This is a genomic window from Dyella japonica DSM 16301, from assembly GCF_001010355.1.
Lineage (GTDB): Bacteria > Pseudomonadota > Gammaproteobacteria > Xanthomonadales > Rhodanobacteraceae > Dyella > Dyella japonica.
In genome coordinates this window covers 1-82,527 of the sequence record NZ_JPLA01000008.1, presented here as the reverse complement: position 1 = coordinate 82,527, position 82,527 = coordinate 1, and the positions used below count along the sequence as shown (strand labels likewise).

Here is an 82,527-nt window from a genome sequence, read left to right as displayed (position 1 = left end):
AGGGGAGAGGGAGCAAAGCACTTCACCCTTGATGCAAGCCGAATTCCACCCGCGTGGTCTTGCCCTTGTCGTCAATATCCTTGGTATCCATCTTGGGATCCTTGATCGAGACCCGCTTGTCGTCGATCTTGCCCTTCAACCAGGTCTGCACCGCCGTGGCGCGACGCTGCGCGAGGTCGCGCATGGCGGCATCGTCGACGGCGACATTGGTTTCCATCAGGCTGCGCATCTCGTCCGGTTCCAGCGACTTCTTCAGGCCGATGATGTTCTTGGGCTTGCCCTTGAAGTCATCGTCCTTATAGGCACGCTTGAGGTACTTCTCGTACTCGTCGGGCGTCACGTTGACCGAGGCGAGTGCGGCGTCCGAGGTATCGGCGTTCTTGCCGTCCTGGTCCAGCGCCTTGGCGCGGCGGACCATATTGTCCACCGTCACCTTGCGCAGGCCGTCCTGATCCTTGGACGGATCGATGCGACCGATCAGGTCCAGGTTCAAGGTGTTCTTCTGGTTGAGCATGGCCACGACTTTGCCGAGGCGATCCTGCGCGTTCTTGTCCAGCACGGCCGAGCCTGCATCGAACTCCACGTAGCCCAGGTCCTCATGGCTGCCGCCGCCGAAGGCTGCGCCGAGCAGACGGAACGGCGCCGTGGCGGCCTTGGCGATCAGGTTGCCGATGGCGCGCCAGATCAGGCCGCCCATGCTGAACTGCGGATCGTCGAGTGAGCCCGATACCGGCACGTCCACGTCGATATTGCCCTGCGTGTCCTTGAGCAGGGCCACCGCGAGCTTGACCGGCATGTGCTTGATGCCCGGGCTTTCATCGCGTTCGCCGAAAGTCAGCTGGGTGATGAAGATGTGGTTGTCGGCATTGAGCTTGCGCTGGTCCAGCGTGTAATGGACGTCCATCGTCAGCTTGCCCGCTGTGATGGGATAGCCGGTGTACTTGGTGGAGTAGGCGCTGAGCCCGGTCAGCTCGACTTCGTTGGCCTTGCCCTTGATGTCGAGGAAGGCCACCGGCTGCAGCGGATTGATGGTGCCGTCGATATCGACCGGCGAGTTGTCGTTGAGCGCTGCCTGCACCGACACTTCGGCCGGCGGATCACCCGGCGTGGTGGCAATGGTGCCGATCTTGCCGGTCACCTTGGTCAGGTTGGCCGTGTAGTTGGGCTTGATGAAGTTGTCGGTGTAGTTGAGCTGGCCGTTGACCAGGGTGATGCCGCCGATGCGCACGTCCGCAGGCGGTGTCGCTGGCGCATTGGCTGCAGGCACGATGGCCGTGGTGGTGGTGCCCTTGGTGGTCTTGGACGTCGCCGCGGCGGTTGCGGTGGCAGGTGCCGGTGCAGTAGCCGCAGGTGCCGGGGTGGGCGGCACGGCCGCGCCGGAAGGCTGCTCGTTGGCTGCGCGTGTCACCGACACCGGCGCGGCTTCGGGGTTGGCGATCACTTCGGAGAGGTTCAAGGTGCCGTTCGCATTGACGATCATGCGCGCGTAAAAAGAGCTGAGCACGAGTGTGCCCATGTGCAGGCGCGGTGCACCCGAGCCATAGGCCACATCCAGGTTCGAGCTGCTCATCGTGCGCCAGCGCAGGAAATCATCACCGGTGAGCTTGTCCTGGATGCGCACCTGTTCCAGCGCCGCGTTGCCCTTGAAGGTGAACTTCGGCTCCGTTGTCCGTCCGTCGTAATGCAGTTTGCCGTTGCTGGTGACGCGCGCGGTGGAGATCACCACGTTCAACGGCACGCTGATGTACGGCTGGAAGTCGGTGATATCGAGCCGCTTGGTGTCGATCTGCAGGTCGGCCATGGTCGGCAGCGGCTGCATCTTGCCGTTGGCGGTGAAGCTGCCTTTGCCCACCGTGCCCGCCAACTTCATCTCGCGCGGTTCGTTGAGCTTGTCGCTGAGGTTGTCCATCGAGCCGCTGACGGCGTCGATCTTGATCTTCACCGGCTTGTCGCCGGCTGCCATATCGGTGAAGGCAACGGCGGCGTTGTCGAAGGCCAGATGCGCCACGCTCCAGTGCCACGGCGGACCGCTGGCTGCGACGGGCTTCTTCGGCGCGTCCTTGGCGGCGAACAGATCGACCAGGCTGATGTACTTCTTGCTGTCGCGCTGCACGTCCAGGCCGAGGCCAGTGGCCTTCACCGTGCCCAACTGCGCAGTCTGCGTGGCGAGGTCGACCTGGATGATCTCCGCTTCCATCGTGTTCCAGGACACGGGCGAGCCATGTCCCTTGAATTGCGGCTCCATCGCAAAGTCGGTCACCGTGGCATGCGCGTCGGCGAGATGGACGTTGAACGGCGTGCCCCAGTCCACTTGCAGCTGGCCGTTGGCATCGAGCTTGCCCTTGGTCAATCGTGCGTTGATGCCTTGATAGGTGGCAGCCTGCAGCGGCGCCATGTCGATCTGCTTGAGGTTCAACGCGGCGACCAGCTTGTTCTTGGCCAGATCCACCGTGCCTTTCATGCCGAGCTCGCCGCCGAAGAACTGCGCCGTCACATCGAGCTTCGCCACGGGCGCCGCCTGCAGACTCAGGCCCTGCATGCTGCCGCGCAGATTGCCCAGGTCGATCTTGCTGCCGGCAGCGTCGATGTAATGGATGGCGCTGTTGGTGAGCGTCATCGAGGCGATGCGCAGATCGGTAGGCTCGGCCTTTTTGTCCGCATCGGCTTTGGCCGGCGGCGCCGTGAGCGTGTCGAAATTGCTGTGGCCGCCGGCAGCGGCGGTGTAGTAGAGCTGTGCGCGGTCGAGCACGAGCGCGCCCAACACATAACGCGATGTCAGCGGCTGCACGTCGTTGAGATCGGCCGTGCCCTTGCCCAGGCTGAGGATCGCCTGGCCGTTGCTGCTGTTGAGCACGAAGTCATCGATCTGCAGCTTGCCGGTGAGCTGCAGCTGCGGCGTGGGCTTGGCCTGCACGAAATGCAGCACCAGATCGCCGCTGAGCAGGCCCTTGGGAATGGCCACCGGCAGGGTGGTGGGCGCATAACCGATGTAGCGCGCCAGATCGAGACGATCCAGGCGGAAATTGATGGTGGAATCGCGACTGTCGGCAAACGGCTTGGTGTGGCCTTCGACACGCAGCGGGCTGCCGTCCACGCTCATCGATAGCAGTGGCTGCACGAACACGTCGGTATCGCTGGGCAGGTTGGCGATGAACGGAATGCCCAGCTCCAGCTGTTCGACGTGATGGTTGGCCTTCATCGCCTCATCGGCGAACTGGATATCGCCCGCGTGCACCGTGATATTGGAAAGTGCAAAGCGGGTCGGCGCCGCCTTCGGGTCGGAAGGCGTGGCGTTGAAGCGATCGATGATGTCGCTGAAATTGAAGCGCTGGTCGCCCGTGCGCACGATGCGGATGCGCGGATGCTGCACGGTCAGCTGATCCAGCACCGGTGCCATGCGGAAGACCGAGGCCCACGATGCATTGATCACGGCCTGGTCCACATCGACGAAGGCTGACTTGCCGTCGCTGTCGGCGATATGCAGCTGGTCCAGCTGCAGCCGCAAGGTATACGGGTTCAGATGCACGGCGCCCAGCGTGACCGGGCGTTGCAGCGCGGCGCTGGCGCGTTTCTCGATCTGACTGCGGATGATCGATGGCGCGGCAAGAAAGCCGAGGATGCCGAACACAATCACCACGATCGCAACGATCAGAGCGATCTTGCGCGTGCGATGCGATTGGTAGACGGCGATGGCGCGGTCGCGTCCCGCGGCCAAGTGACGATTGCTGAATAGATCAGCCATGCGGACGATGCTCCCGTGCCATCGCGCGCCGACCGTACCGAAGCCCTTGGGCCGGGTACCTTCACAATCCCAGCGATTAGTCGGCCGCCTTGACCGAAGTGTACTAGGGCGGCCGACCTTTCAGGTTGGAATTCCCGCAGGAAATTCCGAGGTGTGACAGGGTTCGCTCAGCTCCAGGAACAGACGACCTTGCCGCACTTGCCGGCTTCCATCAGATCGAAGCCCTTCTGGAAATCGTCGATGTGAATCTGGTGCGTCAGGACTTTCTGCAGCGGGAAGCCGGTGAGCACCATCTGGGTCATCTTGTACCAGGTCTCGTACATGCGACGGCCGTAGATGCCCTGCATGGTGAGGCCCTTGAAGATCACCTTGTCCCAGTCGATGCCGGCGCCCTTGGGCAGGATGCCGAGCAGGGCGATCTTGCCGCCGTGGTACATGCAATCGAGCATGTCGTTGAAGGCGCGCGGGTTGCCGCTCATTTCCAGGCCCACGTCGAAGCCTTCCATGTGCAGGTCCTTCATCACGTCCTTCAGCGACTGGTTGGCCACGTTCACCACGCGGGTGGCGCCCATGTCCGCCGCCAGCTTCAGGCGGTAGTCGTTCACGTCGGTGACGACCACGTTACGGGCGCCCACGTGCTTGGCGATGCCCGCGGCGATGATGCCGATCGGGCCGGCGCCGGTGATCAGCACGTCTTCGCCGATCAGGTCGAACTCCAGCGCGCAATGCGCGGCGTTGCCGTAGGGGTCGAAGAAGGCGGCCAGTTCGGACGGGATCTGGTCCGGGATCGGCCACAGGTTCGAGGCCGGCATGGTCATGTATTCGGCGAACGCGCCATTGCGGTTCACGCCGATGCCCACGGTGTTCGGGCACAGGTGCTGGCGGCCCGCGCGGCAGTTGCGGCAATGGCCGCACACGATGTGGCCCTCGGCCGACACGCGGTCGCCGATCTTGTAGCCGGTCACGCCCGGGCCGATCTCCACGATGCGGCCGACGAATTCATGACCGATGGTGAGGCCGGGCTTGATGGTGCGCTGGGACCACTCGTCCCACTTGTAGATGTGCAGGTCGGTGCCGCAGATCGCGGTCTTTTCCAGCTTGATCAGCACCTCGTTGGGGCCGACCTCGGGAACAGGCACTTCTTCCATCCAGATGCCCTGTTCGGGGTTGCGCTTGACCAGGGCTTTCATCATCTGAGGCATGGGATTTCCGTGGGGAAGGGCGGGAAAACGGACATTATAGAAGCCTGGGCAGGGCGCCGGCTTCGTGCAGTGCAGCGTTGCCCCCGGACCGGCCAGGGATTATGGTCGCAATTTTTTGCGACAACCCGGGTCGGAAACAGGCATGAAACGACGGACATTCACGCTGCTGGCGGCAACATGGGGCTTGATGATGGCCATTCCTACCCACGCTGACGAAGGCATGTGGATGCCCTCGCAGCTGCCTTCCATCGGCAAGCAGCTGCATGCGGCGGGCTTCCAGGGCAACCCGGCCGATCTCGCCGACCTGACCAAGGCGCCGCTGAGCGCGGTGGTGAAGGTGGGTGGCGCCACCGGTTCCTTCATCAGCGACGATGGGCTGGTGTTGACCAACCACCACGTCGCATTCGGCGTGATCCAGTACAACAGCAATGCGCAGCGCGATCTGATCCAGAACGGTTTCGTCTCGCACGAGCGCGCGGAAGAGCTGCCGGCCAATCCGGATTTCCGCCTGCGCGTGACCACCGGCTTCGACAAGGTCAGCGACCAGGTGCTGGCGGCGGCGAAGGGCAAGACCGGGCGTGCCTACTTCGATGCGATCGATGCCATCAGCAAAACCCTGGTGGCCGACTGCGAGCGCGAAGCGGGCGTGCGCTGCAGCGTGGTCAATATGTTCTATGGCCGCGACTTCTACCTGGTCAAGCAGCTCGAGCTGCGCGACCTGCGGCTGGTCTACGCGCCGCCGCGCGCCATCGGCAACTACGGCGACGAAGTGGACAACTTCGTGTGGCCGCGCCATGCGGGCGACTTCACCTTGTTGCGTGCTTACGTGAGCCCCGATGGCAAGCCGGCGGACTACGCCAAGGACAACGTCCCTTATCACCCGCCTGCGCACCTGCAGGTGGCACGCGATGGCGTGCGCGACGGGGACTTCGTGATGCTGGCGGGTTATCCCGGTACCACCTATCGCCATCGCACGGCGGCAGAGTTTGCCGATCAGGTGCAGTGGCGATTGCCCACCACGGTGGCCGTGATGCAGCAGTTGCAGCATGTGATCGAGGAAGCCGGTCGCGATGATCGTCCGGCCGCCATCCGCTATGCCTCGCAACTGCAATCGCTGAAGAACAACATCAAACGCTATGAAGGCGAGTTGGATGGCCTCAAGCGCAGCGATGCGGTGAGCATCCGCCGCACGGACGAGGACGCGATGATGGCGTGGCTGGCGGCGCAGCCGCAGGCCGGTACGCTGCGTCCGCAGATCGACGAGGTCAATCGCCTGATTGCCACCGCCAACGCGATGCGCGAACGCGATCTGCTGTTGGGCATGATGCAGACGCAAACGCAGTTGCTGCGTTCGGCCCTCATCCTGCAGCGACTCGCTTACGAGCGCGGCCAGGCGGATGCCCAACGCGAGGCGGGTTACCAGCAGCGCGACGAGGAACTGATCGCCGGCACGCTGCGACAGGTGCAGCGCCGCTACGATCCGGTGGTCGAGAAGCGACTGTTGACGGCCCTGCTGACGCGCTATCAGGCCTTGCCCGACGCACAACGCCTGCCGGAATGGGACGCAGTGTTCGGACGCACACCCGACGCCTTGTCGCACAAGCTCGATCAGGTCTACGCGGCCACGCAGCTTGGCGAGGAAGCCAAGCGGCTGGCCTGGCTGACGGCGGAGCCGACGACAGTGGGCAAGTCCGAAGACGCGCTGCTGAAGCTTGCCGCACAACTGCAGCCTGCCTTGCTGCGTGTGGAGAACGAGCGCAAATCGCGCGAAGGCGACCTGCTGCGTCTTCGTCCCGCCTATATGGACTCGCTGATTGCCTATCGCGAAAAGCAGGGGCGCGCCGTCTACCCCGATGCCAACAGCACGTTGCGCGTGAGCTACGGGAAGGTCACGCCGCTGAAGGCGCGCGATGCCGTTTCCTATGAGCCGCAGACGACGACCGGCGGCATCGTGGAGAAAAACACCGGCGCGGCGCCGTTCGATGCGCCCAAACCCTTGCTCGACGCCATCGCCAAGGGCGAGTACGAGGGCTACGCGGATGCCAGGACCAAGGCCATGCCGGTCGACTTCCTGAGCAACCTGGACACCACCGGCGGCAACTCGGGTTCGCCCGTGTTGAACGCCAAGGGCGAGCTGGTGGGCCTCAACTTCGATAGCAACTGGGAAGCGGTGAGCGCGAGCTGGATGTTCGACCCACGCTACAAGCGCGCCATCCACGTCGACCTGCGCTATATGCGCTGGCTGATGGACAAGGTGTATCCGGCGCCGCAGTTGTTGAAGGAGATGGGTGTGCCGGGGCGCTGAGCCACGGCGACCCCATCGCCTCGCCTGTCTGTGGGAGCGCACCCTGTGCGCGACTGGCGCCTCGACAGGGCGCGGCCGTCGCGCACAGGGTGCGCTCCCACAGGTTCCCGCCGAAGTGAGGTTCACACCGGTTTCATCCCCCCGGGCGTGCAGTAGTTCCTTCCTTTAGGGAGGGGACGTTATGCAGCATGACGATGCTTGTTGCGCCGGCGCGACGGACCCCGCACGCCGCTCGCTGTTGAAATCTGCCATGGGCGCCGCCGCATTTGTCGCGGTGGGTGGCGTGCCCTGGCTCATGCCTGGTCTGGCACAGGCTGCTGCTTTGACCAAGGAGCAGCGCGATGCGATGACGCCGGATCAGGTCATCGCCATGCTCAAGGAGGGCAACGAGCGATTCCGCGCAGGCAAGATGCAGGGCCATGACTATCTGGCCCAGAAGCGGGCCAGCGCCAGCGGGCAATACCCCGCCGCGGTGATCCTCAGCTGCATCGACTCGCGCGCACCCGCCGAAATCATCCTCGACGCAGGCATCGGCGATACGTTCAATGCGCGTGTGGCCGGCAATATCGCCAACGACGACATGTTGGGCAGCATGGAGTTTGCCTGCGCCGTCGCGGGAGCCAAGCTTGTGCTGGTGATGGGGCACACCGCCTGCGGCGCCATCAAGGGCGCCATCGACAACGCCAAGCTCGGCAACCTCACCGGCCTGCTCGACAAGATCAAGCCGGCCGTCGCGGCCACCCAGTTCAATGGCGAGCATTCGAGCAAGAACGACGCTTACGTCGATGCTGTGGCCGCGACCAATGTGCGCCAGACGGTGGCGGACATTCGTCGGCGCAGCGAGGTGCTGGCTGGCCTGGAGAAGGACGGCAAGATCAAGATCGTCGGTTCGATGTATCAGCTGGTGGGCGGCAAGGTGGAGTTCTACAGCTAGGCGCGCATCTCTTGTAGGAGCGCACCCTGTGCGCGACCGCCTGCGCAGCAGGCGGTGTTCGCGCACAGGGTGCGCTCCTACAGTGAGGGTTGTCGGCTTCGCCGCTAGAATGGCCTGATGCCGATCGATCAGCGCCCCCTGGCCGTATTCCTGATGGGCCCGACCGCGTCGGGCAAGACCGCGCTCGCGTGCGCCCTGAGCGATCAATTCCCGCTCGATCTGGTCAGCGTCGATTCCGCCCTGGTCTATCGCGGCCTCAATATCGGCGCGGCCAAACCGGATGCGCCGACGCTGGCGCGCTATCCGCATCGACTGATCGATATCCGCGATCCGGCCGAGCCTTACTCGGCGGCGGATTTCCGCGGCGATGCCGTGGCTGCCATGCAGGACATCACGGCGCAGGGCAGGGTGCCGCTGCTGGTTGGTGGTACGGGGCTCTATTTCCGCGCGCTCCAGCAAGGCCTTTCGCAGTTGCCCGAAGCCGACCCGAGTGTGCGCGAGCGCCTTGCGGCGCAAGCGGCGTTGGATGGATGGCCGGCGCTGCATGCGCGTCTGCAGCAGCTCGATCCCTCGGCCGCCGAGCGCATCGGGCCCAACGACGCCCAGCGCATCCAGCGCGCGCTGGAGGTGATCGAGCTGACCGGTCGCCCCTTGTCGGAACAACAGCGTGGCGGCAGCGGCGAGCGCTTTCCGTGGCGCGTGCTCAAGCTGGCGCTGGTGCCGCAGGACCGTGCGCCCTTGCACGAACGCATCGCACAACGTTTCGACACGATGTTGCGAGACGGCTTTCTCGACGAAGTCCGCGCCCTGCGTGCCCGTGGCGACCTGCACGCCGACCTCCCGGCCATACGCGCCGTCGGCTACCGGCAGGCCTGGGATTATCTGGACGGCCAAACCAGCGAAGCGGAATTTCGTGACCGCGGCGTGTTCGCGACACGCCAGCTGGCCAAGCGGCAGATCACCTGGCTACGCAGTGTGCTCGATGCGCGGATGCTCGATCCGGAGCGTGCTGAGACGCGGAATCTTGCCGAAGATGCGTTGCGTCTGTTCCTCGGCGAACAATAGTGTGCCGCTCAGTTCTCTAAACACCAATTTCACACCTGACGAAAGCTGCATTCGCCCTTTCATCAACGATTTAAAAGTGGTTAATATTCCTCCGCCTTGGACCGGGGCGCGTCATGCGTCTTTTATCCCGGTCCGTCCGTTGCGAGGGGAGAACAAGAAATGTCCAAAGGGCAATCATTGCAAGATCCGTTTCTTAATGCGCTGCGCCGCGAACGCGTTCCGGTCGCTATTTACCTGGTCAATGGCATCAAGCTGCAGGGCACGATCGAGTCGTTCGATCAGTTCGTGGTGCTGCTGCGCAACCAGGTAAGCCAGATGGTCTACAAACACGCCATCTCCACCGTAGTACCCAGCCGCAACGTGCGCATGGGCAATGGCCACGACGGTCCGGGCGATGCGCCGGGCGGTGCCGCTGAAGCGGAAGCTTGATTACGACGGGCGGTCGACCCATCTGAGTAGGGTAGGCGCCGCGGCATTATCGGCCGGCGGCGTATCCACATACACTTCCCACTCCGATCCGTGCCGTGGACCGTCCTAAGGTCCGCGGCATCGCGTCTTCATAAAGGTCTTCCCGCCCTCGTGTTTGATCGTCAAAAGAAAGGCGAACGCGCCGTCCTCGTGCTCCCGCATTCCCGTGGCGAGGGCGATACAGCGCGGCGTGCCGAAGAATTCGCCGAGCTGGTGCGCTCGGCTGGCGCCGAGATCCTCGGCAGCATCCCGGCCCGCGTGGTGGAACCCAATCCGCGCTATTACATCGGCACCGGCAAGGCCGACGAGGTGGCTGAGGCCGCCCGGGCGCTCGAGGCCGACCTGGTGCTGGTCGATCACCTGCTGACCCCGGTGCAGGAGCGCAACCTCGAAAAGCTGCTCAATGTGCGCGTGGTCGACCGTGCCGGGCTGATCCTGGACATCTTTGCCCAGCGCGCCCGTTCGCACGAAGGCAAGCTCGAAGTGGAGCTGGCCCAGCTCAAGCATCTTGCGACGCGACTGGTGCGCGGCTGGACTCACCTTGACGCCCAGCGCGGCGGTGCCATCGGCAACCGCGGCCCGGGCGAAACCCAGCTGGAAACCGACCGCCGCCTGCTCGCCGAGCGCGTAAAAATGCTGACCAAGCGCCTGGAAAAGGTGCAGACCCAGCGCGTCCAGCAGCGCCGCGCGCGCCTGCGCAACACGGTGCCGAGGGTCGCCCTGGTGGGCTACACCAATGCCGGCAAATCCACCTTGTTCAACGTGTTGACCGAAGGCGAGGTGTTCGCCGCCGACCTGCTGTTCGCCACGCTGGACCCGACCGTGCGCAAGCTCGATGGGCTGTCCTGCGGTCCGGCGGTGCTGGCCGACACGGTGGGCTTCATCCGCGAGCTGCCGCATGACCTGGTCGCCGCTTTCCGCGGCACCCTGGCTGAAGCACGCGACGCCGACTTGCTGCTCCACGTTAGCGATGCCGCCGACGAAGAGCGCGAGCGCCTCGCCCGCGTGGTCGACAACGTGCTCGAGGAAATCGACGCCGGCGACCTGCCGCAGCTGCGGGTGATGAACAAGATCGACCTGGCCGGTACCGAGCCGCGCATCGACCGCGACGCCGAGGGCCGTCCCACCACCGTGTGGCTGTCGGCTGCCAGCGGGCAGGGCCTGGACCTGCTTCGGCAGGCCCTGGGCGAGCTGCTCGGTGGCGAGCGCGTGCAGTCCGAACTGCGCCTGCCGCATAGCGCCGGCCGCCTGCATGCCCGGCTCAAGGCCGCCGGCGCCATCGTCGGCGAAGAGGTGGATGAGGACGGCTGGCGCTTGCATATCGATGCCCCGCGCAGCGTGATTGCGCCGTTGAGCGGCGGTAGCGCCAGCGAGGCAGCCTTGCTCCAGCCCATCCTTGGCACGGCCGAAGAGGCCTTGCAGGACAGCACCCTCTAACCAACGTAACCCCTGTGGGAGCGCACCCTGTGCGCGACAGGCGCCCGAGCGCCTCGCGAAAACCGGTCGTCGGGTTGACCTTGCGGGGCTAGTCGCGCACAGGGTGCGCTCCCACAAGGGGAGGGAATCCCTGGCGGGCTCTGTTAGAATGGTCGCTGTTTGTGTGCGGCCATTCGCGCTCGCGCGGTACCCATCAAGCAGCCGACCCTATGTCCAAACCCGTTCAACGCGCTTTCCGGCCAACGCAGCCGGCCTCCCAGCGGCCTTAAGGAGACTGACCATGGCCTGGAACGAACCCGGCAACGGGCAACGTGATCCGTGGAACAGGAACCGCCAGCCTGGCAACAAGCCTGGCCTGGAGGACATGCTCAGGCAGCTGCGCAACCGCCTGGGCAAGCTCGGCGGCGGCGCCGGCGGCATCTTCACCATCCTGCTGGCCTTCCTGATCGTGTGGATCGCCATGAGCAGCTTCACCATCGTGGATGCGCGCCAGGGCGGCGTGGTGCTGCGCTTTGGCCAGTACGCCCGCACGCTGCAGCCGGGCTTCCACCTGAAGTTTCCGAGCCCCATTGAAACGGTGACCAAGGTCGGCACCACCGAGATCCGTTCGGTGTCCGACAAGGTGCGCATGCTGACCAGCGACGAGAACATCATCTCGGTCGACTTCAACGTGCAGTACCAGGTGGCCGACGCCCGCAAGTTCCTCTTCTCGCTGAGCGGTCCGCCGGAAGACACGCTGCGCCAGGCCGCCGAAGCCGCCGTGCGTACGGTGGTGGGCGCCAATGTGATGGACAACATCCTCACCAGCCAGGGCGAAGGCGAGGCCGTTGCGCCGGCCCCGGTCAGTACCGTGGCGGGCGCTTCGTCCGTGGCGGCACCGGCTCCCGTGCCTGCACTGACCACCGGCGTGAAGGCCCAGACGCGCGACACCCTGCAGCAGCAGACGCGCGAAATCCTGCAGGCCACGCTGGACGAATACGACGCCGGCCTGGTGGTCACCGACGTGAGCTTCCAGAACGTCGCCCCGCCGCAGGAAGTGAAGGACGCCTTCGACGACGTCAACGCCGCGCGCGAAGACAAGCAGGGCACCGAGAACAACGCCCGCGCCTACGCCAGTCAGGTGGTGCCGGTGGCCCGCGGCGATGCCTCGCGCATTTCCGCCGAAGCCCAGGGTTATGCCGCTGCACGTGTGGCCACCGCTACCGGTGACGCCTCGCGCTTCAACCTCATCCTCAAGGAATACAAGGCTGCGCCGGATGTCACGCGCCGTCGCCTGTGGCTGGAAACCGTCGAGGACGTGATGTCGAACAATCCCAAGGTGCTCGATGGTTCCGGCGGCCGCAACATGATCTACCTGCCGCTCGATCGCGCAACCGGCAAGGACGTGCCGAACGTCGGCTCGGTGATGCAATCGGCGGCCGGCAGCGACAGCAGCCTCGGCGGCAAGGAGAAGCAGCCATGAAAGTAGGCGCAGCCATCATCGCCGTGCTAATCGTGTTGCTCGGCTTCAACAGTTTGTTTGTAGTGCACGAAGGGCAGACCGCACTGGTGCTGCAGTTCGGCCGCATCGTGCGCACCGGCGACCAGCCGGGCCTGCACGCCAAGTTGCCGTTCATCCAGCAGGTGATGACGTTCGACAACCGCATCCTCACTTTGGAAGCGCCGCCCGAGCGTTACTTCACCTCCGAGAAGAAGAGCGTCAACGTCGACTTCTACGTGAAGTGGCGCATTGCCGACAACGCCGCCTATTACCGCGCCACCGCCGGCGACGAGCTGCAGGCAGCCAATCGCCTCACGCCGATCGTGAAGGATGCGCTGCGCTTCGAGTTCAACGGCCGCACCTTGCAGGAGCTGGTCTCGGCCGGCCGCAAGGACGTCACCGAGCGCGTGCGCAAACAGACCGACGCGGCGTCCCGCAAGAACTTCGGCATTGCCGTGGTCGACGTGCGCATCAAGCGCATCGATCTGCCCGACGAAGTGAGCGAGTCGGTGTACAAGCGCATGCGCGCCGAGCGTTCGCAGCTCGCCAACGAATTGCGTTACACCGGCCAGCAGGCCGCCGAGACGATCAAGGCCGACGCCGATCGCCAGGCCCAGGTCGTGAAGGCGGAAGCCGAGCGCGATGCCGCCAAGGTGAAGGGCGAGGGCGATGCCCAGGCCGCGGCGATCTACGCCCAGGCTTACGGCCAGGACCCGGAGTTCTTCGCGTTTTATCGAAGCCTGGCCGCGTACCGTACGTCCTTCAAGGACGGCAAGGGCGTGCTGGTGCTGCGACCGGATTCGGAATTCCTGAAGTATTTCAGCGACGGCGCATCGTCCAAGCATTGAGTGGTAAGGGGCGATGTCGAAGGAATTGGCAGGCGCGTTGTGCCTGGTGTTGGTGATTGAAGGGCTCGTGCTGTTTGCCGCGCCGCGCGGGTGGCAAGCCACCATGCGCGAGGCAGTCAACATGAGCCCGCGCACGCTGCGCGTGTTTGGCGCGCTGGCCATCGGCATCGGCCTGGTGGCCTTGCAGTTGGTGCATTGAATTGATGCGGCGATGGGCCGTTCAACCCATCGGGGGAGCTGCAACCTCCCTCAACGTCATCCCTGCGAAGGCAGGGATCCAGCGACTTTGAAGGCGCTGGATTCCAGCTTTCGCTGGAATGACGGAGAAAGATTTTCAGTCTTGCCCCGCGGGGCACCTCATTCTTCAAATTGACGAGAGCAACATCATCATGGGCAAGTCAGTAGTCATCCTTGGTGCGCAGTGGGGCGACGAAGGCAAGGGCAAGATCGTCGACCTGCTGACCTCGAAAGTCAGCGCCGTCGCTCGCTTCCAGGGCGGTCACAACGCCGGCCACACGCTGGTCATCGGCGGCAAGAAGACCGTGCTGCATCTGATCCCGTCGGGCATTCTGCGCGACGACGCGCTGTGCCTGATCGGCAACGGCGTGGTGCTGTCGCCGCAGGCGCTCAAGCAGGAAATCGAAGAGCTTGAAGCGCAGGGCGTGGAAGTGCGTTCGCGCCTGAAGATCAGCCCGGCCACGCCGCTGATCATGCCGTACCACATTGCCGTGGATAAGGCGCGCGAAATCGCCGCCGGCAAGAGCGCCATCGGCACCACCGGTCGCGGCATCGGCCCGGCGTACGAAGACAAGGTCGCTCGCCGCAGCGTGCGCGTGGCCGACTTGATGTACCCGCACGAGCTGCCCGAGAAGATCAAGGCCGCTGTGGAGTACCACAACTTCATCCTCACCCAGTGGCTGAAGGCCGAGCCGGTCGATTTCCAGACCGTGCTGGACGATGCGCTGGCCTATGGCGAGTTCATCCGCCCGATGGTCGACGACGTCGCCACCATCCTGCACGACGTGCGCAAGGAAGGCGGTCACATCCTGTATGAAGGCGCGCAGGGTGCGCTGCTCGACATCGATCACGGCACCTACCCGTACGTGACCTCGTCCAACACCACCGTGGGCGGCGCGCTCGCTGGCACCGGCGTGGGCGCCTGCGACATCGACTACGTGCTGGGCATCTGCAAGGCGTACGCCACGCGCGTGGGCGGCGGTCCGTTCCCGACCGAACTCAACGACGAGATGGGCGAGCGCCTGCGCAAGGTCGGCAACGAGTTCGGCGCCAGCACCGGCCGTCCGCGCCGCTGCGGCTGGATCGACCTCGTCGCGCTCAAGCGCGCCGTGCAGATCAACGGCATCAACGGCCTGGCCATCACCAAGCTCGACGTGCTCGACGGCCTGCCGACCATCAAGGTCTGCATCGCCTACGAATACCGCGGCAAGCGCCGCGAACTGGCCCCGCTCGACGCGGACGGCTGGGCCGAGTGCAAGCCCGTCTACCTGGAATTCCCGGGCTGGGACGAATCGACCGCCGGCATCCGCGAGTGGGACAAGCTGCCTGCTGCTGCTCGTGCGTACCTGCGTGCGGTGGAAGAGCTGTCGGGTTGCAAGCTGTCGCTGGTGGCTACTGGCGCGGATCGTGATGACACGATTGTGTTGGATGATCCGTTCGCCTGAGCGATTAGTGCGTAGGCAAGAAGAACAAGAAAGCCCCGCAAACGCGGGGCTTTTTTTAACTGCCGGACGACGTTGGTCCCGGTTCGCTCAAAACGTAGCCATGTTGGCTTCGAACGTAGCCTTATTGGCTACAACATGGAGCGTTAACTACCTCCGTCCCGTTTTCTGGCCAACATGGGCTCGCTTCCCGTTGGTCCTTTAACTACCTCCGGTCCCTTTTGCTGCGGTACTCCACAAACAATTGCCAGCAAGTTGGCCATTTGTTAGTTCACTTATTGGTCTGCAGCTTTGACCGCCTGCTCGATACGCTGGCAGATTGATTCGCATTTGCTGAGGTGCTGATTTACGAGGCTAAGAGATATTTTCTCAGCGAGCTTGTAGTCAGCAAGGCAGCGCGTTTTGTGAGCAGCTTCCAGTAACCCGCCAATGACCTTAAGTGATTTAGAGTTTGATGCGTGATATCGGCTAGCCAGCTGCTTATGCATCCCTTTCGAGGGCGCAGAGGTAATTTGTGGAAGGTTTAGCATTCCAATGGCGCGAACGGCACGGTGGTACGACCAGTAGTAGCCGCGACTGATCGCGTTACGTAACTCGATTTCGTCGGGAGTTGCTTTGTATCGAGACACGCACTGTTGAGCGCTAATCAGGAAGTCACGCGAGTCCACTGGCCGTTTTTCCTTCGCTGTTCAGCCGTAGAAATGTCTGGAAAAGGTCTATCGGATAGACGAGGAAACTAACCGCATCAAAAAGTGGCTCTTCGAAGTTATCGATAAGGGCTTCGGTTATCGCAAGATCAAAATCGGCGCGCATCTGATCATTTGATGGACTAGGCATACCAAAGATGACGCCACTGGCCGTAGGTTCGATAACACTATTGTGTACGGCTCTTTCCGACAATCGCATTAGTGTCTTGGCGGCTACGTTGACCCGCGCCTCTAGCATCTCATCGCTTACTCCAAGAGATGCGAGGTACGTTGCAGCCTCAACGACCTCATCCGCACCCCAGATCGTGTCAGCCTTCTCGAAATCCTTGGGGTAGGCCAATATTTGCGAGGCGGCGTCTCGCAATCTCCCCAGTTGCATCACGCATGCTACATACAGCTTGACGGGAACTGGCACGTTGCGACTGAGTGCAGCGGCAAGCACTTCATCGAACATTTTGGGTTCCGCTATGCGTGCGGCCGAGGAGAGCAACTGGAAGTAGCTCTGATGAGGGAGTTTGGGATCTGCAATTGCTCGGCGGGCGCACTTCACGTATTCGTCGACGTCTACGCCGCCGCGAAAGATCTGAATATATGCGAAAGAGGCAAAGGATGCCGACGCTTCAGATGGCACCTTTTGCAGTTGAAGCAAATCTCTCTTGATTCCGTGCCACACGACCTCGTTTAGAGGTTCGCCAGTGGACACAGCGACTTCCAACACCGAAATGCGGCGCCAGATTTCGTCGTGTTGTCTAAGGGGAGCGAGCGTCATTTTCGTACTGCACGGTCAGCCAGGAGAGTCAGAAGACGGAAGCCTTGCGAAGGCTGAAGGCTAGCGACGTTTCATCTAGCCAAAATGATGCCACAGTGTCGGAGGGCATAGGGCTCGCATGGCAGAGCAGAAATCTGCAGGCTACAGGGCACCAGATTTGCGCCCTAATGAGCTTAATCGTTAAATATTAGATACTTAGATGTCGCCTCCACTGGGCATCGGTCATGGACAGTGGCGGGCGCTCGATTGGAGCAACAGCAAAACTGGGGGCAGAGCGCACTTTCACCTCTTTTGGCCCTCGGTTTCTAGCCAGAAATGTGGCTCTGAGATGGCCCTGAGTCCTCACGCTTCCCTGCGACCACGCGGACATCCATCTCGCCCAACCCTGACAGACGATGCCGACCCTGCTTGTTAGGGTCAGTCGGTCATTCACGCTGCCGAGTTGCACGGCCTCGCGAATGACCATGACCACCAGGTCATGAGGCGCGGGCCGTGAGTGCTAGTAACACGCACGACCCGCTAACCACCACCAACTTCTACGGAGTTGATCATGGCTATCCACGATCATACGGTACGCATTCGCTCGTCCGTTCCCCCTGACGACACCCTCACTCCTCCACCTCGCGACCCGTCATCGACGTTGGTGGCATGGCCCGAGACCCTGCGTCACCGTAATCGCGGCGATATCGCCCTGGCGGTACTCGCCCTCACGCGCCTGCGTCTCGACAGCGAGCAATGCCGCCACGCACAGGCGCGAGGATTCCCCGGCAGACCGCTGCCATGGCGGCTTCCCGTGGCCGTCACGGCCAGCCTGGGCACGGCGATCCACTGTCTCCAGCAGTACGCCCGCCTGCTCGGTGACGAGCCTCGAGTGAACACCACACGCCTCCGATGATCGCCGTTGCAGCGCATCGGCCGGCATGGCGATGCGCCGCATTCGGACGATCACCGACGAAGCTGCCAAGCATTCACTGACACGGAGCGCTGTAAGCGCCTATCCGCTGCGCGGCCGTGTCCGACAGGGAGGAACCACCATGGAACTGATCCAGCTCACCCCGCATTCGGAAGTGGACCCCTCGCAACCGCTGCGAGCCCCCGGCGACATCCTGCTGCACGCCTACCTGATCCCCAACGCCCTCAACCCTGCCCAACTCGCTCGCCGCACCGGCATACCGTCCAATCAGATCAAAGCCTTCATCGCCGACACCCACCCCATCACCGCCAAGATCGCCATCCGCCTCTCCCTCGCCTTCGACACCACCGCGTTCTACTGGCTGGCACTTCAGGCGCGGTACGACCTGGAAAGGGCAAAGCCTGTGGTGCGCGCTTATCGGCCTCTTGTTGATTAAGGGCAAACGCACGACAAGCGGGACCGATGAAAGGGACAGAGGCAGCTAAGTCCCGCCGTCATTGTTCGAACTAACTACCTCCGTCCCGTTTGCTCGATTGTGCTGGATGATCCGTTTGCCTGATCACGATTAGTGTGCCGAACACCAAGGCCCTGCTTCATGCGGGGCCTTGTTTTTGGCGAGCGCTGAATGCGGCATCATGCGCGTGGTCATTGATGACGACTCGCATCTCAGGGGAGGTGAACATGAGCAAGCGTATTTGGACATGGATTGCAGGGTTGGTATTTGCCTCGGGCGCATCCGCGTCCGACGTACAAAGCTTGCGTACTCTTGATGAAGCTTCGGCTTACCTTGAGCAGCAGAACCTCGGTGAGGTTCGCCACTATTCGACCAGGGACTTCGGCCGGGATCGGTATTCGGGCGCGCGTTCCGTGGTGGTAAAGCCGGAGCTTGCGGAAACGCTCTTGCGCGATCTTCGGGGCAGGCTGGGGCCGGGCCTCGTGGCGTTCATCGGAACAACCAACAGCCTTGCCACCCCGCCTTCGGTCGGGGCCGAGATTGTGATCGGAAAGGGAACGTCGCAATTCGACGTACTGCGGATTGCTGCATCCGATGCGGTCAATCACGGCATGGGTACGGAAGATCTGATCAAGAAACTCCGGACATGGGATGCCGCGTATGGCATCGATATTTTTCAGGCGGAAACGGACACCATCCAGTTTCGCCTAAAGAAGCCGCCGCGTGATATGCGCGCGTTCGCAAAGGACCTCTATGCATTCTGCCCGGACATCGTGGATCAAGGCACTTTGACGGTGGATGCGTTGCAGAAAGAGATAGAGCGCACGCACACGGTCTTTCTCTGGTGGGACTGAGCTTCGGGCAGTGATCACGGGTCGGCGTCTGCGCCGACCCGTGATCCGATGGCTTACCGCCCCAAATCGCTCAAGAACCGCTTTGTGTACTGCAGCGGCGTCGTCGATGGCACCGAGTTGCAAGTCGGCGAGGCGTAGTTCTGATTACACGGCGTATCGCGGTCGAGCGACCAGAAGTGGATGCCGGCGAGGCCGTTGGCGACGGCGTAGGTGGTGATGGCGTCGGCGTTGGCGATGGTGAAGTTTTCGCTCGCGGCGTCGTTGATGCCGATCATTGGGGTGATCTCGATCTTGTTCGGCGAGATGCCGTAGGTGTGTTCGAGGTTCTTCACCGCCTGGATGGCCGACTGGCCCATGTCGCAGCTGCTGCCCGAGACCACGCACAGGTACGAGGCGGCGGATGAGCCGTAGTCCATCGCCATCAGATTGATGGTGTAGTTGGTCAGCGAGGAGGCCTTGATCGCCTTCACCACCATGTCGCCGAGGCTGTTGACGCCGCCGTAGCTGCCGTCGGATGCGCCCAGCGTGGCGAGGGTGAAGGAGAAGCGCAGGTTGGGATACAGCGACTGGCCGTACACGGCGGCCGCCACGAGATTGTTGATGGTCGCCTGCGATTGGCCGCCTTCGATGTCGAAGTCCACGCCCACCATCTTCGGCGACATGTAGCGCGACAGGAACGTGGCGAAGTTGGCGGTGCTGCCGCAGGTGAAGGTGCCTGCCTGGCCGCCGGTGGAGACGATGTAGGACACGCCGGCATTGGAGAGTGCGGAGATATTGGCGCTGGCGAAGCTGGCGCCCGGGACGCCGCCCCAGTTTTCGCTGCCGCATTCGCCGGTGGCGAAGGCGAGGGTGATGGCGCCGAGGTTGGTCACGTAGTTGGACTTGAGGCTGCCGCTGCCGACCACCGGTATCGACGAGCCCGTGGCCGCCGCGGTCTGCATGACATTGGTGTTCCAGTTGAGGTTGATGGTCACGTCCTTGTACGGACTGAACACCAGGTTCGCGCCGGTGCCGGGCGGATTGGTGGGACCTGTGCCGCCGCCACCCGTGCCGCCACCGCCGGTACCACCGCCGCCTGTGCCGCCACCACCGGACGATCCGCCCGTACACGCGCCTTGCGAGGTCCACGGCTGGCCGGAGCCGGCACCCCCGCTGTTGGTGGCCGGGTCATTGCCCTGCGTCCACCAGTTGGCGAGGTAGTTGGTGCCGTTCTCGCTCGCGGTCTGGCCGCCGGTGTAGACCGTGCTCGCGCTCCACGCTGCGGCGCAGGTGGCCTGGGCATGTACCGCTTGGACGGGAGCGAGCGTCATCAGGCTCATGGCCATCGCACCACCCGCGGTGGTGCCGATGGCGTTGAGTGCCGTGCGTAGCCAAACAACCGACTTCTTCAAGTGCATGGAAGCGTCTCCTGGTTGTGTTGCATCACTGAGGCGGAAGGTTTCCCTGGCGACGAGCCGACTTCGATCGGCGGTGGGCGTCCCCATGCTGTCCCTGCGGTTCATGACTTGCCGGGGTCATGGCGATGTCGTCTTTGTGTCCACTCTTGACAACGTTGTCCTTAAAAGTTGCTGGGAACTGTGACGTCTGTTGTGAATTTGGGAAGCAAAATTGATCGTTATGGATGGATGGTTATATGTGGGGACGTGGCTTGTTTTTCGTGCGTTGCAGCGAGATTGAGGGGTGATCGCTTGGGGTTTATGGCGATGGGGGATGGTGCGTTGCGACTAGAACGATTTAGGCGTTTGGATGGCTAGTCGTTTCTTATGAGACTTTTCTGACAACGTTGTCTGGGCTGTTTGAAAGGTCGGTTTGCGGATGCTGAGAGGGCGCGCTTCGTCGGAGTCGCGCACAGGGTGCGCTCCCACAAGTGTGGGGCGGTGGTTTTGGGGTTTGAGGATTTGATGGGGTTGTGTGGATGGTTTTTGAGTGGTGGGTCGCGCACAGGGTGCGCTCCTACAAGGGGGCGGCTTTTGGCGTGGTGAGGAGTTTCGGTGTGACTCGCGTCTTTGAGGCGCAATAAAAAGGGCCCCTTGCGGGACCCTTTTCGTCAAACGATGTAGCGAGAGATCAGGCGACGTTCGGTTCGCTGAAGGCTTCGATTTCACCCTTGAATGCTTCCACCGGGACGCAGCTGCAGAAGACGTTCTTGTCGCCGTAGACGTTGTCCACGCGGGCGACTGGCGACCAGTACTTCTGGAACTTCAGGCTGGGCAGCGGGAAGGCGGCCAGTTCGCGGGTGTAGGCGTGGGTCCACTCGGAAGCGGACACCATCACGGTGGTGTGGGGGGCGTGCTTGAGCGGGTTGTCTTCGCGGTCGAGCTTGCCTTCGTCCACGGCGCGGATTTCGTCGCGGATCTGGATCATGGCGTCGATGAAGCGATCGAGCTCGGACTGCGATTCGCTTTCGGTCGGTTCGACCATCAGCGTGCCGGCGACCGGGAAGCTCAGCGTCGGTGCGTGGAAGCCGAAGTCGATCAGGCGCTTGGCGACGTCTTCCGCACCGATGCCAGTGGCGTCCTTGAGCGGGCGCAGGTCGAGGATGCACTCGTGTGCCACCAGGCCGTTGCGGCCGGTGTAGAGCGTCTCGTAATGCGGCGCCAGGCGCTTGGCGATGTAGTTGGCGTTGAGCAGCGCGACCTGGGTGGCGCGGCGCAGGCCGCTGGCGCCCATCATCGTGATGTACATCCAGCTGATCGGCAGGATCGAGGCGGAGCCGTAGCTGGCCGCGCTCACCATGCCGACGGTGCTTTCAGCGCCGTAGGTGCCCGGGAGGAACGGAGCGAGATGCGACTTCACTGCGCACGGGCCCACGCCCGGGCCGCCGCCGCCGTGCGGGATGCAGAAGGTCTTGTGCAGGTTGAGGTGCGAGACGTCCGAACCCCACTTGCCCGGCTTGGCCACGCCGACCAGCGCATTCATGTTGGCGCCGTCGGTGTACACCTGGCCGCCGTGCTCGTGCACGATCTCGCAGATCTTGACGATGTCTTCCTCGAACACGCCGTGCGTGGACGGGTAGGTGATCATCAGGGCGGCAAGGCGATCGCTGAACTTCTCGGCGGCGCGCTTGATGTCTTCCACGTCGACGTTGCCGTTGGCGTCGCACTTGGTCACCACCACCTGCATGCCGCACATCTGCGCGGAGGCGGGGTTGGTGCCGTGCGCGGATTCCGGGATCAGGCAGATATCGCGATGACCTTCGCCGCGCGAGCGGTGATAGGCGCGGATGGCGAGCAGGCCGGCGTATTCACCCTGGGCGCCGGAGTTCGGCTGCAGGCTGACGGCGTCGTAGCCGGTGCATTCGACCAGCATCGCTTCGAGTTCGTCGATCAGCTGCTTGTAACCCGTCGCCTGATCGGCCGGAGCCAGCGGATGGATGTTGGCGAACTCGGGCCACGTCACGGGGATCATCTCGGCGGTGGCGTTGAGCTTCATGGTGCAGCTGCCCAGCGGGATCATGGTGCGATCCATCGCCAGGTCCTTGTCGGCCAGCGAGCGCATGTAGCGCAGCAGTTCGTGCTCGCTGTGGTGCGTGTTGAACGCCGGGTGCGTCATGAACTTGCTGGTGCGGGCGAGGCCGGCGGGCAGGGCGTCGTTGGTCTTGGCGTCGAGCGCGTCGATATCGGCGATGGTGGCGCCGAACAGCGCGGCGACGGCGATGACGTCGGCGCGCGTGGTGGTTTCATCGAGGCTGATGCCGAGGCTCTTGCCGTCGATCTGGCGCAGGTTGATGCCGGCGGCCTTGGCCTTCGCATGGAGGGCGGCGGCGTCGACATTGACGACGTGCAGCGTGTCGAAGAAATCCGGACCGACGGTGACGCCGGCATCACGCAGCGCACCGGCAAGGATCGCAGCAAGGCGATGCGTGCGACGCGCGATGCGCACCAGGCCTTCCGGACCGTGGTACACGGCGTACATGCTGGCCATCACGGCGAGCAGCACCTGCGCGGTACAGATGTTGGAGGTGGCCTTCTCGCGGCGGATGTGCTGCTCGCGCGTCTGCAGGGTGAGGCGGTAGGCCGGCTTGCCTTCGGCGTCGATGGAGACGCCGATCAGGCGGCCCGGCATCGAACGCTTGTAGCTGTCGCGGCAAGCCATGAACGCGGCATGCGGGCCGCCGAAACCGAACGGCACGCCGAAGCGCTGGGTATTGCCGACCACGATGTCCGCGCCCCATTCGCCCGGCGAGGCGATCACGGTGAGGGCGAGCAGGTCGGTGGCCACGCAGACCACGCCGTGGCGCGCGTGCACCGCGTCGGCCAGCGCCTTGTAGTCGTTGATCTGGCCGAAGGTGTTGGGGTACTGCAGCAGCACGCCGTAGCTGTCGACGCTGGTGGCTTCGCTGTCGTCGCCGATGTGCAGGTCGATGCCCATCGCCTCGGCGCGGGTCTTGATCACTTCCAGCGTCTGCGGATGCACGGCGTTGGAAACGAAGAACAGGTTGGACTTGGACTTGGTCGAACGCTTCGCCAGCGTCATCGCTTCGGCGGCGGCGGTGCCTTCATCGAGCAGGGACGCGTTGGCGATCTCCATGCCGGTGAGGTCGGCGCACATGGTCTGGAAGTTGATCAGCGCTTCCATGCGGCCCTGCGAAATCTCCGCCTGGTACGGAGTATAGGCCGTGTACCACGCCGGGTTCTCCAGGATGTTGCGCAGGATGACGTTCGGGGTCAGCGTGCCGTAGTAGCCCTGGCCGATGAAGCTGCGGAACACCTGGTTCTTGTCGGCGATGGCGCGGATCTTGGCCAGCGCTTCCACTTCGGTGATCGGCGAGGGCAGGGCCAGCGGCGCCGGCGACTTGATCTTGCCCGGCACGATGGCGTCGGTCATCGCTTCCAGCGAGTCGAAGCCCAGCAGCGCGAGCATCTTGGCGATTTCAGCGTCGTTGGGGCCGATATGACGCTCGATGAAGGCGTCGTGGTGCTCGAGATCACGCAGGGAAGGAATGGCGTTCTGACTCATGGCAGGGGCGTCCGAAAGTAACGTGCAAGCCGCACGCGTAGCGCCCCTCTGTCCTTTTGCCTGAGAGTTTGGAAGCGCAGGCTCAATGAGCTCGTGCTTCGTGCCCCTTCGGCGCCGGATTGAACCGGTCTCTCCAGAGTCTTTGCGCGGGTGATGGTCTGGGGCCTGAGCGATTACGGGCGTTGCGCCTTCGGCAGCGGTTCTCACCGCTTCTCCCACCACACGCTAAAAGGGCGATTATAAGGTGCCTGGGCCAGGATTGCCTCCCCGGCGGGTGCGGGCGTTTTCCACCATGCGGTCCTTGTCTCAAACGGCATAAGATGAAATGCCCGCCCCAGGAGCCGCGCCATGCCCCAGCCCCCGTTTCAGCTTGCCCGGATCGACCACGTGGTATTGCGCGTACGCGATGCCGAGGCCATGCAGCGCTTCTATGTCGAGGTGCTGGGCTGCCGCGAAGAGCGCCGCCAGGACGAGATCGGCCTGATCCAGCTGCGCGCCGGCGATTCGCTGATCGACCTGGTGGCGCTGGACAGCAAGCTAGGCCGTCTGGGCGGCGCTGGGCCGGGCGAGCAGGGCCACAACATGGATCACCTGTGCCTGCAGGTGGAGAACTATGACGAGGCGGCCATCGTGGGCCACCTCAAGGCGCATGGTGTGCGGGTGGGGGAGATCGGGTCGCGCTACGGGGCGAAGGGCGAGGGGCCGTCGATTTACCTGTATGACCCGCAGGGGAATATGGTGGAGTTGAAGGGGCCGCCCGCGGCTACCTGAGCGCCCTTGTGGGAGCGCACCCTGTGCGCGACCGTCCCGTTGCGGTGTACCGCTCCGCCGGGTCGTCGCGCACAGGGTGCGCTCCTACAAGGAAGGGCGCCTGCTCAGCCCTGCGGCACGCCCGTCATATCCGGCAAATGATGCGCGATGCCCTTGTGGCAATCGATGCACGTCTTCTCGCCTGAGCCCAGCCAGCGTTTGTGGATTTCCGCGGCGCGGGTGGACTGGCGCGTGAGGTCCATCGATGTGTAGTTATGGCAGTTGCGGCATTCCAGCGAATCGTTGGCCTTCAATCGCGCCCATTCGTGTTCGGCCAGTTCCAGGCGGTGGTCGAGGAATTTCTCGCGGGTGTTGACGGTGCCGAAAATCTTGCCGTAGACCTCCTTGGAGGCCTGCATCTTGCGCGCGATCTTGTCGGTCCACTGATGCGGCACGTGGCAGTCGGGGCAGGTGGCGCGTACGCCGGAGCGGTTGGTGTAGTGGATGGTCGACTTCAGTTCCTGGAAGACGTTGTCGTGCATCTCGTGGCAACCGGTGCAGAACGCCTCGGTATTGGTCAATTCCAGGCCCGTGTTGAACGCGCCCCAGAACAACACGCCCGCGATAAAGCCGCCCAGGGTGAGAAAGCCGAGGCTGTAGTGGACGCTGGGGCGGCGGATCGTCCGCCATAGTGCAATGAGCCATTCCTTGAGCCGCGGCCACATATCAGTTCGCCTTCTGCTCGGGCTGCTCGGAGAGCACCGTGTCGATGTCCTTGAAGTTGTTCGCGACCAGCGGCTTGGCGTCGGTCTGCACCACGTGGCACTGGTTGCAGAAGTAGCGTCGCGGCGAAATGGTGGCGAGGAACTGGTCGTTGCGATCCATGTAGTGGGTGACGCTGACCGGCGGCGCCTGGAATTTGTCGGCGTTGGCGCGCGCGTGGCACAGCAGGCAGCGGTTGGAATTCTTGTCGATCTGGTAGTTGTCGATGGAATGCGGAATGGTCGGCGGCTGCATCGGATAGGCGCGGATGCGCTTGATATCCGCATTCTCCACGTGGGCCATCAGCGGCGCGGCGATTTCCTGATTGACCGGGGCACCACGCCGGATCGCATCGATCTGGTCGCCGGCGGCCACGGGCTCGACGGTGCTCGCCTTCGCCGGTGGCGCAGCGCTCTGCACGGCGGCCACGTGTGGTTCGGGCGAGGATTTCCTGCCCACGGCGTATCCCACCGCGGCGGCCACCAGCACCACGATGAGGGCGAGGACGATGAGGGCTTTATCGCGCATCAGGGCTCTCCTAGACCGCCACGATCTTGACCGCACACTTCTTGTAGTCGGTCTGTTTGGAGATCGGATCGGTCGCGTCCAGCGTCACCTTGTTGATCAGCTGTCCGGCGTCGAACCACGGGACGAACACCAGGCCTTGCGGTGGCTTGTTGCGGCCACGCGTCTCCACCCGCGAGCGCATCTCGCCGCGGCGCGACACCACTTTCACCTCGTCGCCGCGTTTGAAGCCGCGCTTGCGCGCATCGTCGGGATGCATGAACACGACGGCTTCGGGGAAGGCGCGATACAACTCCGGCACGCGCATGGTCATCGAGCCGGAGTGCCAGTGCTCCAGCACGCGGCCGGTGGATAGCCACAGATCGTATTCGTCGTCGGGCATCTCCGGTGGCGGCTCATACGGCAGGGCCCAGATCACTGCGCGACCGTCGGGATTGCCATAGAACTGGAAGCCCGTGCCCGCTTTCACATACGGATCGGAGCCTTCGCGATAACGCCAGCGCGTTTCCTTGCCGTCGACCACGGGCCAGCGCAGGCCGTGTGCCTTGTGATAGTCGTCGAACGGCGCGAGGTCGTGCCCGTGGCCTCGGCCAAAGGCCGCGTATTCCTCGAACAGGCCTTTCTGCACATAGAAGCCGAAGGCGGCTGCTTCGTCGTTGTCGTAACCCGCTTCCATCTCCGAGCTGGGGAACTTGTCCACGTTGCCGTTGCGGTAGAGCACGTCGAACAAGGTCTTGCCCTTGAACTGCGGATTGGCGGCGAGGATTTCCGCCGGCCAGCATTCGTCGGTGGTGAAGCGCTTGGAGAACTCCATCAGCTGCCACAGGTCCGAGCGCGCTTGCCCCGGCGCCTTCACCAGCTGGTGCCAGAACTGCGTGCGGCGTTCGGCGTTGCCGTAGGCGCCTTCTTTCTCCACCCACATCGCGGCGGGGAGGATCAGGTCGGCCGACTGCGCGGTGACGGTGGGGTAGGCATCGGATACCACGATGAAGTTGCGTGGATCGCGATATCCCAGGTAGGTCTCCTGCATCAGGTTCGCGCCGGCCTGCACGTTGTTGTTGCACATCACCCAGTAGGCGTTGAGCTTGCCATCGCGCAGCATGCGGTTCTGCTGCACCGCGTGGTAGCCGGGCTTGGGCTGGATGATGCCGTGCGGGATCTTCCAGATTTCTTCGGCGTGTTTGCGATGCTCCGGATTGGTGACCACCATGTCGGCGGGCAGGCGATGGCTGAAGGTGCCCACTTCGCGCGCCGTGCCGCAGGCGGAGGGCTGACCCGTCAGCGAGAAGGGACTGTTGCCGGGCGTGGAAATTTTTCCGGTGAGCAGATGGATGTTGTAGACCATGTTGTTGGCCCACACACCACGCGTGTGCTGGTTGAAGCCCATGGTCCAGAACGACACCACCTTGATGTCCGGATTGGCATAGAGTTCGGCCAGCTGCTGCAGCCAGCCCTTGTCCACGCCGGTCATCTCGACGGTTTTTTCCAGCGTGTAAGGCGCTACGAAGGCCGCGAACTGCGCGAAGTCGATCGGTTCGCCGGCATTCGGGTCCTTGGCGTTCTTGGCTTTTTCTTCCAGCGGATCGTCCGGCCGCAAGCCGTAGCCGATGTCGGTGACGCCGCGCTTGAAGCTGGTGTGCTTGTCGATGAAATCCTTGTTGACGCGGTTGGTCCTGATGATGTGGTTGGCGATGTAGTTGAGGATCACCAGATCGGTCTGCGGGGTGAACACGATCGGGATATCGGCCAGCTCGAAGCTGCGATGCTCGAAGGTGGACAGCACGGCCACCTTGACGTTGGGATTGGACAGGCGCCGGTCGGTCACGCGCGTCCACAGGATGGGATGCATCTCGGCCATGTTCGAACCCCACAGCACGAAGGCATCGGTGGCTTCGATGTCGTCGTAGCAGCCCATGGGTTCGTCCATGCCGAAGGTGCGCATGAAGCCCATCACGGCCGAGGCCATGCAGTGGCGCGCATTCGGGTCGAGCGAATTGCTGCGGAAGCCGCCCTTGAGCAGCTTGTTGGCCGCGTAGCCTTCCCACACGGTCCATTGACCGGAGCCGAACATGCCGACGGCTTCGGGGCCTTTCTCCTTGAGCACGCGCTTGAACTGCGCGGCCATTACGTCGAAGGCTTCGTCCCACGACACTTCGGTGAACGCTCCGTCCTTGGCGTAGACGCCGTTCTTCTTGCGCAGCATCGGTGCGGTCAGACGATCCGCGCCGTACATGATCTTGGAGAGGAAATAGCCTTTCACGCAGTTGATGCCGCGATTGACCTCGGCGAGCTGGTCGCCGTGCGTGGCCACCACGCGGCCATCCTTCACCGCCACGTTGACGCCGCAGCCGGTGCCGCAGAAGCGGCAAGGCGCCTTGCTCCATTTGAGCTGCACCATGTCGCCTTCGAGCAGCACGTTGGTCGCAGCAGCAGGCAGCGCCAGGCCGGCTACGTTGGCGGCGACCGCCACCGCCGTGTTGCGAATGAATTCGCGGCGCGTCAGGGACAGGGTCATGGCTCGGCTCCTTGCTGTATTGCGGCCGTGGACACCAGTTCGTCCATGACGGCGGCGGATTCCACGTGGTGGTAGATCAGCGATACGTTGATGACGCCGGGCAGGGTCTGCAGTGTGTCGATCAGATCGAGCACAGCGCGCTGGTTGTCGGTTTCGCAGACCATCACGCAGCGGCATTCGCCTTGCAGGGCGATGTCCAGCGCCGCGTGATCGTCGACGAAGGCGCTCAGCGTCGGCGCGGCGTCCGGGCGATGCAGCACGACCAGGCTGGAGATGTGGTGCTCATCCCTCATGGCAGTCCCCTGGGGTTTGCCGAAGTCAGACATGCGGTGGGCCGCTGACGAACATCTGCCAGAACCACACGATGAAGCCGAAGGCGGCGATGAACATCACCGAAAGCACGGGGAAAAGGATGAGCAGCAACAGGAACGTGGTGCGCTCCTGCTTGCGGGTGCTTGGGTTGGCCGATGGTTCCACGCGCACCTCCCACAGGCTGGACGGTACTTCCCAGATCTGCGCGTTAAGCTAAACCGATCATTCCCCTGGCCCCCTGACCTGGATCAGGACAGCCATCCGTACTGGCGAACGCCTACAAGGCATGCTTCGATGCAACAACTCGAGTGTACGCTTCGAGCTTTTCCGCAGCGGTGAAAGCCGCGTGAATTCACTGACGATTAGGAGCTAGGCATGGCCATGCGGATGTGGGTACGAGTTGCGCTATGTAGTTTGCTACTTAGCGCTAACGTGGTTTTTTCTGCGCAGAGCGCCGACGCGCCCGCCGCACCGGCAGCCGTCCAGGTGATGGTCGCAGGCAAGCCCGCGCTATCGCTGGATGCCAAGACCTTGGCCGCCATGCCGCACGAAGAAGTCACCGCCTCCGCGCACGACGAAGCAGCCAGCCAGTGGCGGGGCGTGAAGCTGGAGGATGTGCTCGCGCGGGCTGGCGTGTCCTTGGACAAGCCGTTGCGTGGCCGCGCGCTGGCTTCGTTCGTGCGCGTGACGGCGGCCGATCAATACCAGGTGGTGTTCGGGCTGGCCGATCTGGATCCCACCCTGGGGCATACGCAGGTGTTGCTGGTGGATACGCGTGATGGCAAGCCGTTGGACAAGGATGGTCCGGTGCGGCTGTTGGTGCCGGGTGACAAGCGGCCGGCGCGGTGGGTGCGTAACGTCATTTCGATTGAAGTGGTCGACGGTGGGACGACCAATCGTCCCTGATGAGGCGAGTTGTTGTGTGGGAGCGCACCCTGTGCGCGACAATCTGACGGAGCGTTGCCGCTGCTGTGCCGCGGTCGCGCACAGGGTGCGCTCCCACAAGGGACCGGTGGCACAGGTTTAACCCACCTCCACCGGTGGCAGCTCTAATCCATTCACGGCCTCTCGCGCCAGCGGAATCAAGCCCTCGCCACCTTCCTCGACATATGACTTCAACTGCCGCCGCATGGCGGGATCCCAGAACCGCCTGAGGTGGTCGCGCACGCTGAGCACTGCCGCCGCATGATCCGGTTCGACGGTGAAATAGGTGGCGATGTCGTTCGCCATGGTGACGAGTCGTTCGATGCGCATCGTGCTTACTCTGACACCGGCGGCAACAGCCGGCCGGGATGGCTGTAGATATTGTGGCTGCCCGGTCGCGCAAATCCGACCAGGGTGATGCCGGCGCTGCGGGCGAGTTCGACGGCGAGCGCGGTGGGTGCCGAAATGGCCGCAAGCAGGGCGATGCCCGCGCTGGCGGCCTTGGTGACCATTTCGTAGCTGGCGCGACTGGTGACTACGGCGAAGCCTTCGTTGACATCGATGCCTGCACGCGTGATCGCACCGATCAGCTTGTCCAAGGCGTTGTGGCGACCCACGTCCTCACGCACCAAGAGGATACGGCCCGAGGCGTCGGCCCAGGCGGCTCCATGCACCGCGCCCGTCGCTAGATTCACAGGTTGGCGGCTTTTGAGTTCATGCAGCGCGTTTTCCAGCGCTTTGCGCGTCACCGTGGGGCCATCGCCCACGGAACCCTCGTGGCGCACGGCGTTCTCAAGATCCCGTGTTCCGCAAATACCGCAACCGCTGCGACCAGGCAGCAGGCGTTCCTGTTCACGGCCGAGGTGGGCGCCATGCGCATCGTCCGTCACCTGCATGGCCAGCTCGATGCCCTCGAGCAAGGTGCGTGTCTCCAGCTGCAACAGTTGCGCGGGCTGGCTGATCAGGTGCTCGGTCAGCGAGAAGCCCAGCGCGAAATCGTCCAGATCGTGCGGCGTCGCCATCATCACGGCGAAGGTGGCGCCGTTGTAGACCATCGCGATGGGAATTTCTTCCGCGACAAAATCCTGCTCGTGCGTGGCGCTGCCGTTCCGCCATCGATCGACCGAACGCACGGCATAGCCGCGCATCGCCTCGTCGTCGTCGGCCATGGTCAAGCGGGCTTCGCCGATTGTTCTAGCAGCGCTTCCTGCGCCTCGGTGAATGCGCGATAGCGCTTCTGCCATTCCGATGGCTGGCTCACGCGCGTCACCTGCACGGCGGTCACCTTGTATTCGGGGCAGTTGGTGGCCCAGTCCGAATTCTCGGTGGTGATCACGTTGGCGCCGGAGCCGGGGAAGTGGAAGGTGGTGTAGACCACGCCCGGCTGCATGCGCTCGGACACCACCGCACGCAGCACGGTTTCGCCGGCGCGGCTGACGATGCCGACCCAGTCGTTGTCGACGATGCCGCGCTCCTCCGCGTCATGCGGATGGATTTCCAGACGGTCTTCGTCATGCCACATCACGTTGGCGGTGCGGCGCGTCTGGGCGCCCACGTTGTACTGGCTGAGGATGCGGCCGGTGGTGAGGATCAGCGGGTGCTCGGCGCTCACTTTCTCGGTGGTCGCCACGTATTCCGTCAACATGAAACGGCCCTTGCCGCGCACGAACTCGTCGACGTGCATCACCGGCGTGCCTTCGGGATGCTCGTCGTTGCACGGCCACTGGACGGAACCCAGCTGCTCGATCTTGTCGAAGCTGACGCCATGGAACGTCGGTGTCAGTTCGGCGATCTCATCGAGGATCTGCGAGGCATGCGTGTAGTTCATCGGATAGCCCATGGCCTGCGCCAGCAGCTGGGTGATCTCCCAGTCCGCATAGCCGCCCTTGGGCTCCATCACCTTGCGCACCATCGACATGCGCCGCTCGGCATTGGTGAAGGTGCCATCTTTTTCGAGGAAGGAACTGCCGGGCAGGAAGACATGTGCAAACTTGGCCGTCTCGTTGAGGAACAGGTCCTGCACCACGATGCATTCCATCGACGTGAGGGCGGCGGTCACGTGCTGGGTGTCCGGATCGGACTGCGCGATATCCTCGCCTTCGATGTACAAGCCCTTGAAGCTGCCATCCAGCGCGGCCTCGAACATATTGGGAATGCGCAGGCCAGGCTCGCTCAGCAGCGGCACGCCCCAGGCCTGTTCGAAGGAGTGGCGCACCGTGGTATCGCTGACATGGCGATAGCCGGGGAATTCATGCGGGAACGAGCCCATGTCGCAGGAGCCCTGCACATTGTTCTGGCCACGCAGCGGATTCACGCCTACGCCTTCGCGGCCGATATTGCCGGTGGCCATGGCGAGGTTCGCGATTGCCATCACCGAAGTCGAACCCTGCGCGTGTTCGGTGACGCCCAGGCCGTAATAGATGGCGCCGTTGCCGCCAGTGGCATAGAGGCGGGCCGCTCCGCGCACCAAGTCGGCCGGCACGCCGGTCACGCTTTCCATCGCTTCGGGACTGTATTTCTCTTGCGATACGAAGGCGCGCCACTTGGCGAACGCTTCGGGTTCGCAGCGACGGGCGACGAACTCCTCGTCGACCAGTCCCTCGGTGACAATCACATGGGCCAGCGTATCGAGCAGGGCCACATTGGTGCCCGGGCGCAGGCGCAGGTGATAGTCGGCCTTGATGTGCGGCGTGCGCACCAGGTCGATGCGGCGCGGATCGACCACGATCAGCCGGGCGCCTGCACGCAGGCGCTGCTTCATCTGCGAGCCGAACACTGGATGGGCGTCGGTGGGGTTGGCGCCGATCACCAGCACCACGTCGGTGCTGCGAATGGAGTCGAAATCCTGCGTGCCGGCCGATTCGCCCAGCGTGGCCTTGAGACCGTAGCCGGTGGGCGAATGGCAGACGCGGGCGCAGGTGTCCACATTGTTGTTGCCGAAGCCGGCACGCACCAGCTTCTGCACCAGATAGGTTTCCTCGTTGGTGCAACGTGAGGAGGTGATGCCGCCGATGCTGTGCTTGCCGTAGGTGGCCTGCAGTCGCTTGAACTCGCTGGCGACGTGGCCGATCGCCTCTTCCCAGCTCACCACGCGCCACGGATCGGAAATCTTGGCGCGGATCATCGGGGTGGTGATGCGATCGGGATGCGTGGCGTAGCCGATAGCAAAGCGGCCCTTCACGCAGGAGTGGCCGTGGTTCGCATGGCCATCCATATTGGGCACCATGCGCACGATCTCCTGGCCCTTCATCTCGGCCCGGAAGCTGCAGCCGACGCCGCAATACGCACAGGTGGTGACCACGCTGTGTTCGGCCTGGCCTTTGTCGATCAGCGATTTCTCCGACAGCGTCGCCGTCGGGCAGGCCTGCACGCAGGCGCCGCAGGACACGCATTCGGAATCGAGAAACCGGTTGTTCTGGCTGGCCGATACCTTGGATTCGAAGCCGCGGCCCTGGATGGTCAGCGCGAAGGTGCCTTGCACTTCGTCGCAGGCGCGCACGCAGCGTGAGCAGGCGATGCACTTCGAAGGGTCAAAGGTGAAATACGGGTTGGATTCGTCTTTGGCCGCGAACAGGGGATTGGCGGTGCCGTCCAATTGCTTGGGCTTGACGTGATTGGCCCCTTCATAGCCATAGCGAACATCGCGCAGGCCCACCACGCCGGCCATGTCCTGCAGTTCGCAGTGGCCGTTGGCAGGGCAGGTGAGGCAGTCGAGCGGGTGATCGGAGATATAGAGCTCCATCACGCCGCGGCGAATATCGGCAAGCTTCGGCGTCTGCGTCGCAACCTTCATGCCCTCGCTCACCGGCGTCGTGCACGAGGCCGGATAGCCCTTGCGGCCTTCGATTTCGACCAGGCACAGGCGGCACGAGCCGAAGGCGTCGAGCATCTCGGTGGCGCACAGCTTGGGAATGCTGATGCCGGCTTGCGCGGCAGCGCGCATCACCGAGGTGCCTTCGGGCACTTCGATGCGTCGGCCGTCGATGTCCAGCGACACCATCGTGGACGACGTCGACTTGGGTGTACCGAGATCGATCTCGACGATAGACAGCATGCAGCGTTACCTCCTCAGGCCGCCGTTTCGGCGGAGCCCGCGAAATCTTCGTGGAAATGGTCCAGCGCGCTCAGCACGGGGAAGGGCGCCATGCCGCCCAGCGCGCACAGCGAACCAGCCACCATGGTCTGGCAGAGGTCGCGCAGCAGTACTTCCTCGCGTTGGCGTCCGGCGTTGTCGCTGGTGAGCAGGCGATCGATCACTTCCACGCCGCGGGTGGAGCCGATGCGGCAGGGCGTGCACTTGCCGCAGGATTCGATCGCGCAGAATTCCATCGCGTAGCGCGCCTGCGCCGCCATGTTGACCGTATCGTCGAACACCACCACGCCACCGTGGCCGAGCATGCCGCCGATGGCGGCAAAGCCTTCGTAGTCGATCGGCGCATCGAGCTGTGATGCAGGGATATAGGCGCCCAGCGGGCCGCCGACCTGCACCGCGCGCACCGAGCGGCCGCTGGCGGTGCCGCCGCCGTAGCCCTCGATCAGTTCACGCAGGGTGAGGCCGAAGGCGCGCTCGACCAATCCGGGCCGCTTGAGGTTGCCGGCCAATTGGATGGGCAGCGTGCCGCGCGAGCGACCGCTGCCATAGTCGCGGTAGAAGGCCGCGCCCTTGTCCAGAATGATCGGCACCGACGCAAAGGTGACCACGTTGTTGATCACTGTCGGCTTGCCGAACAGTCCGTTGATCGCCGGCAGCGGCGGCTTCACGCGCACCTGGCCGCGCTTGCCCTCCAGCGATTCCAGCATCGAGGTTTCTTCGCCGCAGATATACGCGCCGCCGCCGAGGCGCACTTCCAGATGGAAGGCCTTGCCGCTCCCGCGCACGTCGTCGCCGAGATAGCCGCCCGCTTCGGCAGCAGCGATGGCTTCCTTCAGCGCATGGTGGGCATGCGGATACTCGACGCGCAGATAGATGTAGCCGCGCGTGGCGCCCGCCGCGATGCCGGCGATGGTCATGCCTTCGATCAGCACGAAGGGGTCGCCTTCCATGATCATGCGGTCGGCGTACGTGCCCGAGTCGCCTTCGTCCGCATTGCAGGCGACATATTTCTGCACGGCCTGCGCATCCAGGCAGGTCTTCCACTTGATGCCGGTGGGGAAGGCTGCGCCGCCACGGCCACGCAGGCCGGAGTCGGTCACGGTCTGCACGATCTCGGCGCCGCTCATGCGCAAGGCCGCTTCCAATCCGCGATAGCCGCCGTGCGCCACATAGTCGTCAAGACTGCGCGGATCGACGATGCCGACGCGCGCGAAGGTGAGGCGTTGCTGGTTTTTCAGATAGTCGATGGTTTCGGTGGGGCCGAGCGCCAACGCGTGATCACCACCGTGCAGGAAATTCGCCTCGAACAGGGCTGCAACATCTTCGGCCTGAACGGGGCCGTAGGCGATGCGTCCCTCCGGCGTCGCCACTTCAACCAGCGGTTCCAGCCAGAACAGGCCGCGCGAACCATTGCGTACGACGGTAACGTCAATACCGCGCCGCGCCGCTTCCGTGGCGATGGTTTCGGCCACGGCTTCAGCGCCCAGCGAAAGGGCGCTCGCGTCGCGCGGCACGTAAACAGTGAAGCTCATGAAACCTCCGCGGCGAGCCACGCATCGAAACGTTCGGGCGTGACCCGACCCTTCAACTCGCCATCGACCATCATGGCCGGCGAGCACGCGCAGTTGCCCAGGCAGTAGACCGGCTCCAGCGTGTAGCGGCCATCCTGGGTCGTCTCGTGAAAGTCTACGCCCAGGCGCTGTTTGACGTGTTTTTCCAGCGTGACGGCGCCCATCGCCTGGCAGGACTCGGCACGGCATAGATGGATCACGTGCTTGCCCGCCGGCTGCTGCCGGAAGTAGTGATAAAAGCTGATCACGCCATGCACATCGGCCCGCGAGAGGTTCATCTCGCGGGCGATGAGGGGCACGGCGACCTCAGGGACATAACCGAGCGCATCCTGAATGCCGTGGAGCACCGGCAGCAGGGCGCCCGGAAGATCCTTCAGGCGCCCCGTGACTTCGAGCACGACGACCCGGACGGATTCGGGAATGTCCGGCAACGACGAGCCTGCAACTGCACGTTTCATGTTTCAAAGTCTCTATGCGTAAGAACAAGCTCGATCAGAACAGGGCAGCGGCCTTGGTGATCGCTATCCATACGCCAATCAGGAACGGAATGCCAACCAGGGCCCAGGCCCCCGCACCGACGATGCCGAAGCGACCGCGCGCGGCATCCTGGGCACGGGCCGACATGGCGGCGGTTTCATGCTGCAGGGACTTTTCGTGCTCCAGTTCCGCATCGCTCATCAGCGCAGTTTCCTTCACCGGCTTGATCAGCAGATTACAGACCATGCCCACCAGCAACAGCACGGCCAGGATATACAGCGTGCGGTCGTAGACCAGGTTCTTGGCCACGCCCGCGTCCAGCTGCGCCTGACGCACCGCGGCGATCAGGAACGGCCCGGCGATGCCCGCCACCGACCAGGCGGTGAGCAGGCGACCGTGGATCGCACCCACCATCTGCGTGCCGAAGATATCCGACAGATAGGCCGGCACCGTGGCAAAGCCTCCGCCGTACATCGACAGGATCAGGCACACCGCGATGACGAACATGCCCGCCAGGCCCATGTGGCCCAGGGTCGGCAGCGAGCAATACAGCGCGATGCCCAGCGCGAAGAAGATGAAATAGGTGGTCTTGCGGCCGATGAAGTCCGAGGTCGACGCCCAGGCAATGCGCCCCAGGCTGTTGAACAGGCTGATCAGGCCGACCAGGCCGGCAGCGGACGCTGCAATCGCCGCCTTCTGCGCCGCACTCAATGCCGTGCTGGCATCCAGGCCGAGCAGCTTGCCGCCGAACACATCCTGGAACATCGGGCTGGCCATCGACAGCACACCGATGCCGGCCGTCACGTTCATGCACAACACCATCCAGATCAGCCAGAACTGCGGTGTTTTCCACGCGCGGCTCAGATGCACGTGGCGATGGGTGATCAGCTTGTTGGTCGATCCCTCCGGCGGCGTCCAGCCCAGCGGACGCCAGCCCGACGGCGGCACGCGGAAACCGAAGGCGCCGGCAATCATGGCGACCAGGTAGATCACGCCCATGCACATCAGTGCCGACGACACGCCTGGCACATCGCCGATCGAGAACTTCTTCATCAGCGCCACGGCGAGCGGGGCACCAATCATCGCGCCGCCGCCATAACCCATGATGGCAAAGCCGGTGGCCAGGCCCCGTCGATCCGGGAACCATTTGATCAGGGTCGACACGGGTGTGATGTAACCCAATCCCTGGCCTATGCCTCCCAGCACGCCGGCCCCTAGATAGACCAGCCAAAGCTGGTGCATCGATACGCCGATGCCGCCGACGATCAGGCCACCTCCCCAGCACAGGGCGGCGATGAAGCCGGCCTTGCGCGGGCCGGCATGTTCCAGCCACGCCCCCCAGATCGCCGCCGAAATGCCCAGCATCGCGATGAAGGTTTCAAAGATGTGATTGACCGCAGGCACCGTCCAGTTGCAGGCGGTGGTGAACAGCTGCGCCAGGAAGCCCAGCTTGGCGCAGGTGGCCGGGTCCGCTTCGGTCACCAGCTTGGTCATCGGCAGCCAGAACACGGAAAAGCCATAGGCCATGCCGATGCTCAAATGGATGGCCAAGGCGGCTGGCGGCACCAGCCAGCGATTGAAGCGCGGCCCGGCAATCGTGCTTTCTCGGGACAACACGGCCGACTTAGTGTCGGCCGCAGTCAGGACATCGGTTTCCGATACACCCACCATGAGCATCTCCCCCGTTTGTCTTCGGCCACGCGGCCGGATGGCTGCGCGATGTTTAGAACCACCATGCCGGCCACGCTACCCGACCATGGTCGTACACCCCTGCTTTAAACCCGAACTATGCCAAGGTGGCACAGACTGTGTTGCTGCATCGCAACGGATTGTGACAATCCACGCGCATGGAACGCTTGCATGTGATGCGCGCCACACCGAGCATGTAGCCCATCCCCTCTGCCGCGGGCTCCACTTCTGCATGATTGGCTACGACGACGCACTGCTTGAGCTCCTGCGGCACGTGCGACGGTTGCCGGCACAGTCATGCAAGATCGCCGATGCCCTGAGCGCTGTCGTGGCGGTCGATGTGGCGAGTCCCATGGACTTGCCGTCGTTCGATCACTCGGCGATGGATGGCTATGCGCTGCACGCAGACGAACCCTTGGCCGCCGGCAGCGAGCATGCGGTGCAGGGCTCGCAGGCCGCTGGCGATGCCTCGCGTGCATCGGCGGGCATGGCCTGGGAAATCATGACGGGGGCGCGTCTTCCGCAGGGGCTGGACACGGTGGTGCCGGTGGAGCGCACCGCGTTGCTGGAACGGCGTGAGGATGGTTCGCCAGCGCGCATCCGGTTGCTCGACGCCGTGACACCCAGGGCCAATGTGCGCTACGCCGGCAGCGATGTGGCCAAGGGCCGCGTGGTGATCAAGGCGGGCACGCGCATCCAGGCCAGTCAGCTGATGCTGCTGGCAGCGCTGGGTGTGGCTCAAGTAGATGTGCTGCGCGCGCCGCGGGTCGCCATCATCTGCACTGGCAAAGAATTGCAGGCCGACCTGACGCAAGCGTTGGGCGACGGTCAGATCTATGGTTCCAACGGGCCTTACCTGGTGGCTGCATTTGCCGCGATGGGCGTGCAGGTAAGTTCGTGCGAAACGGTGGACGATACGAGCCACACCTTTGTCGCCGCCGTGCGGCGCGCACAACAGGCAGGCGTCGATCTGATCGTCAGCACGGGCGCCGTGTCCATGGGGCGTTATGACTTCGTGCCGGATGCACTGGTGGAACTCGGCGCGCAGGTGCTGTTCCATAAGCTCGCCATTCGTCCCGGCAAGCCGCAACTGGCGGCGGTGCTGGGGGATGCGATGGTGTTTGCCTTGCCGGGCACGCCGATGGCGGTGGCCGTGGGCTTGCGCTTTCTGATCGATCCCGTGCTGCGAGCCATGCGCGGACAAGCCCCCGAACGCACGTGGCAGGCCGTGTTGGACACGCCCCAGCAACTCAAGCCCGGGCTTCGCCACTTCCTGCGCGCCACGCTGACGCAGGATGAGCAGGGACGGCTTCACGCGAACGTGCTGGCGCAGCAGCAACCCTTCCGCATCCAGCCGTTCGCGCAGGCCGACGCCTGGGTGGTGGTCGAGGAGGAAGCCGGTGAGGTGGCCGCCGGGCAGGTGGTGACCGTCGCCAGCCTGCACCCGGACGCCGTTGGCTGGGCCGGATGGGATCAACCTGGAGCCGCATCATGAAACTGCAGATCGAAGGCCAAAACCTGCGCGTGCGCATCGGCGAAGAGGAACTGTCCAGGCTGCTGGTCGGCGAGCCGCTGGTATCGCAGACGCGCTTTACCAGCAGCCTGTCGCTGTCGTGCACGCTCAAGGCGGTGCCGAGCGAAGCCGCCCGTTTCACCGGCCAGCCCGATGCCTGGGTGATCGATCTGCCCGATTCCCTGGTGCGGGCACATGCCGCCAACCTGCCCACGCGGGAGGGTTTGACCTTCCAGCTGGAAAGCGGGGAGGGCGATCCGCTGGAGCTGCTGTTCGATGTGGACGTGCGCGACAGCGTCCGCCATCGTCGCGCGCCAAGGCCGTAGCGTTGACATGACGCCGGTTACGGTTGGGCTAGTCTTGAGCCGTTGGATCGGCCACCACGATCAGGAGCAACACCGATGATGCGTCGACTATGGCAGGGCTTGCTGGTATCGGTTTTGGTAACGGCATCGTCGATGGCCGCCGCCGCTGATAATCACATCACCGTCGCTGCCGCCGCAGATTTGCACCAGGCGCTTGACGATGTGGTCGCGGCCTATCGCCACGATCATCCCGATAGCCGCATTGAGGTGGTGTACGGATCATCCGGCAACCTGTCCACGCAGATCGAACAGGGCGCGCCGTTCGACCTGTTCTTCTCGGCCGACAGCAGCTATCCGCAGCAGCTGGTCGAGCATGGCAAGGCCAGCGGCACGCCGGTGCCTTATGCGCTCGGTCACCTGGTGATGTGGAGCGCCAGCATCGACATGAAGGGCGTGCAGGTGGCGGATCTTGCGCAGGCACGGTTCGGTCGCATCGCGATCGCCAATCCGCAGCACGCGCCGTATGGCAAGCGCGCCGAACAGGCGCTGCGTGCGGCCGGTGTATGGGACAAGGTGCAGTCGCGCCTGGTGTTTGGCGACAACATCGCGCAGACCGCGCAGTTCGCGCAGAGCGGCAATGCACAAGTGGGCCTGGTGGCCGAATCGCTGGTGCTCGGCTCGTCCGTCAAAGGCAGTTTCGAGCCGGTGCCGTCGTCGCTGTATGAGCCGCTACGGCAGAGTTTCGTGATCACCCAGCGCGGCGCGAACAACACACTCGCGCAGGATTTTGCGCGCTACGTGCAGACTGCGCCGGCCAAGGCAATCCTCTCGCGCTACGGTTTCAACCTGCCGGAAGACGCCGCGCACTGAGCGCCCCCCATGGCCTTGTTGAGCGAAGCGGACATCGAGGCGCTGGGCCTCACCCTGCGACTGGCGACCACCGTCACCGTGTTGCTGCTGGTGCTGGGCCTGCCGCTGGCCTGGTGGCTGGCGCATACGCGTTCGCGCTGGCGGCGCCCGATCGCGGCCGTGGTGGCCTTGCCCCTGGTGCTGCCGCCGACCGTGCTGGGTTTCTATCTGCTGATGCTGCTCGGGCCCGATGGTTGGGTAGGGCGTGCGTTCGCGGCCATGGGACTGGCGGCCTTGCCATTCACCTTCCAGGGGTTGGTCGTCGCCTCCATGCTGTATTCGCTGCCGTTCGTGGTGCAGCCGCTGCACAACGCCTTCGAAGCGGTGGGCGAGCGACCGCTGGAAGTGGCCGCCTGCCTGGGCGCGAGTCCGCTCGATCGATTCTTCAACGTGGCCTTGCCGCTGGCCTTGCCCGGCGTGATCACGGCCGCCGTGCTCGGCTTTGCGCACACGGTGGGCGAGTTCGGCGTGGTCCTGATGATAGGCGGCAATATCCCCGGCCAGACCCGCGTGCTGTCGATGCGCATCTACGACCACGTACAGGCGGGCGAGTACCACCAGGCCAATGTGCTGTCGCTGTGTCTGCTGGTGGTGTCGTTTGCCGCCTTGCTCGCCATGTCGCTGTTGCGCACCCGCAGGCAGGCGCGTGACTGAGCGGCCGGACGAGAGCCCATTGGGACTGGACGCCAAGCTCGCCTGGCGCCGCGGTGCGCTCGCCTTTGAGGTCGACCTGACCCTGCCGCCGCGGGGCATCACCGCCTTGTTCGGACCCTCCGGCGCCGGCAAGACCAGCTGTTTGCGTGCGATGGCGGGACTGGAGCGCGATGCCGTCGGGCGGGTGAGTTTTGGGCAGACCGTGTGGCAGGACAGCACGCACCGGGTGTTCGTGCCGCCGCATAAGCGGCGGATCGGCTACGTGTTCCAGGAGGCGAGCCTGTTCACCCATCACTCGGTGGCGGGCAATCTCGATTTTGGCTATCGCCGCGCCGGACGCCCGGCGCATCTCGATCGCGAGGGCTTGATCGACCGCTTCGGTTTGCGGCCCCTGCTCGAGCGTCGCGTCGATGGCTTGTCAGGCGGCGAGCGCCAACGCGTGTCGATGGTGCGTGCACTGCTGTCGGATCCGGCCCTGCTGATGTTCGACGAACCGCTGTCCGCGCTCGACGGCCCGGCCCGTACCGACTTGCTGGAATGCCTGGAATCGCTGCATGCCACGCTGCAGGTGCCGATGATTTACGTGAGCCACAACGTGGACGAAGTTGCCCGGCTGGCCGATCACCTGGTGCTGATGGAAGCCGGCCACGTGGTGGCCCAGGGCGGCCTGCAGGACACCTTGACCCGGCTGGACCTGCCGCCGGCCCTGGGCGATGCGGTGGGAGCCGTGATCGAGGGCGAGGTGGTCGCCTACGACGCCCACGACCAGCTGATCGAGCTGGACTTTGCGGGAGGTCGCCTGTGGTTGCCCTATCGCCACGAGCGCGTGGGACAGCGTTTGCGCTGCCGCATCAGCGCCCGCGACGTCGTGTTGAGCACCACGCCCCAGACCGGCACCAGTGCGCTCAACCAGCTGCCGTGCCGGATCGTGGCAGCCGTCGATGCCGGACAGTCCTCGCAGGTGCTGGTGCAACTGGACGCCGGCGGCTGCATGCTGCTGGCCCGCATCACGCGGCGTTCATGGCATGCGCTGGGCCTGCCGCCCGGCAGCACCGCCTGGGCGCAGGTGAAAGCCGTTGCGCTGGGCATCTGAGCGGCGCGCTATGCTCGACGCCATGCGGTCACCCTTCCTTGCATGATTCCCACCATGAGCGAATTGACCAGCGTCAGCCAAGCCCAAGCCCTGATCGCCGAACATATGCCCTCGTTTGGCAGCGAGCGCGTGCCCTTGGACGAGGCGGTGGGACGGGTACTTCGACAAGCGGTACATGCCGAACACGATCATCCGCCGTTCGACCGGGTGATGATGGACGGCATCGCCATCCGCTGGTCAGCCACCATGCCCCGTCGCCTGCGCGTGGTGGGCGCACAGATGGCCGGCATGCGCAGGCAGACGCTGCCCTCCGGCAACGACTGCCTGGAAATCACCACCGGCGCGATGCTGCCCGAGGGTGCCGACAGCGTGATTCCAATCGAGCAGCTGCGGCGCGATGGCGAGGACTATGTGCTGTCCGACGATTGCGCGCCGGTAGCCGGGCAGTTCATCCATCGCCGCGCCGCCGATTGCGCACAAGGAAGCTTGCTGTTGTCGCCGGGCATGCGTCTGGGTCCGGCTGAAATGGCCTTGCTGGCGGCCAATGGCGTGGCGAACGTCGAGGTTGCGGTGATGCCCTCGATCGCCATCGTGTCCACCGGCGATGAACTGGTGGACGTGGGCGAGGCGCTGGGCGAAGGACAGATCCGCCGCTCCAACGACAGCGCCGTACGCGCCGCCTTGCGGCTGGATGGATTGGAGCGCGTGGTGATGGAACATATCGTCGACGACGAGGCCGTCACCAGCCAGCGCATTGCCGAGCTGCTGGAACGGCACGATGTCTTGCTGCTGTCCGGCGGCGTCTCGATGGGGCAGCGCGACTACGTGCCGGCGGCGCTCGCGGCCCAGGGCGTGCGAAAGGTGTTCCATCGCATCGCCCAGAAGCCGGGCAAGCCGATGTGGTTTGGCATCGGTCCGCGTGGCCAGGCGGTGTTCGCCTTGCCTGGCAATCCGGTATCGGCACTGGTATGCGCCACGCGCTATGCGCGGCCCGCGCTGCGCGCCGCACAAGGCGTTCCTGCGCCGGCGCCGGAATGGGTTTGCCTGGACAGCGATGTGGACGTCAACCCGTCGCTGGCGAGCTTCGTGCCCGCCCGCGTGCAATCCGATGCTCAGGGACGGTTGATGGCCTATCCGGTACCGTCCAAGACCTCGGGTGATTTTTCTTCGCTGCCCCGTACGCAGGGATTCGTGCAGTTGCCGCCCGGCCAGGGCAAGGCGGCTGCCGGCAGCGTGGCTGCGTTTTATCGGTGGTGAGATGAGCGCGATCAACAGCCTCAATCAGGCCTCAGCTTTGCCGGTCGACCAGCTCGGCCGGTCGCTGCACGACCTGCGCATCTCGGTGATGGATCGCTGCAATTTCCGTTGCCCGTATTGCATGCCCGAGTCGACCTATGGCGAGCACTTCAACTTCCTGCGCAACGACGAACGCCTGAGCTTCGACGAAATTGAGCGCCTGTGCCGGCTGGCGGCGACGCTGGGGGTGAGCAAGCTGCGCCTCACCGGCGGCGAGCCCTTGCTGCGGCCACATCTGGCTGAACTGGTAGGGCGGCTGCGTCGGCTCGATGGCATCACCGATCTCGCGCTGACTACCAATGGCGTGCTGCTTGCGCGGCATGCCGCCGAGTTGCGCGATGCCGGCCTGGACCGCGTGACCATCAGCCTGGACACACTCGATCCGGCGCTGTTCCACCGCATGAGCGGTGGCCGCGGCGCGCTGGACGATGTGCTTGCCGGCATCGAGGCCGCGCAGCAAGCCGGTTTTCCGCACGGCGTGAAACTCAATACGGTGGTGCAGCGCGACGTCAACGAGCACACGGTGATCGATCTGCTGGAACGCTTCCGCGGCAGCGGCATCGTCGTGCGCTTCATCGAATACATGGATGTGGGCAATCGCAACGACTGGCACGCCGATCAGGTGGTGCCTTCGGCGACCCTGGTCCAGCGCATCCACACGCGCTGGCCGCTGCGCGCTGTGCTGCCCAAGTACGCTGGCGAGGTGGCGACGCGCTACCGCTTCGACGACGGCGCAGGCGAGATCGGCATGATCTCCTCGATCAGCCAGCCGTTCTGCGGCGGCTGCACGCGGGCGCGCCTCTCGTCCGAGGGCATGCTCTACACCTGCCTGTTCGCCACCCAGGGCGCCGATCTGCGCGGCCCTCTGCGTGCAGGAGCCAGCGACGACGCGTTGACCGAGCTGCTGCGCCAGACCTGGCTGGGGCGCCACGACCGCTACAGCGAGGAGCGGGCGGAGCACCATGGCAAGGCGCCGCGGAAGATTGAGATGCACTACATCGGGGGCTGAGGGTGGCGAGCAGGGACAACACGAATTCTTCATCCTTCCCGTCGCCAGTGGATCAATAATCAGGCCATTCCCCCGGAGCTTGCCGTGACAGCCACACCCACCCAGCTTTCCCACGTCGACGACGAGCAGCAACCGCGCATGGTCGACGTGGGCGCCAAGGCGATCACCCGTCGCACCGCCCAGGCCAGCGCACGGGTGACGTTCCCTGCCGAGGTGGCCGCGCGACTGCACCAAGCGGGCTACGTCACCCCCAAAGGCGCCGTACTCACGGTGGCCCAGATCGCCGGCGTGATGGGCGCCAAGGCCACGCCGCAACTGATTCCGCTGTGCCATCCGCTGAGCATCGATCGATGCGACGTCAGCATCCGCATGGAAGGCGTGCACGCGCTGATCGATTGCACGGTGTCGTGCAACGGCCGCACCGGTGTTGAAATGGAAGCCTTGACCGGGGCCAGCATCGCTGCGCTTACCATTTACGACATGTGCAAGGCGATGTCGCACGAGATCGTCATCAACGAGGTGCGGCTGGTCGGCAAGTCCGGCGGCAAGCAGGATTTCAACACGACGGAGATCGCATGAGCGGTACACCGGCTCCGCTTTACGGCTTGCTCCTCAGCGGCGGCGCGAGCCAGCGCATGCGCCAGGACAAGGCTGCGCTGGACTATCGCGGCGAGCCGCAACTGCTGCGTGCTTGGCGCCTGCTCCAGGCGGTGACCGAGCAGGCCTTCGTCTCGGTGCGCGAGCACCAGCGCGGCGATGCCTTGCGCGCCACGCTGCCGCAGATCGTGGACAGCTACGAGGCGGTGGGGCCGGTGGCCGGCATCCTGTCCGCGCAGGAGCGTCATCCCGATGCGGCCTGGCTGGTGCTTGCCTGCGATCTGCCGCTTCTGGACAACGACACGCTGCGCGGCCTGATCGACGCGCGCGATCCGCAAGCCTTTGCCACGGTGTTCGCCAGCAGCCATGACGGCCTGCCCGAACCGCTGTGCGCCATCTGGGAGCCGCGCAGTCATGCACTGCTGCGCCAGCGCTACGAGGACGGCAGCTTTTGCCCGCGCAAGGCGCTGATGCAATCGAACATCGTACTGTTGCCCGCGCCAGGCGATGCGCTGGACAACGTCAATACGCCCGAGGAGCGGCAAGCCATGCAACAGCGTCTGGAGTCCTTGGCATGACCGTGGTGAACCTCCAGTACTACGCGCAATTGCGCGAACAGGCCGGCACCAGTGCCGAGCAGGTCGACACCGCCGCCCGTTCGCTGCGCGAGCTATATGAGGAGCTGCGTATCGCCCGAGGTTTCTCGCTGGCGGCCGACGCGCTCAAAGTGGCGGTGAACGCCCAGTTCAGTGCATGGGAGCGCCCGCTGCGCGACGGCGACACCATCGTCTTCATTCCACCGGTGGCTGGCGGATGAGCCGTTTCGAACTTTTCAGTACGGTCGTCGATACCAACGGCCAGCGCGACCGGCTGCGTCATCCGGCCAGCGGCGGCTATTGCGCCTTTGAAGGCTGGGTCCGCAACAGCAACGAAGGGCGTGAAGTCGACGGGCTGTCGTACGAGGCTTATGCGGAACTGGCCATCGCTGAGGGCGAGCGCATCGTTGCCGAGGCCATCGAGCGTTACGGCGTCACCGATGCGCGCTGCGTGCATCGCACCGGCGATCTGAAGATCGGCGACATGGCCGTCTGGGTCGGCGCATCCGCGCCGCACCGCGACGAAGCCTTTCGCGCCTGCCGCTACATCATCGACGAGATCAAGCACCGCCTGCCGATCTGGAAGAAGGAACATTACGTCACCGGCGAATCCGACTGGGTCGCCTGCACGCATGTCTATCGCGAGCACGAGCACGAAGGTCACCAGCATCATCACCATGCGCATGCCGCACCGTTTGTGCCCGACTATTCGCGCCAGACCCGACTGCGTGAAGTGGGCGAAGCAGGGCAGGCGAAACTCGCCGCATCGCGCGTGCTGGTGATCGGCGCCGGTGGTCTGGGCTGCCCGGTGATCAGTTATCTCGCCGGCGCGGGCATCGGTACGCTGGGCATCGTGGACGGCGATCGCCTTGACGCGAGCAACCTGCATCGGCAGACCATGTACGACGCGCAAGACATCGGCGAGCTGAAGGCCGAGCTCGCCTCGCGCCGCGTGGCTGCACTCAATCCGACCGTGCAGGTGCAGGTATGGACGCAGCCGCTGGATGCGGGCAACGCGGTCGATGTGTTCCGCCAGTTCGACCTGGTGATCGAATGCACCGACGATATGCGCAGCCGCTATCTCAGCAGCGATGCGGCCGTGATCAGCGGCACGCCCTTGATCCTGGCCAGCATCTACCAATACGAAGGCCAGCTGCAGTTCGTGGCCGCCAAGCCGGGTGCGCCGTGTTTGCGCTGCCTGTGGCCGCAGGAGCCCTCGCCGGAATCGGTGGGCAGTTGTGTGCTGTCGGGCGTGCTCGGTCCGGTGCCGGGCGTGCTGGGTGCGATGCAGGCCAACGAAGCACTGAAGTATCTGCTCGGCTTGCCGCAACCCCATGCCGGCGCGTTGTCGCTGGTGAACCTGATCGACCTGAGCATCCAGCACTTGCCGATCGATGCGGCCGGCGGCTGCGCTGCGCATGGCGGTTGCGTCGAGGTGGCGCGTCGCGCGCTGGCTCGTTCGGTGGACGAGCGGGAGATCGACCTGGTGTTCGATCGACTCGACGATGCCATCGCCGCCGGCTATCGGTTGGTGGATGTGCGCGAGGCCGACGAGTTGGTCAGCGATCCGATGCCGGTGGCTGGCGCGATGCACGTGCCTTCGGCTCAAGTCGCCGAGCGGGCAGGGGAATTCATCGACGGTCGCTATCTGCTCGTATGCGCCAGCGGTCGGCGCAGCGGACATGCCGCGCGTCTGTTGCGCGGCGAAGGTGTGCAGAACGTGTATTCGCTCGCGGGCGGACTGCACGCGCTGCGCGTGCCGGGGTGAACGTGCAACGCGTGTCGCATGCGCACGCAAACGCCAGACGCGAAAAAGCCCGCATCGCTGCGGGCTTCGTCTACAATTGGTGCCCAGGAGAGGACTCGAACCTCCACGGTTTTACCCGCTAGTACCTGAAACTAGTGCGTCTACCAATTCCGCCACCTGGGCAGGTGTCACGTGAGCTTTTTGGGCTGCGTGAGCCGCGTAGATTAGGCATGTGTCGGTGGGTTGTCAACTATCCTTTCACGGATTTTTTTCGGACCGACACTCCTCGGGTCCGCAAGCCCCATAAAACCAACTAAAAAGGCATAGGAAGTGACCAGAAAAAAAGAACCGCGCAGCAGCAAGCCGGAGCCAGGCTCCAAGGCGCCCACGCCCAAGAGCGGCAAGAGCGGCGGTGGCCGCGGCCGGCGCTCGGCGGTGGAACCGAGCCGCCCGCGCGAGGGCGTGGTGGGTGATCCGCACGCGGAGCGCGAAGCGCAGCGTTACGAGCGCCCCATCCCCAGCCGTGAGGCCATCCTCGCGCTGCTCGAACAGCGCGGTGAATTGCTGACCGAAGCGCGCATGGCCGAAGCGCTGTCGCTGTTTGACGAATACGAACTCAATGCTCTGCGCAAGCGCCTGGGCGCCATGGTGCGCGATGGCCAGCTGCTGCTGGGGCGTCGCGGCGGCTATGCGCCGGCCAACAAGCTGGACCTGATCCAGGGCGTGGTGCTGGCCAATGCCGAGGGCTACGGCTTCCTGCGTCCGGATGGCGGCGGCGAGGACCTCTATCTCTCGCCTCAGCAGATGCGCATCGTGTTGCACGGCGACCGCGTGCTGGCCAGCGTGGTCGGCATCGACCGGCGCGGTCGCAAGCAGGGCGCGATTGTCGAAGTGCTGCAACGCCGCTCGCCGCGACTGGTCGGTCGCGTGGTGATCGAGAATGGCGTCACCCTGGTCGCGCCCGATGACCGCCGCGTGCATCAGGACGTGATGATCGTGCCCGGCCAGGACATGGGCGCCCGCTCCGGCCAGATCGTGGTGGCCGAGATCACCGACCCGCCGACGCCGCATCGCGGCCCGATGGGCGCTATCCGCGCCGTGCTGGGCGAACGCCTGCAGCCCTCGCTGCTGGTGGAGATGGCGATCGCCAGCCACGACCTTCCGCACGACTGGCCCGACGCGGTAATCCGCGACGCCGCCCAGGTCGAGCCGCAGGTGACCGCGGCCGAACGCGAGGGCAGGGTGGATCTGCGTTCACTGCCGCTGGTGACCATCGATGGCGCCGACGCGCGCGACTTCGACGATGCGGTGTTTGCCGAACCCAAGCGCGGCGGCGGCTATCGCCTGGTGGTCGCCATCGCCGACGTGTCGCATTACGTGAAGGTGGGCTCGGCGCTCGACAAGGAAGCCTACGAGCGCAGCACCTCGACCTATTTCCCCGGCTTCGTGGTGCCGATGCTGCCGGAGACGCTGTCCAACGGCATCTGCTCGTTGAATCCCAAGGTCGAACGCCTGTGCATGGTGTGCGACATGGTGGTGAACGAGGAAGGCGAGGTCGTTCGTTCCAAGTTCTACAACGCGGTGATGCGTTCGCATGCGCGCCTGACCTACGACCGCGTGTGGCAGGCGATTGGCCTCAACGATGCCGACGCGCGCCACGAGCTGGCCGACGTGATGCCGCAGATCGAGCATCTGCACGGCCTGTACAAGCTGATGGCCGCGCAGCGCAAGCGCCGTGGCGCGATCGATTTCGAAACGCCTGAGGTGAAGTTCCGCCTCGACCAGCGCGGCGAAGTGGAATCCATGGGCGCCACCGAGCGCAACGACGCGCACAAGCTGATCGAGGAATGCATGATCGCCGCCAACGTGCAGGCGGCCTTGTTCCTCGAAAAGAAGAAGATCCCCGCGCTGTTTCGTGCGCACGAGCCGCCGCCGGCTGAGAAGTACGAAGACCTGCAGAATTTCTTGCGCGAGTTCAAGCTGCGCATGCCGCCGGTGGAGGAAGTCACGCCGGGCGACTACGCAGACATCCTGCGCCTGGTGCACGACCGCCCCGAGCGCGAGCTGATCCAGTCGGTGCTGCTGCGCTCGCAGAGCATGGCGGCCTATCAGCCGGACAACCGAGGCCACTTCGGCCTCGCGCTGGAGGCGTACGCGCACTTCACCTCGCCGATTCGTCGTTATCCGGATCTGCTGGTCCATCGCGCGATCCGCTACGCCATTGCCGGCGGCAAGCCGACCGCGTACAGCTATACCCCGAGCGAGATGGCCGCCATGGCGGTGCATTGCTCGCAGCGCGAGCGTCGTGCGGAAGAGGCCGAGCGCGATGTGGACGAGCGCTTCAAGTGCGCCTGGATGTCCAAGCACGTGGGCAGCGAGTTCGACGGCACCGTCACTGGCGTGACCTCGTTCGGCTTGTTCGTGGAGCTGGACGAGTCGAAGGTGTCGGGGCTGGTGCATATCAGCCAGCTTTCCAACGACTACTACCACTTCGATCCGGTGCGTCACCTGCTGAAGGGTGAGCGCAGCGGCGCGCAATTCCGTCTCGGCGACCATGTGCGCGTACAGGTGCTGCGGGCCAGCCTGGAAGACCGCAAGATCGACTTCCGCCTGGTCGCGCCGCGCAAGGAAGGCCTCGTGCCGCCGAGCAGCGAGCGCCGCTACAACTACGCCGCGGCCGGCGATCGCTATTCGCTGCCCAAGGGCGGCAGGGGGACACCACGCCCGGCCGCGCGCGATAATGCACCTCCCCAGGCAGCGCGCACGCCGGTTCATACCGACGCGCCCGTGGCCGGGAAGAAACCGGCCGGCGGCAAGAGCATGCTGGCCAAGGCCAAATCGGCCGCCAAGGGCAAGTTCAACGCGGCCAAGGCTGCAGCGTCCAAGGCGGTCTCCAAGGCCCGCGGGGCCGGCAAGAGCAAAGGCAAAAAATGAGTGACAGCTGGATCGTCGGGATCAACCCGGTCGAAGGTGCCCTGAGCAACGACGCCTCGCGCGTGCGCGAAGTGCTGGTTGAACAGGGCCAGCGCAATGCGCGCGTGCAGGAACTGGCGACGCGCGCCAAGGCCCTGAATATTCCCGTGCATCATCGTTCGCGCGACGAGCTTGATCGCGTCTCGGGCGAAGCACGCCATCAAGGCATCGTGGCCCGCTACGAAGCGCCGCCGATGGGTTCGGAGAACGACATCGAGCGACTGCTCACCGAAGCCGGGCAGAACGCGCTGGTGCTGGTGCTCGACGGCGTCACCGATCCGCACAACCTCGGCGCCTGCCTGCGCAGCGCGGCGGCGGCAGGCGCGACCATGGTGATCGTGCCGAAGGATCGCGCCGTGGGCCTCACGCCCGTGGTGCGCCGCGCCTCGGCCGGCGGTGCCGATCGTGTGCCGCTGATCGCCGCCACCAATCTGGCCCGCGCTTTGCGCACGCTCAAGGATGCCGGCGTGTGGATCACCGGCCTGGCCGGAGATACGGAAACGTCCGTCTACAGCATCGACATGCGCGGCCCGGTGGCGGTCGTGCTGGGCAGCGAAGGCGAGGGCATGCGCCGCCTGACCCGCGAGACCTGCGATTTCGTGGCGCAGATCCCGATGCCGGGTGTGATGGAGAGTTTGAACGTGTCCGTGGCGACGGGCATCGTGCTGTTCGAGGCATTGCGACAAAGGAGTGAAAAGCGATGACGTTCTTCTGGTATGACTGGGCCGGTTACATCGGTGTGGTGCTGGTGCTGTCGTCCTTCCTGTTGCTGCAGGCGCGCAAGCTGCACGGCAATGGCCTGGTCTATCAGCTGATGAACGTGTTTGGCGCGCTGGGTGTGGTGCTGTCGCTGCTGTTTGGCGTGGCGATCAATTGGCCCGCCTTGCTGATGGAGGTGGCGTGGATTGCCATCGGCATCTTCGGCATCGTGCATTCGGCCCGCGCACGTCGCGAAGCCCGCGAACTGGGCAGCAAGTTCACGCCCTGACGCAGCGTTCAGGCGTCGCCAGTAAAATGCCCGGACCGGTTCTGCAATGGAACCGGTCTGCGGGGACGGCCCCGCACGCATGTGTCTACGGCAGGGACGGCCCTGCTCCTGTCCAGAGGAGCGCGTCATGTCCTGGACTTATCTCTTGCTCGCCGGACTGCTCGAAGTGGTCTGGGCGATTGGACTGAAGTACACCGAAGGCTTCACGCGGCTGTGGCCGAGCGTCATCACGGCATCGGCGATGCTCGCCAGCATCATGCTGCTTGCAATGGCGGTGAAGAGTCTGCCGATCGGTACGGCTTATGCGATCTGGACCGGCATCGGCGCCGTGGGCGCGGTGATACTCGGCATCGTGCTGTTCGGCGATGCGGCCTCGCCGTTGCGGCTGGCCTGCGTGGGGCTGGTGGTGCTGGGGATGGTGGGGTTGAAGCTGACTGGCGGGGCGCACTGACCAGGCGTAGAAAACATTGTGGGAGCGCACCCTGTGCGCGACTGTCACGTTTCAGCGTGACGCAGTCGCGTACAGGGTGCGCTCCCACAGGAGCGCCTGTTGCCTTTATTCGGGCTTGTTGCCCAGCTTGGTCAACTCAGGATTGGACGTGAAATCCCGCTTCGCACGCTGCGCCGTAAGCGGCTCGCCATTCACCTGATACCAGATGCTCTCGGCGATATTGGTGGCATGGTCGCCGATGCGCTCGATGTTCTTGGCCATGAACAGCAGATGCGTGCACGGCGTGATGTTGCGCGGATCTTCCATCATGTAGGTGAGCAGCTGGCGGAAGTAGCCGGTATAGGCTTCGTCCAGCTCGGCGTCGTCCTTCCACACCTGGTAGGCGCGCTCGGCATCGCGGTCGCGGTAGGCGATCAACACATCGCGCACTTCCTGCGCGGCAAGCTCCGCCAGGTAGCCCAGGCCGCTGGTCGGGCTCACCGGCGCCACCATCGACAGCGGGATGGAGCGCTTGGCCACGTTGGCGGCGTAATCGCCAATGCGTTCGATGTCGGCGGCGATGCGCAGCGCGGCGAACACATTGCGCAGGTCGCCGGCGATCGGCGCGCGCAGGGCGAGCAGACGCACCACGTCGTGGCTGATTTCCTGTTCGAGCAGGTCGATGGCGTCGTCGTTGTTGACCACATGCTGCGCAGCGCGCTCGTCACGGCGGTCGATCACGTCGATGGCTGCTTCCAGCTGGCTCACGGCAAGCTCGCCCATGCGGACGATTTCGCCGGTGAGGCGGGTCAGCTCGTCGTCGTAGCTCTTGATGATGTGTTCTTTGCTGCTGCCGCTCATTTGGATTCTCTTGTGAGTCCAGTAGGGGAGGGTGAGGTTTCGTGACCCCTCACCCCAGCCCTCTCCCCCCGGAGGGGAGAGGGAGCATATCGGTTAGCCGAAGCGACCGGTGATGTAATCCTCGGTCTGCTTCTTGCCCGGCTTGGTGAAGATCTGTTCGGTGCGGTCGAATTCGATCAGCTCGCCCAGGTACATGAAAGCGGTGAGGTCCGAGCAACGGGCCGCCTGCTGCATGTTGTGGGTGACGATGACGATGGTGTACTCGCTCTTGAGCTCTTCCACCAGCTGTTCGATGCGGCCGGTGGCGATCGGGTCGAGCGCCGAGGTCGGTTCGTCCAGCAGCAGCACTTCGGGCTTCAGCGCGATACCGCGCGCGATGCACAGGCGCTGCTGCTGACCGCCGGAGAGGCCGAGCGCGCTCTGCTTGAGCTTGTCCTTGACCTCGTCCCACAGCGCGGCGCTGCGCAGTGCCTGTTCGACACGGATGTCCATGTCCGCGCGCGAGAGCTTCTCGTGGTGGCGGATGCCGTAGGCCACGTTCTCGAAGATGGTCATCGGGAACGGCACCGGCTTCTGGAACACCATGCCGACCTTGCTGCGCAGGCGGTTCATGGAATAGCGCGTATCGAGGATGTTCTCCTCGTCCAGCACGATCTCGCCCTTCGCCTCGAGCTTGGGGTAGATCGCATAGATGCGGTTGAAGATGCGCAGCAGCGTGGACTTGCCGCAACCGGAGGGCCCGATGATGGCGGTGACCTTCTTCTCCGGGATGTCCATGTTGATGCCTTTCAGCGCATGGAAACCGTTGTAGTAGAAGTGCAGGTCGCGCACCTTGATCTTGGTCGGCGCAATCGGCGCGTGCGTGGCCGCGGACTGCGGGTGGATGCCGGCGGCGGCGGACTCAGTCATGGGACACCTTGTTGCGAGAGAGGACCAGACGGGAAGCAAGACTCAGCAAGAGCACGAACATGGTGAGCACGAAGGCACCGGCCCAGGCGATGGCGTGCAGGCCTTCACCCGGATCGTTGGCGTACTGGTAGATCACCTGCGGCAGGCTGGACATCTTGTCCGACGGGTTGAAGGTCAGGTAGTTGTTGCCGAACGCGGTGAACAGCAGCGGTGCGGTTTCGCCGCTGATGCGGGCCAGCGCCAGCAGCACGCCGGTGATGATGCCCGAGCGCGCGGCGCGGATCAGGATCTGCGTGGTCAGCTTCCACTGCGGAATGCCCAGCGACAGCGAGGCTTCGCGCAGGGTGGAAGGCACCAGGCGCAGCATTTCATCGGAAGTACGCACGATCACCGGCAGGGCGATCAGCGCCAGCGCGATGCCGCCGGCCCAGCCGGAGAACGTGGTGGAACCATCGGTGAGCGCCGTGCTCGGCAGCACCACGATGGTGTACACGAACAGGCCCAGCACGATCGATGGCGCCGACAGCAGGATGTCGTTGAGGAAGCGGATCGATTCGCCCAGCTTGGTGCCGCTGGCGTACTCGGCCAGCCAGGCGCCGGCGAGCACGCCGATCGGCGTGGCGATGACGATGCCGATCATGTTCACGGTCAGGCTGCCGACCATGGCGTTGAGCAGGCCGCCATCCTCGCCATAGGCGGTGATCTTGGTGAACAGCTGCGGGCGCAGCGCGCCGATGCCCTGGCGCAGCGTTTCCCACAGGATCCACGCCAGGAAGATCAAGCCGATCAGCGTGGCCACCACGCTGAGCGACAGCGCGATGATGTTCTTGATGCGGCGCTGCGTGTAGAGACTCGAATCGGTGGCCATCAGCGGCCCTCCTTATGGGCCATCTGCCGCAGCATCCAGCGTGCGATCAGCAGCACGATGAAGGTCACCACGAACAGCAGGAAGGCCAGCGCCATCAGCGTGGATTTCTGCAGGCCCGCAGCCTCGCTGAACTGGTTGGCGATGGTTGACGCGATCGACGCGCCCGGATCAAGAATCGACGGCGACAGCTTCATCGCATTGCCGAGCACGAAGGTCACCGCCATCGTCTCGCCCAGCGCGCGGCCCAGGCCCAGGAAGATGCCGCCGATCACCGCCGAGCGCGTATACGGCAGCACGATGTCCCAGGACACTTCCCAGGTGCTCGAACCCAGCGCATACGCCGATTCCTTCAGGCGCGTAGGCACCGTCTGGAACACTTCGCGCATCACCGAGGAAATGAACGGGATGATCATCACCGCCAGCACGATGCCGGCGGTGAGGATGCTGGCGCCGAACGGATAGTCGCTGCCGAACAGCTTGCCCACGAAGGGGACGTGCTGTGCCACCCACGACAGCTTGCCGTCGTCGGGTTTGTCGCCGAGGTAGTTGGTCAACCACGGCTTGATATGGTCGGCGAAGAAGGGCGCAAAAATGAACAAGCCCCACATGCCGTAGATGATCGAAGGGATGCCGGCCAGCAGCTCGATGGCCGAGGCCACCGGCGTACGCAGCCACGGCGGCGCCACTTCGGAAAGATAGAGTGCGATGCCGAAACTCACCGGCACGGCAAGCAGCAGGGCAATGAACGAGGTGGCGATGGTGCCGTACACCGGCACGAGCGCGCCGTAGGTGTCGGAACTGGGATCCCAGGCATCGCTGACCAGGAAGTGCCAGCCGAACGTGCCGAACGCATGACGGCCGCCCCACAGGGTGGCACCGGCGGCGCCGAGCAGGCAGGCCAGCACCAGCAGGGCGCAGCCCTTGAGCAGCCAGCTGAACAGGCGGTCGTTCCGGGCGTCGCGCTTGGCGCGCGCTTCCTGGGGCACGGAGGAGGCGATGGCGCCTACGTTCGCTTGCATGTGCGGAGGATTCCTCGGCATTCAGGCCAGTCCGGTGGGTGCCGGCTGGTTGATGGATGGCGCTTCCGGGCGCCTTTCAGCAACAGGCCGCCCGAGGTTAGTCGGGCGGCCGTCGTGGTGCGGTCAAGCCATCAGCTTAAGACTCGCCGGTTGCCGTAGCGTGACCGGCGAGACGCCAGCCTTAGTGCTTGTACTCGGTACCCCAGTAAGCCTCGATCTTCTTGACCAGGGTGTCCGGCAGCGCGACGTAGTCGAGCGAAGCGGCATCCTTCTGGCCATTCTCGAGCGCCCACTTGAAGAACTCGAACGCCACCTTGGTGTGCTCGGCGTTCTTGGGCTTCTTGTACATCACCACCCAGGTCGTCGCGGTGATCGGCCATGCCTGCGCACCGGAGGCGTTGGTCATGATCACGTTGAAGTCCTTGGCGCTGCCCCAGTCGGCCGTGGCAGCGGCAGCGGCGAACGCCTCGGCGCTCGGCGCAACCACCTGGCCGGCGGCGTTCTTCAGGTTCACCCAGCTGATCTTGTTCTTCACGGCATAGGCGTACTCGACGTAGCCGATCGAACCGACGATCTGCTTGACGTACTGCGACACGCCCTCGTTGCCCTTGCCGCCCACGCCGGTCGGCCACTCGACGGCCGTGCCGAACTTGACCTTGCTGGCCCAGTCGGTGCTGACCTTGGACAGGTAGTTGGTGAAGTTGAACGAGGTGCCCGAACCGTCCGAGCGATGCACCACGGTGATCTTCTTGGAGGGCAGGTTCACGCCGGCGTTCATCGCGGCGATGCGCGGGTCGTTCCACATGGTGATCTTGCCGAGGAAGATGTCGGCGAGGGTGGTGCCGTCCAGCTTGACCTGGCCCGCTTCCACGCCCGGGATGTTCACCACCGGCACGATGCCGCCCACCACGACCGGGAACTGGCCCAGGCCGAACTGTGCGAGGTCTTCAGCCTTCACCGGAGCATCGGTGGCGCCGAAGTCGATGGTGCCTTCCTTGATCTGCGCCACGCCGGCGCCCGAGCCGACGGACTGGTAGTTGAGCTTGTTGCCGGTCTTTTCGGCGTAGCCCGCGGACCACTTCGAAAGCACCGGGTAGACGAAGCTCGAGCCAGCGCCGGTGATGTCGGTCGCCTGCGCGCCTATGGCAAACAGCGAGGCCGTTGCGAACACCGCGGCCGTGCCGATGCGAGTCAGAGATTTGGTTGAGATCAACACGGTTGCTCCTTAGCGATAAGGGTTTCGGGGGATTCCCGCCCGCCGTTATTTCATGCGCGTCGTGTTGCAATGAAATGAGTTCAATGTTTCAGCGATATGACAGTGGACAAGTGTTTGTCATAAAGCATTGACTCGTAGGGGGAATCCTTTGAAAGCCCGGAGTCAAAATCCGGGTCGCACGGAACAGCCGGTCTCGCCCGGAGGACCAGGATCTCTCCTGTGGGAGCGCACCCTGTGCGCGACGGGCCTTGCAGGGCACCGCTCCGTCGGGATGTCGCGCACAGGGTGCGCTCCCACAGGTGGTGCCGAGGAGTTGCTTCAGCTCCCCGGGTGCCTCACATCGACTCAATCCCGATCTGGTCCCGCTCAAACTCCTCCAGCCGGCGCCAGCGGTTGACGATGGTGCAGAACAGCTCCGCCGTCCGCTCCGCGTCATAGATGGCGGAATGGGCTTCGCGCGTATCGAACGGAATGCCCGCGGCCTGCACCGCCTTGCTCAGCACGGTCTGGCCGAACGCAAGGCCGCTAAGCGTGGCGGTATCGAAGCAGCTGAAAGGGTGGAACGGATTGCGCTTGTGGGCGACGCGGCGCACGGCCGCATTGAGAAAGCCCAGGTCGAACGCGGCGTTGTGGCCTACCAGTACGGCGCGCTGGCAATCCATGTCGCGCATGGCGTCGCGGATCGGCTTGAACACATGGTCCAGCGCCAGGCGCTCATCGAGTGCGCCGCGCAGCGGGTTGTCCGGGTCGATGCCGGTGATCTCCAGCGCGCGCGGGTCGATATTGGCGCCGGGGAAGGGATGTACGTGGGCCGAGACCGCCGGCATGGGCTGCAGATAGCCCTCGGGAGTCATGCGCAATATGACAGCAGCGATTTCCAGTAATGCGTCGCGCTCGGCGTCGAAGCCGCCGGTTTCCACGTCCACGATGACCGGCAGGAAGCCGCGGAAGCGCTCGGCCATGCGGCCGGCCATGCTGTTATTGAGCTTATCCATCGCCTAAGCATATCAGCCGGGCTGGTGCCCCCGGGTCGTCAGCCCAGCCGGGGCGGGCGATCCGTACGTGCGCGAACGCATGTCTTTGTTCTGTCACATAACGTCCATGTAACGGTAAAGCGCGAAGCCCATCCTGCCCACCGAACCTGCTTGGACGGCCGGAGATCGAAGGGGGCGGTCCAGGTGATTCTTACCTACATGCGGAGATATTCCATGCGTTCCAAGTTGCTCGCGGTGGCGATTGCTGCCGGTTTGGGCGTTACCAGCTTCCACGTCATGGCCGATCCGGCCGGGGCGTCCTCCAAGACCAGCACGCAGTCGACGCAGTCCGCCGAGATCGAGGCGCTGAAGGCCCAGCTGCAGGCCCTGCAGGCCAAGGTTGTCGAGCTCGAGCAGCGCACTGACGCGCAGTCGGACATCAACGTGTCCACTGGCCAGGCTGTGGAGCAGGTGCAGAAGCAGGTCGCCACGACCGACGCGACGGTCAAGAAGTCGCAGGACAAGCTGGCCTATAAGGGCGTGAACATCACGCTCGGCGGCTTCCTTGCTGCTGAATCGATCTACCGTTCGGCCCAGGAAGGCGCGGATATCGCTTCGAACTACAGCGCGATTCCGTACAAGAACGTGCAGACCGCGCACATGGCCGAGTTCCGCCTCAGCGCCCGCCAGAGCCGCCTGTCGGCCCTCGTGCAGGGTGACGTGGATCCGACCACCCACCTGGCCGGCTACGTCGAAATGGACTTCCTGGGCGGCGCCCAGACTGCGAACCAGAACGAGTCCAACTCGTTCAACCCGCGCATGCGCAACGTCTACATGACGGCCGATTGGGACACCTCGGGCCTGCACCTGTTGGCCGGCCAGAACTGGTCGCTGCTGACCATGAACAGCAAGGGCATCACGCCGCGCAGCGAGCTGACCCCGCCGCAGATCGACGCCCAGTACATCCCGGGCTTCACCTGGGCACGTCAGGCGCAGATCCGCCTGGTCAAGGATTGGGACAAGAAGTACTGGCTGGGTATCTCGATCGAGAACCCGCAGACCACGTTCTACTCCAGCCCGAACCAGTCCAAGGCGCCGGTGCAGCAGACCGCTTACAACATCACTGCTGGCTCGGGTTACGACTCGGCCAACACGCTGTCGCTCAACCACATCCCGGACGTGATCGTGAAGTTCGCGGCTGACCCGGGCTACGGTCATTACGAAGTGTTCGGCCTGGCCCGTTCCTTCTACAACCGCTACGCCGTCAACGGTTCGTACCAGAACCACGACACCTGGGGCGGCGGTTGGGGCGCCGGCATGGTCCTGCCGCTCATCGAGAAGACCCTCGACTTCCAGCTCTCGGGGATGGACGGCAAGGGCATCGGCCGCTACGGCAGCTCGCAGCTTGCCGACGTGACCTTCAGCCCGAACGGCAACATCGCTCCGATCAAGGAAAACATGATCCTGACGGGCCTGACGCTGCACGCCAACCCGGATCTGGACTTCTACCTGTTCGGCGGTCGTGAGCAGTCGAGCAAGAAGGACTTCCAGGCCTACAACGGCGGCGTGGTGCAGCTCGGCTACGGCAACCCGGCCTACAACAACAGCCAGTGCGACATCGCCGGCGGCGCCAACTGCGTGGGCAACGCCCGCGAGATCTGGCAGGGTACGGCGGGCTTCTGGTGGAAGTTCTACCAGGGCAAGTTCGGCAAGATGCAGTTCGGTGCACAGTACTCGTACACGCAGAAGGAAGCGTTCGCTGGCCAGGGCTTCATCAATGGCGTGAGCGGCCCGCTCGCCAACGGCATCGCATCGCCGAAGGCCACCGAGAACATGTTCTTCACCTCCTTCCGCTACTACCCGTTCTAATCGGATCGGCGGTACGGCTATCGCAAGGGAGTTCTACCCAGGGATGGACAAACGGCGGGCTCTGGCCCGCCGTTTTTCTTTTGGCGATCGCGCGCTGTTGCATCACGACGGCGCCTCGCCAAGATGAATGTTTGCTTGCGCATGCATAAAAACGCGTCGTGGATATTTCGCAATGTCTTGCGATCTTCATGCGCTTTCCGATAACGTCAGCGGTATGACTTCGCGTCTCCACCGCTCTCGTTTCGCCACGTTTCTGGCGTGTTTGTTCGGCCTGCTACTGCTGGTCGGCACGCCCGTACGTCCGGCGCAACTGTCGCCGGCATCGTCGGCGGAAAAGGCGATGGCCACCCTGGTCATGGCTGATGATGTCGCCGATAGCTCAGCTGACGACAGCGAGCACTGCTCGCTGGAAGACAGCACCAGCAGCGGCATGGACGACATCCTCCATCCGTTCGATGTGGCTTACCTGTGGGCGCCGATGCCCCACCATGCTCCGCGCTCGCTGCACGACGAGCTGAGCCTGCACGATCCCGCGCGACTGCTGCGCCCACCCGAAGTCGCCTGAGTCGCAGCCGCTGAAGCGGCGCGCATTCCCCTCGCGTGCATGCTTTCGGGCCTGCCGCCTCCGATGGTCTTGTCAGTGAACCGATCCGCTGCCGCGGCGCGTTAGTCGTGCCTGTGCGTGGCGCTGGCCATCCGTTCTCTTTTCTCGACGCCTCGTCTGGCGCGCGTTGCGCCGTGGGCGTCGTATCCGAATCTTGTCTGGAGTATTCGCATGAAGCGTTTGATCGAAGGTTTCGAACAGTTCCGCAATGAAGTTTTCCCCGCGCAGCGCGAGGTGTTTCGCAAACTGGCGGCGGGGCAGAGTCCCAGCACCATGTTCATCACCTGCGCCGACTCGCGCGTGATGCCGGAACTGATGTTTTCCGCGCAGCCGGGCGAGCTGTTCGTGTATCGCAATATCGGCAACATCGTGCCGCCGTATGCGCAGCACGTGAGCGGCGTGGTGGCGGCCATCGAATATGCGGTGAAGGTGCTCAAGGTCAGCCACATCGTGATCTGCGGTCATTCCGACTGCGGCGCGATGAAGGCGCTGCAACATCCCGAGCTGGTGCAGGACATGCCGTCGGTCGCCGCATGGATGATGCATGCGGACGTCGCGCGTTACGTGGTTGCTCAGAACGGTCCCGGCCTGCAGGGTTCGGAAGGCCTGCGTCGTCTCACGGAAGAGAACGTAGTGGGCCAGCTGGAACACCTGCGCACGCTGCCGACGGTCGCAGCGGCAATGGCCAGCGGACAGTTGCGCATCCACGGGTGGGTGTATGACATCGAGCACGCGGGTCTGAGGGGCTTCGATGCGCAAGAGGGTCGCTTCGTGCAGATCGAGCCCGGTGCGCCGGGCTTTCCGGAAGCGACGCCGCATGCGCGTTTTGCGGTGCCTACGGCGTCGGCTGCCTAAGGATTTGTCGTGATCAGCAACTACTTCAAACAAGGGCTGTTCGGGCGTGACCTGCTCGGTTCGATCGTGGTGTTCCTGGTGGCCTTGCCCTTGTGCATGGGCATCGCCATCGCCTCGGGCATGCCGCCAGCGGCGGGACTCATCACCGGCGTCGTGGGCGGCATCATCGTCGGCGCCGTCGCCGGTTCGCCCCTGCAGGTGAGCGGACCGGCGGCCGGCCTCGCCGTACTGGTGTTCGAACTGGTGCGCGAGCATGGCGTGGTCGCGCTGGGCCCGGTCGTGCTGCTGGCCGGCCTGATCCAGATCGCCGCTGGCCTGTGCCGTGTCGGCGTGTGGTTCCGCATGTGTTCGCCGGCGGTGGTGGCGGGCATGTTGTCGGGTATCGGCGTGTTGATCGTGGCGTCGCAGCTGCATGTGCTGATGGATGCCTTGCCCAAGGCGCGCGGGCTGGAGAACTTCGCCGCGTTGCCGGGCGCGGTGATCGATGCAGTGCAGGGCGAGGTGGGCAGCCTCTCCGCCCTGGGTGTGGGCGTGGCCACCATCGCCATCATGCTCGGCTGGGAAAAACTGCGACCGGAAAAACTGCGCTTCGTGCCTGGTGCCTTGCTGGCGGTGGTCGCGTTGACGGCGACCGTGCAGTGGGCGGGGCTGGCAGTGAAAACGGTGGACGTGCCGTCGAATCTGATGGCTGCCGTAGCGATGCCGAGCTTGAGCAGTCTTTCCAGCCTGCTGGAACCGTCGCTGCTGATCGCTGCGCTGACCTTCGCCTTCATCGCGAGTGCCGAGACGCTCTTGTCCGCGGCCGCGGTCGACCGCATGCATGACGGCGCCCGCACCAGGTACGACCGTGAGCTCACTGCACAAGGCATCGGCAATACGATCTGCGGGCTGTTCGGCGCGTTGCCGATGACCGGCGTGATCGTGCGCAGCGCGGCGAACGTGCAGGCAGGTTCGGCCACACGCATGGCCACCATCATGCACGGCGGCTGGCTACTCGTGTTTGCCATGCTGCTGCCATGGTTGATGCGCATGACGCCGGTAGCCTGCCTGGCCGGCATCCTGGTCTACACCGGCATCAAGATGGTGAACTTCAGGCAGGTGACCGCGCTGGCGCAGTACGGCAAGGGCACGGCATGGATCTACGTGGCGACCACGGTGGCCATCGTCGCCACCGATCTGCTGGCCGGCGTGCTGATCGGTTTCGCCTTGTCGCTGTTCCGCCTCGCGCTGCATTCGTCGCGACTGAAGGTGGGCCTGCATCATCACGAGGAGCCGGGTACGGCATCGCTGCGCCTGGAAGGTTCGGCCACCTTCCTGCGGGTGCCCTCGGTGGCACGCACGCTGGATAGCGTGCCGCCGAATACGCGCCTGCAGCTGCAGGTGGATCGTCTGCATCACGTCGATCAGGCATGCCTGGAATTGCTGCGCGAATGGAGCAGGAATGCCTCCGCACGCGGCTGTGAGCTGGTGGTGGACTGGCAGCAGCTCAACCTGCGTGTCGAAGGCGTACGACGAGCGGCATAGGCTCGCTCGTCATCATAGGAGCTCTCTTGCCTCCCCTCTCTCCGTGGGAGAGCTCCTTGGGTCCCCGGGCGGTCGCGACGGCGTAGGTACCGTCGCGTCAGCGGGCCTGGGTCGTGCTGTCGGCCACCGCGTTGGCGGTGGTCGACAGCTGGGCTGCATCCCAGCCACCGCCGAGCGCGCGGATCAGATCCACGCTCGCCTGCAGACGTCGCGTGCGCACTTGTTCCGCGCTGCGTTCGGCCTGCAGTTCAGCGGTCTGTGCGCTCACCACGTCGAGATAATTCACCGCGCCTTCGCGATAGCGATTGGTCGCGATGGTCTGCGAATCACGCGCGGCACTGGCGGCATCGTCTTGCTGATGCGCTTCCTTGCCGAGCTGTTGAAGCAGGGTGAGGTTGTCTTCCACCTGTTGGAACGCGTTGAGCACGACGCCGCGATAAAGGCCCGCCGACGCATCCAGGTTTGCCTGCGCGGCCTGTACCTTGGAGCGCCGCAATCCACCATCGAATAGTGTCATCGCCAGATCCGGACCCAGCGCCCAATAGCGGTTGCCCGCGCTAAGCAGGTTGCCCATGCCGGTGTCCTGCCAACCCAGAGCAGCGGAAAGACTCAGGCGCGGAAAGAACGCCGCGCGCGCCACGCCGATCTCGGCATTGGCGGCAAACACGCGCCGCTCGGCGGCGGCAATATCGGGACGACGCTCCAGCAATTGCGACGGCACGCCGAGCGGGATCGCGGGCACCTTGATCGGTGTGTTGTCGACCGGCAGCGAGAAGCGCGACGCGGAGTCGCCCACCAGCGTGGCGATCGCGTGTTCGGTCAGCGCGCGTTGCGCCTGGACGTCCGAAACCTGCGCCTGGGCATCCGACAGCTGCGTCTTCGCGCGGCTCACATCGAGGCCCGAGGCCACGCCACCCTGGAAACGCCGCTGGGTGAGATCGAGCCCTTGCTGGTACGCATCCAGTGTGTCGGTGAGGATGCGCTCCTGCACGTCGTAGCCGCGCAGCCGCAGATAGAGATCGGCCAGCTGTGCTTCGAGGCTCAGCTTCACCGAGGCGAGATCGGCTTGCGCGGCGCTCGCATTCGCCTTGCCGGCAGCCACTTCGTTGCGCACGCGGCCCCAGAGATCGAGTTCGTAACCCAGCCCGAAGCCCAGTGTTTCGGCGCTGTATTCGTTCGGCTGGCCACTGCCGCGCAGCGGGCGGTTGTTGGACTGGCGATTGCGCGAATCGGCGGCGACCATGCCCAGGGTCGGATAGAGGTCCGAGCGCGCCTCACCCAGCAGCGCACGTGCCGCGTCATAGCGCGCCAGGGCGACGGCGAGCGTTGGATTGGAGGCATCGAGCTGCTGCTCCAGCCGATCCAGCGTCGGATTGGCGTACACCGACCACCACGGTCCACGCGCCGCCACATCGGAAGGATGCGCGGGCGACCACAAGCCGTCGGAGGTTTGACCAGCGTAGTGGCCAGGCACGGGGCCGATGTCCGGCTGTTGGTAGACCGGTGCGAGCGAGCAGGCCGGCAGCAGCGCCGCCAGGGCCAACGGCGCGAGTCGACGCAGGGATGGGAGCATGCGCATCATGGTTTCACTCCGGCTTCGCCGTGCCGTCGCCGCCCGCCGCCACCTGCACCAGATCGCCCTGCATCAGCGAATCGGAGGGATGGTTGATCACGCGGTCGCCCGGCTTGAGACCCTTGTCGATGCGCAGCCGATCGCCCAGATCCATCGCGATGTGCACATCGCGCAGCTGGACCTTGTGGTCGGCGCCAACCACGGCGAGCTGGGGACCCTGCGCGCGGAAGATCAGCGTCGTTGCCGGCACGGTGAGCGTATGGCTGTTGCCCGTCAGCGGCAGATGCACTTCGGCATAGGCGCCGGGCAGCAGCGCACCGTCGCGATTGTCCACTTCAAACTGGGCCAGCAGGGCGCCGGAGGTCTGGCTCACGGCGCCGGAGCTGCCGATGAGATGACCGCTGAACTGCTCGCCCGGGTGATCGGGCACATCCAGCTGCACGCTCATGTCGGGACGAATGGCGTCGGCATAGCCCTGTGGCACTTCCACGTAGAGGCGCATGCGCGTGGTATCGGATACGGTGAACAGCGCCGGCGCGTTCTCGCTGTTGGCGCTGATCAGGTCGCCGATATCGGTATTGCGTGCGGTCACTGTGCCGGCAAATGGCGCGGTGATGTGCTTGAACGCTTCCAGCGCGGCAATGCGATCAACATCCGCCTGCGCGCCCAGCACATTGGCTTGCGCGGCTTCGGCTTCGCCTGCCTTTTCATCGGCTTCCTGCTTGGACACGGAGTTGGACTGCAGCAGGTTTTTCCAGCGCTTATCGGTGAGCACCGCCAGTCGCGCGTTCGCCTGGGCGCGGGCAAGGTTGGCCTTGGCCTGTTCGAACTGCTGGTCCAGTTCCGGCGTATCGATTTCGGCCAGCGACTGGCCTGCGCTGACCTGGCTGCCGATGTCATGGCTCCAGCTCTTGAGGTAGCCGCTGACGCGCGCGTGGATGGGTGCGCCAATCCACGCATCCAGACGACCGGGCAGCGTCATGCTCGCCTGCCCGTGGCCTCCCTCCGGGGTGACCAGCTGCACGCTGGGCGTGACCTGGGCATCCGTCCACTTCACGACACGGTGATAGTCGTAGGCGCGCACGGAAATGCCGGCGATGGTGGCAAGCAAGGTCAGCGCGAGCCCGATGCGCACGGCACGGCCGAGCTTCGGCGTGCGCGCGGGCGCGGCGATGGTGGCGTCATGCGACATGGACAGGTACTCCAGAGGCGGAATCGGTGGCGGCCTGTGCCTGCGTGCGGCCATGCACGATGCTGAAGATCACCGGCACGAAGAGCAGGGTGGCGAAGGTCGCAAACAGCAGGCCGCCGATCACGGCGCGGCCCAGCGGCGAGTTCTGTTCGTGGGTCAGCGCCATCGGCAACATGCCGATGATCATCGCCAGCGCGGTCATGCAGACCGGACGAAATCGCGTGAAGCCCGCTTCGAGCGCGGCCTTCACCGCATCGCCATGTTCGGCCAGGCGTTCGCGGCAGAAACTGACCACCAGGATCGAGTTGGCCGTGGCCACGCCCATGCACATGATCGCGCCGGTCAATGCGGGCACCGACAGCGTGGTGTGCGAGAGGAACAGCATCCACACGATGCCGGCGAGCGCGGCGGGCAGGGCGGTGATGATCACGAACGGATCCAGCCACGACTGGAAGTTCACCACGATCAGCAGATAGATCAGCACGATCGCGCCGACCAGGCCGAAGGCGAGCCCACCAAAGGCCTCATTCATGGTGCCCACCTGTCCATGGAGGCTGACCAGAGTGCCCTTGGGACGTGAGGCGGCAAACTGATCCAGCACCTTCTGCACATCGCCCGCGACCGCGCCCAGGTCGCGATCCTGCACGGCCGCATAGATGTCGAACGACGGCAGGATGTTGTAGTGGGAGACCACGGCTGCGCTTGGCACGCGCATGAAGGTCGCAATGCCGCCAAGCACCTGGCTGGCGCCCTTGCCGGCCGGCGTCACCGGCAGGCCGGCCAGATCGGCCATGCTGTCCATCTTGTATTGCGGCGTGGCGGCCACGATGGGATAGGACACGCCGTTCCTGGGATTGAGCCAAAAGGTCGGCGCCACCTGCGAGCTGCCGGCCAGCGAGGCCACCATGCTGTTGGTGACATCGCGTTCGGTCACGCCCAGGCGGTCGGCGCGCGTGCGGTTCACCGTCACGTTGAGCTGGGGATAGCTGCTGCTCTGCTGCAGGCGTACATCGGCGATACCGGGCACGCTGCGCAGGCGCTTGAGGATATCGGTGGCGTAGGCTTCGTTCGCCTTGAGGTCGCGGCCGGCGATGGAAATATCCAACGGCGCGGGCGCACCGAAGTTGAGGATCTGCGAGCTCATGTCGGCGGGCAGGAACGCAAACTGCGTGCCCGGAAATTCGCGCGGCAAGCGCGCACGCAGTTCGCGCACGAAATCGGCGGTCGGCGCGTGGTCTTCCTTCAGCACAACCTGGATCTCGCCGTCCTGCGGACCAATCGTGCCGCTGGCGTTGTAGACCATGTTCACGCCCGACAGCGGCAGGCCGATATTGTCGATCACCGTGTCCAACTGATCGGCCGGAATGACCTGGCGGATCGCACGCTCGATGCGGTCGAACTCGGCTGCTGTTTCCTCGACGCGCGTGCCCATCGGCGCGCGCACATGCAGGGCGATGGCGCCGGCGTCCACATCGGGGAAGAAGTCGCGGCCCAGCAGCGGCACCAGCGCAAACGATGCGACCACGAAGGCGAGAAAGCCGATGATGAAGCGGCGGCGATGGGCAAGCGCCGCCGTCAGGGTGGCGTGGTAGACGTCACGCACCTGTGCAAAGCGGTGCTCGAAGCGTTGCTGGAAGCGCACCAGGGAAGCCACCAGCGCACGCCGCTTGCGCCGCGCCGGCTGGTCGCCCTCGTGGTGGTTGAGATACTCGTCCTCCGGGTGATCGCCCGGACCTGTTTCCATGTGATGCGGCTTGAGCAAGGCCATGGCCAACGTCGGCACGAGGGTGCGCGACAGCACGAACGAGGACACCATCGCGAAGATCACCGCGAGCGCCATCGGCCGGAACAGAAAGCCCGCGATACCATCGAGCAGGAACATCGGCACGAAGACGATGCAGATGCACAGCAGGGACACGAACGCCGGCGTCACGATCTGCCTGGCGCCGTCCATGATCGCCGTGTGCACGTCCTTGCCTTGCTCAAGATGCCAATTGATGTTCTCGATGGTCACCGTGGCGTCGTCCACCAGGATGCCTACCGCCAGCGCGAGGCCGCCCAGCGTCATCACGTTGAGCGTTTGTCCGGTCGCCGAGAGCAGGGCGATGGCCGAAAGGATGGCCAGCGGAATCGACACCGCGATGATCACGGTCGAGCGCCAGCTGCCCAGGAAGATCAGGATCATCACCGAGGTCAGCAGGGCGGCGATGATGCCTTCGCGCGCCACCGATGAAATCGCCGCCTTCACGAAGGTCGACTGATCGCTCAGCAGTGTCACCTTGAGCGCGGAAGGCAGCGATTCCAGCACGTGCGGCATCAACTGCTTGATGCCCGACACCACCGCCAGCGTCGATGCATCGCCCACCTTCAGCGCGGGCATCAGCACGGCACGCTTGCCGTCCACGCGCACCACGTTGGTCTGCGGCGCGGCGCCGTCGCGCACGTGGGCCACGTCGCCGATGGTGATGGTGGCGCCATGCACCGTCTTGACCGGCAGCTGATTGAGCTCGTCGACGGCATCGGGGCTGTTGTTGAGTTGCACGTGGTACTCGGCCATGCCGATCTTGGCCGTGCCGACCGGGATGATCTGGTTCTGCGCGGCCAGCGCATTGCTCACGTCCTGCGCGGACAGACCATTCGCGGCCAGTGCGCGCGGATCAAGATCCAGCGTGACCTGGCGCGCCGCGCCGCCGTAGGGCGTGGGTACCGCCACACCAGGCACCGAGGTCAGCATGGGGCGCATCACATTGAGGCCCTGGTCGAGGATCTTCGCCTCGGACATGCTGGTGCTCGACAGCGCCATCTGCAGGATGGGCACGGTCGAGGCGTTGTAGTTGAGGATCAGCGGCGGCGTGATGCCGGGCGGCATCTGCTTGAGCACCGTCTGCGAGATCGAGGTGACCTGTGCGGTGGCCGTGCGGATGTCCACGCCGGGCTGGAAGAAGATCTTCACGATGCCCATGCCGGGCAGCGATTGCGACTCGATGTGCTCGATATTGTTGACCGAGGTGCTGAGCTGGCGTTCGTAGTAGTAGACGACCCGACCCGACATCTGGTCCGGTGGCAGACCGTTGTAGCTCCACACCACGCTGATCACCGGTATGCCGATGTTCGGGAAGATATCGGTGGGCGTGCGCAACGCGGCCAGCGGACCGGCGATCAGGATAAGCACGGCCAACACGATGAAGGTCAGCGGTCGCGACAGGGCGATTCGGACAAGAGCAAGCATGGACGCCACAGCCTGAGGGCCTTAGGCCCGACGCTGGCCATGATGGCAAGGCAATCTTGTGGAAACCTTTTGGGAGGCGCCTTGCTCTCAAGCTGGTCATTCCGGCCTGCGCCGGAATGACGATCAAAAGGAGCGAAGCGCGCCTGCTCAGCCGGGAACCGCTGCCATCCGGATGCTCACCAACAATCCCCGCCCCACCGGCGACTTCAGCCATTCGATCGACGCATCGTGCAATTCAATCGCACGATGCACAGGCCCAGGCCATGACCTGGCGCGGTCGAGCGCGAAATGCGAAAGGCGGCGTAGGCAGCAGGCGCTACGCGTGCGATCGCACTCTCAGCGGCTTTCAGTCAGCCAAAGGCAGGTCGTCGATGTACTTTGCTGCTCTTTCGCCTAACCTCGCGACGATGGTATCGCGAACAACCTCATAGATCTCTTCGTTCAAGTTGATGGTTTGAACGGCCTTGTACATCTCGGTATCGGAGCTGTTGAACGTGAACCAGAGGACGCGTGTCATGTTCTGGCCGGTGTGAAGATAGAAAAACGCCATCTTCATGAACATGACACCGTTTTCATCGGAGGCGGTGGCGATCTGGGCGTTGGCTTTGGTGAGATCGTGACTTGCTGTCTCGAAGATGGTGGCCGCCTTTTTTCCCTCCGAAAGCGCCTTGAGTGCATTGATGGCTTCAGTCAGGACCAGTTCCTCATCTTCGGTCATCAGCGCAGCGAGCAATTCGATCAGAACGGTGTCCACTTCGAACGAGGCGGCATTGCCATCGTACTTGGTGAACCCGAACGACTGGATCACCCAACCAATGTTTTCCAGTATCTCGATGTACTTGTTGTACCAGTCCACCGCGTTGTTGATCCGATCGAAGGCCGCGTTTGCCCCGAGCTGGGCGTACAGGGTCGAATTGAGTGCGTCCTTGCGATGCTGCAGCCCCACGTTGGCGACGAACGAGACAACCGACCCCGCATCAACCGCTGCACCTTTCTTTTCTTCTTCACCACCCAGCCTGGCCAACGAAAGGTCGGCGTCTGCGAGGGGGAGGCTTTCGATGTACTGGAGGCGTTCCTCAAGCGTGAGGCGAGACATGGCATGTTGCTCCTAGGAGATGGTTGATGGTCGGCCCGATGGAGGCTAGTTGGTGCATTGGCTTGGACCGCAGTAGATCGTCGTGCGCGCACCTGCGCCGCCCGCGTTGACGTCGACGGTCAGGGTGCCATTGGAGTTCGTTCCGAAAATGGCATACGGCTCGTCTTCGTATTTCCACCACTGGCCATGTTCGCCACAGTAGAGAAGGTGTTTCGGAGCGCCCAACAGGCGAGCACCGTTGGCGTCGCGGTAATTCTGGATGGCTTGGCAACGTGGGTGGTAATACGAGTTGCCGGCACTGGAAAGGAGATAGCGAGGAAGGGTGCTCTCAGCCCAGGCCTTGTTGTTGCTTCCGTTGCTTTCTGCGCCGTGATGACTGACTTCCAGCACGTCGGTAAAAAGGAAATTGGCCGGCTTGTGGTTATTGCCGGCATTTTCAACCGCCTGTGCCTGGGCATCTCCTGTGGCATCGCCGGGAAACAGCAGTTTTTCGCCGTTGTGATCAATCATCAGCATCATGCTTGCAGCATTGGCGCCCTTGGTGCTGTTGACGGTAAGTACGTAAGTATTGGCGGTGCCGCACTGCAGCGCATCGACCCTGTTGCCATCGTTGCTCCAGCCGGGATCGAAGCCGGTCACCCCGGGATCGGGAAAGGCATTCATGCGGATGGGTATGTGAGCGTCCCGAGCCTCACGTAACCACGTTTTCACCCGGTCGTTGTAGTTGGCATAGGAGCCGCCACCCCAGATGGAGCGGATCGCCACTGGGGTTGGATTGGGAAAAATATCGGGGACGTAGTTACCGTGATCCGCATCACTATGACTGAAGACCAGGATCACCGGACGTCCCGCCGTGGTTGCCTGCACGGCAGCCACCGCCTGATCTTTGGTCAGTCCGCCATCCGAATTGCTGGAGCCGCAATCATCAAGCAGCACGGGAGCGTTGTTGCCCGGGCATTCCACGACATGGCACATGCCCGCACCAACGTAGAAGTAGTGGGCACGCAAGGTAGTGGTGGCTCTGACGGGAATAAGCTGAGGAGCGAGGGCCTCCTCGCTTAGAGCCGGGGGCGCTGCAGAGGGGCGCCTGATGACACGGTGGCAGGCCGAAAGACCTATGCCCACCAGCAGGACGACAGCCACTCGTATCCATAGCCGATACTTGTCCATTGGAAGTTAGCCTCAATCCTGTAGCAAGGCGAGATTTCGCTGCCTTCTGCAAGCGTGCGCCCACGGGCGAAACACGCTCAAGCAAGTTCCCTTGCGCGGTCTTCAAGCATGTTGAGCCACGCGCAAGAAATCGAGCGTCGTGCGGCATCAGATCTGGTTGGCCAAGCGTCAAGGCGAAGCCCGGCTCAGGCGGCCTCGCCGGGAGACGATCGAAAGGTGGGGCTTTTCATGGGTAATGGGCGTCGGTCCAACGCGCCGTGATGGCTGGCATGTGAAGCACTTGCATCCGTCGATGGTGTAAAGGGGGCGGGATGGAAGAGACACGAGGGAGTCGTCTGCGGACCGCCATGCGAGCTCGCGGTTTGACCAAGCTCAGCGCCATGGCAGCGGCTGTCGGCGTTACGGAAAGCGCCATCAGTCGCTGGTGCCACGACGGCGCCATGACGATTGACAATGTCGTGGTCGTCTGCGGTGTGCTGGAAATTTCGATTGACTGGCTACTATTGGGTCGTGGCGAGATGGAGCAACACCAGGTGGACACGGTGGCATTCCATCCGCTCATTGCCCGCGCAGTCGCTCGAATGAAACCTCACGTACGCGAGCATCTGTCGCGATTTCTATCGACGGTGCAAGAAGACCCGGGTGATCGATAGGCCGCCAACGGCGTGGTGAGGTTGCTTTCGCATCAAGCTTGCCAGGAGTCTCAGGAAGACCCTGCTGGCGATGGCCGCCGCTGCCCGCTTTCCGAGGCGCGGAAATGACCAGCTATGGGAGGTTTCTCGATGAATGGACGGGCTCTGCAATCATGCGGATGCGCACCAGCAAGCCACGCCCCAAGGGCGATTCCAACAGTTCAATCGACGCCTCGTGCAACTCGATCGCACGCTGCACGATACTCAGCCCCAGGCCATAACCACGCGTGGCGCTTTCCACCTCACGATGGAAGCGCTGGAAGACGGCCTGTCGTCGATCCTCGGGTATGCCCGGCCCGTTGTCGGAGATATCGATAACCACCTGCGCAGCGTCCCGGTGAACGGAAACATCCACCTGGCCTTCAGTCTCCGTGTAGCGCAAGGCGTTCTCGATCAGATTGCGAAACATGGCCGTGAGTGCCACTTCGTGGCCAAGCACAAGCGCCATGTCGTCGTCATGCGCCAGGCTGAGTGAGATGTCCTTCTCGGCAATCAGCGGCGCCAGTTCCTCAATCACCTCGGTGGCGATGCGGATCAGGTCCATCGGCCTGCGCTGTTGCGAAGCGGCGCCGGCCTCAAGTCGGGCCATCGCCAGGATCTGCTCGATGCGTCGCCCCAGCCGCGCCATACTCTGCTGCGCGTGACGCACGGTGAATTCCACTTCGCTAGGGTCGTCCGCAATCATTGCGCTTTCCAGATGGATCATGGTCGCCGCGAGCGGCGTGCGCAGCTCATGGGCGACGTCGGTGGCAAAGCGGTGTTCGCGATCGAGTGCGTCCTCCAGTCGTTCCAACTGCTGGTTCAGCGCCACGATGAGCGGCTTGATTTCGCCAGGCGCGACATCCGCCGGCATCGGCTTGCGACTGCCGGGCGTGCGACGGTCCAGCATCTGGGTGAGCACGGCGACCGGGCGCAGGCCGCGTTTCACGGCAAGGCTCACCAGCAGCGCGAGCAAGGGCAGGCCCACCAGCAGCGGCAGCGTGTGCTCGATCACCAGGCCGCGCGCAATGTCGGCGCGATTGTCGGACTGCTCGCCGATGCGGATCACCAGGGCGGCGCGGTTCTGCAGCGTGAACGTGCGCCACTGCTTGCCTTCGAGCTGGATGTCGCGAAAGCCGCGCTCCTCGCCGGTCGGCGGCGGCAGGTCGGTGAAGTTGGAAGTGGCGGCGATCAATTCGCCCTGCGGATCGTAGGCTTGAAAACCGACTTCCGGTTCATAGTTGTGCGGATGTACCGACACCACCACGCCATGGCGATGGCGGTCGGCGCTTTGCGTGATCGCGGGCAGGTCCGCTTCGTGCAGCGGCAATTGCCCGTGTGCGATCAGCGTGCCCAGCGTACGGCCGGCCTGGGCGAGGCGACCGTCGAGCAGTTCGTTCATCTCGCGCAGTTCGCGACGATAGCTGATCCAGCCCAGCGGTATCAGCACGGCCACCATCACGGCGATGATCAGCCAGGTGAGGCGGGTGCGCAGACTGATCGGCTGGGTGATCATTGCGGCTCGCGCGGGATCATGTAGCCGATGCCGCGCACCGTGTGGATCACCTCGGGGCTCAGCTTGCGGCGCAGCCAGTGCACCTGCACTTCGATGGCGTTGCGTTCCACCACGGTATCCAGGCCATAGACGGAGTTCTCCAGCGCCTCGCGACGCACGATGCGTCCGGCGCGCTCCATCAGCACGCGCAGCAGGGCGAACTCACGCCGCGTCAGCGTGACGTGCTCGCCGCGAAACTCCACTTCGGCCGTGGCCAGGTTGAGACGCAGGCCGCCGACCTCCACCAGGTTGTCGGCAAGGCCTTGTGTACGGCGCGTGAGGGAGCGGATGCGGGCGGCCAGTTCACCCAGGTGGAAAGGCTTCACCAGGTAGTCGTCAGCGCCCAGATCCAAGCCGCGGATACGCATCTCGAGCGCGTCGCGGGCCGTCATCACCAGCACCGGCGTCTTCACGCCGGAGCGCCGGGCCTCGGCGAGCACTTCCAGGCCGTCCTTGCCGGGCAGGCCCAGATCGAGCAGGACCAGGTCGACGGGATCGCCACGCAGGGCCTCCATCGCCTCGCGACCGTCGCGCAGCCAGGTCACCGCATAGGACTGGTGTTCCAGCGCGTGCTTGATCGCACCGCCCAGCTCGGCATCGTCTTCGACCAGCAGAATATGCATGCCTTCGCACCTGTGACGGACATGGCGGCGGCACGGTCCAGGCCGGCGCCAGGCCCCATGATCCGTGTCCTACCTTTTGTGGATCTTTTCCCGGGCCGCTGGCAGCCGCCCAGGCGTCACGTTGGCAAGTGAGACGGGTGGCGTCAACCAGACGCGCACAGGAAGACGGCGAGCCTGCTGGCTCGCCGTCTTCCTTCCTGTTTTGGCGCGAATCAGGGGCGCCGGTCAAACGCTTGGGGAAAGCGCTTTCAAGGGGTCTTGGCCAGGGCGGCCTGCACGATCGCTGCGCGCAGTTCGGTCTGGTTGAGGGCAACGCCTTGTGATTGGTCGATGGCCACGGCCTTGATCGACTGTGGCTTCAACATAAGGTGACGCTGCGTTTCCCAACTATTGGCCTGCTGTTGGGCGCGTGCGTAGTCAGCCGGAGTGTTTCCGACGAAACCAATGACGGCGTAGCCATTGAGATCGACGGTATAGGATTCGACGGTGGCGTAGGCGGAACCGATGCTGGCAAAACCTAGTGCAGCCACGACAGCGGGGAGGATGTAGCGCTTCATGGTGAGGCCTCCTAACGGGGAGAGTTCCGGGGGAGGCTCAACGTTAGGTCGATGCGGCGATTCATGCTTGAGGAACTTGCACGAAACACTGAGGAATTTATGAGGTTTCGCGACCCTCTCCACACGTCATATGCCACTAGTCACAGGTATTTCGTGCGTGCACGACACGAGAATGCAAGAACCTGCCGCTTGCATGTGACGAACGGTGTGGCGGCATGGACACGCGAAATGTCGCGTCGATGACTTGGGCACATCATCATGCGCGTGCATCGCGATTGTCGTTGCAAACGAAACGGATGGCCGGCGTGCGAGATGTCGAAACGACGACAGCGCGAGTCGTGACCAATGACCTACGCTCGTCACGACATCGTCATCGATGCGCTCATCGATGACGCCTCGCGCTTTCGCGTACCTGACCGCTGCGACGCTGCAGCGCAGTCGTTACCGGCGCAACTGTTGAAGCCCCAGCAGGCAAGTGGATTGCTCGCGTGGCCTTTCAGTGCAGCAAGTGGTCAGGCCTTCGTTTTGTCCTTGTAGCGGCACAAATCGCGAATGACGCATTGTGGACAATCGGGTTTACGCGCCTTGCACACATAGCGCCCGTGCAGGATCAGCCAGTGGTGAGCGTCCTGCTTGAATTCCAGCGGCACTACTTTTTCCAGCTTGTCTTCCACGGCGCGCACGTCTTTGCCCGGGGCGAGACCGGTGCGGTTGGAGACGCGGAAGATATGCGTGTCCACCGCAATCGTGGCGTGGCCAAAGGCCGTATTGAGCACTACGTTGGCGGTCTTGCGGCCGACGCCGGGCAGGGCCTCCAGCGCTTCGCGCGTCGGCGGCACCTCGCCGTCGTATTGCTCGACCAGGATCCTGCACAAGGCCATCACATGCTTGGCCTTGCTGTTGAACAGGCCGATCGTGCTGATGTACTGCTTGAGCTTGTCCTCGCCCAGGTCGAGGATCGCCTGCGGCGTATTCGCTACCGGGTAGAGCTTTTTGGTCGCCTTGTTGACGCCCACGTCGGTCGCCTGCGCCGACAGCACCACCGCCACCAGCAGTTCGAACGGTGTGGTGTAGTGAAGTTCGGTGGTGGGATGCGGATCGACTTCGCGCAGACGGCTGAACAGCTCGACGATGTCGGCCTTCTTCACGAGGTCTTTCCTTGTTGTTTGGCCTTGGCACGGGCGAGCGCGGCGAGCACGGGATTGGTCGGCGTCGTCATGGCGGCCACCTCGGCCTTGCGCGTGGCAAGCTCTTCCTCACGGCGCTGACGTTCGTGCGACAGTCGTGCCTCGCGACGCTGGAAATGGGTGCGCGATGCATCGGCGTGGACTGGATCGTCGACCTGTGCCAACGGCATCGGCTCGAGCACGATGCAATCCACCGGACAGGCCGGCACGCAGAGTTCGCAACCTGTGCAGTCGTCGCTCATCACGGTGTGCATCACCTTGGATGCGCCCACGATCGCATCCACCGGACACACCTGGATGCATTTGGTGCAGCCGATGCAATCGGCTTCGACGATGCGTGCAAGCGTGCGTGGCTTTTCGATCCCATGCTCCGGATCGAGCGGCAGCACGGGCACATCCAGCAGCGCAGCAAGCCTGGCGATGCCGATCGCACCACCCGGCGGACACTGGTTGATGTTCGCCTCGCCGCTGGCGATCGCCTCCGCGTACGGACGGCAGCCGTGATAGCCGCACTGCTCGCATTGCGTCTGCGGCAGCAGGGCATCGATGCGGTCGGCCAGCGACATGACGGGGGAGATCAGCGGACGGTAGCGCCGGGCTTGGCGCCCTGGTCGGCATCGAGCAGGAACAGGTCGCTGCCGCCGTCGCCGGCAGACAGGATCATGCCTTCGGACACACCGAAACGCATCTTGCGCGGCGCCAGGTTGGCGATGAACACCACGTTGCGGCCCAGCAGCTTTTCCGGCTCGCCGTAGCCCGCACGGATGCCCGAGAAAATCTGGCGCGTGCCCAGCGGACCGGCATCGAGTTCGAAACGCAGCAGCTTGTCCGAACCGTCCACGAATTCGCAGGCGGTGACCTTGCCGATGCGCAGGTCGAGCTTGGCGAAATCGTCGATGCCGATGAGGGCAGGGGCTTCGGGGGCGGCGGTCGGTGCGGTGCTGGCTTCAGTCATGGTCTTGGTTTGTTCTTTGATTTTCTTGGGAGCAGGTTTGCTTTCGGCGGGCGCCAGGGAATCCTTGGACGCTTCCACCATGGCCTCGACCTGCTTGGGGTCGATGCGGCCGAGCAGCGGCTCGAACGCGTTGATGGTGTGGTTGTGCAGCTCGGCGCGCGCATCGTCGAAGCCGTTGATCGGCGCGGCGAGGAAACGCTCGGCTGCTGCCACCGTGGCCGGCACCACCGGCTTCAGCAGGCCGGCCAGCAGGCGGAACGCCGCCAGCGCGAACGAGCACACCTGGTGCAGTTCGTCGCGGCGCGACTCGTCCTTGGCCATGGCCCACGGTGCCTTGGCGGCGATATAGCCGTTGACCATGTCGGCCATGGTCACGAAGCGGCGCGCCACTTCGGCGAATTCGCCCACGTTGTACAGCGCGGGGATATCGCCGTAGAGCGACAGCAGCTCGCGCCACAGTTCCTGTTCTTCTGCGCTGAAGGCCGGGGCGAGGCGACCGTCGAAATACTTGTGGACAAAGCCCGCCGTGCGGCTGGCGATGTTCACCCACTTGCCGACCAGGTGGGAGTTGACGCGTTCCTCGAAGGTCTTCAGATCGAGGTCCACGTCCACCGGCGCATCGCTCAGCATGGTGGTGAAGTAATAACGCAGGAATTCCGGGTGCAGACCCGAATCCAGATAGGTGCGCGCCTTGATGAAGGTGCCGCGCGACTTGGACATCTTCGCGCCGTTGACGGTGAGGTAACCGTTAACGTGCAGCGCCGTCGGCGTGCGGAAGTTCGCGCCGTGCAGCATCGCCGGCCAGAACAGGCCATGGAAATTGATGATGTCCTTGCCGATGAAGTGATGCAGTTCGGCGCGACTGTCGACGCTGAGGAAATCCTCGAAGTTCAGGTCGGTGCGATCGCACAAGGCCTTGAAGCTGGCCAGATAGCCCACCGGCGCATCCAGCCACACATAGAAGTACTTGCCCGGCGCGTCGGGTATCGGAAAGCCGAAGTAGGGCGCATCGCGGGAGATGTCCCAGTCCTTCAGGCCGCTGTCCAGCCACTCGCGCAATTTCGCGGTAACGCCGCTGTTGGCCACCGGCTGGCCGTTGGTGAACTTGCCGGCGAACCAGTCGCGCAGCAGCGGCTCGAACTTGCCCAGCTCGAAGAAGTAGTGCTCCGAGTCGCGCAGCACCGGCGTGGCGCCGGACATCACCGAGTAGGGATTGATCAGATCGGTGGGCGCGTAGGTGGCGCCGCAGTTCTCGCAGTTGTCGCCGTACTGGTCGGGCGTCTTGCAGTTGGGGCAGGTGCCCTTGATGTAGCGATCGGGCAGGAACATGTCCTTTTCCGGATCGTACAGCTGCTGGATATCGCGCCGGCCGATGTAGCCGCCGTCGCGCAGACGCGTGTAGATCAGCGAGGCCAGCTCGCGGTTTTCTTCGGAGTGGGTCGAATGATAGTGATCGAACGCCACGCCAAAGGCCGCGAAGTCCGCTTCGTGACCGACACGGATCCCTTCGATATAGGATTCGGGCGACAGCCCGGCCTTTTCCGCTGCCAGCATGATCGGCGTGCCGTGGGCATCGTCCGCGCATACATAGATGGTCTCGTTGCCCTGCATCCGCTGCGCGCGTACCCAGACGTCGGCCTGGATGTAGCCCAGCAGGTGGCCCAGGTGGAGCGGGCCATTGGCATAGGGCAGCGCGTTGGTGACGAGGAGGCGTCGGCTCATGGGGCGGCAACGGTCTTGAGGGGGTTGTCCATTATGGCATGGGGTGGGCGTGTCCCTCGCGCATGCCGTCGTTTGGACGTCTGCGAGGATCGCTTGTTGATGCCGCTGGCGTCACCCGTGTGGTCGCCCGCCAATTGCGCGACGATGGCAGCCTGGCCCGGCTTCCGAAACGTCGCCGCCCCATTCATGCATTGCACGATTGTGCACGTTTGTGTACATTTAACCCGAATCTTCCGATCAACAGGAATGCCGTGAACTCCACCACTGACGCCGCCGTTGCCGGCAAGCCTGCCACGCCCTCGCTCGCGGGTGCCCGGCGGGCCACGCGGTTGATCTTCCTGGTGTCGGGCATCGGCATGTCGGCCTGGGCGCCGATGGTGCCCTATGCCAAGGCGCGCCTGGGGCTGGATGACGCCCAGCTCGGTCTGGCGCTGCTCGCCTTCGGCGGCGGCTCGATGCTGTCGATGCCCTTCGTGGGATGGCTGGCCCATCGGCTCGGCAATCGCACGCTGATCGTCGCCTCGGGCCTGTTGATGTGTCTGGCGCTGCCGGTGCTGGCGATGGTCACCAACATCACGGAGCTGATCGGCGTGCTGCTGTATTTCGGCGTGGTGCTGGGCGCGGTGGATGTGGCCATGAATGCGCATGCCGTCGATGTGGAACGCCTCGACGGCGGGCGGCTGATGTCCGGCTTCCACGGCTTGTTCAGTGTGGGCGGCCTCACCGGGGCGGCGCTGACCAGCGCCTTGTTGGCGGTCGGCGTACCGCTGACGGCCGCCGCCAGCGTGCTCGCGATCCTGCTTGCCGTGGTGGTGCTGTGGTTGCGCAGCGACCTGCTTGATGACGCCCCGACGGCCGATACGCCGCGCAAGGAACCGATGCGCATGCCGCACGCGCTGGCGTGGCTGCTTGGCCTGCTGTGCTTCGTGAGCTTCTTGGCCGAAGGCGCGATGCTGGACTGGAGCGCCGTGTTCCTGCGCGATGTCCGCGGCATCTCGGCGGCATCGGCGGGCTTCGGTTATGCCTTCTTCTCCGCCGCGATGGTGGTGGGGCGTTTCTCCGGCGACCGCTTTGTCGGGCGCTATGGCCCCGAGTCGGCCATGCGCATCGGCGCGGCGCTGGCGGCAGCAGGATTTCTGCTGGTGGCCTGCGTGTCGGGCGTAGTGATGTCGCTGGTGGGCTTCGTGCTGATCGGCCTTGGCGCATCCAACATCGTGCCGGTGATGTTCAGCGCGGCAGGACGCCTGCCCAACACGTCGCCGGCGATTGCGATTGCCACCGTGACCACGCTCGGCTACGTGGGCCTGCTCAGCGGCCCCGCGCTGATCGGCCTGGTGGCACATATCAGCAGTCTGCCGATGGCCTTCGCCGGCGTGGCTGGCCTGCTGGTGCTGGTGTCGTTCTCCGCGAGGATCGTGAAGTGATGCGCCCCGCCATCGACACCGTGATCTTCGACCTCGGCAATGTGCTGATTGCCTGGGATCCGCGCCGCCTCTATCGGCAGCTGATCGACGACGAGGCGCAGCTGGACTGGTTCCTGCGCGAGGTCTGCAACAGCGAGTGGAATGAGCAGCAGGATGCCGGACGCCCGTGGTCGGACGCGACGGCACTGTTGCGCGGCCAGTTTCCCGAACACGCCGAGCTGATCGACGCCTACCACCTGCGCTGGGAGGAAACCCTGGTCGGTGCGATGGAGGCAAGCGTCGCGCTGTTGGCCGAGCTGCGTGAGCGTGGCGTGCGATTGCTCGCGCTGACCAACTGGTCGCAGGAAACGTTTCCCATCGCGCGGCAGCGCTTTGCGTTCCTGCAATGGTTCGAAGGCATCGTGGTGTCGGGCGAGGAAGGCCTGATCAAGCCCGATCCGCGCATCTACCAGCGCCTGCTGCAACGCTATGCCGTCGATCCATCGAGGGCGCTGTATATCGACGACTCGGCCCGCAATGTGGCTGCAGCGGAAGCGCTGGGCATGCATGGCTGGTGGTTCCGCGATGCCGATGGCCTGCGCCAGCGCCTGGTGGAACTGCAACTGCTCGAATCATCTGCGCGAGAGGCTTCGCATGGCTAAGTCGCCCATTGCCAGTGTCGACAGCAACGCGCTGCCGGAGGAACGCCAGCAACGCATCCTCGAACGCCTGCGTGCCGAAGGGCGCGTGGTGGCGGCGGAGCTGGCGCTCGCGTTCGAAGTATCGGAAGACTCCATTCGCCGTGATTTGCGCGAGCTGGCGGCGCTGGGGCTGTGCAAGCGCGTCTATGGCGGCGCGCTCTTGCCCACGGTGACGCTGACCCCGCTGAAGCAGCGGCGCAACGAACACTCCGCGCGCAAGCAGGCGCTGGCCCGCAAGGCGGCGAGCCTGGTGCAGGCCGGGCAGACGCTGTTGATCGACGCAGGCAGCACCAATGCGGCGATTGCCGCCGCCTTGCCTCGCGATGCGCGCCTGACCGTGATCACCAATGCACCGCATATCGCCCAGGTGCTGCTCGATCGCGAGGGCTTCGAGGTATTGCTGATCGGCGGACGCATCGATACCACCATCGGCGGCGCCACCGGCGCGCAAGCGGTGGACCAGGTGCGCCGGGTGCGTGCGGATCTGTGTTTTCCCGGCGCCTGCGCCATCGATGCGGCGCACGGCCTGTGGGGCTTCGATAGCGAGGAGTCGCTGTTCAAGCGCGCGATGATCGAGGCGAGCGACGAAACCGTGGTGGTGGCGACCGACGACAAGCTGGGCGCAGTAGCCGCGCATCAGGTGGCCGAACTGGCGCGCGTGCAGCACCTGGTGGTGGAACATTCGGCGGATCGGGCGACGCGTGCGTCGTTTTCGGCGCATGGAGTGGCGGTGCATCGGGCCGAAGCCACAGCCGACTAGTCCCGTTTTTTGTAGGAGCGCACCCTGTGCGCGAACCGCGCAGCGCTACGCGGTTCGCGCACAGGGTGCGCTCCTACAAGAGGTCGTGCCGCTTACGGCTGGCGCTGCCACTCCTGGCTACGGCCAAGCAGGGAGAACCCGATATACCCGCGCACGGTCAGCTTGCTGCCGTCTTCGCTGGGCTGCAGCTTCACCTTGTAGATCTTGCCGGTCTTGGGATCGAGGATCTTGCCGCCGTCCCAGATGTCGCCGTCCTTGTGCACGCCCCACATGATGTTCATGCCTTCGACGGGTTTGTCCTTGCGCTCGCCGTCGCAGTTCTTGCAGATCGGATGCGGGCCTTCATCGGACTGCAGCACTTCCAGCACGGTGGCCTTCAGTTCGCCGCCTTCGTCGGTGATCTTCACGATGGACTTGGGCTTGCCGGTCTCATCGTCGATGGTTTTCCAGGTGCCCACCGGGGTGACCTCGGCGGCGAACACGGCGCTGGTACCCAGCATGAGTGCAGTGACCACAGCGATGCGTAGCAGTGACTTCATGGATGTTCCTCCCGTACGAAAGCGTATGTTCCGAGCCTGACCGACCGGGCGCAAAGCCGTCAAGCTGCAATGCGAAAGCGCCGCAAGCCGTAGGGGACGGCGCACACTGGCATAATGGGTGACCCCCATGACATCGCATCGAACCCCTATGACGCAGGCGAGTGAGGCCCTGGTCCGCCAGATTCTCGGCGAACTTATTGATACCCATACCGGTGCCCCCCTGGCCGAGGCGATCCGCGCCGTGGGCGTGGATGGCGACCGCGTCTCGGTGGACATCCAGCTGGGCTACCCGGCCGCGAGCGTGGCCGATGCGCTGGCCGCCACCGCCAAGCGTGCGCTGGAGGCCGATCCGGCCATCGCCGCGGCATCGGTGTCGATCGGCACCCGCATTCACTCCCACAAGGTGCAGGGCACATTGGCGCCGCAGCCGGGCGTGAAGAACGTCATCGTGGTGGCTTCGGGCAAGGGCGGCGTGGGCAAGTCCACGGTGTCGGCCAACCTGGCGCTCGCGCTGGCGGCCGAAGGCGCCAAGGTGGGTGTGCTCGATGCCGATATCTACGGCCCTAGCCAGCCGCGCATGCTGGGCATCAGCGGCAAGCCGCAGTCGCCGGACGGCAAGACCATTATTCCGCTGCAATCGCACGGCCTGCAGATCATGTCGATCGGTTTCCTCATCGAAGAGGAGACGCCGATGATCTGGCGTGGCCCGATGGTCACCCAGGCCATGATGCAGATGCTCAACGACAGCCGCTGGGAACAGCTCGACTACCTGATCGTCGACCTGCCGCCGGGCACCGGCGACATCCAGCTCACGCTGTCGCAGAAGGTGCCGGTGTCGGGCGCGGTGATTGTCACGACGCCGCAGGACATCGCCCTGCTCGATGCGCGCAAGGCGCTGAAGATGTTCGAGAAGGTCGAAGTGCCTGTGCTCGGCGTGGTGGAGAACATGGCCACCCACGTGTGCTCCAACTGCGGCCACGAGGAACATATTTTCGGCGAAGGCGGCGGTGCGCGGATGGCCGAGCAGTATCAGGTTGCCTATCTGGGCTCGCTGCCGCTGGATATCCGCATTCGCGAACAGGCCGACGGGGGCACGCCCACGGTTGCCGCGATGCCTGATTCGGATCTGGCGGCGCGCTATCGGGAGATGGCGCGGAATGTGGCGGGACGGTTGTCGCGGATGCCGCGGAATAAGTCGTTGGGGTTGGGGAAGATTATGGTGCAGGGGGCGCCGTAGGCGCTTGGCTCGTCATTCCAGCGTAGGCCGGCATTTGCTCGTCATCCCAGCGTAGGCTGGGATCCAGTGACTTTTCGCTTGGTTGTCGCGTTGTGGCCAGCTTGCTCGCCTGCC

71 protein-coding genes, 1 tRNA gene and 1 riboswitch are annotated in these 82,527 nt (G+C 64.3%); of the genes, 37 read left to right on the top strand and 35 right to left on the bottom strand.

The genetic code is table 11. From position 1 onward, the window contains the following. Positions 1–22 precede the first annotated feature (22 nt). Positions 23–3,742, bottom strand: coding sequence for a DUF748 domain-containing protein (locus Y882_RS03505; RefSeq protein ID WP_046970491.1), 3,720 nt, complete (start codon positions 3,740–3,742; stop codon positions 23–25). Positions 3,743–3,909: 167 nt separating this feature from the next. Then, positions 3,910–4,944, bottom strand: a complete 1,035-nt coding sequence (gene tdh / locus Y882_RS03500) for an L-threonine 3-dehydrogenase (RefSeq protein ID WP_199727905.1) — start codon at positions 4,942–4,944, stop codon at positions 3,910–3,912. Between the two features lie 142 nt (positions 4,945–5,086). On the opposite strand from tdh, the gene Y882_RS03495 reads away from it, so the two are divergent. The 9 genes from Y882_RS03495 (at position 5,087) to Y882_RS03455 (ending at position 15,163) form a co-directional block, all read left to right on the top strand. After that, complete coding sequence (locus Y882_RS03495) at positions 5,087–7,249, top strand: S46 family peptidase (RefSeq protein WP_046970490.1); 2,163 nt, start codon at positions 5,087–5,089, stop codon at positions 7,247–7,249. Positions 7,250–7,430: 181 nt separating this feature from the next. After that, positions 7,431–8,183, top strand: coding sequence for a carbonic anhydrase family protein (locus Y882_RS03490; RefSeq protein WP_046970489.1), 753 nt, complete (start codon positions 7,431–7,433; stop codon positions 8,181–8,183). A 117-nt stretch (positions 8,184–8,300) separates the two neighbouring features. After that, entirely contained in the window at positions 8,301–9,248 is a 948-nt protein-coding gene (gene miaA, locus Y882_RS03485; RefSeq protein ID WP_046970488.1) for a tRNA (adenosine(37)-N6)-dimethylallyltransferase MiaA, read from the top strand. Positions 9,249–9,407: 159 nt separating this feature from the next. Further along, entirely contained in the window at positions 9,408–9,677 is a 270-nt protein-coding gene (hfq, locus tag Y882_RS03480) for an RNA chaperone Hfq (protein WP_046970487.1), read from the top strand. 150 nt (positions 9,678–9,827) lie between these two features. Further along, complete coding sequence (gene hflX, locus Y882_RS03475) at positions 9,828–11,153, top strand: ribosome rescue GTPase HflX (protein ID WP_046970486.1); 1,326 nt, start codon at positions 9,828–9,830, stop codon at positions 11,151–11,153. Between the two features lie 280 nt (positions 11,154–11,433). Next, the gene (hflK, locus tag Y882_RS03470) at positions 11,434–12,615 is read left to right on the top strand and encodes an FtsH protease activity modulator HflK (protein ID WP_046970485.1); all 1,182 of its coding nucleotides are present in this window, start codon (positions 11,434–11,436) and stop codon (positions 12,613–12,615) included. Then, complete coding sequence (gene hflC, locus Y882_RS03465) at positions 12,612–13,481, top strand: protease modulator HflC (RefSeq protein ID WP_046970484.1); 870 nt, start codon at positions 12,612–12,614, stop codon at positions 13,479–13,481. The genes hflK and hflC overlap by 4 nt, the downstream gene beginning before the upstream one ends. A 13-nt stretch (positions 13,482–13,494) precedes the next feature. Beyond that, a complete protein-coding gene (locus Y882_RS03460; protein ID WP_046970483.1) occupies positions 13,495–13,680 on the top strand; it encodes a DUF2065 domain-containing protein in 186 nt (61 codons plus the stop codon). 190 nt (positions 13,681–13,870) lie between these two features. Next, positions 13,871–15,163, top strand: coding sequence for an adenylosuccinate synthase (locus Y882_RS03455; RefSeq protein ID WP_046970482.1), 1,293 nt, complete (start codon positions 13,871–13,873; stop codon positions 15,161–15,163). 651 nt (positions 15,164–15,814) lie between these two features. Here the strand turns inward: Y882_RS03455 and Y882_RS03450 are convergent. Continuing rightward, entirely contained in the window at positions 15,815–16,636 is an 822-nt protein-coding gene (locus Y882_RS03450) for a hypothetical protein (protein WP_046970481.1), read from the bottom strand. Between the two features lie 1,034 nt (positions 16,637–17,670). On the opposite strand from Y882_RS03450, the gene Y882_RS03440 reads away from it, so the two are divergent. Further along, positions 17,671–17,985: a HigA family addiction module antitoxin gene (locus tag Y882_RS03440; RefSeq protein WP_046970479.1), complete on the top strand. Its 315-nt coding sequence runs from the start codon at positions 17,671–17,673 to the stop codon at positions 17,983–17,985. A gap of 245 nt (positions 17,986–18,230) precedes the next feature. Beyond that, positions 18,231–18,857, top strand: a complete 627-nt coding sequence (locus Y882_RS18745) for a DUF4253 domain-containing protein (protein ID WP_162207386.1) — start codon at positions 18,231–18,233, stop codon at positions 18,855–18,857. A gap of 53 nt (positions 18,858–18,910) precedes the next feature. Here the strand turns inward: Y882_RS18745 and Y882_RS03430 are convergent, their stop codons facing one another. Both Y882_RS03430 and gcvP read right to left on the bottom strand, forming a co-directional pair. Beyond that, on the bottom strand, positions 18,911–20,254 hold the full coding sequence (locus Y882_RS03430; RefSeq protein WP_046970478.1) for a carbohydrate-binding protein: 1,344 nt from the start codon (positions 20,252–20,254) through the stop codon (positions 18,911–18,913). A gap of 670 nt (positions 20,255–20,924) precedes the next feature. Continuing rightward, on the bottom strand, positions 20,925–23,816 hold the full coding sequence (gcvP, locus tag Y882_RS03425) for an aminomethyl-transferring glycine dehydrogenase (protein WP_046970477.1): 2,892 nt from the start codon (positions 23,814–23,816) through the stop codon (positions 20,925–20,927). Positions 23,817–23,854: 38 nt separating this feature from the next. Next, positions 23,855–23,963, bottom strand: a riboswitch (glycine riboswitch). A gap of 201 nt (positions 23,964–24,164) precedes the next feature. Between gcvP and Y882_RS03420 the strand changes: the two genes are divergently transcribed. Beyond that, positions 24,165–24,587, top strand: coding sequence for a VOC family protein (locus Y882_RS03420; protein WP_046970476.1), 423 nt, complete (start codon positions 24,165–24,167; stop codon positions 24,585–24,587). Positions 24,588–24,691: 104 nt separating this feature from the next. On the opposite strand, the gene Y882_RS03415 is transcribed toward Y882_RS03420, so the two are convergent. Genes Y882_RS03415 through Y882_RS03395 form a run of 5 tightly spaced genes read right to left on the bottom strand, consistent with a single transcriptional unit; the run spans position 24,692 to position 28,845 of the window. Further along, positions 24,692–25,291, bottom strand: a complete 600-nt coding sequence (locus Y882_RS03415) for a cytochrome c3 family protein (RefSeq protein WP_046970475.1) — start codon at positions 25,289–25,291, stop codon at positions 24,692–24,694. A 1-nt stretch (position 25,292) separates the two neighbouring features. Next, positions 25,293–25,856 (bottom strand): nitrate reductase cytochrome c-type subunit, encoded by a 564-nt coding sequence (locus Y882_RS03410; RefSeq protein WP_052949646.1) that lies wholly within the window; start codon positions 25,854–25,856, stop codon positions 25,293–25,295. A 10-nt stretch (positions 25,857–25,866) separates the two neighbouring features. After that, the gene (gene napA, locus Y882_RS03405) at positions 25,867–28,368 is read right to left on the bottom strand and encodes a periplasmic nitrate reductase subunit alpha (RefSeq protein ID WP_244466194.1); all 2,502 of its coding nucleotides are present in this window, start codon (positions 28,366–28,368) and stop codon (positions 25,867–25,869) included. Further along, positions 28,365–28,661: a chaperone NapD gene (locus Y882_RS03400; protein ID WP_046970474.1), complete on the bottom strand. Its 297-nt coding sequence runs from the start codon at positions 28,659–28,661 to the stop codon at positions 28,365–28,367. Before Y882_RS03400 ends, napA begins: the two co-directional genes overlap by 4 nt. A gap of 25 nt (positions 28,662–28,686) precedes the next feature. Continuing rightward, complete coding sequence (locus Y882_RS03395) at positions 28,687–28,845, bottom strand: periplasmic nitrate reductase, NapE protein (RefSeq protein ID WP_046970473.1); 159 nt, start codon at positions 28,843–28,845, stop codon at positions 28,687–28,689. Between the two features lie 267 nt (positions 28,846–29,112). On the opposite strand from Y882_RS03395, the gene Y882_RS03390 reads away from it, so the two are divergent. Beyond that, the gene (locus Y882_RS03390; protein WP_052949643.1) at positions 29,113–29,586 is read left to right on the top strand and encodes a molybdopterin-dependent oxidoreductase; all 474 of its coding nucleotides are present in this window, start codon (positions 29,113–29,115) and stop codon (positions 29,584–29,586) included. A 117-nt stretch (positions 29,587–29,703) separates the two neighbouring features. Here Y882_RS03390 and Y882_RS03385 read toward each other — a convergent pair whose 3' ends face one another. Genes Y882_RS03385 through Y882_RS03360 form a run of 6 tightly spaced genes read right to left on the bottom strand, consistent with a single transcriptional unit; the run spans position 29,704 to position 37,416 of the window. Beyond that, positions 29,704–29,934 carry a formate dehydrogenase subunit delta gene (locus tag Y882_RS03385; protein WP_046970471.1) on the bottom strand — a complete coding sequence of 77 codons (231 nt, stop codon included), beginning with the start codon at positions 29,932–29,934 and terminating at the stop codon, positions 29,704–29,706. Between the two features lie 5 nt (positions 29,935–29,939). Further along, positions 29,940–30,773, bottom strand: coding sequence for a formate dehydrogenase accessory sulfurtransferase FdhD (gene fdhD, locus Y882_RS03380; protein WP_046970470.1), 834 nt, complete (start codon positions 30,771–30,773; stop codon positions 29,940–29,942). 2 nt (positions 30,774–30,775) lie between these two features. After that, positions 30,776–33,658 carry a formate dehydrogenase subunit alpha gene (gene fdhF / locus Y882_RS03375; protein ID WP_046970469.1) on the bottom strand — a complete coding sequence of 961 codons (2,883 nt, stop codon included), beginning with the start codon at positions 33,656–33,658 and terminating at the stop codon, positions 30,776–30,778. 14 nt (positions 33,659–33,672) lie between these two features. After that, positions 33,673–35,229: a formate dehydrogenase beta subunit gene (locus tag Y882_RS03370; RefSeq protein ID WP_046970468.1), complete on the bottom strand. Its 1,557-nt coding sequence runs from the start codon at positions 35,227–35,229 to the stop codon at positions 33,673–33,675. Then, positions 35,226–35,726 carry a formate dehydrogenase subunit gamma gene (locus Y882_RS03365; RefSeq protein ID WP_046970467.1) on the bottom strand — a complete coding sequence of 167 codons (501 nt, stop codon included), beginning with the start codon at positions 35,724–35,726 and terminating at the stop codon, positions 35,226–35,228. Before Y882_RS03365 ends, Y882_RS03370 begins: the two co-directional genes overlap by 4 nt. 34 nt (positions 35,727–35,760) lie before the next feature. Then, a complete protein-coding gene (locus tag Y882_RS03360) occupies positions 35,761–37,416 on the bottom strand; it encodes an OFA family MFS transporter (RefSeq protein WP_046970466.1) in 1,656 nt (551 codons plus the stop codon). A 250-nt stretch (positions 37,417–37,666) separates the two neighbouring features. On the opposite strand from Y882_RS03360, the gene Y882_RS03355 reads away from it, so the two are divergent. The 11 genes from Y882_RS03355 (at position 37,667) to Y882_RS03305 (ending at position 47,174) form a co-directional block, all read left to right on the top strand. Next, positions 37,667–38,929 carry a molybdopterin molybdotransferase MoeA gene (locus Y882_RS03355; protein ID WP_046970465.1) on the top strand — a complete coding sequence of 421 codons (1,263 nt, stop codon included), beginning with the start codon at positions 37,667–37,669 and terminating at the stop codon, positions 38,927–38,929. Beyond that, positions 38,926–39,273, top strand: a complete 348-nt coding sequence (locus Y882_RS03350) for a hypothetical protein (protein ID WP_046970464.1) — start codon at positions 38,926–38,928, stop codon at positions 39,271–39,273. Before Y882_RS03355 ends, Y882_RS03350 begins: the two co-directional genes overlap by 4 nt. A 75-nt stretch (positions 39,274–39,348) precedes the next feature. After that, positions 39,349–40,122: a molybdate ABC transporter substrate-binding protein gene (modA, locus tag Y882_RS03345; protein ID WP_052949641.1), complete on the top strand. Its 774-nt coding sequence runs from the start codon at positions 39,349–39,351 to the stop codon at positions 40,120–40,122. Positions 40,123–40,131: 9 nt separating this feature from the next. Next, complete coding sequence (modB, locus tag Y882_RS03340; protein ID WP_046970463.1) at positions 40,132–40,815, top strand: molybdate ABC transporter permease subunit; 684 nt, start codon at positions 40,132–40,134, stop codon at positions 40,813–40,815. Beyond that, complete coding sequence (gene modC / locus Y882_RS03335) at positions 40,808–41,908, top strand: molybdenum ABC transporter ATP-binding protein (protein WP_211259109.1); 1,101 nt, start codon at positions 40,808–40,810, stop codon at positions 41,906–41,908. Before modB ends, modC begins: the two co-directional genes overlap by 8 nt. 54 nt (positions 41,909–41,962) lie before the next feature. Beyond that, positions 41,963–43,165: a molybdopterin molybdotransferase MoeA gene (locus tag Y882_RS03330; protein ID WP_211259108.1), complete on the top strand. Its 1,203-nt coding sequence runs from the start codon at positions 41,963–41,965 to the stop codon at positions 43,163–43,165. Between the two features lies 1 nt (position 43,166). Beyond that, a complete protein-coding gene (gene moaA / locus Y882_RS03325) occupies positions 43,167–44,213 on the top strand; it encodes a GTP 3',8-cyclase MoaA (RefSeq protein ID WP_046970461.1) in 1,047 nt (348 codons plus the stop codon). A gap of 84 nt (positions 44,214–44,297) precedes the next feature. Then, positions 44,298–44,792 carry a cyclic pyranopterin monophosphate synthase MoaC gene (gene moaC / locus Y882_RS03320; protein WP_046970460.1) on the top strand — a complete coding sequence of 165 codons (495 nt, stop codon included), beginning with the start codon at positions 44,298–44,300 and terminating at the stop codon, positions 44,790–44,792. Continuing rightward, positions 44,789–45,388 (top strand): NTP transferase domain-containing protein, encoded by a 600-nt coding sequence (locus tag Y882_RS03315; protein WP_046970459.1) that lies wholly within the window; start codon positions 44,789–44,791, stop codon positions 45,386–45,388. The genes moaC and Y882_RS03315 overlap by 4 nt, the downstream gene beginning before the upstream one ends. Beyond that, entirely contained in the window at positions 45,385–45,627 is a 243-nt protein-coding gene (locus Y882_RS03310; protein ID WP_046970458.1) for a MoaD/ThiS family protein, read from the top strand. Before Y882_RS03315 ends, Y882_RS03310 begins: the two co-directional genes overlap by 4 nt. Then, positions 45,624–47,174, top strand: a complete 1,551-nt coding sequence (locus Y882_RS03305) for a ThiF family adenylyltransferase (RefSeq protein WP_046970457.1) — start codon at positions 45,624–45,626, stop codon at positions 47,172–47,174. The genes Y882_RS03310 and Y882_RS03305 overlap by 4 nt, the downstream gene beginning before the upstream one ends. A 77-nt stretch (positions 47,175–47,251) precedes the next feature. Here Y882_RS03305 and Y882_RS03300 read toward each other — a convergent pair. After that, positions 47,252–47,336, bottom strand: a tRNA-Leu gene (locus tag Y882_RS03300). A gap of 147 nt (positions 47,337–47,483) precedes the next feature. Between Y882_RS03300 and rnr the strand changes: the two genes are divergently transcribed. The 4 genes from rnr to sugE all read left to right on the top strand — a co-directional run bounded on the left by rnr (position 47,484) and on the right by sugE (position 51,565). After that, positions 47,484–50,087 (top strand): ribonuclease R, encoded by a 2,604-nt coding sequence (rnr, locus tag Y882_RS03295; RefSeq protein WP_046970456.1) that lies wholly within the window; start codon positions 47,484–47,486, stop codon positions 50,085–50,087. After that, on the top strand, positions 50,084–50,830 hold the full coding sequence (gene rlmB, locus Y882_RS03290) for a 23S rRNA (guanosine(2251)-2'-O)-methyltransferase RlmB (RefSeq protein WP_046970455.1): 747 nt from the start codon (positions 50,084–50,086) through the stop codon (positions 50,828–50,830). Before rnr ends, rlmB begins: the two co-directional genes overlap by 4 nt. Next, positions 50,827–51,114, top strand: a complete 288-nt coding sequence (locus Y882_RS03285; RefSeq protein ID WP_046970454.1) for a CBU_0592 family membrane protein — start codon at positions 50,827–50,829, stop codon at positions 51,112–51,114. The genes rlmB and Y882_RS03285 overlap by 4 nt, the downstream gene beginning before the upstream one ends. 127 nt (positions 51,115–51,241) lie before the next feature. Continuing rightward, entirely contained in the window at positions 51,242–51,565 is a 324-nt protein-coding gene (sugE, locus tag Y882_RS03280) for a quaternary ammonium compound efflux SMR transporter SugE (protein WP_046970453.1), read from the top strand. Positions 51,566–51,670: 105 nt separating this feature from the next. Here the strand turns inward: sugE and phoU are convergent, their stop codons facing one another. From phoU to rnt, 6 genes are all read right to left on the bottom strand, one after another. After that, positions 51,671–52,405 carry a phosphate signaling complex protein PhoU gene (gene phoU / locus Y882_RS03275; protein WP_046970452.1) on the bottom strand — a complete coding sequence of 245 codons (735 nt, stop codon included), beginning with the start codon at positions 52,403–52,405 and terminating at the stop codon, positions 51,671–51,673. A 93-nt stretch (positions 52,406–52,498) separates the two neighbouring features. Then, complete coding sequence (gene pstB, locus Y882_RS03270) at positions 52,499–53,314, bottom strand: phosphate ABC transporter ATP-binding protein PstB (RefSeq protein ID WP_046970451.1); 816 nt, start codon at positions 53,312–53,314, stop codon at positions 52,499–52,501. Further along, complete coding sequence (gene pstA, locus Y882_RS03265) at positions 53,307–54,182, bottom strand: phosphate ABC transporter permease PstA (RefSeq protein WP_046970450.1); 876 nt, start codon at positions 54,180–54,182, stop codon at positions 53,307–53,309. Before pstA ends, pstB begins: the two co-directional genes overlap by 8 nt. Continuing rightward, positions 54,182–55,201 carry a phosphate ABC transporter permease subunit PstC gene (gene pstC, locus Y882_RS03260; RefSeq protein WP_046970449.1) on the bottom strand — a complete coding sequence of 340 codons (1,020 nt, stop codon included), beginning with the start codon at positions 55,199–55,201 and terminating at the stop codon, positions 54,182–54,184. The genes pstA and pstC overlap by 1 nt, the downstream gene beginning before the upstream one ends. 181 nt (positions 55,202–55,382) lie before the next feature. Next, on the bottom strand, positions 55,383–56,414 hold the full coding sequence (gene pstS, locus Y882_RS03255; protein ID WP_156171313.1) for a phosphate ABC transporter substrate-binding protein PstS: 1,032 nt from the start codon (positions 56,412–56,414) through the stop codon (positions 55,383–55,385). Positions 56,415–56,752: 338 nt separating this feature from the next. Further along, complete coding sequence (rnt, locus tag Y882_RS03250) at positions 56,753–57,412, bottom strand: ribonuclease T (RefSeq protein ID WP_046970448.1); 660 nt, start codon at positions 57,410–57,412, stop codon at positions 56,753–56,755. Between the two features lie 213 nt (positions 57,413–57,625). Between rnt and Y882_RS20740 the strand changes: the two genes are divergently transcribed. The 4 genes from Y882_RS20740 to Y882_RS03230 all read left to right on the top strand — a co-directional run bounded on the left by Y882_RS20740 (position 57,626) and on the right by Y882_RS03230 (position 62,243). Next, positions 57,626–59,260 (top strand): hypothetical protein, encoded by a 1,635-nt coding sequence (locus Y882_RS20740; RefSeq protein ID WP_052949639.1) that lies wholly within the window; start codon positions 57,626–57,628, stop codon positions 59,258–59,260. A gap of 214 nt (positions 59,261–59,474) precedes the next feature. Then, on the top strand, positions 59,475–59,825 hold the full coding sequence (locus Y882_RS03240) for a hypothetical protein (RefSeq protein WP_156171311.1): 351 nt from the start codon (positions 59,475–59,477) through the stop codon (positions 59,823–59,825). Between the two features lie 210 nt (positions 59,826–60,035). Next, complete coding sequence (locus Y882_RS03235) at positions 60,036–60,719, top strand: carbonic anhydrase (protein WP_046970446.1); 684 nt, start codon at positions 60,036–60,038, stop codon at positions 60,717–60,719. A gap of 12 nt (positions 60,720–60,731) precedes the next feature. Next, positions 60,732–62,243, top strand: a complete 1,512-nt coding sequence (locus Y882_RS03230; RefSeq protein ID WP_046970494.1) for a SulP family inorganic anion transporter — start codon at positions 60,732–60,734, stop codon at positions 62,241–62,243. 97 nt (positions 62,244–62,340) lie between these two features. On the opposite strand, the gene Y882_RS03225 is transcribed toward Y882_RS03230, so the two are convergent. From Y882_RS03225 to Y882_RS03205, 5 genes are all read right to left on the bottom strand, one after another. After that, the gene (locus Y882_RS03225) at positions 62,341–63,825 is read right to left on the bottom strand and encodes an efflux transporter outer membrane subunit (RefSeq protein WP_082120906.1); all 1,485 of its coding nucleotides are present in this window, start codon (positions 63,823–63,825) and stop codon (positions 62,341–62,343) included. Between the two features lie 4 nt (positions 63,826–63,829). Further along, complete coding sequence (locus Y882_RS03220; protein WP_046970445.1) at positions 63,830–65,008, bottom strand: efflux RND transporter periplasmic adaptor subunit; 1,179 nt, start codon at positions 65,006–65,008, stop codon at positions 63,830–63,832. Continuing rightward, positions 64,998–68,237, bottom strand: coding sequence for an efflux RND transporter permease subunit (locus Y882_RS03215; RefSeq protein WP_046970444.1), 3,240 nt, complete (start codon positions 68,235–68,237; stop codon positions 64,998–65,000). Before Y882_RS03215 ends, Y882_RS03220 begins: the two co-directional genes overlap by 11 nt. A 346-nt stretch (positions 68,238–68,583) precedes the next feature. Continuing rightward, positions 68,584–69,333 carry a hypothetical protein gene (locus Y882_RS03210; RefSeq protein WP_046970443.1) on the bottom strand — a complete coding sequence of 250 codons (750 nt, stop codon included), beginning with the start codon at positions 69,331–69,333 and terminating at the stop codon, positions 68,584–68,586. Positions 69,334–69,378: 45 nt separating this feature from the next. Beyond that, positions 69,379–70,341: a ComEC/Rec2 family competence protein gene (locus tag Y882_RS03205; RefSeq protein WP_156171310.1), complete on the bottom strand. Its 963-nt coding sequence runs from the start codon at positions 70,339–70,341 to the stop codon at positions 69,379–69,381. A 473-nt stretch (positions 70,342–70,814) separates the two neighbouring features. On the opposite strand from Y882_RS03205, the gene Y882_RS03200 reads away from it, so the two are divergent. Beyond that, positions 70,815–71,156 (top strand): helix-turn-helix domain-containing protein, encoded by a 342-nt coding sequence (locus Y882_RS03200; protein WP_082120905.1) that lies wholly within the window; start codon positions 70,815–70,817, stop codon positions 71,154–71,156. A 112-nt stretch (positions 71,157–71,268) separates the two neighbouring features. On the opposite strand, the gene Y882_RS03195 is transcribed toward Y882_RS03200, so the two are convergent. The 6 genes from Y882_RS03195 to metG form a co-directional block, all read right to left on the bottom strand. Beyond that, positions 71,269–72,690, bottom strand: a complete 1,422-nt coding sequence (locus tag Y882_RS03195; protein ID WP_046970441.1) for a sensor histidine kinase — start codon at positions 72,688–72,690, stop codon at positions 71,269–71,271. Then, complete coding sequence (locus tag Y882_RS03190) at positions 72,687–73,352, bottom strand: response regulator (protein WP_046970440.1); 666 nt, start codon at positions 73,350–73,352, stop codon at positions 72,687–72,689. Before Y882_RS03190 ends, Y882_RS03195 begins: the two co-directional genes overlap by 4 nt. Positions 73,353–73,600: 248 nt before the next feature. Then, entirely contained in the window at positions 73,601–73,909 is a 309-nt protein-coding gene (locus tag Y882_RS03185; protein ID WP_046970439.1) for a hypothetical protein, read from the bottom strand. Positions 73,910–74,421: 512 nt separating this feature from the next. Beyond that, positions 74,422–75,057, bottom strand: a complete 636-nt coding sequence (nth, locus tag Y882_RS03180) for an endonuclease III (RefSeq protein ID WP_046970438.1) — start codon at positions 75,055–75,057, stop codon at positions 74,422–74,424. Next, positions 75,054–75,662 (bottom strand): electron transport complex subunit RsxB, encoded by a 609-nt coding sequence (locus Y882_RS03175; protein ID WP_046970437.1) that lies wholly within the window; start codon positions 75,660–75,662, stop codon positions 75,054–75,056. The genes nth and Y882_RS03175 overlap by 4 nt, the downstream gene beginning before the upstream one ends. Before the next feature lie 11 nt (positions 75,663–75,673). Then, the gene (metG, locus tag Y882_RS03170) at positions 75,674–77,773 is read right to left on the bottom strand and encodes a methionine--tRNA ligase (RefSeq protein WP_046970436.1); all 2,100 of its coding nucleotides are present in this window, start codon (positions 77,771–77,773) and stop codon (positions 75,674–75,676) included. 251 nt (positions 77,774–78,024) lie between these two features. Here metG and Y882_RS03165 point away from each other — a divergent pair, with 251 nt between their 5' ends. From Y882_RS03165 to Y882_RS03155, 3 genes are read left to right on the top strand one after another with little or no spacing between them, the layout of a single operon-like run. Continuing rightward, on the top strand, positions 78,025–79,197 hold the full coding sequence (locus Y882_RS03165) for an MFS transporter (RefSeq protein ID WP_046970435.1): 1,173 nt from the start codon (positions 78,025–78,027) through the stop codon (positions 79,195–79,197). Then, positions 79,197–79,838 carry an HAD family hydrolase gene (locus Y882_RS03160; RefSeq protein WP_046970434.1) on the top strand — a complete coding sequence of 214 codons (642 nt, stop codon included), beginning with the start codon at positions 79,197–79,199 and terminating at the stop codon, positions 79,836–79,838. The genes Y882_RS03165 and Y882_RS03160 overlap by 1 nt, the downstream gene beginning before the upstream one ends. After that, entirely contained in the window at positions 79,831–80,637 is an 807-nt protein-coding gene (locus Y882_RS03155) for a DeoR/GlpR family DNA-binding transcription regulator (RefSeq protein ID WP_046970433.1), read from the top strand. The genes Y882_RS03160 and Y882_RS03155 overlap by 8 nt, the downstream gene beginning before the upstream one ends. A gap of 92 nt (positions 80,638–80,729) precedes the next feature. On the opposite strand, the gene Y882_RS03150 is transcribed toward Y882_RS03155, so the two are convergent. After that, positions 80,730–81,176, bottom strand: a complete 447-nt coding sequence (locus tag Y882_RS03150; protein ID WP_046970432.1) for a DUF2147 domain-containing protein — start codon at positions 81,174–81,176, stop codon at positions 80,730–80,732. Positions 81,177–81,324: 148 nt separating this feature from the next. Here Y882_RS03150 and apbC point away from each other — a divergent pair, with 148 nt between their 5' ends. Then, entirely contained in the window at positions 81,325–82,413 is a 1,089-nt protein-coding gene (apbC, locus tag Y882_RS03145) for an iron-sulfur cluster carrier protein ApbC (RefSeq protein ID WP_046970431.1), read from the top strand. Positions 82,414–82,527 lie beyond the last annotated feature (114 nt).

Bases quoted from the DNA above. Each gene is read 5' to 3' on its own strand.
- Y882_RS03310 (WP_046970458.1), top strand. From the start codon at position 45,385: ATGACCGTGGTGAACCTCCAGTACTACGCGCAATTGCGCGAACAGGCC.
- Y882_RS03220 (WP_046970445.1), bottom strand. From the start codon at position 65,008: ATGTCGCATGACGCCACCATCGCCGCGCCCGCGCGCACGCCGAAGCTC.
- Y882_RS03330 (WP_211259108.1), top strand. From the start codon at position 41,963: ATGAGCGAATTGACCAGCGTCAGCCAAGCCCAAGCCCTGATCGCCGAA.
- tdh (WP_199727905.1), bottom strand. From the start codon at position 4,944: ATGCCTCAGATGATGAAAGCCCTGGTCAAGCGCAACCCCGAACAGGGC.
- Y882_RS03215 (WP_046970444.1), bottom strand. From the start codon at position 68,237: ATGCTTGCTCTTGTCCGAATCGCCCTGTCGCGACCGCTGACCTTCATC.
- modB (WP_046970463.1), top strand. From the start codon at position 40,132: ATGGCCTTGTTGAGCGAAGCGGACATCGAGGCGCTGGGCCTCACCCTG.
- apbC (WP_046970431.1), top strand. From the start codon at position 81,325: ATGACGCAGGCGAGTGAGGCCCTGGTCCGCCAGATTCTCGGCGAACTT.
- hfq (WP_046970487.1), top strand. From the start codon at position 9,408: ATGTCCAAAGGGCAATCATTGCAAGATCCGTTTCTTAATGCGCTGCGC.
- Y882_RS03450 (WP_046970481.1), bottom strand. From the start codon at position 16,636: ATGACGCTCGCTCCCCTTAGACAACACGACGAAATCTGGCGCCGCATT.
- gcvP (WP_046970477.1), bottom strand. From the start codon at position 23,816: ATGAGTCAGAACGCCATTCCTTCCCTGCGTGATCTCGAGCACCACGAC.
- modA (WP_052949641.1), top strand. From the start codon at position 39,349: ATGATGCGTCGACTATGGCAGGGCTTGCTGGTATCGGTTTTGGTAACG.
- Y882_RS03350 (WP_046970464.1), top strand. From the start codon at position 38,926: ATGAAACTGCAGATCGAAGGCCAAAACCTGCGCGTGCGCATCGGCGAA.
- Y882_RS03195 (WP_046970441.1), bottom strand. From the start codon at position 72,690: ATGATCACCCAGCCGATCAGTCTGCGCACCCGCCTCACCTGGCTGATC.
- miaA (WP_046970488.1), top strand. From the start codon at position 8,301: ATGCCGATCGATCAGCGCCCCCTGGCCGTATTCCTGATGGGCCCGACC.
- phoU (WP_046970452.1), bottom strand. From the start codon at position 52,405: ATGAGCGGCAGCAGCAAAGAACACATCATCAAGAGCTACGACGACGAG.
- Y882_RS03385 (WP_046970471.1), bottom strand. From the start codon at position 29,934: ATGCGCATCGAACGACTCGTCACCATGGCGAACGACATCGCCACCTAT.
- hflK (WP_046970485.1), top strand. From the start codon at position 11,434: ATGGCCTGGAACGAACCCGGCAACGGGCAACGTGATCCGTGGAACAGG.
- Y882_RS03490 (WP_046970489.1), top strand. From the start codon at position 7,431: ATGCAGCATGACGATGCTTGTTGCGCCGGCGCGACGGACCCCGCACGC.
- Y882_RS03285 (WP_046970454.1), top strand. From the start codon at position 50,827: ATGACGTTCTTCTGGTATGACTGGGCCGGTTACATCGGTGTGGTGCTG.
- Y882_RS20740 (WP_052949639.1), top strand. From the start codon at position 57,626: ATGCGTTCCAAGTTGCTCGCGGTGGCGATTGCTGCCGGTTTGGGCGTT.
- Y882_RS03370 (WP_046970468.1), bottom strand. From the start codon at position 35,229: ATGAGCTTCACTGTTTACGTGCCGCGCGACGCGAGCGCCCTTTCGCTG.
- napA (WP_244466194.1), bottom strand. From the start codon at position 28,368: ATGACCCTGTCCCTGACGCGCCGCGAATTCATTCGCAACACGGCGGTG.
- Y882_RS03360 (WP_046970466.1), bottom strand. From the start codon at position 37,416: ATGGTGGGTGTATCGGAAACCGATGTCCTGACTGCGGCCGACACTAAG.
- Y882_RS03400 (WP_046970474.1), bottom strand. From the start codon at position 28,661: ATGAGGGATGAGCACCACATCTCCAGCCTGGTCGTGCTGCATCGCCCG.
- Y882_RS03305 (WP_046970457.1), top strand. From the start codon at position 45,624: ATGAGCCGTTTCGAACTTTTCAGTACGGTCGTCGATACCAACGGCCAG.
- moaA (WP_046970461.1), top strand. From the start codon at position 43,167: ATGAGCGCGATCAACAGCCTCAATCAGGCCTCAGCTTTGCCGGTCGAC.
- Y882_RS03315 (WP_046970459.1), top strand. From the start codon at position 44,789: ATGAGCGGTACACCGGCTCCGCTTTACGGCTTGCTCCTCAGCGGCGGC.
- Y882_RS03505 (WP_046970491.1), bottom strand. From the start codon at position 3,742: ATGGCTGATCTATTCAGCAATCGTCACTTGGCCGCGGGACGCGACCGC.
- Y882_RS03210 (WP_046970443.1), bottom strand. From the start codon at position 69,333: ATGTCTCGCCTCACGCTTGAGGAACGCCTCCAGTACATCGAAAGCCTC.
- Y882_RS03495 (WP_046970490.1), top strand. From the start codon at position 5,087: ATGAAACGACGGACATTCACGCTGCTGGCGGCAACATGGGGCTTGATG.
- pstB (WP_046970451.1), bottom strand. From the start codon at position 53,314: ATGACTGAGTCCGCCGCCGCCGGCATCCACCCGCAGTCCGCGGCCACG.
- metG (WP_046970436.1), bottom strand. From the start codon at position 77,773: ATGAGCCGACGCCTCCTCGTCACCAACGCGCTGCCCTATGCCAATGGC.
- Y882_RS03185 (WP_046970439.1), bottom strand. From the start codon at position 73,909: ATGAAGCGCTACATCCTCCCCGCTGTCGTGGCTGCACTAGGTTTTGCC.
- hflC (WP_046970484.1), top strand. From the start codon at position 12,612: ATGAAAGTAGGCGCAGCCATCATCGCCGTGCTAATCGTGTTGCTCGGC.
- Y882_RS18745 (WP_162207386.1), top strand. From the start codon at position 18,231: ATGAGCAAGCGTATTTGGACATGGATTGCAGGGTTGGTATTTGCCTCG.
- Y882_RS03355 (WP_046970465.1), top strand. From the start codon at position 37,667: ATGATTGGCTACGACGACGCACTGCTTGAGCTCCTGCGGCACGTGCGA.
- Y882_RS03225 (WP_082120906.1), bottom strand. From the start codon at position 63,825: ATGATGCGCATGCTCCCATCCCTGCGTCGACTCGCGCCGTTGGCCCTG.
- Y882_RS03175 (WP_046970437.1), bottom strand. From the start codon at position 75,662: ATGTCGCTGGCCGACCGCATCGATGCCCTGCTGCCGCAGACGCAATGC.
- Y882_RS03160 (WP_046970434.1), top strand. From the start codon at position 79,197: ATGCGCCCCGCCATCGACACCGTGATCTTCGACCTCGGCAATGTGCTG.
- Y882_RS03155 (WP_046970433.1), top strand. From the start codon at position 79,831: ATGGCTAAGTCGCCCATTGCCAGTGTCGACAGCAACGCGCTGCCGGAG.
- Y882_RS03420 (WP_046970476.1), top strand. From the start codon at position 24,165: ATGCCCCAGCCCCCGTTTCAGCTTGCCCGGATCGACCACGTGGTATTG.
- Y882_RS03415 (WP_046970475.1), bottom strand. From the start codon at position 25,291: ATGTGGCCGCGGCTCAAGGAATGGCTCATTGCACTATGGCGGACGATC.
- Y882_RS03235 (WP_046970446.1), top strand. From the start codon at position 60,036: ATGAAGCGTTTGATCGAAGGTTTCGAACAGTTCCGCAATGAAGTTTTC.
- Y882_RS03190 (WP_046970440.1), bottom strand. From the start codon at position 73,352: ATGCATATTCTGCTGGTCGAAGACGATGCCGAGCTGGGCGGTGCGATC.
- Y882_RS03410 (WP_052949646.1), bottom strand. From the start codon at position 25,856: ATGCGCGATAAAGCCCTCATCGTCCTCGCCCTCATCGTGGTGCTGGTG.
- Y882_RS03460 (WP_046970483.1), top strand. From the start codon at position 13,495: ATGTCGAAGGAATTGGCAGGCGCGTTGTGCCTGGTGTTGGTGATTGAA.
- rnt (WP_046970448.1), bottom strand. From the start codon at position 57,412: ATGGATAAGCTCAATAACAGCATGGCCGGCCGCATGGCCGAGCGCTTC.
- pstA (WP_046970450.1), bottom strand. From the start codon at position 54,182: ATGGCCACCGATTCGAGTCTCTACACGCAGCGCCGCATCAAGAACATC.
- rlmB (WP_046970455.1), top strand. From the start codon at position 50,084: ATGAGTGACAGCTGGATCGTCGGGATCAACCCGGTCGAAGGTGCCCTG.
- fdhD (WP_046970470.1), bottom strand. From the start codon at position 30,773: ATGGCCGACGACGACGAGGCGATGCGCGGCTATGCCGTGCGTTCGGTC.
- sugE (WP_046970453.1), top strand. From the start codon at position 51,242: ATGTCCTGGACTTATCTCTTGCTCGCCGGACTGCTCGAAGTGGTCTGG.
- Y882_RS03455 (WP_046970482.1), top strand. From the start codon at position 13,871: ATGGGCAAGTCAGTAGTCATCCTTGGTGCGCAGTGGGGCGACGAAGGC.
- Y882_RS03240 (WP_156171311.1), top strand. From the start codon at position 59,475: ATGACTTCGCGTCTCCACCGCTCTCGTTTCGCCACGTTTCTGGCGTGT.
- Y882_RS03365 (WP_046970467.1), bottom strand. From the start codon at position 35,726: ATGAAACGTGCAGTTGCAGGCTCGTCGTTGCCGGACATTCCCGAATCC.
- Y882_RS03200 (WP_082120905.1), top strand. From the start codon at position 70,815: ATGGAAGAGACACGAGGGAGTCGTCTGCGGACCGCCATGCGAGCTCGC.
- Y882_RS03150 (WP_046970432.1), bottom strand. From the start codon at position 81,176: ATGAAGTCACTGCTACGCATCGCTGTGGTCACTGCACTCATGCTGGGT.
- fdhF (WP_046970469.1), bottom strand. From the start codon at position 33,658: ATGCTGTCTATCGTCGAGATCGATCTCGGTACACCCAAGTCGACGTCG.
- pstC (WP_046970449.1), bottom strand. From the start codon at position 55,201: ATGCAAGCGAACGTAGGCGCCATCGCCTCCTCCGTGCCCCAGGAAGCG.
- Y882_RS03430 (WP_046970478.1), bottom strand. From the start codon at position 20,254: ATGCACTTGAAGAAGTCGGTTGTTTGGCTACGCACGGCACTCAACGCC.
- Y882_RS03440 (WP_046970479.1), top strand. From the start codon at position 17,671: ATGGAACTGATCCAGCTCACCCCGCATTCGGAAGTGGACCCCTCGCAA.